This window comes from Microbacterium sp. T2.11-28 (assembly GCF_950097975.1).
GTDB lineage: Bacteria > Actinomycetota > Actinomycetes > Actinomycetales > Microbacteriaceae > Microbacterium.
In genome coordinates, this window is sequence record NZ_CATNHF010000012.1 from 1 (window position 1) to 109,104 (window position 109,104).

119 protein-coding genes (1 of these 119 only partly in view) are annotated in these 109,104 nt (G+C 71.9%); 56 read left to right on the forward strand and 63 right to left on the reverse strand.

Going from position 1 to position 109,104, the window contains the following annotated elements; genetic code table 11:
- Nucleotides 1-2: 2 nt before the first annotated feature.
- On the reverse strand, nt 3-599 hold the full coding sequence (locus QQZ13_RS06995) for a TetR/AcrR family transcriptional regulator (RefSeq protein ID WP_284528312.1): 597 nt from the start codon (nt 597-599) through the stop codon (nt 3-5).
- 174 nt (nt 600-773) lie between these two features.
- Between QQZ13_RS06995 and QQZ13_RS07000 the strand changes: the two genes are divergently transcribed.
- Nucleotides 774-1,595: a carboxylesterase gene (locus QQZ13_RS07000; protein WP_284528313.1), complete on the forward strand. Its 822-nt coding sequence runs from the start codon at nt 774-776 to the stop codon at nt 1,593-1,595.
- A gap of 105 nt (nt 1,596-1,700) precedes the next feature.
- Here the strand turns inward: QQZ13_RS07000 and rpsN are convergent, their stop codons facing one another.
- The 11 genes from rpsN to QQZ13_RS07055 form a co-directional block, all read right to left on the reverse strand.
- Nucleotides 1,701-2,006, reverse strand: a complete 306-nt coding sequence (gene rpsN / locus QQZ13_RS07005) for a 30S ribosomal protein S14 (protein ID WP_144806591.1) — start codon at nt 2,004-2,006, stop codon at nt 1,701-1,703.
- A 4-nt stretch (nt 2,007-2,010) separates the two neighbouring features.
- A complete protein-coding gene (rpmG, locus tag QQZ13_RS07010) occupies nt 2,011-2,181 on the reverse strand; it encodes a 50S ribosomal protein L33 (RefSeq protein ID WP_005051772.1) in 171 nt (56 codons plus the stop codon).
- The gene (rpmB, locus tag QQZ13_RS07015) at nt 2,181-2,417 is read right to left on the reverse strand and encodes a 50S ribosomal protein L28 (RefSeq protein WP_047543954.1); all 237 of its coding nucleotides are present in this window, start codon (nt 2,415-2,417) and stop codon (nt 2,181-2,183) included. The genes rpmG and rpmB overlap by 1 nt, the downstream gene beginning before the upstream one ends.
- A 325-nt stretch (nt 2,418-2,742) precedes the next feature.
- A complete protein-coding gene (locus QQZ13_RS07020; RefSeq protein ID WP_284528314.1) occupies nt 2,743-3,744 on the reverse strand; it encodes an SDR family oxidoreductase in 1,002 nt (333 codons plus the stop codon).
- Between the two features lie 52 nt (nt 3,745-3,796).
- The gene (locus tag QQZ13_RS07025; RefSeq protein ID WP_284528801.1) at nt 3,797-4,471 is read right to left on the reverse strand and encodes a DNA-3-methyladenine glycosylase; all 675 of its coding nucleotides are present in this window, start codon (nt 4,469-4,471) and stop codon (nt 3,797-3,799) included.
- 44 nt (nt 4,472-4,515) lie between these two features.
- Nucleotides 4,516-5,955: a hypothetical protein gene (locus tag QQZ13_RS07030; protein ID WP_284528315.1), complete on the reverse strand. Its 1,440-nt coding sequence runs from the start codon at nt 5,953-5,955 to the stop codon at nt 4,516-4,518.
- The gene (locus tag QQZ13_RS07035) at nt 5,945-6,763 is read right to left on the reverse strand and encodes a TIGR03943 family protein (protein ID WP_284528316.1); all 819 of its coding nucleotides are present in this window, start codon (nt 6,761-6,763) and stop codon (nt 5,945-5,947) included. The genes QQZ13_RS07030 and QQZ13_RS07035 overlap by 11 nt, the downstream gene beginning before the upstream one ends.
- Nucleotides 6,756-7,766 (reverse strand): permease, encoded by a 1,011-nt coding sequence (locus QQZ13_RS07040; RefSeq protein ID WP_284528317.1) that lies wholly within the window; start codon nt 7,764-7,766, stop codon nt 6,756-6,758. Before QQZ13_RS07040 ends, QQZ13_RS07035 begins: the two co-directional genes overlap by 8 nt.
- A complete protein-coding gene (locus tag QQZ13_RS07045) occupies nt 7,756-8,160 on the reverse strand; it encodes a Fur family transcriptional regulator (protein ID WP_284528318.1) in 405 nt (134 codons plus the stop codon). Before QQZ13_RS07045 ends, QQZ13_RS07040 begins: the two co-directional genes overlap by 11 nt.
- A gap of 539 nt (nt 8,161-8,699) precedes the next feature.
- The gene (locus QQZ13_RS07050; protein ID WP_284528319.1) at nt 8,700-9,566 is read right to left on the reverse strand and encodes a metal ABC transporter permease; all 867 of its coding nucleotides are present in this window, start codon (nt 9,564-9,566) and stop codon (nt 8,700-8,702) included.
- Nucleotides 9,563-10,366, reverse strand: a complete 804-nt coding sequence (locus QQZ13_RS07055) for a metal ABC transporter ATP-binding protein (RefSeq protein WP_284528320.1) — start codon at nt 10,364-10,366, stop codon at nt 9,563-9,565. The genes QQZ13_RS07050 and QQZ13_RS07055 overlap by 4 nt, the downstream gene beginning before the upstream one ends.
- Before the next feature lie 196 nt (nt 10,367-10,562).
- Between QQZ13_RS07055 and QQZ13_RS07060 the strand changes: the two genes are divergently transcribed.
- Both QQZ13_RS07060 and QQZ13_RS07065 read left to right on the forward strand, forming a co-directional pair.
- Complete coding sequence (locus tag QQZ13_RS07060; RefSeq protein WP_284528321.1) at nt 10,563-11,387, forward strand: flagellin; 825 nt, start codon at nt 10,563-10,565, stop codon at nt 11,385-11,387.
- A gap of 134 nt (nt 11,388-11,521) precedes the next feature.
- Nucleotides 11,522-12,652 carry a sugar-transfer associated ATP-grasp domain-containing protein gene (locus QQZ13_RS07065; RefSeq protein ID WP_284528322.1) on the forward strand — a complete coding sequence of 377 codons (1,131 nt, stop codon included), beginning with the start codon at nt 11,522-11,524 and terminating at the stop codon, nt 12,650-12,652.
- Nucleotides 12,653-12,812: 160 nt separating this feature from the next.
- Here QQZ13_RS07065 and QQZ13_RS07070 read toward each other — a convergent pair whose 3' ends face one another.
- Genes QQZ13_RS07070 through flgN form a run of 4 tightly spaced genes read right to left on the reverse strand, consistent with a single transcriptional unit; the run spans nt 12,813 to nt 15,974 of the window.
- Nucleotides 12,813-13,181: a flagellar assembly protein FliW gene (locus tag QQZ13_RS07070; RefSeq protein WP_284528323.1), complete on the reverse strand. Its 369-nt coding sequence runs from the start codon at nt 13,179-13,181 to the stop codon at nt 12,813-12,815.
- Nucleotides 13,178-14,059 carry a flagellin gene (locus tag QQZ13_RS07075; RefSeq protein WP_284528324.1) on the reverse strand — a complete coding sequence of 294 codons (882 nt, stop codon included), beginning with the start codon at nt 14,057-14,059 and terminating at the stop codon, nt 13,178-13,180. The genes QQZ13_RS07070 and QQZ13_RS07075 overlap by 4 nt, the downstream gene beginning before the upstream one ends.
- 14 nt (nt 14,060-14,073) lie before the next feature.
- Nucleotides 14,074-15,483, reverse strand: coding sequence for a flagellar hook-associated protein FlgK (gene flgK / locus QQZ13_RS07080; RefSeq protein WP_284528325.1), 1,410 nt, complete (start codon nt 15,481-15,483; stop codon nt 14,074-14,076).
- Between the two features lie 8 nt (nt 15,484-15,491).
- On the reverse strand, nt 15,492-15,974 hold the full coding sequence (gene flgN, locus QQZ13_RS07085; RefSeq protein ID WP_284528326.1) for a flagellar export chaperone FlgN: 483 nt from the start codon (nt 15,972-15,974) through the stop codon (nt 15,492-15,494).
- 249 nt (nt 15,975-16,223) lie between these two features.
- On the opposite strand from flgN, the gene QQZ13_RS07090 reads away from it, so the two are divergent.
- The 15 genes from QQZ13_RS07090 (at nt 16,224) to QQZ13_RS07160 (ending at nt 28,558) form a co-directional block, all read left to right on the forward strand.
- Nucleotides 16,224-17,051 (forward strand): sigma-70 family RNA polymerase sigma factor, encoded by an 828-nt coding sequence (locus QQZ13_RS07090; RefSeq protein ID WP_284528327.1) that lies wholly within the window; start codon nt 16,224-16,226, stop codon nt 17,049-17,051.
- A gap of 192 nt (nt 17,052-17,243) precedes the next feature.
- Complete coding sequence (gene fliD, locus QQZ13_RS07095) at nt 17,244-18,623, forward strand: flagellar filament capping protein FliD (protein WP_284528328.1); 1,380 nt, start codon at nt 17,244-17,246, stop codon at nt 18,621-18,623.
- Nucleotides 18,620-19,000, forward strand: coding sequence for a flagellar export chaperone FliS (gene fliS / locus QQZ13_RS07100; protein ID WP_284528329.1), 381 nt, complete (start codon nt 18,620-18,622; stop codon nt 18,998-19,000). The genes fliD and fliS overlap by 4 nt, the downstream gene beginning before the upstream one ends.
- Nucleotides 18,997-19,263: a hypothetical protein gene (locus QQZ13_RS07105; protein ID WP_284528330.1), complete on the forward strand. Its 267-nt coding sequence runs from the start codon at nt 18,997-18,999 to the stop codon at nt 19,261-19,263. Before fliS ends, QQZ13_RS07105 begins: the two co-directional genes overlap by 4 nt.
- 95 nt (nt 19,264-19,358) lie before the next feature.
- Complete coding sequence (gene flgB, locus QQZ13_RS07110) at nt 19,359-19,700, forward strand: flagellar basal body rod protein FlgB (RefSeq protein ID WP_284528331.1); 342 nt, start codon at nt 19,359-19,361, stop codon at nt 19,698-19,700.
- A complete protein-coding gene (locus QQZ13_RS07115; protein ID WP_284528332.1) occupies nt 19,697-20,089 on the forward strand; it encodes a flagellar basal body rod protein FlgC in 393 nt (130 codons plus the stop codon). Before flgB ends, QQZ13_RS07115 begins: the two co-directional genes overlap by 4 nt.
- Complete coding sequence (gene fliE / locus QQZ13_RS07120) at nt 20,089-20,388, forward strand: flagellar hook-basal body complex protein FliE (RefSeq protein ID WP_284528333.1); 300 nt, start codon at nt 20,089-20,091, stop codon at nt 20,386-20,388. Before QQZ13_RS07115 ends, fliE begins: the two co-directional genes overlap by 1 nt.
- Nucleotides 20,388-22,019, forward strand: a complete 1,632-nt coding sequence (gene fliF, locus QQZ13_RS07125; protein WP_284528334.1) for a flagellar basal-body MS-ring/collar protein FliF — start codon at nt 20,388-20,390, stop codon at nt 22,017-22,019. Before fliE ends, fliF begins: the two co-directional genes overlap by 1 nt.
- Nucleotides 22,016-23,032, forward strand: a complete 1,017-nt coding sequence (fliG, locus tag QQZ13_RS07130) for a flagellar motor switch protein FliG (RefSeq protein ID WP_284528335.1) — start codon at nt 22,016-22,018, stop codon at nt 23,030-23,032. Before fliF ends, fliG begins: the two co-directional genes overlap by 4 nt.
- Nucleotides 23,022-23,627 (forward strand): FliH/SctL family protein, encoded by a 606-nt coding sequence (locus QQZ13_RS07135; RefSeq protein WP_284528336.1) that lies wholly within the window; start codon nt 23,022-23,024, stop codon nt 23,625-23,627. Before fliG ends, QQZ13_RS07135 begins: the two co-directional genes overlap by 11 nt.
- On the forward strand, nt 23,624-24,928 hold the full coding sequence (locus tag QQZ13_RS07140; protein ID WP_284528337.1) for a FliI/YscN family ATPase: 1,305 nt from the start codon (nt 23,624-23,626) through the stop codon (nt 24,926-24,928). Before QQZ13_RS07135 ends, QQZ13_RS07140 begins: the two co-directional genes overlap by 4 nt.
- A complete protein-coding gene (locus QQZ13_RS07145) occupies nt 24,925-25,374 on the forward strand; it encodes a hypothetical protein (protein ID WP_284528338.1) in 450 nt (149 codons plus the stop codon). The genes QQZ13_RS07140 and QQZ13_RS07145 overlap by 4 nt, the downstream gene beginning before the upstream one ends.
- Complete coding sequence (locus tag QQZ13_RS07150; protein ID WP_284528339.1) at nt 25,371-26,948, forward strand: NlpC/P60 family protein; 1,578 nt, start codon at nt 25,371-25,373, stop codon at nt 26,946-26,948. Before QQZ13_RS07145 ends, QQZ13_RS07150 begins: the two co-directional genes overlap by 4 nt.
- Before the next feature lie 15 nt (nt 26,949-26,963).
- Entirely contained in the window at nt 26,964-27,377 is a 414-nt protein-coding gene (locus QQZ13_RS07155) for a flagellar hook assembly protein FlgD (protein ID WP_284528340.1), read from the forward strand.
- Between the two features lie 23 nt (nt 27,378-27,400).
- Nucleotides 27,401-28,558, forward strand: coding sequence for a flagellar hook protein FlgE (locus tag QQZ13_RS07160; RefSeq protein WP_284528341.1), 1,158 nt, complete (start codon nt 27,401-27,403; stop codon nt 28,556-28,558).
- 172 nt (nt 28,559-28,730) lie between these two features.
- Here QQZ13_RS07160 and QQZ13_RS07165 read toward each other — a convergent pair whose 3' ends face one another.
- A complete protein-coding gene (locus tag QQZ13_RS07165) occupies nt 28,731-29,003 on the reverse strand; it encodes a hypothetical protein (protein ID WP_284528342.1) in 273 nt (90 codons plus the stop codon).
- 334 nt (nt 29,004-29,337) lie between these two features.
- Here QQZ13_RS07165 and QQZ13_RS07170 point away from each other — a divergent pair, with 334 nt between their 5' ends.
- The 12 genes from QQZ13_RS07170 (at nt 29,338) to csrA (ending at nt 38,625) form a co-directional block, all read left to right on the forward strand.
- Nucleotides 29,338-29,586, forward strand: coding sequence for a flagellar FlbD family protein (locus QQZ13_RS07170; protein ID WP_284528343.1), 249 nt, complete (start codon nt 29,338-29,340; stop codon nt 29,584-29,586).
- On the forward strand, nt 29,586-30,377 hold the full coding sequence (locus QQZ13_RS07175) for a motility protein A (RefSeq protein ID WP_284528344.1): 792 nt from the start codon (nt 29,586-29,588) through the stop codon (nt 30,375-30,377). Before QQZ13_RS07170 ends, QQZ13_RS07175 begins: the two co-directional genes overlap by 1 nt.
- Complete coding sequence (locus tag QQZ13_RS07180; RefSeq protein ID WP_284528345.1) at nt 30,374-31,186, forward strand: flagellar motor protein MotB; 813 nt, start codon at nt 30,374-30,376, stop codon at nt 31,184-31,186. The genes QQZ13_RS07175 and QQZ13_RS07180 overlap by 4 nt, the downstream gene beginning before the upstream one ends.
- Before the next feature lie 91 nt (nt 31,187-31,277).
- Nucleotides 31,278-32,216 (forward strand): flagellar motor switch protein FliM, encoded by a 939-nt coding sequence (locus tag QQZ13_RS07185; RefSeq protein WP_284528346.1) that lies wholly within the window; start codon nt 31,278-31,280, stop codon nt 32,214-32,216.
- Complete coding sequence (fliN, locus tag QQZ13_RS07190; RefSeq protein WP_284528347.1) at nt 32,213-32,860, forward strand: flagellar motor switch protein FliN; 648 nt, start codon at nt 32,213-32,215, stop codon at nt 32,858-32,860. The genes QQZ13_RS07185 and fliN overlap by 4 nt, the downstream gene beginning before the upstream one ends.
- 70 nt (nt 32,861-32,930) lie before the next feature.
- A complete protein-coding gene (locus QQZ13_RS07195) occupies nt 32,931-33,311 on the forward strand; it encodes a flagellar biosynthetic protein FliO (RefSeq protein ID WP_284528802.1) in 381 nt (126 codons plus the stop codon).
- A 53-nt stretch (nt 33,312-33,364) separates the two neighbouring features.
- A complete protein-coding gene (gene fliP / locus QQZ13_RS07200) occupies nt 33,365-34,132 on the forward strand; it encodes a flagellar type III secretion system pore protein FliP (protein WP_284528348.1) in 768 nt (255 codons plus the stop codon).
- Nucleotides 34,129-34,404, forward strand: coding sequence for a flagellar biosynthesis protein FliQ (fliQ, locus tag QQZ13_RS07205; RefSeq protein ID WP_284528349.1), 276 nt, complete (start codon nt 34,129-34,131; stop codon nt 34,402-34,404). The genes fliP and fliQ overlap by 4 nt, the downstream gene beginning before the upstream one ends.
- A gap of 38 nt (nt 34,405-34,442) precedes the next feature.
- Nucleotides 34,443-35,204: a flagellar biosynthetic protein FliR gene (locus QQZ13_RS07210; RefSeq protein WP_284528350.1), complete on the forward strand. Its 762-nt coding sequence runs from the start codon at nt 34,443-34,445 to the stop codon at nt 35,202-35,204.
- On the forward strand, nt 35,201-36,292 hold the full coding sequence (locus QQZ13_RS07215) for a flagellar biosynthesis protein FlhB (protein WP_284528351.1): 1,092 nt from the start codon (nt 35,201-35,203) through the stop codon (nt 36,290-36,292). The genes QQZ13_RS07210 and QQZ13_RS07215 overlap by 4 nt, the downstream gene beginning before the upstream one ends.
- Complete coding sequence (locus QQZ13_RS07220) at nt 36,289-38,361, forward strand: flagellar biosynthesis protein FlhA (RefSeq protein WP_284528352.1); 2,073 nt, start codon at nt 36,289-36,291, stop codon at nt 38,359-38,361. The genes QQZ13_RS07215 and QQZ13_RS07220 overlap by 4 nt, the downstream gene beginning before the upstream one ends.
- 9 nt (nt 38,362-38,370) lie before the next feature.
- Entirely contained in the window at nt 38,371-38,625 is a 255-nt protein-coding gene (csrA, locus tag QQZ13_RS07225; protein ID WP_284528353.1) for a carbon storage regulator CsrA, read from the forward strand.
- A 35-nt stretch (nt 38,626-38,660) separates the two neighbouring features.
- On the opposite strand, the gene QQZ13_RS07230 is transcribed toward csrA, so the two are convergent.
- The 7 genes from QQZ13_RS07230 to QQZ13_RS07260 all read right to left on the reverse strand — a co-directional run bounded on the left by QQZ13_RS07230 (nt 38,661) and on the right by QQZ13_RS07260 (nt 47,519).
- Nucleotides 38,661-39,647, reverse strand: coding sequence for a metal ABC transporter solute-binding protein, Zn/Mn family (locus QQZ13_RS07230; RefSeq protein WP_284528354.1), 987 nt, complete (start codon nt 39,645-39,647; stop codon nt 38,661-38,663).
- Between the two features lie 214 nt (nt 39,648-39,861).
- A complete protein-coding gene (locus QQZ13_RS07235; protein WP_284528355.1) occupies nt 39,862-40,896 on the reverse strand; it encodes a hypothetical protein in 1,035 nt (344 codons plus the stop codon).
- 112 nt (nt 40,897-41,008) lie between these two features.
- On the reverse strand, nt 41,009-42,346 hold the full coding sequence (locus QQZ13_RS07240) for a dihydrolipoamide acetyltransferase family protein (RefSeq protein ID WP_284528356.1): 1,338 nt from the start codon (nt 42,344-42,346) through the stop codon (nt 41,009-41,011).
- Nucleotides 42,347-42,393: 47 nt separating this feature from the next.
- Nucleotides 42,394-43,410 carry an alpha-ketoacid dehydrogenase subunit beta gene (locus QQZ13_RS07245; protein WP_284528357.1) on the reverse strand — a complete coding sequence of 339 codons (1,017 nt, stop codon included), beginning with the start codon at nt 43,408-43,410 and terminating at the stop codon, nt 42,394-42,396.
- Nucleotides 43,407-44,537 (reverse strand): thiamine pyrophosphate-dependent dehydrogenase E1 component subunit alpha, encoded by a 1,131-nt coding sequence (locus QQZ13_RS07250; protein ID WP_284528358.1) that lies wholly within the window; start codon nt 44,535-44,537, stop codon nt 43,407-43,409. The genes QQZ13_RS07245 and QQZ13_RS07250 overlap by 4 nt, the downstream gene beginning before the upstream one ends.
- Nucleotides 44,538-44,652: 115 nt before the next feature.
- Entirely contained in the window at nt 44,653-45,846 is a 1,194-nt protein-coding gene (locus QQZ13_RS07255; RefSeq protein WP_284528359.1) for a glycoside hydrolase family 1 protein, read from the reverse strand.
- Between the two features lie 38 nt (nt 45,847-45,884).
- Nucleotides 45,885-47,519, reverse strand: coding sequence for an alpha-amylase family glycosyl hydrolase (locus QQZ13_RS07260; protein ID WP_284528360.1), 1,635 nt, complete (start codon nt 47,517-47,519; stop codon nt 45,885-45,887).
- A gap of 134 nt (nt 47,520-47,653) precedes the next feature.
- Between QQZ13_RS07260 and QQZ13_RS07265 the strand changes: the two genes are divergently transcribed.
- From QQZ13_RS07265 to QQZ13_RS07290, 6 genes are read left to right on the forward strand one after another with little or no spacing between them, the layout of a single operon-like run.
- A complete protein-coding gene (locus QQZ13_RS07265; RefSeq protein WP_284528361.1) occupies nt 47,654-48,694 on the forward strand; it encodes a LacI family DNA-binding transcriptional regulator in 1,041 nt (346 codons plus the stop codon).
- Between the two features lie 47 nt (nt 48,695-48,741).
- A complete protein-coding gene (locus QQZ13_RS07270; RefSeq protein WP_284528362.1) occupies nt 48,742-50,439 on the forward strand; it encodes an ABC transporter substrate-binding protein in 1,698 nt (565 codons plus the stop codon).
- Nucleotides 50,440-50,442: 3 nt separating this feature from the next.
- Nucleotides 50,443-51,429, forward strand: a complete 987-nt coding sequence (locus tag QQZ13_RS07275) for an ABC transporter permease (RefSeq protein ID WP_284528363.1) — start codon at nt 50,443-50,445, stop codon at nt 51,427-51,429.
- Nucleotides 51,430-51,445: 16 nt separating this feature from the next.
- Nucleotides 51,446-52,429 carry an ABC transporter permease gene (locus QQZ13_RS07280; RefSeq protein ID WP_284528364.1) on the forward strand — a complete coding sequence of 328 codons (984 nt, stop codon included), beginning with the start codon at nt 51,446-51,448 and terminating at the stop codon, nt 52,427-52,429.
- A 2-nt stretch (nt 52,430-52,431) separates the two neighbouring features.
- Nucleotides 52,432-54,156, forward strand: a complete 1,725-nt coding sequence (locus tag QQZ13_RS07285; protein WP_284528365.1) for an ABC transporter ATP-binding protein — start codon at nt 52,432-52,434, stop codon at nt 54,154-54,156.
- Nucleotides 54,153-55,421, forward strand: coding sequence for a glucoamylase family protein (locus QQZ13_RS07290; RefSeq protein WP_284528366.1), 1,269 nt, complete (start codon nt 54,153-54,155; stop codon nt 55,419-55,421). The genes QQZ13_RS07285 and QQZ13_RS07290 overlap by 4 nt, the downstream gene beginning before the upstream one ends.
- Nucleotides 55,422-55,527: 106 nt before the next feature.
- Here QQZ13_RS07290 and QQZ13_RS07295 read toward each other — a convergent pair whose 3' ends face one another.
- Entirely contained in the window at nt 55,528-56,604 is a 1,077-nt protein-coding gene (locus QQZ13_RS07295; RefSeq protein ID WP_284528367.1) for a histidinol-phosphate transaminase, read from the reverse strand.
- Entirely contained in the window at nt 56,601-56,768 is a 168-nt protein-coding gene (locus QQZ13_RS07300; protein WP_284528368.1) for a hypothetical protein, read from the reverse strand. The genes QQZ13_RS07295 and QQZ13_RS07300 overlap by 4 nt, the downstream gene beginning before the upstream one ends.
- Between QQZ13_RS07300 and QQZ13_RS07305 the strand changes: the two genes are divergently transcribed.
- Nucleotides 56,767-57,162, forward strand: coding sequence for a phage holin family protein (locus tag QQZ13_RS07305; protein WP_284528369.1), 396 nt, complete (start codon nt 56,767-56,769; stop codon nt 57,160-57,162). The genes QQZ13_RS07300 and QQZ13_RS07305 overlap by 2 nt on opposite strands.
- On the opposite strand, the gene QQZ13_RS07310 is transcribed toward QQZ13_RS07305, so the two are convergent.
- Both QQZ13_RS07310 and QQZ13_RS07315 read right to left on the reverse strand, forming a co-directional pair.
- A complete protein-coding gene (locus QQZ13_RS07310) occupies nt 57,131-58,468 on the reverse strand; it encodes a hypothetical protein (protein WP_284528370.1) in 1,338 nt (445 codons plus the stop codon). The genes QQZ13_RS07305 and QQZ13_RS07310 overlap by 32 nt on opposite strands.
- Nucleotides 58,465-58,722, reverse strand: a complete 258-nt coding sequence (locus tag QQZ13_RS07315) for a hypothetical protein (protein WP_284528371.1) — start codon at nt 58,720-58,722, stop codon at nt 58,465-58,467. Before QQZ13_RS07315 ends, QQZ13_RS07310 begins: the two co-directional genes overlap by 4 nt.
- Before the next feature lie 140 nt (nt 58,723-58,862).
- Between QQZ13_RS07315 and QQZ13_RS07320 the strand changes: the two genes are divergently transcribed.
- Both QQZ13_RS07320 and purB read left to right on the forward strand, forming a co-directional pair.
- Nucleotides 58,863-59,342 carry a low molecular weight protein-tyrosine-phosphatase gene (locus QQZ13_RS07320; RefSeq protein WP_284528803.1) on the forward strand — a complete coding sequence of 160 codons (480 nt, stop codon included), beginning with the start codon at nt 58,863-58,865 and terminating at the stop codon, nt 59,340-59,342.
- Between the two features lie 32 nt (nt 59,343-59,374).
- Nucleotides 59,375-60,766, forward strand: a complete 1,392-nt coding sequence (gene purB, locus QQZ13_RS07325; RefSeq protein WP_284528372.1) for an adenylosuccinate lyase — start codon at nt 59,375-59,377, stop codon at nt 60,764-60,766.
- 46 nt (nt 60,767-60,812) lie between these two features.
- Here the strand turns inward: purB and QQZ13_RS07330 are convergent, their stop codons facing one another.
- Complete coding sequence (locus QQZ13_RS07330) at nt 60,813-61,199, reverse strand: hypothetical protein (protein WP_284528373.1); 387 nt, start codon at nt 61,197-61,199, stop codon at nt 60,813-60,815.
- On the reverse strand, nt 61,196-61,855 hold the full coding sequence (locus QQZ13_RS07335; RefSeq protein WP_284528374.1) for an acyl-CoA synthetase: 660 nt from the start codon (nt 61,853-61,855) through the stop codon (nt 61,196-61,198). Before QQZ13_RS07335 ends, QQZ13_RS07330 begins: the two co-directional genes overlap by 4 nt.
- Before the next feature lie 52 nt (nt 61,856-61,907).
- On the opposite strand from QQZ13_RS07335, the gene QQZ13_RS07340 reads away from it, so the two are divergent.
- Nucleotides 61,908-63,071, forward strand: a complete 1,164-nt coding sequence (locus QQZ13_RS07340; protein ID WP_284528375.1) for a sorbosone dehydrogenase family protein — start codon at nt 61,908-61,910, stop codon at nt 63,069-63,071.
- Nucleotides 63,072-63,081: 10 nt separating this feature from the next.
- Here the strand turns inward: QQZ13_RS07340 and QQZ13_RS07345 are convergent, their stop codons facing one another.
- From QQZ13_RS07345 to QQZ13_RS07375, 7 genes are all read right to left on the reverse strand, one after another.
- A complete protein-coding gene (locus tag QQZ13_RS07345) occupies nt 63,082-63,528 on the reverse strand; it encodes an iron chaperone (RefSeq protein WP_284528376.1) in 447 nt (148 codons plus the stop codon).
- Nucleotides 63,521-63,952: a VOC family protein gene (locus QQZ13_RS07350; protein WP_284528377.1), complete on the reverse strand. Its 432-nt coding sequence runs from the start codon at nt 63,950-63,952 to the stop codon at nt 63,521-63,523. Before QQZ13_RS07350 ends, QQZ13_RS07345 begins: the two co-directional genes overlap by 8 nt.
- Before the next feature lie 10 nt (nt 63,953-63,962).
- Nucleotides 63,963-64,337, reverse strand: a complete 375-nt coding sequence (locus QQZ13_RS07355; protein ID WP_284528804.1) for a helix-turn-helix transcriptional regulator — start codon at nt 64,335-64,337, stop codon at nt 63,963-63,965.
- Nucleotides 64,338-64,452: 115 nt separating this feature from the next.
- On the reverse strand, nt 64,453-65,778 hold the full coding sequence (locus tag QQZ13_RS07360; protein WP_284528378.1) for a DUF6716 putative glycosyltransferase: 1,326 nt from the start codon (nt 65,776-65,778) through the stop codon (nt 64,453-64,455).
- Nucleotides 65,775-66,647 (reverse strand): N-acetylneuraminate synthase family protein, encoded by an 873-nt coding sequence (locus QQZ13_RS07365; RefSeq protein ID WP_284528379.1) that lies wholly within the window; start codon nt 66,645-66,647, stop codon nt 65,775-65,777. Before QQZ13_RS07365 ends, QQZ13_RS07360 begins: the two co-directional genes overlap by 4 nt.
- Before the next feature lie 176 nt (nt 66,648-66,823).
- Nucleotides 66,824-67,999: an acylneuraminate cytidylyltransferase gene (locus QQZ13_RS07370; RefSeq protein ID WP_284528805.1), complete on the reverse strand. Its 1,176-nt coding sequence runs from the start codon at nt 67,997-67,999 to the stop codon at nt 66,824-66,826.
- 138 nt (nt 68,000-68,137) lie between these two features.
- Entirely contained in the window at nt 68,138-69,085 is a 948-nt protein-coding gene (locus QQZ13_RS07375) for a Gfo/Idh/MocA family protein (protein ID WP_284528380.1), read from the reverse strand.
- 164 nt (nt 69,086-69,249) lie between these two features.
- On the opposite strand from QQZ13_RS07375, the gene QQZ13_RS07380 reads away from it, so the two are divergent.
- Nucleotides 69,250-70,173 (forward strand): NADP-dependent oxidoreductase, encoded by a 924-nt coding sequence (locus QQZ13_RS07380; protein WP_284528381.1) that lies wholly within the window; start codon nt 69,250-69,252, stop codon nt 70,171-70,173.
- 133 nt (nt 70,174-70,306) lie between these two features.
- Here the strand turns inward: QQZ13_RS07380 and QQZ13_RS07385 are convergent, their stop codons facing one another.
- From QQZ13_RS07385 to QQZ13_RS07400, 4 genes are all read right to left on the reverse strand, one after another.
- Nucleotides 70,307-70,654: a hypothetical protein gene (locus QQZ13_RS07385; RefSeq protein ID WP_284528382.1), complete on the reverse strand. Its 348-nt coding sequence runs from the start codon at nt 70,652-70,654 to the stop codon at nt 70,307-70,309.
- A gap of 841 nt (nt 70,655-71,495) precedes the next feature.
- Nucleotides 71,496-72,293: an alpha/beta fold hydrolase gene (locus tag QQZ13_RS07390; protein WP_284528383.1), complete on the reverse strand. Its 798-nt coding sequence runs from the start codon at nt 72,291-72,293 to the stop codon at nt 71,496-71,498.
- On the reverse strand, nt 72,290-73,813 hold the full coding sequence (locus QQZ13_RS07395) for an MATE family efflux transporter (protein WP_284528384.1): 1,524 nt from the start codon (nt 73,811-73,813) through the stop codon (nt 72,290-72,292). Before QQZ13_RS07395 ends, QQZ13_RS07390 begins: the two co-directional genes overlap by 4 nt.
- A 117-nt stretch (nt 73,814-73,930) precedes the next feature.
- The gene (locus QQZ13_RS07400) at nt 73,931-74,779 is read right to left on the reverse strand and encodes a 3-methyladenine DNA glycosylase (RefSeq protein WP_284528806.1); all 849 of its coding nucleotides are present in this window, start codon (nt 74,777-74,779) and stop codon (nt 73,931-73,933) included.
- Between the two features lie 116 nt (nt 74,780-74,895).
- On the opposite strand from QQZ13_RS07400, the gene QQZ13_RS07405 reads away from it, so the two are divergent.
- Genes QQZ13_RS07405 through QQZ13_RS07415 form a run of 3 tightly spaced genes read left to right on the forward strand, consistent with a single transcriptional unit; the run spans nt 74,896 to nt 77,860 of the window.
- Nucleotides 74,896-75,810, forward strand: a complete 915-nt coding sequence (locus QQZ13_RS07405) for a DUF808 domain-containing protein (protein WP_284528385.1) — start codon at nt 74,896-74,898, stop codon at nt 75,808-75,810.
- A gap of 59 nt (nt 75,811-75,869) precedes the next feature.
- Nucleotides 75,870-77,282: a serine hydrolase gene (locus QQZ13_RS07410; protein WP_284528386.1), complete on the forward strand. Its 1,413-nt coding sequence runs from the start codon at nt 75,870-75,872 to the stop codon at nt 77,280-77,282.
- Between the two features lie 38 nt (nt 77,283-77,320).
- Nucleotides 77,321-77,860, forward strand: a complete 540-nt coding sequence (locus tag QQZ13_RS07415; RefSeq protein WP_284528387.1) for a YaeQ family protein — start codon at nt 77,321-77,323, stop codon at nt 77,858-77,860.
- A 9-nt stretch (nt 77,861-77,869) separates the two neighbouring features.
- Here QQZ13_RS07415 and QQZ13_RS07420 read toward each other — a convergent pair whose 3' ends face one another.
- Nucleotides 77,870-79,168, reverse strand: coding sequence for an MFS transporter (locus tag QQZ13_RS07420; RefSeq protein WP_284528388.1), 1,299 nt, complete (start codon nt 79,166-79,168; stop codon nt 77,870-77,872).
- Nucleotides 79,165-79,626, reverse strand: a complete 462-nt coding sequence (locus tag QQZ13_RS07425; protein ID WP_284528389.1) for a helix-turn-helix domain-containing protein — start codon at nt 79,624-79,626, stop codon at nt 79,165-79,167. Before QQZ13_RS07425 ends, QQZ13_RS07420 begins: the two co-directional genes overlap by 4 nt.
- Nucleotides 79,627-79,956: 330 nt before the next feature.
- Here QQZ13_RS07425 and QQZ13_RS07430 point away from each other — a divergent pair, with 330 nt between their 5' ends.
- The 3 genes from QQZ13_RS07430 to QQZ13_RS07440 all read left to right on the forward strand — a co-directional run bounded on the left by QQZ13_RS07430 (nt 79,957) and on the right by QQZ13_RS07440 (nt 82,430).
- Nucleotides 79,957-80,415, forward strand: a complete 459-nt coding sequence (locus tag QQZ13_RS07430) for an SRPBCC family protein (RefSeq protein WP_284528390.1) — start codon at nt 79,957-79,959, stop codon at nt 80,413-80,415.
- A 122-nt stretch (nt 80,416-80,537) separates the two neighbouring features.
- Nucleotides 80,538-81,476 (forward strand): SDR family oxidoreductase, encoded by a 939-nt coding sequence (locus QQZ13_RS07435; RefSeq protein WP_284528391.1) that lies wholly within the window; start codon nt 80,538-80,540, stop codon nt 81,474-81,476.
- A gap of 99 nt (nt 81,477-81,575) precedes the next feature.
- Nucleotides 81,576-82,430: a helix-turn-helix transcriptional regulator gene (locus tag QQZ13_RS07440; RefSeq protein WP_284528392.1), complete on the forward strand. Its 855-nt coding sequence runs from the start codon at nt 81,576-81,578 to the stop codon at nt 82,428-82,430.
- Here QQZ13_RS07440 and QQZ13_RS07445 read toward each other — a convergent pair.
- Entirely contained in the window at nt 82,427-83,125 is a 699-nt protein-coding gene (locus QQZ13_RS07445; protein ID WP_284528393.1) for a Type 1 glutamine amidotransferase-like domain-containing protein, read from the reverse strand. The genes QQZ13_RS07440 and QQZ13_RS07445 overlap by 4 nt on opposite strands.
- 100 nt (nt 83,126-83,225) lie before the next feature.
- On the opposite strand from QQZ13_RS07445, the gene QQZ13_RS07450 reads away from it, so the two are divergent.
- On the forward strand, nt 83,226-84,158 hold the full coding sequence (locus QQZ13_RS07450; protein ID WP_284528394.1) for an aldo/keto reductase family oxidoreductase: 933 nt from the start codon (nt 83,226-83,228) through the stop codon (nt 84,156-84,158).
- Nucleotides 84,159-84,183: 25 nt separating this feature from the next.
- Here the strand turns inward: QQZ13_RS07450 and QQZ13_RS07455 are convergent, their stop codons facing one another.
- From QQZ13_RS07455 to QQZ13_RS07495, 9 genes are all read right to left on the reverse strand, one after another.
- Nucleotides 84,184-85,284: a GntR family transcriptional regulator gene (locus QQZ13_RS07455; RefSeq protein ID WP_284528395.1), complete on the reverse strand. Its 1,101-nt coding sequence runs from the start codon at nt 85,282-85,284 to the stop codon at nt 84,184-84,186.
- A gap of 70 nt (nt 85,285-85,354) precedes the next feature.
- Complete coding sequence (locus QQZ13_RS07460) at nt 85,355-86,416, reverse strand: glycoside hydrolase family 76 protein (protein WP_284528396.1); 1,062 nt, start codon at nt 86,414-86,416, stop codon at nt 85,355-85,357.
- 90 nt (nt 86,417-86,506) lie between these two features.
- Entirely contained in the window at nt 86,507-87,763 is a 1,257-nt protein-coding gene (locus QQZ13_RS07465; protein ID WP_284528397.1) for an ABC transporter substrate-binding protein, read from the reverse strand.
- Nucleotides 87,764-87,830: 67 nt separating this feature from the next.
- Nucleotides 87,831-88,727, reverse strand: coding sequence for a carbohydrate ABC transporter permease (locus QQZ13_RS07470; protein ID WP_284528398.1), 897 nt, complete (start codon nt 88,725-88,727; stop codon nt 87,831-87,833).
- A complete protein-coding gene (locus QQZ13_RS07475; protein WP_284528399.1) occupies nt 88,724-89,704 on the reverse strand; it encodes a carbohydrate ABC transporter permease in 981 nt (326 codons plus the stop codon). Before QQZ13_RS07475 ends, QQZ13_RS07470 begins: the two co-directional genes overlap by 4 nt.
- Nucleotides 89,701-91,005 (reverse strand): glycoside hydrolase family 125 protein, encoded by a 1,305-nt coding sequence (locus QQZ13_RS07480; protein ID WP_284528400.1) that lies wholly within the window; start codon nt 91,003-91,005, stop codon nt 89,701-89,703. Before QQZ13_RS07480 ends, QQZ13_RS07475 begins: the two co-directional genes overlap by 4 nt.
- A 41-nt stretch (nt 91,006-91,046) precedes the next feature.
- Nucleotides 91,047-92,972: a glycoside hydrolase family 76 protein gene (locus QQZ13_RS07485; protein WP_284528401.1), complete on the reverse strand. Its 1,926-nt coding sequence runs from the start codon at nt 92,970-92,972 to the stop codon at nt 91,047-91,049.
- 124 nt (nt 92,973-93,096) lie between these two features.
- Nucleotides 93,097-93,771, reverse strand: a complete 675-nt coding sequence (locus QQZ13_RS07490) for a cation transporter (RefSeq protein ID WP_284528402.1) — start codon at nt 93,769-93,771, stop codon at nt 93,097-93,099.
- Nucleotides 93,768-94,100 (reverse strand): helix-turn-helix transcriptional regulator, encoded by a 333-nt coding sequence (locus QQZ13_RS07495; RefSeq protein ID WP_284528403.1) that lies wholly within the window; start codon nt 94,098-94,100, stop codon nt 93,768-93,770. The genes QQZ13_RS07490 and QQZ13_RS07495 overlap by 4 nt, the downstream gene beginning before the upstream one ends.
- Before the next feature lie 163 nt (nt 94,101-94,263).
- Here QQZ13_RS07495 and QQZ13_RS07500 point away from each other — a divergent pair, with 163 nt between their 5' ends.
- Complete coding sequence (locus tag QQZ13_RS07500) at nt 94,264-95,613, forward strand: HNH endonuclease signature motif containing protein (protein ID WP_284528404.1); 1,350 nt, start codon at nt 94,264-94,266, stop codon at nt 95,611-95,613.
- Nucleotides 95,614-95,651: 38 nt separating this feature from the next.
- Here QQZ13_RS07500 and QQZ13_RS07505 read toward each other — a convergent pair whose 3' ends face one another.
- Both QQZ13_RS07505 and QQZ13_RS07510 read right to left on the reverse strand, forming a co-directional pair.
- Nucleotides 95,652-95,867: a helix-turn-helix transcriptional regulator gene (locus QQZ13_RS07505; protein WP_284528405.1), complete on the reverse strand. Its 216-nt coding sequence runs from the start codon at nt 95,865-95,867 to the stop codon at nt 95,652-95,654.
- Nucleotides 95,867-96,352, reverse strand: coding sequence for a DUF2975 domain-containing protein (locus tag QQZ13_RS07510; protein ID WP_284528406.1), 486 nt, complete (start codon nt 96,350-96,352; stop codon nt 95,867-95,869). Before QQZ13_RS07510 ends, QQZ13_RS07505 begins: the two co-directional genes overlap by 1 nt.
- A gap of 128 nt (nt 96,353-96,480) precedes the next feature.
- Between QQZ13_RS07510 and QQZ13_RS07515 the strand changes: the two genes are divergently transcribed.
- On the forward strand, nt 96,481-97,140 hold the full coding sequence (locus QQZ13_RS07515) for a DUF4328 domain-containing protein (protein WP_284528407.1): 660 nt from the start codon (nt 96,481-96,483) through the stop codon (nt 97,138-97,140).
- Here the strand turns inward: QQZ13_RS07515 and QQZ13_RS07520 are convergent.
- On the reverse strand, nt 97,103-98,107 hold the full coding sequence (locus tag QQZ13_RS07520; protein WP_284528408.1) for a YafY family protein: 1,005 nt from the start codon (nt 98,105-98,107) through the stop codon (nt 97,103-97,105). The genes QQZ13_RS07515 and QQZ13_RS07520 overlap by 38 nt on opposite strands.
- A 95-nt stretch (nt 98,108-98,202) precedes the next feature.
- On the opposite strand from QQZ13_RS07520, the gene QQZ13_RS07525 reads away from it, so the two are divergent.
- The gene (locus QQZ13_RS07525; RefSeq protein ID WP_284528409.1) at nt 98,203-98,655 is read left to right on the forward strand and encodes a VOC family protein; all 453 of its coding nucleotides are present in this window, start codon (nt 98,203-98,205) and stop codon (nt 98,653-98,655) included.
- Here QQZ13_RS07525 and QQZ13_RS07530 read toward each other — a convergent pair.
- Nucleotides 98,645-99,901 (reverse strand): MFS transporter, encoded by a 1,257-nt coding sequence (locus QQZ13_RS07530; protein WP_284528410.1) that lies wholly within the window; start codon nt 99,899-99,901, stop codon nt 98,645-98,647. The genes QQZ13_RS07525 and QQZ13_RS07530 overlap by 11 nt on opposite strands.
- Nucleotides 99,894-100,478, reverse strand: coding sequence for a TetR/AcrR family transcriptional regulator (locus tag QQZ13_RS07535; RefSeq protein WP_284528411.1), 585 nt, complete (start codon nt 100,476-100,478; stop codon nt 99,894-99,896). Before QQZ13_RS07535 ends, QQZ13_RS07530 begins: the two co-directional genes overlap by 8 nt.
- 47 nt (nt 100,479-100,525) lie before the next feature.
- Here QQZ13_RS07535 and QQZ13_RS07540 point away from each other — a divergent pair, with 47 nt between their 5' ends.
- Nucleotides 100,526-101,122 (forward strand): GNAT family N-acetyltransferase, encoded by a 597-nt coding sequence (locus tag QQZ13_RS07540; RefSeq protein WP_284528412.1) that lies wholly within the window; start codon nt 100,526-100,528, stop codon nt 101,120-101,122.
- On the opposite strand, the gene dnaB is transcribed toward QQZ13_RS07540, so the two are convergent.
- Nucleotides 101,094-102,464, reverse strand: a complete 1,371-nt coding sequence (gene dnaB, locus QQZ13_RS07545) for a replicative DNA helicase (RefSeq protein ID WP_284528413.1) — start codon at nt 102,462-102,464, stop codon at nt 101,094-101,096. The genes QQZ13_RS07540 and dnaB overlap by 29 nt on opposite strands.
- 512 nt (nt 102,465-102,976) lie before the next feature.
- Here dnaB and QQZ13_RS07550 point away from each other — a divergent pair.
- Nucleotides 102,977-103,912, forward strand: coding sequence for a hypothetical protein (locus QQZ13_RS07550; protein WP_284528414.1), 936 nt, complete (start codon nt 102,977-102,979; stop codon nt 103,910-103,912).
- A 97-nt stretch (nt 103,913-104,009) separates the two neighbouring features.
- Complete coding sequence (locus QQZ13_RS07555) at nt 104,010-105,218, forward strand: chaplin family protein (protein ID WP_284528415.1); 1,209 nt, start codon at nt 104,010-104,012, stop codon at nt 105,216-105,218.
- 186 nt (nt 105,219-105,404) lie between these two features.
- On the opposite strand, the gene rplI is transcribed toward QQZ13_RS07555, so the two are convergent.
- From rplI to rpsF, 4 genes are all read right to left on the reverse strand, one after another.
- Nucleotides 105,405-105,857, reverse strand: a complete 453-nt coding sequence (gene rplI, locus QQZ13_RS07560) for a 50S ribosomal protein L9 (RefSeq protein WP_284528416.1) — start codon at nt 105,855-105,857, stop codon at nt 105,405-105,407.
- A gap of 12 nt (nt 105,858-105,869) precedes the next feature.
- A complete protein-coding gene (gene rpsR / locus QQZ13_RS07565) occupies nt 105,870-106,124 on the reverse strand; it encodes a 30S ribosomal protein S18 (protein ID WP_005054609.1) in 255 nt (84 codons plus the stop codon).
- A gap of 77 nt (nt 106,125-106,201) precedes the next feature.
- Nucleotides 106,202-106,702 (reverse strand): single-stranded DNA-binding protein, encoded by a 501-nt coding sequence (locus QQZ13_RS07570; protein WP_284528417.1) that lies wholly within the window; start codon nt 106,700-106,702, stop codon nt 106,202-106,204.
- 5 nt (nt 106,703-106,707) lie between these two features.
- The gene (gene rpsF, locus QQZ13_RS07575; protein WP_284528807.1) at nt 106,708-107,046 is read right to left on the reverse strand and encodes a 30S ribosomal protein S6; all 339 of its coding nucleotides are present in this window, start codon (nt 107,044-107,046) and stop codon (nt 106,708-106,710) included.
- Nucleotides 107,047-107,266: 220 nt separating this feature from the next.
- Between rpsF and QQZ13_RS07580 the strand changes: the two genes are divergently transcribed.
- Together QQZ13_RS07580 and QQZ13_RS07585 are read left to right on the forward strand one after the other, a co-directional pair.
- Nucleotides 107,267-108,265, forward strand: coding sequence for a hypothetical protein (locus QQZ13_RS07580; protein WP_284528418.1), 999 nt, complete (start codon nt 107,267-107,269; stop codon nt 108,263-108,265).
- A protein-coding gene (locus QQZ13_RS07585) for a hypothetical protein (protein ID WP_284528419.1) crosses the window boundary here: on the forward strand, nt 108,262-109,104 show its 5' portion. It continues 363 nt past the right edge of the window; only the first 843 of its 1,206 coding nucleotides appear in the window; the start codon lies at nt 108,262-108,264; its stop codon lies off the right edge, out of view. The genes QQZ13_RS07580 and QQZ13_RS07585 overlap by 4 nt, the downstream gene beginning before the upstream one ends.

Here is a 109,104-nt window from a genome sequence, read left to right on the forward strand (position 1 = left end):
GGTCAGGGGCGGTGGGTGTCGATGACCGTGCGGGCGGACTGCGCGAAGACCGGTGCGACGATGTCGGTGCCGTCGAGGTAGCCGCCGACGAGCGCGGCGTCGCGCAGCAGCACGAGCGCGCCGGCGACGCCCTCGGGATCGCGCAGGCCCGCCGCGGCGGCGAGGTCGCGCAGCGTGCTGCGGAACCAGTCGCGGTGGGTCGCGATCAGCGCGCGCACCGGTCCCTCGTCGGGATACTCGGCTGCCGCGTTGATGAAGGGGCACCCGCGCGTGTGGCGCTGCGCGATGTCGGCCTGGATGCCCGCCACCACGAGGTCGAGCAGCTCGTCGGGCGTGCCTCCGGCGGCGGCGGCCTCCTCGAAGAGCGCGCGCAGCCCGGCGTCCTCCCCCTCGAGGTACGCGAGGACGAGGTTCTCCTTGCCGGCGAACTGCTTGTAGAGGGTGGCGCGGGTGACGCCGGCGACCTCGATCACGCGGTCGACGCCCACCGAGTGGATGCCTTCGCGGTAGAACAGCGCGGTCGCCGCGGCCAGCAGCCTGTCGCGCGCCGGCAGCCCGGACGCCGCGATCTCGTCGACGGCGACGGGTGCAGTGCTCATCGTCACATTCTCTGTCATTTCGGATGCGGGCTTTCGTCTCGTGAGGATTCCGGGAATAGTCTTGCGCAGATAGAACGTTCGGTCTACTATCAGGATACATCAGCCGTGAACGACCGGCTCCCCGCACCACCCGCACCGCCACCATCCACTCGCACACCCCACAAGGAGCACGACATGAACACCTCGACCAAGACCCCCATCGTCCTCATCCACGGACTCTGGATGACCCCGAAGAGCTGGGACACCTGGGCGGATCGCTTCCGCGCCGCGGGCCACCAGGTCATCGTCCCCGGCTGGCCCGGGATCGACGACCGCTCGGTGGAGGACATCCGCCGCAACCCCGAGGCGCTGAAGGGCATCGGCATCCGTGACATCGTCGACCACTACGAGCGAATCATCCGCGCCCTCCCCGAGAAGCCGATCATCATGGGCCACTCCTTCGGCGGCCTCTTCACCCAGATGCTCGCCGACCGCGGCCTCGGCGTCGCCTACGTGGGCGTGACGCCCGGCCAGCCGGCCGGCATCACGACGCTGCCGCTGTCGACCCTGTGGACCGGCACACCGATCCTCTCCAACCCGTTCGGCCGGAACGGTGCGAAGCCGCTGTCGAAGCGCCACTTCCACTTCACCTTCGGCAACGACCTGCCCCGCGCCGCGTCCGACGAGCTGTGGGAGCAGTACGCCGTGAACTCCTACAACCGGGTGTTCTTCGAGGGCGTCGCCGCCGCGTTCAACGAGAAGGGGGGTGCGTCGCACGTCGACTACGGCCGGACCGACCGCGCACCGCTCCTCGTCATCACCGGTGAGATCGACCACGTCGTGCCGCCGGCGATCGGGCGCGCGATCGTCAAGAAGTACCGCAGCACCGGGAGCCCGGCCGTCGTGGACTACCGCGAGTTCCCCGGACGCACCCACCGCATCGTCAGCCAGGACGGCTGGGAGGAAGTCGCCGACTTCGCCCTCGAGTGGGCGACCTCGCACGCCGCCGCGGCCTGACCGACCCCGCTCGCGCAGGAACGCAGAAGGCCGGAACCCCGAGGGGCTCCGGCCTTCGCTGCTGTGCGGGTGCTTACCAGCTCACAGCGCTGTCGGCGTGCTGGTTCACCAGCTCGACTTGGTCACGCCGGGCAGCTCGCCACGGTGCGCCATGTCGCGGAAGCGGACACGCGAGATGCCGAACTTCGACAGGTGGCCGCGCGGGCGGCCGTCGATGGCGTCGCGGTTGCGCAGACGCACCGGCGACGCGTTGCGCGGGAGCTTCTGCAGGCCGACGCGGGCGGCCTCGCGGGCCTCGTCGGTCGCGTTCGGGTCGACGAGCGTCTTCTTCAGCTCGGCGCGCTTCTCGGCGTACCGGGCCACGACCTCTTCGCGCTGGTTGTTGCGCGCGATCTTGCTCTTCTTGGCCATGAGATCAGCGCTCCTCTCGGAATTCGACGTGCTTGCGGATCACCGGGTCGTACTTCTTGAGCACGATGCGGTCGGGGTTGTTGCGGCGGTTCTTGCGCGTCACGTAGGTGTACCCCGTGCCGGCGGTCGAGCGCAGCTTGATGATCGGACGGACGTCCTGAGCCTTCTTCGCCATTAGAGCTTCACACCCTTCGCGAGGAGGTCCTTCACGACCGACTCGATGCCGCGGGCGTCGATGACCTTGATGCCCTTGGCCGAGACGTTCAGCTTGATGTTGCGACCAAGCGAAGGAACGTAGTAGGTCTTCTTCTGCACGTTCGGGTCGAAGCGGCGCTTCGTCCGGCGGTGCGAGTGCGAGATGTTGTGACCGAAGCCGGGAACTGCTCCAGTCACCTGGCACACTGCTGCCATGGTGATGTCTCCCTTATGCCCCTGATGAGGCAGTTACCGTGAGGCCGGACGGCCCCACCCAAGATCCCTTGTCTGCATCCCGTGACACACGCGATCCCCGCCCGGATGTTCCGGTCGTTGAGCGAACGATGTGAGACGAAACGCGAACTGCGTGCTGGAGTGCGCGCAGACAAAGAGTCAGTCTAGCACGGGCGGGCCCGGACGCTGAGCGGGGCGGGGGGTCGCCGTTTCGTCTCGCTGCGCTCGCTCAACGACCGGGGTGGCCAGCGCTCGCTCGGCGAGCGGGGTGCGAGCGGCCGCTCGGCGACCGCGGTGCGAGCGTCGCTCAGCGGGCGCGGGGGCGGTACCGCTCGACGAGCAGGTCGGCCAGCTCCTCGTAGTGGGCGTCGACGGTCTGCGCCTCGGGATGCGCGTCGTACCACTCGACGATCTCCCGCGCGCCGCGGGCGAACGGGACGGTGGTGCCGAAGCCGGGCACGATGCGCGTGATCTTGGAGTTGTCGAACACCGCCGAGTGCGTCTTGTCGCCAAGGAGCGAGGATCCCCACTCCGCGTCGAGCGCCGCGATCGCCTCCGAGGGCACGTGGACGAGGTCGGGCTCGGCCACCCCGGCGGCGTGGGCGAGCTCGGTGTAGATCTGGTTCCAGGTCGGGGCCTCGCCGCCGGTGATGTGGAAGGGCTCGCCGATCGCGTCGGCTCGGCCGAACAGGCCGACGAACCCCCGGGCGAAGTCGCTGCTGTGGGTGATCGTCCACAGGGACGTGCCGTCGCCGTGGACGATCACCGGCTTGCCGGCGCGCATCCGCTCGATCGCGGTCCAGCCGCCGTCGATCGGCAGCAGCGTCGCGTCGTAGGTGTGCGACGGCCGCACGATCGTCATCGGGAAGCCGGTCTCGCGGTAGGCGGCGACGAGCGCGTCCTCGCAGGCGATCTTGTTGCGCGAGTACTCCCAGTGCGGGTTGCGCAGCGGCGTCGACTCGGTGATCGGCAGGTGCGTGGGCGGCGTCTGGTAGGCCGAGGCGGAGCTGATGAAGATGTACTGGCGCGTGCGGCCGGCGAACAGCCGCAGGTCGGTCTCGATGTGGGCGGGCGTGAAGGCGAGGAACTCCGCGACGACGTCGAACTCGAGATCGCCGAGCGCCTCGCGCACCGAGTCCTCGTCGCGGATGTCTCCGAGGTGCACGGTGACGCCCTCGGGCACCGCCCGCCGCTGCTCGCGCCCGCGGTGCAGCAGGTGCACCTCGTGCCCCTGGCGGAGAGCCTCGGCGACGCACGCCGTGCTGATGATCCCCGTGCCTCCGATGAACAGCACACGCAGCGTCGACATGACTTCCTCCTCCGATGGGGGTCCGGCCTCCAGCATCACACGCCCGCGGGCCTCAGCGGGCCGCCTCGGCCGCACCGCGCCCCCAGCGGAACGCCGACACCGTCGGATCGCCCGTGACCCAGAAGCGCCACGGGAACGCATGCGTGCCCGCGATCCCGGCGACGCCCACGCGCGGTCCCGTCGACACGTCGGCGAGCGGCGCCGCCGGGAGCAGCAGCCGCGCGACGGCGCCCGCGCGCTCCTCCCCCGTCACGGCGTCGATCCCGTCGTGCCGCGGATGCCGGAGCCCGACGGCGTCGCCGAGCCGTCCCGGACCCCGGGCGAGGTCGCGCGGAGACCGGGAGGCCGGGCGCCGCGACGCCGCGGCCTCCACGCCCTCGACCACTTCACCGCCGCGCAGGAGGATTCCGCCGGCGACGCCCTCGGGGCCCGAGACGACGTTGACGCACGAGTGGATGCCGTGGCTCAGGTAGACGTACAGGTGGCCGGGCTCGCCCCACATCGTGGCGTTGCGCGCGGTCGGGCCGCTGCGGGCATGCGATCCCGGGTCGGGCACCGGACCGGTGCCCTGTCCGTGATAGGCCTCGACCTCGGTGATCCGCACGGCCACGGTGCCGCCGTCGACGGTCACCCGCAGCAGCCCGCCGAGCAGCCGCGGGGCCACCTCGACCGGCAGCCCGCGGAGCGCCTCGCGTGTCGCGGGGACGAGGCCCGCGCGACGATCGATCGCGTCGGGTGCGGAATCCGGCGCATCGCCGGACGGACGGCCGCTCACGGCCGCGGCGCCGACTGGCACCAGGAGATGTCGAAGCCGCGCAGGGCCACGACCTCGGCGCCGTCCTCGAGCGAGACGACGTGGGTCTGCAGGCGCTCGGGAAGCGGCAGCTGGTAGCCGTCGTAGGGGTTGTCGACCACCTCGGGGGCGACCAGGAGCGCCGCGTACCGGCCGCTGGGCGAGACGCACGCCTGCATGAGGCTGGCATCGGCGGGCACGTCGAACACCGGGCGCGCCTCTCCATCGGCGTCGACGACGGCGACCGAGGTGGACTCGACGGTGATCCCGGCCTCGTCGAGCTTCGACAGCACGCGCACCGTGTCGCCCGACCCGTCGGGCAGGCCGATGACCGACCAGGCCTGGCCGAGCGACGGGTCGGTGGGCGCCAGCTCGGTCTCCTCTGCGGTGGCGAGGTCGATCGCGACGAGCCCGGTCACGCGCTCGACGATCGCGGTGGCGGATCCGCGCGCGATCCCGTCGATGGAGACGGCGTTGCCGAGGGCCACGGGAGCGCCGCCGACCGGCGTGACGAGCGTCAGCGACCCGTCGAAGGTCAGCATGAGGAGGCTGTCGGTCCCCGGCACGAACCGCCAGTCGTCCACCCGCGAGTCGCCGCCGTCGCGCGTGACCGCCGTGGGCGGCTCGTCGCGGCGCGAGGCCGAGAGGGATGCCGTGAAGAGGGCGGCCTCGCGGCCCGAGTCGGCGCCGATGTCGGCGTCGGTGAAGAGGTAGCCGACGAGGTTGCCGCGGTCGGCGCTCTGCAGGTCGGTCACCGTGCCGTCGCCGGGGAGCGGCAGCTCCCGCTCCCCCTCTCCCTCGAGGTCGGTGACGATGAGGTGCGAGAGTCCGTCGTCGTCCACCGTGGACATGACGAGGTGGCCCGCGGTGGCGCGGAAGTCCTCGATGTGCGGGTGCGTGAACACCGGCACGGCCGCGTCGCCGGCGAGGTCGGTGCGGTAGACGGTGTCGCCGCTCTCCTGCCGCTGCAGGATGTAGACCTCCAGCGGCGGCGTGGTCAGCGTCCGCTCGATCGTCACGGGCGGGCCGCCGCCGAGTCCGGTGACCCCCTCGATCCGCACCGTGTACTCGGTGTCGTCCCACAGCGGCAGCGCGAAGCGGAGCCCGACGCTGCGTCCCGACGTGTCCACGGTGAAGTCGGCCGCGGGCGTCACCGTCACCTGCGACGGGTCGACCTCGTCGAGGGACTGGCTGGTCGTGAAGATGACGCGCGATCCGGATGCGGTGACCGCCGCGTCAGGATCGAACTGCACGCTGGTCACCCGCGGTCCCTGCACCGTCGTCAGGGCGGCGCCGCCGAGGCCGAGCACGGCGAGCACGCCCACCACGACCGCGAACGCCCCTGCGAAGGCGCGCCCGCGACGGCGGGCACCGCGCCGCGTCCCGCCGTCTCCGCGGCGGAGCTGCTCAGTACTCATAGGGGTCCCGCGGCTCCTCGATCGGGGCCACGGAGGACGCCTCGATCTGGAGCCGGCCGTCGACGTCGCGGATCGTCCCCGTCACCGTCACCCACTGTCCGGTCTCCTGCACCTCTCCGGGCGCCTGGCCGGCGAGTGCGACCGGGACGCTCGCGGGCTGCGCGTCGATGACGCAGTGGGTGATGACGAGCCGCGTGAGTCCGAAGCCGCCGTCCTCGGGGGTGACGAATCCGGTGAGGGTGACCTCGTCGCCGTCGAAGGCCTCGGGATTGGTGGCCGTGGCGAACACGCTCGCCCACTCGCCGACCCCGAACGATGCGGTGTCACCCGTCGCCGCGAGGGCGACGGTGTCGGCCCCCTGGAACAGCGGCGGGGCCCCGGTGTCGCGCGACATCGCGAGCTCGGCCGACAGCGTCGCCGGCGGCACGAGGACGATCGCGGCGACGATCCCGGTGGCCAGCACCCCGCCGGTGGCGATCGCGGCGCGTCCGATCACCGCGGCCGGCCGCGCCCCCGCCGGCGACGGCCCGTGGTCGTGCGCGTGCCCGTGGTCGGGCGCCTCGCCGTGGTCGTGCGCCTCGCCGTGGTCGTGGCCGTGGTCGGCCTCGGCGCCGAGGGGCAGGGCGAAGCTCGCCGCCGCGCCGATGAGCACGAGCACCGCCATCGAGACCGCGAAGAGGTTCGACGAGGGGTTGATATAGAGGGCCAGCTGGTCGGTGAGGGCCAGGGCGATGGTCACGGCGGCCAGGCCCGAGGCGAGCCCGACGCCGAGCAGACGGGTGCCGGAGCGGCGGAGGAACTCACGCAAGGAGGTTCACCACCCCTCCGACGGCGACCGCGAACAGCACGACGATCACGACGAGCCCGGCGAGCACCTTCGTGCGGAAGGTGGTGCGCAGCAGGGCGAGCATCTTCACGTCGACGAGCGGTCCGACCAGGAGGAACGCGACGATCGAGCCGGGCGTGAAGGTCGACGCGAACGACAGCGCCACGAACGAGTCGACGTTCGAGCAGATGGAGACGATCATCGCGAGCGCGATCATCGCGACGATCGACAGCACGGGGTTCGATCCGATCGCCAGGAGCGCGTCGCGGGGCACGACGACCTGCACGGCGCCGGCCAGCGCCGACCCGATCACGAGGGCCGGCATGACCGCGCGCAGCTCCACGACGAACTGCGCGAGGCTGCGGCGTCCGCGGCCGGCGGTGAGGCTCTCGGCGTCGGCGATCTCGCAGGTGGCGCGGAAGCGGTCCGTGAGGAGGGAGTCCGGATCGGGGTGGCGGCTGTAGAGCCAGCCGATGAGGTTCGCGACCGCGTATCCGCCGAGGAGACGCGCGATGAGGATCCCGTCGTCGAAGCCGAACGCCTGGTGGGTCGTGATGATGACGATCGGGTTCACGATCGGCGCCGCGATGAGGAAGGTGAGGGCCTCGGGCACCCGGAACCCGCGCATCAGCAGGCCGCGGGCGAAGGGGACGTTCCCGCACTCGCACACCGGGACCAGCATGCCCAGGAGCGACAGCACCGCCCGCCGCCCCCACGCGCTCCGCGGCATCCACCGCTCGATCGCCCCCGGCGGCACCCACACCTGCACGACGATCGAGAGGATGACGCCCAGCACAACGAAGGGCAGCGACTCGATGAGGACGCTGAGGGCGAGGGTGAGGCCGTCCTGCGCCCGGGTGGGCAGCGCCGGGCCGGGGGCGAGGACGGCGACGACGACGAGCAGGCCGACGACCGCGACACCCGCGGCGATCAGCCCGGCGGTGCGTCGCGTGCCGGTCGGCGCGGGGCGGAGGTCAGTCGTCACGGCCCGCCGCGGCGGTGCACGTCGCGCACAGACCGAAGATGTCGACGACGTGCTCGGCACGGGTGAACCCGTGGGCGGCGGCGGTGCGCTGTGCCCATTCCTCCACGTCGGTCGCCTGGATCTCGACGGTCGTGCCGCAGTTCCGGCAGATGAGGTGGTGGTGATGACCCTCGCTCGAGCAGGCGCGGTAGATGGCCTCGCCCTCGGGGCTCTGCAGCTGGTCGGCCTCTCCGCTGGCGGCCAGCGTCGCGAGCGCGCGGTACACGGTGGCCAGTCCGATGCCGGTGTTGTCGTCGCGCAGCGCCGCGTGGAGTTCCTGCGCGCTCACGAATCCGGGGGTGTCGGACAGCGCCGCACGCACGCGATCGCGCTGCCAGGTGTTGCGCTGAGCCATGCCCGGGAGTCTACCGCCGCCGCTTCGGAGGCGGCTGGGAGCGGCGGCGCCGCCGGTCCCGCCACGGCTGCGCGGCGGTTGCGCGCGGCGGTGGCGCGCGGCGGCCGCGCGTAACTCCGGCGATTCGGCGCGGACCGGCCGGTGACAGCCCGTTTCGGCCGCGCGGGGCCGGCGTTTCCGGAGTTGTGCACCGTCAGCGGCCCGCACTCGCGCGCTCGCGCCCGCACTCGCACATGGTGGCGGTGGCCCGCGGCGGCTGCGCGCAACTCCGGCGATTCGGCGCGGACCGGCCGGTGACAGCCCGCTTCGGCCGCGCGGGCCCGGCGTTTCCGGAGTTGTGCACCGTCAGCGGCCCGCACTCGCGCGCTCGCGCCCGCACCCGCACATGGTGGCGGTGGCGCACGGCGGCCGCGCGCAACTCCGGCGATTCGGCGCCGACCGGCCGGTGACAGCCCGTTTCGGCCGCGCGGGGGCCGGCGTTTCCGGAGTTGTGCACCGTCGGCGACCCGCACTCGCGCGCTGTCGCCCGAGCGCGGGGTTCAGGCGGCGCGCTGGCGCACGACGCGGCCGTGGCGAGCGCCGACCACGCGGCAGACGAGGTAGATGAGGAACGAGATCGTCGTGATGTAGGGGCTCACGGGCAGGGTGCCCATCACGGCGAGGAGGATGCCGCCGACCGCGGCCGTCACACCGAACAGCGCCGACAGCAGCGGCACGGCGACCGGCCCGGTCGCGACGCGCATCGCCGCGGCGGCGGGGGTCACCAGCAGCGCCATCACCAGCAGCGCGCCGATGATGTGGACCGCGACGGCGACGACCAGCCCCAGCAGCAGCATGAAGGTGAGCGAGACGGCGGTGGTCGGCACCCCCCGAGCGGCGGCGGACTGCGGATCGAGCGAGTCGAACCGCAGCGGGCGCCACATGAGCAGCAGCGCGACGAGCACGAACGCCGAGATCGCCACGAGCCATCCCAGCTGCGCGTTCTGCACCGAGACGATCTGCCCGGTGAGCAGGCTGAAGCGGTTGGCACTGCGGCCGTCGTAGAGCGAGAGGAAGAGGATGCCGAGGCCGAGGCCGAACGGCATGAGCACGCCGATGATCGAGTTGCGGTCCCGTGCGCGCGAGCCGAGCCAGCCGATGAGCCCCGCCGCCACGAGGGAGCCGACCACGGATCCGCTCACGACGTCGGCGCCGATCAGCAGCGCCGCGGCGGCCCCCGCGAACGACAGCTCGCTGATGCCGTGGACGGCGAAGGCCATGTCGCGCTGCATCACGAAGACGCCGATGAGGCCGCCGACGAGGCCGAGCACGGCGCCGGCCCACAGGGAGTTGGAGACCAGCGCGAGGATCGCCCCGTACTCGGGGAGCCCGCCGAACATGGCGTCGCCCACGTCGGACCAGTTCACGCGTGGTCCTCCTCGTGGTGATGGTGGTGCGAGGCTTCGGCGTCGGGGGCGCCGACGACGACCAGCCGGTCGCCCGCGCTCAGCACGAACACGGGGGCGCCGTAGAGGTCGCTGAGCACCTCGGAGGTCAGCACGTCCTGGGGCTTGCCGAGGGTGAAGCGGCCGTTGGCGATGTAGAGGATCCGGTCGACCTGACCGAGGATCGGGTTGATGTCGTGGGTGACGAGCAGCACGGCGGCGCCGGTCCGGCGGTGGTCGTCGATGAGGCGCACGACCGCCTGCTGGTTGGCGAGGTCGAGGCTCGTGAGCGGTTCGTCGCACAGGAGCAGCCGCGGGTCGTCGGCGAGCGCCTGCCCGACGCGCAGGCGCTGCTGCTCCCCGCCCGAGAGCACGCCGACCGGCTGATCGGCGAACGAGGATGCGCCGACCGCGTCGACGAGCGCGTCGATGCGCGCGCGGTCTCCGCGACGGGGGAAGGGCAGCCCGAACCGGTGCCCGTCGACGCCGAGCGCGACGAGGTCCCTGCCGCGCATCGAGGTCTCGTCGGTGAGCGGTCGCGCCTGCGGCAGGTAGCCGATGCGGCGGCTGCCGCGGCGGTGCACGCGCTCGCCGAGCGCGGTGATGGTGCCGGCGCTCAGGGGCTCGAGGCCGAGGATCGCACGCAGGAGCGTCGTCTTGCCCGATCCCGACGGTCCCAGCACGGCGACGAGCTCGCCGGGGGCGACGTCGAGGTCCAGGCCGCTCCACAGCTCGCGGTCGCCCCGGCGCAGGGCGGCACCACGGATCTCGAGCAGGCTCACCGGTTCAGCCTATCGGCGCGGCGACGGCGGCGGCCGGGGCGCGGCGCAACGGATCCGTCCCCTCTCCTCGCACGATCCGCACCGTCGCCTAACGCGGGCCGCGGCCGTGCCGATAGGGGGAATCACGGAGTCCACGGATGGACTCCCGGGTGTCCAGGACGGGCGCCCGCTGATCCCAATCACGGAGGAACACACCATGGGTATGCAGATCAACACCAACGTGTCGGCGCTCAACGCCTACCGCAACCTGTCGAGCACGCAGAACGACCTGTCGAAGTCTCTCGAGAAGCTCTCGAGCGGCCTGCGCATCAACCGTGCCGCGGACGACGCCGCCGGTCTGGCGATCTCGGAGGGACTGAAGTCCCAGATCGGTGGACTGAACGTCGCCGCCCGCAACGCCCAGGACGGCATCTCGGTCATCCAGACCGCGGAAGGCGCCCTGACGGAGGTGCACTCGATCCTGCAGCGCGTGCGCGACCTCGCGGTCCAGGCCGGCAACGACTCGAACAACGCCGACTCGCGCACCGCGATCAAGACCGAGATCGATGCCCTGGGCTCCGAGCTCACCCGTCTGGCCTCGAGCACGAACTTCAACGGCATCAAGCTGCTGTCGGGCGGCTCCACGCTGACCTTCCAGGTCGGCGCCGGCGCCACCGCCGCGGAGGACCAGATCGCGATCACGCTGACCGACTTCGCCACCCTGGGCGCGACCGTGGGCGCGCTCACGGTCGACACGTCGGCCAACGCGCTGGCGACGATCACGGCGATCGACACGCAGATCACGGCGGTCTCCACGGCGCGCGCCAGCTACGGTGCGCTCCAGAACCGCTTCGAGTCGACCATCAACAGCCTCAACGTGTCGGCGGAGAACCTGTCGGCGGCCAACAGCCGCATCCGCGACACCGACATGGCGGCCGAGATGGTCAAGTACACCGCGTCCAACATCCTGTCGCAGGCGGGCACCGCCATGCTCGCGCAGGCCAACCAGTCGAACCAGGGCGTCCTGCAGCTGCTGCGCTGACGCACAGCCGCTGCATCGACGTACTGGACGGTGGGTCCCGTGGCATCCGGCTACGGGATCCACCGTCGACTCGGGGACGCTCCGCCCACTCCCACCTGACTCACCCAGGCCCCCGAGACCCGCCCAGGAGCACGATGTCATCCGCCCCCGTCATCACGCCGCGCCTCCGTTACCTCGCGCGGCGTTTTCGTCGTCTCGACGCGGGAGCGCTCGTCGCCCGCGCCCGTCAGGCCGCGCAGCAACACGGCCGGTGGACGCCCGCCGTCGTGGCCGACATGCTGTGGCAGGCCGCGTTCCGGGCCGTCGGGTTCCAGGACTACATCGACTACGACTTCGCGATCCTCACCCGCGCCGAACGCGCGACCTACATGACGAGCCCGCTCTCGGACCGGCTGGCGATGCAGTTCGACGACCCGGCGTACCGTCATCTGTTCCACGACAAGATCGCCTTCAACGGCACCTTCGACGGCTTCCTGCGGCGCGAGTGGATGGTGGTGACCGAGGGCGGCGCCGACGCCCTGCGCGCGTTCGCGGAGCGCCACGGCACCATCGTCACGAAGGAGCCCCTCGGCCGCGCCGGCCTCGGCGTGCACCGCTACCACGCCGCCGAGGTCACCGACTGGACCGCGTTCCACCGGGGGCTGCTGGCCCGCGGCGAGACGCTGGTCGAGGAGGTCATCCGCCAGCACGAGGAGCTGGCGGCGCTCTGCGCAGGCACCGTCAACACCACCCGCGTCACCGCGTTCTTCGACGGCCGCACGACGCACATCCTCGCCGTGGCGCAGAAGTTCGGCCGCGGCGCCGTGAGCGACCAGAACGCGTTCGGCGGCTTCTACGCGATGCTCGACGAGACCGGCCGGGCCACCGGCGCCGGCTACGACTCCTGCGGCCGGGTGCACCGGTCGCACCCCGAGTCCGCGGTCACCATCGCCGACTTCCGGCTGCCGATGTTCGACGAGGTGCTCGCCCTCGTCGACCGCGCCGCGCGGGTCGTGCCGCAGGTGCGCTACGTCGGCTGGGATGTCGCCGTCACCCCCGAGGGCCCGGTGCTCGTCGAGGGCAACTGGGCGGCGGGGGTCTACGAGAACAAGCCGAGCGCGACCGGGATCCGCACCGGACATCGGGGCCGCTATCTGGCCGCGATCGCCGCCGCGCCCGTCGCCGCGCCCGCCATCCCGGCCGCCGAGCCGGCCTCCTCCGTGCGGGAGTCGGCAGGTCACGTCCCCGCGCCGGTCGTCCCCGCGCGCGAGCCCGTCGCCGCCTGAGCCTGCCGGGCGCGCTCACGGCGCCGCCTCCGCAAGGCATGTCCCACTTCCGGTGGGGCATGTCCCACTATCCGTCGATTCACCCGCCCCGAAACAGCGGAATCTGGGACATGGTGCGACCGGAAGACAGCGCCGGCTCAGCCAGCGCTCAGCCCAGCCTTCAGCCCAGCAGGGCGCGGACGGGCAGATCCTGCCCCTCGAGGATGACCTGTGCGGCCTCTCCCGTGCGGGTGTTGATCACGACGGGGGCCAGCAGGTTCACGCCCATCCCCTCGTCGGTCATGCGGGCGACCACGAGCAGCTGCGCCTCCTCGGCGGCGCGCAGTCCCAGCTCGTCGGCCTGCGCGTCGGTGAGGACGGGCGCGTAGTCGGGCACGACCGCGGCGGGATCGACGGCGAACAGGCGCACGGCGGGATCGCCGACCGCGGTGAGCGCGAACAGTCCGTCGGCCCCGGCGACCGGGTCGAGCGAGAAGGCGACGTGCGGCGCGAGCCCGGGCGGCGGCGCGAGGAAGGCGACCGCGCTCATGCCAGGAAGTCCAGCAGGGTCGGCTGCAGCACCCGCGCGGTCACCGAGAGCGCAGACTGGTAGACGAGCTCCTGCGCCCGCAGGGCGACGAGGACCTCCACCGTGTCGACGTCCTCGACGGCGGCGCGCTGGGCCTCGAGGGAGACCTTGGCATCCAATGCAGCCTCCTTCGCTCGCAGCACCTGGTTCTGCCGGGCGCCCACCGCGCCCTGCACCCCGAGCATAGTGTTCAGCCTGTCGTCGATCTCCGCCAGCCGGGGCCCGACGTTCCGCCCGGAGCGCAGGTCGGCGACCACCGCGTCGAGCACCGCGAACACCGAGGCGGCGCCCACCCCGAACGCCTCCGCGCCGCTGGCGTCGACGCGCACCGTCTCGCCGTCCGAGATGCGGCGGTGCACTTCGCCGCCGGCGATCCCCGAGAAGGAGTAGTCCGCCGCGAAGGCGGGCGCATCCGAGGTGCCGGCGAAGACCGACCGGCCGAGCACGCGGGTGTTCGCCTGGGCGAGCAGCTCGGAGCGGATGCCCTCCAGCTCCACGGCGATCGCCTCCAGCGCGGTCGCGTCGAGCGCCCCCGAGTTCGCTCCCTGCGCGGTGAGGTCGCGCGCGCGGGAGAGCAGATCCGTCGATGCCGTGAGGGAGTTGTCGACCGTGGTCAGCCAGGCCAGGCCGTCGTCGATGTTGCGGGCGTACTGGGTGGCGCGCCGCTGGGCGGCGTGGATGTCGAGCGCCGTCGAGGCGGCGGCCGGGTCGTCGGAGGGGACGGCGAAGGCGCGCTGCGACGTGGCCTGATCCTGCAGGCGCGAGAGCGTCGTGAGCCCGGACTGCAGGTTCCGCAGGGCCGTCTGGGTCATCGCCTGCGTGGTCACTCGGGAGATCATGGGGCTCCTGACGGTCAGCGGCCGACCAGGCCGGTGCGGTTGATGAGCACGTCGAGCGCCTCGTCGACGGCGGTGAGGACGCGCGCGGCGGCCTGGTAGGCGGTCTGGAACGTGAGCAGGCTCACGGTCTCCTCGTCGTTGTCGACGCCGGCCACCGACTGCTGCGCGATGACGGCGGCGTTCACCCCCGTCTCAGCCCGGCTGGCGCGACCGGCGTCGGCCGCCGTGCCCACCGCGAGGCGGGCCACGACATCGCCCCAGAGCGCATCCGGTCCGCCGGCGCGGCCGCCGATGGCCGACAGCGCGTCGGCGTTCGAGCCGTCGAGGGGCCCGGCGCCGGGCGCGGCGAGCGCGAGCTCGGCCCGGCCGGTGGGGACGACGCCCAGCCCGAGCGCCGCCGGGGCGCCCGCCGCGAGAGAGAAGAAGTCGCCGCCGGGTGCGCCCGTGGCGGTGACCCCCGCGGCGTGCTGCGCGTTGACCGCGTCTGCCAGTGCGGTCGCGAGCGCGTTGTAGTCGGCCGCCAGGCCCGCCAGCACGCCGTCCTCGCCGGCGGGCGCGAGCACCGCGAGCAGACCGCCGAGCTCTCCGCCGACGGTGGAGACGGGGAGGTCGCCGTCGGAGACCCAGGCCAGGGCGAGCGGATCGGCCGACTCGAGCGACGGCGGTCCGGAGAGGGCGAGGGCGCGGGCGTTGGCGCCCGAGACGAGGGCGTTGCCGTCGATGCGCAGCGTCAGCGTTCCGTCGGTCTCGACGGTCGCCGTCGCGCCCGAGAGGCGGGCCACGTTCTGCGCGAGGAGGTTGCGGCGGTCGATCAGCTCGTTGGGTGCACCGCCCGCGGCCGTCGCGTCGCGGATCGCCCCGTTGAGCTCGGCGATCTCGGTGGCGGCGGCGTTGATCCGCGAGACCGTCATGTCGGCCGAGGCACGCGCATCGGCCCACTGCCCGGCCACAGCGCGGTAGCCGTCGGCGATCCGGGCGGCCAGCGTCTGCGCGTGGGTGATCACGGTGGCAGCCGCGGCCGTCGAGTCGGGCGCGTTCGCGACGTCCTGCCACGCGGCCCAGAACTCGGACAGCTGATGGGCGATGCCGTCGCTCGTGGGCTCGCCGAGGGTGGCCTCGGCGGCGGCGGATGCGGCGGCCCGGGTCGACCAGTAGCCCGAGGCGGCGAGGGTGTCCCGCACGCGGGCGTCGAGCACAGCGTCGCCGAGGCGCGCGATGCCGTCGACCGAGACGCCGCCGCCGGGCTGGACCCCCGCCGAGAACCGCCCCGACACCGCCACGGCGCCCACGGCCGAGGTCTCCAGCCGCTGCCGGGTGTAGCCGGCGGTCGTCTGGTTGGCGATGTTCTGCCCCACCAGGTCCATCCCCCGGCGCGCCGCCGAGAGGGCGCTGGCCGCCGTCCCCAGCCCGCTGAATGTCGACATCGCGTCCCTCACATCTCCCTGTCCACGATCCGCGGCTGGTCCTCCCGGGCGCGCTCGCCGTGCGTGTCGTACACGCCGGCGCCCGCCTCCAGGCCAGCCAGGGTCTCCTCGACCGCGCGGCCGGCAGCCCGCAGGTGCACCTCGTTGGAGCCCTTCAGCTGCGCGACCTCGGCCATGAGCGAGGTGAGCGCCGCGCGGTGATCGGTGAAGATGTCGCGCCAGGACTCCGTCGGCGCCGCGTCGAGCAGACGGGCGAGCGTCACCGGCTCGGTCACGCCCCACTCCCGGGCGAGGGCGGCGACCTCGACGTCGCGGCCCAGTCCGGACTCGCGCAGGCGCTCGAGCACCTGCTCGATCTCGCGGGTGGCGAAGTGGACCCAGCGCATGCCGCCGGACTCCAGCAGGAGCCGCTGCTCTTCGAGTTTGAAGATCAGCATCTCCAGCAGCTCGCGTTCACGCCACAGCTGCATCGACAACTCGTTGGCTCCCATGTTCTTCCTCCCCAGTGGATTCCCTGTTCGTGCCGCGGAGGACGCAACCCCAATTTGCGCCGGATCCGCGACGGGCTCGTACCTGTCTATCGGCACGCGTCGCCGATACGTAACGTGTCGGAAACCGTTGGTACTTCAGTTTTATGAGAGTTCTCTCATAGTCTGAGTCCGACGCCGCGCGATCCCCCCACGCTGCGGCGACGTCTGAGTATCCCCCCTGCTCGACAGACGAAAGGCAGACATCCCCCGATGCCTGGCAGTGCCGAACGAAACCTCCTCATCGAGGAGAACCTCCCGCTCGTGGGCTACCTCGCCCGCGAGCTCCACTCCCGCGCGACGCATGTCCCGCTCGAAGACCTGGCCGCCGTGGGCGCCCTCGCCCTCGTGACCGCCGCCGACGCCTTCGATCCGGACCTCGGCGTCCCGTTCGGGGCCTACGCCCGCCGGCGCATCCTCGGCGCGTTCGCCGACGAGATGCGCTCGATGGACTGGGCCTCGCGCGGCACGCGCCGGCGGATCAAGGAGACCACCGCCGTGCGCGACACGCTGACCGCGAGGCTCGGGCGCACGGCCACCGTCGACGAGATCGCCGCCACGATGGGCGTCCCGCGGGAGAACGTCGTCGAGGCGCTCGACGACGCGGCCCGCACCGTCACCAGCCTCGACGACGAGAGCGTCTACGACGTCCCGTCCGGGATGGTGCTGCCCGAGGAGTCGGTGCTGATCCGCGAGCGCCGCGAGGCGCTGGCGCACGCCGTCGCCGCGCTCCCGGAGCGGATGCGGCTGATCGTCCACGCCGTCTATGTGCAGGAGCGCACCGTCAAGGAGATCGCCGAGGAGCTCGGCGTCTCGCACTCGGCGGTGTCGCAGCAGCGCGCGGAGGCCGTCCGCCTGCTGCACGACGCTCTGGAGCGGCACACCGAGGGCGCCGCGATGGTGCCCGTCTCGCGGGTGTCGGTCGAGACGCGCGACGCGTTCTTCGCCCGCATCGACGCCCTCGACCCGGTCCGCCGCGCCGCGGCCTCGGCCTCCGCCGCCGTCCCGCCGCACCTCACGCCCCGCGCCGCGACCGCCTGACCGCGTCGCCACCGGCCGGGTCGCGTTCACGACTCCGGAAATCCGTGACGACATCCGCCAGCTCGGGCCGTCCTGCGGCCCCGGCGCGCCGGAATTCCGGAGTTGTGAACCGCTAACGCGCGCGCCGACCCGGCCGATAGGCACAGATGCCGGGGAGGTCCTCCGGCATCTGCGGCTCCTGGGGGTTGTGCGGTGGCGATCTCGCTGGACGGCCTGGCGTCGAAACTCGACACCACGGCGATCATCAACGCCCTCATGGACGTCGAGAAGATCCCGCGCACGCTGCTGAGTGCCAAATCCGACGACCGCAAGGTCGTGATCTCGCACCTCCAGTCCCTGAACACCGCCCTCCAGGACCTGTTCACGCGCGCCAAGACAGCGGCCGGACCGACCGCGCTCGCGCAGGTGTCGGCCACGAGCTCGGACGCCTCGGTGACCGTCACCCCGAGTGCCGGGGTGGCGCCGATGTCGACGCAGATCGTCGTCGACCGGGTGGCCACCGCGCACAGCGTCGTCTCGGCCGCGTACACCGCGCTGCCGGGGAGCCCGCCCGTCCTGACCGTCGAGGATGCCACCGGCGCTCTCGTCGAGGTCCACCCGACCAACGGCTCGCCGGCCGATGTGGCGCGCGCGCTCACGGCCGCCGGGGTCGGCATCTCCGCCTCCGCGGTGGCCGCCGGGGTCGACGGGGGCGGCGCCCCCGTGTTCCGTCTGCAGCTGACGGCGACCGAGACCGGGGCGGCGGGGACGTTCCGCGTCTACCTCGGGGACGCGGCGGCCGTCTCGGCCGGCACCGCGTCCGACCTCGCCGCCGAACCCGGCGCCGCCGTCGTGACGCCCGGCGCCGACGCCCAGATCCGCCTGTGGGCAGGAACGGCGGCCGAGCAGACCGTCACCTCGGCGGGCAACGTGTTCACCGACCTGTTCCCCGGCATCGACGTCACGGTGAGCGCACCGACGGCGGCTCCCGTCACGCTGACCGTCGCCCCCGACGCCGCCGCGCGCACGAAGGCCGCCTCGGAGCTCGTGACGCAGATCGCCGCGATCATGACGACGATCGCGAAGGGCTCCAGCGCCACCCCCGCCACCTCCTCGGGCCAGAACACCACGCTCGGGGTGTTCACGGGCGACAGCACGGTGCGCGCACTCCGTCAGGGCCTCGCCAACGCGGTGCAGTACCCGGTCGACGGACGCTCCCCGTCGACGATCGGCATCTCGTTCGACCGGGACGGCGTGCTCTCCTTCGACGAGGACGCCTTCGCGACGGCGCTCGCCGAGGATCCGGCGGCCGTCGAGGCGATGTTCACCGGCATCGCGGGCCGCGTGCAGGACGTCGCCGCGCAGTACTCCGACAAGTACGACGGGCTCCTCACGGCACGGATCACGGGACAGCAGGACGAGGTCTCCCGGATCGCGGACCAGCTCGAGCGGTGGGACGTGCGCCTCGACCAGCGGCGCGCGACGCTCGAGCGCACGTACGCCGCGATGGAGACGATGCTCTCGCGCCTGCAGTCGCAGTCGTCGTACCTCACCTCGCAGCTGGACGGGCTCTCGTCGGGGAGCGACTCGTGAACCCGGCGCTGCGCGCGCAGCAGCGCTACCGGGAGGAGGCGATCCTCTCGGCGAGCCCCGAGCGCCTGCTCACGATGCTCTACGACCGGCTCGTGCTCGACATCGAGCGCGGCGAGGCGGCGCAGCTGCGTGGCGATCGAGAGACGGCGAACACCGAGCTCCAGCACGCTCAGCAGATCGTGACCGAGCTGGCGGGGTCGCTGTCGGCCGAGTGGGAGGGCAGTGCGGGCCTGCGCGCTCTCTACGGCTACCTGACGCGGGAGCTCATCGGAGCGAACATCTCGCGGGACGCCTCACGCACCCGCGCCTGCCTCGACATCGTGCTGCCGCTGCGCGACGCCTGGCACGCCGCGGCGGAGACGATGACCGTCGCATGAGCGCATCGGACTGGAGCGCAGAGCTCGATCGGTTCGAGCGCGACCTCGAATCCCCGGAGCCGGGGCCGTGGGCCCCGTGTCCGAGCCTCGGGCCGCTGCCGCCGCACCTCGTGGAGCGCGCGCGCAGCATCGCGGCGCGGCAGTTGGCGCGGACCGCGCACCTGCGCGGGGAGCTCGCCGCGGTCCGCGCGCAACTCGACGCCGCGCGCCTGATCCCGGGTACCCGCACCGACGACGCGGCCTACGTCGAACGCGACGGCTAACGCGCGGCACGAACCGGCCGATAGAGGGTGACGAGCACGGATCGCTCGTCCCCCGGCCACGGATCGGCCACTCATCCGAAGACGAAAGCAGTTTCGTGCTCGAATCAGTGACCACCGCCGCGCTCACGAGCGCGCTGGACGGCCTGTCGCAGCGGCAACGCGCGATCGCCGACAACATCGCCAACGTCAACACGGCCGGCTACCACGCCAAGGTCGTCTCGTTCGAGCAGGAGCTCGCCGCCTCCGTCGCCCGCGGTGACGGACACGTCGCGGCACGGGTGTCCGAGTCCGCGGCACCCACCCGCCTGAACGGGAACAACGTCGACCTCGACACCGAGACGCTCTCCAACATCGACACGGTCCTGCGCTTCCAGTTCGCCTCGCAGGCCGTCGGCGGGGCGTTCGCCTCGGTCCAGACCGCCTTGAGGACCTCATGACCTTCGACGCCATCGGCATCGCCGGCTCGGGCATGAGAGCGCACCGGGTGTGGCTCGACGCGCTCAGCGACAACATCGCCAACATGAACACCGCCGTGCCCGCCGACGAGGAGGCGTTCCGCCAGCGCTACGTCGCCGTCCAGGCCGATCAGGAGCGGGGGGGCATCGCGGTGAGCGGCGTCGTGTGGGGCGACGGCGAAGGCCGGCTCGCCTACGAGCCGACCAACCCGCTCGCCGACGACGCCGGCTACGTCCGGTACCCCGACATCGACCTCGGCGAGCAGATGAGCTACCTGATCCTCGCCCAGCGCGGGTACCAGGCCAACGCGGCGGTCGTCGACCGCGCCAAGACCTCCTACGAGGCCGCCCTCCAGATCGGGAGGCGCTGATGCCGATCTCCGGAGTCTCGGGCGTCGACCCCTCCGCCTTCACCCTGCCGTCGCTCGGCACGCGTTCGGCCGACGACGGCGCCTCGTTCGGCGAGAGCGTCACCGGGGCGATCGACCAGCTCCGGGAGCTCCAGTCGACCTCCAACGAGCTGTCGGTGGCCGCGGTGACCGGCGATCTCGATGACATCCACTCCGCGATGATCGCGTCGACCCGCGCCTCGGTGACCCTCGAGCTGGTCGCCGCCGTCCGCAACAAGGGCGTCGAGGCGTTCAACGAGATCATGAGGATGCAGGCCTGATGCCCGCCGCCGTCTCGTCGGTCTTCGGCAGGCTCCGCGCCGCCGTCGGATCATTCACGCTCGCCCAGCGGACGATCGCCATCATCGGCGTGGCCGTGCTCGCGATGGGGATCTTCGCCCTCACCAGCTGGCTGTCCCGTCCCGCCATGTCACCGCTGTTCTCGGGCCTCGGCGCCGAGGACGCGAGCGCCGTCGTCGAGCAGCTGCGCGCCGCCTCGGTGCCCTACGAGCTCGCCGACGGCGGATCGACCGTGCTCGTCGCCGACGCCGACGTGTACGAGCAGCGGCTCGCGGCAGCCGCCGCCGGGCTTCCCCAGGGGCGCACCGACGGCTACTCGCTGTTCGACGCGATGGGCGTCACGAGCTCGGAGTTCCAGCAGACCGTCACCTACAAGCGCGCGATCGAGGGGGAGCTGGCCCGCACGATCGGCGCCCTCGACAACGTGACGACCGCGTCGGTGCAGCTCGCGATCCCCGAGGAGAGCGTGTTCGTGTCGGAGAAGGTCGACCCGACGGCCTCGGTGTTCATCGAGACCGCCAACGGGACGACGCTGGCGACCGAGCAGGTCGAGGCGATCGTCCACCTCACCTCTGCGGCGGTCAGCGGCATGAAGCCCGAGGACGTCGCCGTGATCGACAGCACCGGCCGGACGCTCTCCGCCGTCGGCGGCGACCTCACCCGCAGCGCCGACCAGCAGACGGGCGCCTACGAGGCGCGGACGGCGGCCAACGTCCAGCAGATGCTCGACACCGTGGTGGGCACCGGGCACGCGACCGTGTCGGTGTCGGCGGTCATGGAGCAGTCCGTCAGCGAGCGGATCGACGAGACCTACGAGCCGGTCGACGGCGCGCCGTCGGTGACCGAGGAGACCTCGACCGAGACCTACACGGGCACCGGCGCCGATCCCGGCGTGCTCGGCGCGGAGGTCGCCGCGGGGGCCGGGGAGGGCGGGACCTACGAGTCGACGCAGTCCACGCGGACCAACGTCATCAACAAGTCGGTCGAGAGCACCACCACCCCCGCCGGCGCCGTCACCCGCCAGACGGTCGCGGTCGCCGTCGACGAGGGAGCGGCCGAGGGCGTCGACCTCGCCCAGCTCACCGCGCTGGTCACCTCGGCGGCCGGCATCGACCCCGATCGCGGGGATGCCGTCACCGTCGAGCTCGTCCCCTTCAGCGTCGGGGCCGCCGCCGATGCGCAGGCCGCCCTGGAGGCCGCCCGCGCCGAGGAGGAGGCCGAGCGCACCGCCGTGACGACCCGCATCGCGATGATCGCCGGGGCCGCCGTCTTCGTCCTCGTGATCGCGATCGTCACCGCCGTCGTGATCGGCCGCCGCCGCCGCGCGGCCGCCGCGGAGCCCGCCGTCCTCACCCTCTCGCCCGTCGACGAGACCATCGACCGCTTCGACGCGCTCACCCACGGGCTGCCCACGGGGCTGGCGACCGCGCAGCTGGAGTCCGCAGCGGGCGCCTCGCCGGCCGCCGCCGCGCTCGAGCCCGACCCGGAGCCGGAGCTCAGCCAGGTGACCCTCGACCGCCGCCGCGCCGAGATCGGCGACTTCGCGCGCCGCGACCCGGCCAAGACCGCCGACCTGCTGCGCCAGCTGGTGCGGGATCGGCAGGACGCATGACCGCCGCCCCCGGTGCGCTCACGGGCGCGCAGACCGCCGCCGTCGTCGTCATGAACCTCGACCGGGCGCTGGCGGTCGAGGTCATGAAGCACCTGGGCGACGACGAGGCCGAGGCGATCGCCGCCGAGATCATCCGCCTCCGCGATCTCGACGCCGAGGCGACCAACGCGGCACTCACCGACTTCCACCGCGTCGCGCAGGGCCACCTGCCTCCCGCCCGCGGCGGCCGAGACGTGGCGACGGGCCTCTTGGAGGCCTCGTTCGGCGCCGAGCGCGCCGCGGGCGTGCTCACGAAGGTATCCTCGGCGATGACGGGGTCGTCCTTCGACTTCCTGACCGCGATCGAGCCCGCGCAGATCGCGAGCGTCGTCGAGGGCGAGCTGCCGCAGACGATCGCCCTCGTCCTGGCCCACCTTCCCGTCGACCGCGCCGCGGCCGTGCTGGCCGAGCTCTCCGATCCCGCCCGCACCGACGTCGCGCACGCGATCGCCACCATGGGCACCGCCACGCAGGACGCGGTCTCGATCGTCGCCGGCGCGCTCCGCGCGCGGTCGGGGGTGTTCGCCACCCGCGACGCGCGCGAGACCCTCGGCGGCGTGCAGCCGCTCGTCGACATCATCAACCGCTCGGACGCGACCGTCGAGAAGGCGCTGCTGTCCAACCTCGAGGCCCGCGACAGCGCGCTCGCGGAGGACATCCGCTCGCGGATGTTCACCTTCGCCGACCTCGTCGTGCTCGACGACCGCGACGCTCAGCGCGTCCTGCGCGGGATCGAGATCCGCGTGCTGGCGCTCGCGCTGAAGGGCGCGCCGCAGGAGGTCGCCGGTGTCATCCGCCGGAACATGACCGAGCGCAACCGCGAGACCCTCGACGAGGAGTCGCGCGTGCTCGGCTCGGTCCGCGTCTCGCAGGTCGAGGAGGCGCGCGCCGAGATCGTGCGCACCATCCGCACGCTCGAGGCGGCCGGCGAGATCCGCGTGCGGCGCGGGGACGAGGACGAGTATGTCGCCTGAGTCCTTCGTGCGCCGGGAGATCCCGCGGCTGACCCCCGCCTCGCACCAGCACGAGCGCGAGCGTGCCCGGGCGCAGGGTCACGCGCTCGGATACGCGGAGGGCGTGCGCGACGCCGCCCGCCGCGCCGAGGCCGACGCCGCCCGCGCGGACGAGGAGCGCCGGCGCGCCCGCCGCGAGGACGCCGTGGCCGCAGCGGCGGCCCGGGAGGCGCTCGAACAGGCGGCGGCGTCTCTCCGCGATCGCGTGGCGCTCATCTCCGAGCTCGCCGAGGAGAAGATCTGGAGCCTCGCGATCGATGTCGCCGAGGCGATCCTCGGACGGGAGCTGTCGGATCCGGTGCACGCCGCGCGCACCGCCGTCGCGAGGGCCGAGCGCGCGGTCGGCGACGCCGTCGACGCGGTCGTGATCCTCAGCGAGGCCGACCTCGCGACCCTGGACCGGCTCGGGGAGCGCCCCGGCACGCTCGCCATCGAGTCCTCTCCCGCCCTCTCGCCGGGTGACGCCGTGGTGCACCTGGCCGACGGCGACATCGACCTCCAGGTCACGCAGGCCCTTGCGCGCGCCCGCGCCGCCCTCTCGGAGGCGATCTCGTGAGCGGGTGGGGAGCGGTGCTCGATGCCGCCCGGCCCGAGCGCTCCGGCACGGTCTCGCGGGTGGTCGGACTGGGCGTGGAGGTCCGCGGCCTGATCGGCGCGGTCGGCGACCTCGTCAGCATCGGCGGCGGCGAAGCGGAGGTCGTCGCCGAGGTCGTGGCGGCCGAGAAGGGCGCCCTGCGCTGCATGCCGCTGTCGACGACCGACGGGCTGCGCGTCGGAGAGCGGGCGCGATCGATGTCGGGCCGGCTGCGGGTGCCGATCGGTCCCAGCGTGCTGGGTCGCGTCATCGACGGCCTCGGCCGCCCCATCGACGATCGCGGGCCGATCGCCGCGCTCCGGGTGGGCCTGGATCACGAGCCGCCCTCCGTCATGGAGCGCACGCGCATCGCGGAGCCGCTCGCCACGGGCGTGCGGGCGATCGACACCCTCGTCCCCCTCGGCCGCGGCCAGCGCCTGGGACTGTTCGCCGGCTCGGGCGTCGGCAAGTCGTCGCTGCTGTCGATGATCGCCCGCGGCTCGGCCGCCGACGCGAACGTGATCGCCCTCGTCGGAGAGCGCGGGCGTGAAGTGCGCGAGTTCATCGAGGACGACCTCGGCCCCGAGGGCCTCGCCCGGTCGGTCGTCGTGGTCTCCACCTCCGACCAGCCGGCCCTCGCCCGACTGCGCGCCGCGTCGACGGCGACGCGCATCGCCGAGGCGTTCCGGGACGCCGGCGGGCACGTCATGCTCATGATGGACTCCCTCACCCGCGTGGCCATGGCCCAGCGCGAGATCGGGCTGGCCGCCGGGGAGCCGCCCGCGACCCGCGGCTATCCGCCTTCGACGTTCCCCGTGCTGGCGGGTCTCCTCGAGCGGGCCGGCACCGACCGGCAGGGCTCGATCACGGGCGTCTACACGGTGCTCGTCGAAGGCGACGACCACAACGAGCCGGTCGCCGACACGGTCCGCTCCATCCTCGACGGGCACCTGGTGCTCGACCGCGCCCTCGCGATCACCGGTCACCATCCGGCCATCGACGTGCTCGGGTCGGTCTCGCGGCTGGAGGGGAAGGTCGCGGGGACCGCCCAGCGGGAGCTCGCGTCGCGGCTGCGCACCGTCCTGGCCGCCCGCCAGGACGCGCGCGACCTCATCGGCATCGGCGCCTACCGCGCCGGAGCCGACCCGCGCGTGGACGCGGCGCTCGCGCACGAGCGCGCCATCACCGCCTTCCTCACGCAGCCGCTGGACGAGCGGGCCGTGCCCGACGATTCCCTGCGCCGGCTGAGGGAGCTCGTCGACGCCTTCGGAGATCTCTCATGAGCCGCGCCTTCCCGCTCGCCGGACTCCTGCGCGTGCGCGGCCTCCAGGAACGCGCCGCCGCCGAGCGCCTGTCGCGCGCGGCGCTGGAGCACGCCCACACCGAGGCCCGGGACCGTCAGCTGCGCGCATCGCTGACCTCGTCGGCCGAAGGACCCGAGGACGTCCGCACCCTGGCTGCCCTCGCGGCCAGTCGCGTGGCCGCCCGGAGCCTGCTGTCCGATCTGCGCACGCTCCAGGACGCGCAGGCGGAGGCCCTCGGCGCCGCGCGGGCCGAGCACGCGAGCGCGCGGGTCGAGGAGCACGGACTCAGCCGGCTCGCCGAGGCGCACGCGCGGCGCGAGCACGCCCGGGTGCTGCGCGAGGAGCAGGCAGCCCTCGACGAGGTCGCCGCGCGACCCGCTGCGCACTCCGCGCCCACGACGTCCCCGACGGAGGAGCCCTCATGACCCTGGTCGCCGCCCTCGGGCGCATCGACGACATCCAGCAGCGCATCCGGAGCCTGTCGCCGGAGCCGGTGGTGACCGACGCGGCCGCCGCGACGACGGGCACCACAGGCGGCGCCACGAGCGCCAGCGCGTCCGCCTTCGCCTCGGCCGTGCGCGACGCGGGCGGAGTGGGCGAGGTCCCCACCCTTCCCGCAGGGCCGGTGGACGGCGGCGACATCGTGGCGCAGGCGAAGCAGTACCTCGGCGTGCCGTATGTCTTCGGCGGCGAGGACCGCTCGGGGATGGACTGCTCCGGCCTGGTGCAGCGGGTGCTCGCCGACCTGGGCATCGACGCGCCGCGGGTCGTGCAGGACCAGGCCGACATCGGCGTCGAGGTGCCCTCGCTCGCCGATGCCCGCCCCGGCGACCTCATCGTCACCAAGGGCGAGGGCCACATCGTCATCTACGCCGGCGACGGCATGGTGATCCACGCCCCCAGCCCCGGCAAGCACGTGGAACTGCGCGACAACTGGCTGAAGGATGCCGACATCGCCACCATCCGCCGCGTCGTGCCGCCGCCGGGTGAGGGCGGCGCCGCCGCCGGTATCGCCGCCGTGTCCGGGCTTCCGGCGTCGGCCGTGCCCGCGCTCTCCGTCCCGGCGCTGTCGGCCGCCGTGTCGTCCCCCACGTCGATGGCCGCCGCCGCCCGCACCGCTCTCGCGGCTGTCCCCGTGGCGTCGCGATCCGCGGACGCCGGCGGGGTCGCCGACGCGCTCGCCTCCCTCATCGCCGCCGCGTCCGCCCCTTCCGGGGTCGCCGCCTCCGAAGCCGCCGCCTCCGAAGCCGCCGCCTCCAGAGACGGGGCCGCGGGGGCCGGGGTCGCCGCCCTCGCCGCTGCCGGCGGATCGACGACCGCCGCCGCGTCACCGGCGACCGCGGCCGCGGCACCGACGACGCCCGCCGTGTCGCCGGCGCCCGCCGAAACGGTGGCCTCGCCGTCCGCCGTCGCCGCCGCGGCGGGGCTCACGCCGTCCGCCGTGACGTCGGGTGCGGGCGTCGCGGCGCCGGCTGCCCCGGCTCCGCCGGCCGCCACCCCGCCGGCTCCGCTCGCTCCGCAGCTCACCACCCCGCTCGTGTCGCTGGCCCGCAGCGGCCAAGGCGAGCACACGCTCACGCTGCGCGTCTCGCCCGAGGACCTGGGTCCCGTCACCGTCAAGGCGCGCATCACCGGGTCATCCGTCACGATCGAGCTCGCCTCGGGCACCGTCGCCGGGCGCGACGCGCTGCGCGCGCTGCTGGTGGACCTTCGGCGCGACCTCGCCGTCCTCGTCCCGCACTCCTCGATCGCCGTCACGACCGCCGACGCGCCCCGCGGCGACCAGCTCGCGACCGGCACCGGCGGCTCGTCGGGCGGGGCCTCCGGCGCCTCGACGTCGGGCCAGCCGTTCGGGCAGGGCGGGTCCGACGGATCCGGGCGCGAGCGGGCGACGCCGCCCGCGCCTGCGGCGCCCGTCCTCCCGCCCTCCGCGGACGCCCTGCCGCTCCCCGCGCCGACCGCCGCCAGCGCGGCGACCGGCATCGACCTGTTCGCCTGACCCCCGAGGAGACCCATGCCCGTCGAATCCGTCACCGCCGCGGCGGTCGCCACCGCGGCGACCAGCACCGCCGCACCCCCCAAGAAGGCGCTCGACGCCGAGGTGTTCCTGCAGCTGCTCGTCGCCCAGATGAAGAACCAGGACCCGAGCTCGCCACTGGACACCAACGAGATGATGGCCCAGACCACGCAGCTGGCGATGATGGAGCAGCTGACCGCCCTGGCCGACACCTTCACCGAGAGCTTCGCGCTCAGCATGCGCCAGACCGCCGCCGCGCTCGTCGGCACCCAGGCGTCCTACGTCGACGCCGACGGCGTCACCCGCACGGGCCTCGTCAGCAAGGTCTCGTTCGAGAACAGCATCCCCCTCGTCACCATCGGCGACACCACCGTTCCGCTCGACGCCGTGTCGGGCATCACCGCTTCCTGACCCCCCACAGAAGGGCACCCCCCATGCTCCGTTCGCTCTACGCCGGCATCTCCGGCCTCCGCTCCCACCAGACCATGCTCGACGTGACCGGCAACAACATCGCCAACGTCAACACCATCGGCTTCAAGGCGGGCTCCGTCCAGTTCCAGGACACGCTCTCGCAGATCGTGCAGAACTCCCGCGCCCCGCAGGAGGGTGCCGCAGGCTCCAACGCCGCGCAGGTCGGTCTCGGCACCCAGATCGCCGCGATCCGCACCAACTTCGCGCAGGGATCCGCGCAGACCACCGGCGTCCCGACCGACCTGATGGTCGCCGGCGACGGATTCTTCGTCGTCCGCAAGGGCGCCGAGACGCTCTACACGCGCAACGGCGGCTTCTCGTTCGACTCCGCCGGCCGCCTCGCGACCGCCGACGGCGCGCTCGTGCAGGGATGGACGGCCACCGACGGCGTCATCGCGACCGGCTCCCCGATCGGCACGGTCGCGCTCCCGGTCGGCGCGACCTCGCCCGCCGTCGCGACCGGCGGCGCCACGGTCACCGGCAACCTGCCCGCCGACGCCGCCGCCGGCGAGCAGATCGTCCGCGACATCACCGTGTACGACGCGGACGGCGCCGCGAGCCAGCTCACGCTCACCTTCACCCGCACCGCCGCCGGCTGGGACGTCACCGACGGCACCGCGACGACCTCGCTCGCCTTCACGAACGGCGCGCTCACCGCCCCGGCGTCGCTCACGGCAGGGGCCGTCACCGTCGACCTGTCGGCCCTCACCGGCTTCGCCAACCTCCGCACGGTCGCGATCACCGGGCAGGACGGTCGCGCCTCCGGCGCCCTCGTCTCCTACACGCTGACCGCCGACGGGAGTCTCGTGGGCTCGTTCAGCAACGGCGCCACCGAGGTGCTCGCCCAGATCGCCCTGGCATCCTTCGACAACCCCGAGGGGCTCGAGAAGGCCGGCTCCTCGCAGTACCGCGTGGGCGCGAACTCCGGCGCGGCGCAGGTCGGCGTCGCCGGCAGCGACGGACTCGGCGACCTCGTCAGCGGCGCGCTCGAGATGTCGAACGTCGACCTCTCGCAGGAGTTCACGAACCTCATCGTCGCCCAGCGCGGCTTCCAGGCGAACGCCCGCATCATCACGACGAGCGACGAGGTGCTGCAGGAGCTCACCAGCCTCAAGCGCTGACCCTTTCCGGGATCCCCCCCAGGTCCCGGCTGGATCCCCGGCGATCTCCCCCAGATCACACACCGGGGATCCCCCCGCGAGCCGACACGATCCGCACGAACCCACACGCTCTGTGCGGTTCGCATCGTGTCGGCTCGCGCATTTCGTGTCGGCTCGCGGGTTGGGCGGGGTGCTACGGCGAGGGCTCGAGGCCGGCGTGCTCCCTGTCCGTGGGAGGGTCTCCCTCGGCCTGCCGAATGAGGTCGCGATCGAGCCAGACGGAGCCGAGATAGACGAGCCCTCCAAAGACGAATGGCCCGGCAAGGGTGATGATCCACCACGGGGCGAAGGGCGCCACCCACGTCGAGGCGAGGTAGTAGGCCGCCAGGACTCCAGCGACGATCAGGATGCGAGGGAGGCTTCCGAACAGAGCACGTGCCGCTGCGAGGCTGACGATTCTTCTCATCGCGATGGCCTGCTCATATGTGAGTCGGCTTTCATAGCGGCTCAGACTAGTCGCAGCGGCGCCTCGACCGCCGCGCGCCCTGTGGATAGGCCCTCGGACGGGCCGCTTCCCTCCGGGCCCACCGCTTCGCGGGCGCCGAAATGCGGGTGCGCACAGCTCGCACCCACGAATCGCCGCCGGCGAACCTCACCCGCACCCGCAGGCCGCAGCCGGCACGCCGACCTAACGCATCCGGCGCACTGGCCGACAGTGCTCCTCGAGCCGAAGACACGATGTCGCAGGCCCGCCGTCAGCGCTCCGCGCAGCGGCTGCATCGACCAGGGAAGGGGTGCTCGTGATCGTCCTCACACGGCTGAACCGCACCCCGTTCGCGGTCAACCCCGACCTCATCGAACGCATCCAGGCGACACCCGACACCACGCTCGTGATGGTCGACGGGGCGACGTTCGTCGTCGCCGACACGATGGACGCCGTCATCGACGCGGTCGTTGCCTTCCGCGCGCGCGTGCTCTCCACCGCGCTGCGGGGCCCGTCCGCCGACCCCGCCGCGGGCGCCTCAGACAGCGCGGGGGGTGAGCGCTGATGCTCATCATCGGCGTCCTGCTCGCCTTCGCGGGCCTCTACGCGATGATCACGCTCGAGGGCGCGCACGTCGAGGCGCTCCTGCTACCCGCGCCGATGATCCTCGTCTTCGGCGCGACGATCGCGATCGGCCTCGCCGGCGGCACGGTCCACGACGCGAAGGAGGCCGTCCGCGCGCTGCCGCGTGCGCTCCGCGGGCTCAAGGGATCCGCCGAGGACCTCATCGTCACCGTCGTCGGCTACGCCGAGAAGGCCCGCGCCGAGGGCCTGCTCGCCCTGGAGGACGCGGTCGCCGACGAGAAGGACCCGTTCCTGCGCCAGGCGCTGCAGAACATCGCCGACGGCACGGATGCCGAGGACCTCCGCGTGCTCATGGAGGATCAGGTCGCCACGGTCGCCGCCGAGCGCCGCACGGCCGCCCGGTTCTACAGCACCCTCGGCGGCTACGCGCCCACCGTGGGCATCGTGGGCACGGTGGTCTCGCTCACCCACGTGCTGGAGAAGCTGGACGAGCCCTCCACCCTGGGACCGCTCATCGCCGCGGCCTTCGTCGCCACCCTCTGGGGCCTGCTGTCGGCCAACTTCATCTGGCTGCCGATCGGAGCGCGGCTCCAGCGCCTCGCCGAGCTCGAGGTCGACCGCATGACCCTCCTCACCGAGGGGATGCTCGCCGTGCAGGCCGGAAGCCCCCACCACCTCGTCGAGGAGCGCCTCCGTGCGCTCACCCCGGACACCGGCGGCAAGCGGCGCCGCGAGAAGCCGGCGCCCGCACCGGTCGAGGAGCCCGCATGAGCGTGCCGCGCCGGCGCCGCATCCCCGCCCACAGCGGCCACGACGGCCCCGACGAGCGCTGGATGGCGTCCTATCTCGACATGATCACGGTGCTCATGTGCATGTTCATCGTGATGTTCGCCATGTCGACCGTCGACCAGGAGAAGTTCGAGGCGCTGCGCGCGTCGCTGGCCACCGGCTTCGGCGTGGAGGAGTCCGCGGCCGTCGACGTGTCCGAGGGCGTCGTCGTGCCCGCCGACCTGGTCGACGACGAGGGCGAGGCGTTCTACGAGCTCCCCCCGAACGCCGCCGAGGAAGAGTACGACAGCCTGGCGCTCCTGCGCGAGCGCCTGCAGGATGCACTGGACGAGGAGGGCCTCGGCGACACCGCGACCTTCACGATCGACGAGCGAGGGCTGACGATGGGGCTGAAGAGCGCCGAGACGTTCTTCGCGACCAACAGCACCGTGCTCAGCGCCAAGGCCCGCGCCGTCCTCGACGCCGCCGCCACCGTGCTCGCCGACGACACGCACGACATCTCGGTGGAGGGTCACGCCGACTATCGCCGGCCCGCCCCGCCGTTCCGCGACAACTGGGAGCTGTCCTCCGCACGCGCGACGGGGGTGCTGCGCTACCTCGCGAACGAGGGCGAGGTCGACCACGGGCGCATCAGCTCCGTCGGATACGGCTCCTCGCGCCCGCTCGCGAAGGGCACCAGCGCGGCCGCGCTCGCCAAGAACCGCCGCGTCGACATCGTGGTCCTCTCCTCCGCCGCAGAGGAGGTGCGCGAAGAGCTCCCCCGCCTCGACGCGGTCGCCGCCGGCCGCTGAACCGCCGTACCGCCTCCCCGGCGCCGCCGGACCGCCCGCACCCTGCGACGCGGCCCTTACGCGGTCGCACGGGCGACCGATAGTCCCGCTCGTGCAGATCGAGGACAGCGTGCGGACGGACGACGGTGCGTCGACGACCGATGCCGGCCCCGCTGTGCCCGAGCGCTACGACTTCGGCCGCCCGGCCGCGCTGTCGCGCGAGCACACCCGTGCGCTGGCCGGGGCGTTCGACGCGTTCGCGCGCCTGTGGGCGATGCAGCTCACGTCGAAGGCCCGGCTGCGCTCGCACATCACCGTCGAGCGGGTGACCCTGGAGACCTACGACGAGTACGTGTCCACGGTGCCCGCCACGACGACGCTCGTGCTGTGCAGCGACGAGGATGCCGACGCCCGCGCGATCATCGAGTTCCCGGTCTCGACCGCCCTCCTGTGGATCGTGAAGATGCTCGGCGGCGACAGCGCCCGCCCGCTCGAAGCCCGCTCCCTCACCCCCATCGAGTTCGCCCTGCTGCGCGCGCTCATGGACGAGACGCTCGGCCATCTGCGGGGATCGCTGGGCGGCCTGCTGTCGGAGCGGCTGGCCGTGACCGCCGTGCAGTACAACGCCGCGTTCGCCCAGATCGTGTCGGCGCAGGAGCTCGTCGTGGTGGCCCGCTTCTCCATGCGCCTCGCCGACCACACCGAGTCGGCGAGCATCGCGCTGCCGGCGGCGGTGCTGCTGGAGCGCCTGACCGATACGACCTCCGCGCCGCACGCCGCGCCCGATCCCGACGTCGTCCGCCACCACGTCGAGGAGGCGCCCGTCGAGCTCACGCTGCGCCTCGCGTCCCGCCCCATGCTGCCCGGCGAGGTCCTCGACCTCGCCGTCGGCGACGTCCTCACGCTGCCCCACGGCGAGGACCGCCCGCTCGAGCTCGCGATCGGCGACCACGTCGTCGCCGCCGCGGCCGTCGGCGCCAACGGCGCCCGCCTCGCCTGCGTCATCACCTCATCCGACCTTTCCCGCTCGCTCGTCGAGGAGACCCCATGACCAGCACCACGACGCACGAAGCCGCCGCGGCCGCCGCGTTCGCCGACCGCCTTCCGACTGCCAGCCGCACAACGGCACGGCCGAGCGCCGGGTCCGGCGAGACCGGCGACGCCCTCATGGTGTCGTCGGTGGGAGACACCAGCGCCGCCCTGGCCGTCGTGATCCTCGACGAGTCGGCCCTGCTGGGCGACCCGTCGGCGTCGCTCGCCGACCGCCTGCGGGACGCCCTCGACGCCGCGGCGGCCGCGTTCGGCCCGAGCGTGCTCGGCGAGCCCGTCCTCGGCGACGCGTCGGCGCTCTTCTCGCACCCGTCGGCACAGGTGTTCGACCTCGTCGAGGAGTCCGGTCGCACGCTCGGCCGCCTCGCGGTGCGCATCTCCCAGACGCGGGCGGCCTCGCCGCGGCGCCTGCAGCGGATCGCCGGCGTCGAGATGGACCTCACGGTCGAGGTCGGCCGCACCCGCATGACCGTGCGCGACGTGCTCGACCTCGAGCCCGGCCGCATCATCGAGCTCGACCGCTCGGCGGGCGCCCCGGCCGACGTCAAGCTCAACGGCCGACTCATCGCGCACGGCGAGATCGTCGTCGTGGATCAGGACTACGCCGTGCGCATCACCCGCATCATCGAGAGCGCGGAGGCCTGAGCTGGACGATCTGCTTCTCGGCGTCCGCGTCGTCGTCTCGCTCGCGGCGGTCCTGGCGGTCGTCTGGCTGCTGCAGCGCCGTGTCGCCCGCGGCGCGGCGAAGGAGCGCGCGCGCGACGCGGTGCGGGTGATCGCCCGGCGCGGCCTCGGTGCCAAGGCGCAGGTCGTCGTGGTCGAGATCGACGACGTCCGCTACGTCCTGGGCATCGGCGACGGTGCCGTCTCGGTGATCGACCGCGCTCCGGCGGAGGCCGCGGCCGGCGCCGCCATCGCGCCGCTCACCGCGCTCCCGGCCCGGCCCGCGCCGATCGAGGCCGCCGATCCTGCCGCTCCCCTGCCGGCGCGCCGCAGTCTCCGCGCCGAGCAGCGCACGGCCTCCCGCGCGGCCTCCCGCACGCCGTCGCTGCCGCGGGATGCCGCCCAGGCGCTGCGCCGGGCGCTCGGCGCCTGATGGGTGCCGGGCGCGTGAGGACTCGGGGGCGCCGAACGGCCGCGCGGGCCGGGATGGCCACGGCGCTGTCGCTCGGACTGATCGCGCTGCAGGCGGTGACCGTGCCGGCCGCCCACGCCGACGCGATCGATCCCACCCCGGCGCCCCCGACCGGGGTGACCGTCGACATCAACGGCATCGACGGCACGCCGTCGGCGTCGATCCTCACCCTCATCGGCATCACGCTGCTGTCGGTGGCGCCCGCGCTCCTGCTCATGATGTCGTCGTTCACGAAGATCTTCGTGGTGCTCGCGATGACGCGGAACGCCCTGTCGCTGCCCACGATCCCGCCGAACCAGGTGCTCGCCGGGCTGTCGCTGTTCCTGACGCTGTTCATCATGTGGCCGGTCCTCACCGAGATCAACACGATCGCCGTCCAGCCCTACACCGACGGCGGCCTCACCTTCACCGACGCCGTCACGGCCGCCTCGGATCCGCTGCGCACCTGGATGCTGGCCTACACGCGCGAGGAGGACCTCGCCCTGATGACGAGGTTCTCGGGCGGCGAGAACCCGGACGACCCGGCGAGCACCCCGCTCATCACGCTCATCCCGGCGTTCATGATCTCGGAGCTGCGCGCCGCCTTCATCATCGGGTTCGTCATCTTCGTGCCGTTCCTGGTCATCGACCTCGTCGTGGCCGCCGCGCTCATGTCGATGGGCATGATGATGCTGCCGCCGGTCATGATCTCGCTCCCCTTCAAGATCCTGCTGTTCATCCTGGTCGACGGCTGGGGCCTGATCCTGCGCACGCTGATGCAGAGCTATGCGGGGGGCGGATGAACCCCGAAGCCGTCCTCGACATCGCCCTCGAGGGCGTGATGATCACCGCGAAGCTCGCCGCCCCGCTGCTGGTCACCGCGCTCGTCGTCGGCTTCGCGATCTCGCTCCTGCAGTCGATCACGCAGATCCAGGAGGTCACGCTCTCGTTCGTCCCGAAGGCGATCGCCGTCGGGGTCGCCCTCGTGGTGTGCGGCAACTGGATGATCACCGAGGCCGTCACCTTCACCCACGCCCTGTTCGACCGCATCCCGCAGCTGCTGAGCGGCGGATGACGGGTCGATGACGATGCGACAGATGACGGGCCGATGACGTGGACATCCCCATCGACTTCGCGTGGCTGGAGGCCACGGGCCTCGCCGCCGCACGGATCACCGCGTTCCTCTTCCTCGCACCGCCCTTCTCGTACCGCGGCTTCCCGACGCGCATCAAGGCGGCGCTGGGCGTGGGCCTGGCCGTCGCCATGAGCGGCACCGTCGCGCCGGGCTACACGCCGCTGGACTCGGGCGCGTTCCTCCTCGCCCTGCTCGCGCAGCTCGTGACGGGCGCCCTGCTCGGCTTCCTCGTGACCGTGTGCTTCGCGGCCGTCCAGTCGGCGGGCGGCCTCATCGACCTGTTCGGCGGATTCCAGCTGGCCCAGGCGTTCGATCCGCAGATGAACGTCAGCGGCGCGCAGTTCACGCGGCTGTTCCAGATGGTGGCCCTCGCGCTCCTCATCTCCTCGAACGGCTATGCGCTGATCCTCGCCGGACTCGCGCGGAGCTTCTCGGCCGTCCCGGTCGACGGCATGCTCACCCTGGAGCGGCCCGCCGAGCTGCTGATCGACACCGCCGCGCAGCTGCTGCTGGCCGCCGTCCAGATCGCCGGGCCGCTCCTGCTGGTCCTGTTCCTGGCCGACATCGGCCTGGGCCTCGTCAGCCGGGTCGCCCCGGCCCTGAACGCGTTCGCCATGGGCTTCCCCGTGAAGATCATGCTCACCCTGGTGCTGGCGGGCACCGTGATCCTCGCGCTCCCCGCCGTCGTCAGCGCGCTCACCGAGGATGCCGTCGGGCTGCTGATCGGGGGTGCGCGATGAGCGATGCCGACAGCGGCGAGCGCACCGAGATGGCCTCGCGCCGGCAGCTGCGCGAGGCCTACCGCAAGGGCCGGATCACCCGGAGCCAGGACATGTCCGCGTGGATCGCGATCGGCGCGTTCTGCGTCATGCTGCCCGCTCTGATCGGCGCGGGCGCCGACGCCGGCACCGAGCAGTTCGTGGGGATCGCGTCGATCATCCGCAGTCCCGACGTCGACGACGCGCTCGCGCTGCTGTCCTCGGCCCTCGGGCACATCCCCGCGATCATCGGCACGACGCTCGGGACCGTCTCGATCGTCGTGCTGATCATCTCCGTGGTGCAGGGCGGGGTGCACCTGCGCGGCGTGCCGGCTCGGTTCGAGCAGTTCAATCTGATCACGGGGATCCAGCGGCTGTTCGGGCTGCAGGCCCTGTGGGAGGGCGTCAAGGCGCTGCTGAAGACGGCGGCGATCGGCCTCGCGCTCTACGTCGTCGTCGCGGGCCTCATGCCGCTGCTCGTCACCAGCGGCGCCGCGCCCGTGAGCCGCCTGCTCGAGGTGGCCGCCTCGGGCATCGCGGGCCTGCTGATGACGGCTGTGGCGGTCGGCATCGCCCTCGCCCTCGCCGACGTCCTCGTCGTCGCCCGCCGCAACCGCAAGCACACGCGCATGACCAAGAAGCAGGCGCGCGACGAGCACAAGAGCAGCGAGGGCGACCCCCTCATCCGCAGTCAACGCCGCGCGCGGCAGATGGCCATGAGCCGCAACCGCATGATCGCCGCCGTCGGGGACGCCGACGTCGTGCTCGTGAACCCGACCCACGTCGCGGTCGCCCTGCGCTACGAGCCCGGCAAGGCGGCGCCCCGCGTGGTCGCGAAGGGCAAGGGCGTGGTGGCCGAGCGCATCCGCGATCGCGCGACCGAGGCCGGCGTGCCCCTGGTGCGCGACATCCCGCTCGCCCGCGCGCTCCACAGCGCGTGCGAGCTCGGCCAGGAGATCCCGGCCGACCTGTACACCGCCGTCGCACGCATCCTCGTGTTCGTCGACGGCCTCAAGCGTCGCGGCTCGGCCCGCGGCGTGCACACCGTCCCGGAGAGGAAGGCGCCATGAAGGGCATCCTGAAGAAGTCCGCGATCCCGGTCGCCGTCGTCGGCATCATCATGCTGCTGATCGTGCCGGTGCCCCCGCCGGTGCTCGACGTGCTGATCATCACGAACATCCTGTTCGCGCTGCTGATCCTCCTCACGACGATGTTCGTGCGGAAGCCGCTCGACTTCTCGGTGTTCCCCTCGCTGCTGCTGGTCGCCACGCTGTTCCGGCTCGGGCTCAACGTCGCCTCCACCAAGCTCGTGCTCGGCGAGGCGCACGCCGGCCAGGTGATCGACGCGTTCGGCGCCATCGCCGTCGGCGGATCGCTCGTGATCGGCATCGTCGTCTTCCTCATCCTCATCGTGATCCAGTTCGTCGTGGTCACCAAGGGCGCCGAGCGCGTCGCCGAGGTGGGTGCGCGGTTCACCCTCGACGCCATGCCGGGCAAGCAGATGGCGATCGACGCCGACCTCAACGCCGGACTCATCACCGACGCCGAGGCCCGCGCCCGGCGCGCCGAGATCGCCGCCGAGGCCGACTTCTACGGCGCGATGGACGGCGCATCGAAGTTCGTCAAGGGCGACGCGATCGCCGGCCTGGTGATCATCGTCATCAACCTCGTCGGCGGCATCGCCATCGGCCTCATGTCGCACGGCATGGAGATCGACGAGGCGCTCAGCACCTACGCGATCCTGACGATCGGCGACGGCCTGGTCACCCAGATCCCCGCGCTGCTGATGGCCGTCGCGACCGGCATGATCGTGACGCGCTCCAACGCCGAGGCCGACATGGGCACCTCGGCGGCGGGCCAGCTCGGCCAGTCGCGCACGGCGCTCCTCATCGCCGGCGGCGCCGCGATCGCCATGTCGTTCATCCCCGGCATGCCGATGCTCGCCTTCCTCGTGATCGGGGGTCTGCTGCTGCTCATCGCCCAGCGCGTCGGGGCGGCGGAGCAGCGGGCGCAGGAGGAGGCGCCGGCGGCCGAGACGCGGGCCGCGGACGCGCCGGAGGAGCTGGCCGAGCGCATGCGCGTGCACACCCTCGAGATCCTGCTCGCGCCCGACATCGTCGACCTCGTCACCGGCGGCCCCGACGACCTGCTGGGTCGCGTGAAGTCGCTGCGGCGCAAGACCGCCGTGGAGATGGGGCTCATCGTCCCGCCGGTCCGCACGCGCGACAGCATCGAGCTTCCCGCGTCGACCTACGTCATCCGGGTCGCCGGCGTCGAGGCCGGTCGCGGCGTGGCGCCGCGCGGATCGATGCTCGCGCTCGGCACCGCGCTCGACGCGCTCCCCGGCGCCGCCGCCCCCGACCCGGTCTTCGGCATCGAGGGCAAGTGGGTCCCGCTGCAGATGCGTCACACCGCCGAGCTGTCGGGCGCCACGGTCGTGGACCGCGCGAGCGTGATCATCACGCACCTGTCGAGCATCATCCAGGCCCACGCCTCCCGGCTCCTCAGCCGCGAGGACGTGCGCCAGCTCACCGAGGGCCTGCGCCAGACGAGCCCCGCCGCCGTCGAGGAGCTCACCCCGGCGCTGCTGTCGCTGGCGGAGATCCAGCGCGTGCTGCAGGGGCTGCTCGCCGAGCGCGTCGCCGTCAACGACCTGGTGCGGATCTACGAGGCGCTGGCGCTGCGCGCCAAGACCTCCACCGAGCCGGAGGGGCTGATCGAGGCGGCGCGCGCCGCCCTCGGCCCGGCCGTCGCCGCCCGCTTCGCGGAGAACGGGCGTCTGCGCATCGTGATGATCGATCCGCTGCTCGAGCAGTCGATGCTCGAGTCGCTGCGGCCGGCCGAGGACGGCATGCACATCGCCCTCGACCCGCGCCGGCTCGAAGCGGTCATCGCGTCGACGAAGGCGGCCGTCGAGGGCGCCGGCCCCGGCGCCGAGCCTGTGCTGGTGTGCGCGCCGTCGCTGCGCACCGCCGTACGCCGACTGGTGTCCACCCAGACCGACGGCCTGCCGGTGCTGTCGTACACCGAGGCGACCGCCGGGGGTCTCGCGATCGACACGATCGGGATCGTCCGCGACGCGGTCCCCGAGCCGCACGCGATCGAGGCGGGATCGTCGGCGGGCGCGGTGGGAAAGTAGTCTGATCGAGTGCTGGTTCTGACGAGACGGATCGGTGAGCGCGTGCTCATCGGCGACGACATCGAGCTCACGGTGGTGGAGATCCGCGGCGACAGCGTGCGCCTCGGCATCCAGGCCCCCCGTGAGACGCGCATCCAGCGCGCCGAGATCGTCGCCGCGGTCGAGACCGAGAACCGGTCGGCCGCCGAGGGCTCCGCCGATCAGGAGCAGGCGCTGCTGCAGGCGCTCGCGGCACGGCGAAGCCCCGCCGCAGACGCCGACTGACGCCCACGGCGGGACCGCGCCCGAGGGGTTCCGGCTCAGCCGGCCAGCACGCCCGCGAGCTCGTCGATGTTCTTCGCCATCCAGGTGAGGTAGCTCTCGCCCTCCGGCAGGATCTCGGAGAACTCGATCACCGGGATGCCGTCGGCCTCGGCCGTCTGGATCACCTGGGTCGTCTCGGCTCCGCCGGTCTGCGAGTTCGCGATCAGCACCCGCACATCGCCCGCGCCCAGCAGGGTGGTGGCTTCGAGCAGGGTCGCCGGCGGCACGTCCTGTCCCTCCTCGACGGCTTCGCTGAACGCCTCGGGGGTCACGTTCTCGAGCCCCGCGGCCGCCGTGAGGTACAGCGGCACGGGCTCGGTGACGAAGATCTTCTCGCCCTGGTGGGCCGCCGCGATGTCCGAGAGCGAGGTCTCGAGGCCCGCGACGCCGTCGACGAAGGCGGCCAGGCCGCTCTCGAAGGTCGCGGCCTCGTCCGGGACCAGCTCGGTCAGCTCCTCGGCGATCGCCTCGGCGACGTGCTCGATGGTGTGCGGGTCGTACCAGACGTGCTCGTTGAAGCCCTCGACGTGGTCGTGCCCGGCGTGATCGTGGTCGTGGTCCGCCTCTTCGGTGGCCTCGGCATCCCCGTCCGCGTGATCGTGGCCCTCGTTCTCGGGCCAGTCGTGCGAGTACTCGGCGGCGGTGATGACGTGCGCCTCCGAGCCGGAAGCCTCGATCAGCGAGTCGATGAAGGAGTCGTAGCCGCCGCCGTTCTCGACGATGAGGTCGGCGCGCGAGATCGTCAGCTGGTCGCTCGCCGACGCCTCGTAGGAGTGGGGGTCCTGGCTGGACGAGGTGACGATCGAGGTGACCTCGACGGCGTCGCCCGCGATCGCCGACACGATGTCGCCGTAGACGCTGGTCGAGGCGACCACCTGCACGGCGTCGCCGTCCGCGGCGTCCGTCGGCGTCGACGCGCAGCCGGCGAGGACGAGAGCGGTCGCGCCGAGCAGCGCGCTGATCGTGAGGGTCTTCCGTGCCATGCTCCGAGTGTAGGGGCTAGTGATAATCATTCTCAAATCCGCCGCGCGTGCCTCACCCCGCGAGCCGACATGCTGCCGCCGAGCCGACACGCTGCGGACGCGCATAACGTGTCGGCTCGCGCATAGCGTGTCGGCTCGGCGAAAAGGGGCTCGCGCCGCAGCGCAGCGGGGGTGGGAACTGCCGCGCGCGGCATCCGGCTTGTCGCGCGGTCGGTTACTCGCCCGTGTCCAAGAAGTGGACGACGGTGTTCTCGACGTCCATCACGGACAGGGTGCTGCGGTCGGCCGACACGCGGAGGTGACGCGGGTACCCCGGCAGCACGTGCTCGTCGGTGATCGCGCCGCTGGAGGCGACCATCTTGGCGACGCCGTCGTTCGGCACTCCGGCGACGTAGAGGCTGCGACCGTCGCCGGCGGCCACGACTCCCCGCGGCTGCCCGACGCCGCGGACGTCGATCGTGCGGGCGAGGGTCGCCTCGGGGATGCGGTAGACGAGGATCCGGTCGTTCGTGACGGCGTCGCCCGCCGGGATGTACAGCGCTTTTCCGTTGCGCGAGAAGGTCGCGCCCGCGTCGATGTTGCCCGTGTCACCCTGGGTGAGGTCGATGCGCTTGCCGATCGCACCGGTCTTCGCGTTGATGGCCCACAACCGCGGCTTGCCGTCCATCCAGCTGCAGTCCGTGACGTAGAGACGGCGTCCGTCGCTCGTCGGCAGGACATCGCAGGGGCTGTCCACGGCGAACTTCGGGAAGCTCGTCAGATCGCGGACCGTGCCCGTGCGCGTGTTGAGCAGGCGGACCTTGTCGGTGGCGGCCACGTAGACGCCGACTCCTCCCGGTCCGAAAGCGAGCACCCCGGACTTGGCGACGGAGGCCGTCCGCACGATCTTGTTGGTCGCGGTCGAGATGATGTGCACCCGCGCCTTGCCGGCGGAAGAGAAGCTGGCCACGAGCACACGACCGTCCGGAGACAGCGCGGTGCTGCCGACCTTCGGCATCGCGATGCGTCCCGACATCTCGCCCGTCGTCGTGTCGACGATGTCGATGCCGCCGCGCGAGGTCGCGAGGTAGGCCGTCGTGCCGTCGTTGCTCAGCTCGGCGTCGATCAGGTCGGTCGGCTGAGGCAGCGCGTACGAGGCGCGAGGCTGGATGCCGCCAGCCGCAGGAGCCGCGGCCTGCGCCGGGATCACGCCCGCGCACAGCAGCACCGCGGCGGTCGTGGCGATGATCGATCGGGGGCGGACGTGCATCGGTGAACTCCTTCGTCGGGGGGTTCCCTGCAGGGTAGCCGACAGCCCTGCGCATCCGAGACACCCCGGAGGCCACGCACGGCAGTTCCCCTTCCCCCTGCCTGCTGTCTTCTCAGTCGAGGAGCAGTGCGGGCTCTTCCAGGATCGAGGCGATGTCGGCGATGAAGCGGCTCATGCCGTCGCCGTCGATGACGCGGTGGTCGAACGAGCCCGAGACGGTCGTGACGAAGCGCGGGCGCACCTCGCCGTCGACGACCCACGGCTTCTGCCGGATCGTGCCCATCGCGACGATCCCCGACTCCCCCGGGTTGATGATGGGCGTCCCGGCATCCATCCCGAACACGCCGATGTTCGTGATGGTGATCGTGCCGCCCTGCTGGTCGGCGGGGCTCGTCTTCCCCTCGCGGGCGGTGAGCGTCAGCTTCTCGAGCGCCTTGGCGAGCTCGCGCATGTTCATGTCCTGCGCGTCCTTGATGTTCGGCACGAGGAGCCCGCGCGGCGTCGCGGCGGCGATGCCGAGGTTGACGTAGTTGCGCACGCGGATCTCGGCGGTGCCGTCCTCGCGGTCGATCCACGCGGCGCCGACCAGCGGCGTGCGGCGGACGGCCCAGATGACGGCGCGCGCCATGATCAGCAGCGGCGACACCTTGATGTCGGCGAAGTCGGGCGACGCCTTGAGCCGCTTGACGAGCTCCATGGTGCGCGTGGCGTCCACGTCGGTCCAGACCGACACGTGCGGTGCGGTGTAGGCGGAGCGCACCATCGCCGACGACGTCGCCTTGCGGACGCCCTTGACGGGGATGGCCTCCTCGCGGCCCTCGACGAGCGCCGGGGCGGGAGCGGATGCCGCGGGCACCGGCGGCACGGGGATCGTCTGCTCCCGCTCGACCGGCCGGTCCGGGGTCGCGATGTTGCGGAAGACGGAGGCCTGGTCGGCGTGGCGCACGACGTCGTCTCGCGTCACCTCGCCGGCGGGTCCGGAGGGCACCACCTGGGCGAGCTCGACACCGAGATCGCGCGCGAGCTTGCGCACCGGCGGCTTCGCCACCACTCCGGCCGAGGCGCGGACGGCCTCTTCGCGCGGAGCGGGCTTGCTGCGACGGGACTTCACCGCGCCGCCGGTGCCGTAGCCGACGAGCACCGCGCCCCCGGCGTCCGCCTCGGCGGGCTTCTCGCCGTGCTCGCTCTGCCCGGCCGACACGTCGGCGGCGCCGCCGCTGATCGTGATGATCGGCGCGCCGACGGTCACGGTGTCGCCCTCGGCGACCAGCAGCTCGCCGATCGTCCCCTCGAACGGCGACGGCAGCTCGACGAGGGACTTCGCGGTCTCGATCTCGACGATCACGTCGTTGACGGCGATGGTGTCACCGGGGCCGACGCGCCACTGCACGATCTCGGCCTCGGTGAGGCCTTCGCCGACGTCCGGCAGGTGGAAGGTCTGAGTGCTCATGGCAGCTCCTTCGTCAGGCCTCGGTGGTGGACCGAGAGTACGACATGTCAGTAGGCGAGGGCGCGATCGACGGCCTCGAGGATGCGGTCGGCGTCAGGGAGGAAGAGCCCCTCGAGCTTGGCCGGCGGGAACGGGGTGTCGAAGCCCGAGACGCGCAGCACGGGCGCCTCCAGTGCGAAGAACGCCTTCTCCATGACGGTGGCGGCGACCTCCGAGCCGACCGACGTGAAGCCCGACGCCTCCTGCGCGTAGACCATGCGGCCGGTGCGGCGCACGGAGTCGAGGATCGGGCCGTAGTCGATCGGCGAGATCGAGCGCAGGTCGATCACCTCGCACGAGGTGCCCTCGCCCTCGGCGAGCGCGGCGGCCTGCAGCAGGGTCGTGACCATCGCGCCGTGGCCGACGAGGGTGACGTCGGTGCCGCGGCGGACGACGCGCGAGGCGTGCAGCGGCAGCGCGCGGGCGGAGGTGTCGACCTCGCCCTTCATCCAGTACTTGGCCTTGGGCTCGAGGAAGATGATCGGGTCGTTCGAGGTGATCGCGTCCTGGATCATCCAGTACGCGTCGTTGGGCGTCGACGGCGACACCACCCGCAGACCCGGGGTGTGCGCGAAGTACGCCTCGGGGCTCTCCTGGTGGTGCTCGACGGCGCCGATGTGCCCGCCGTACGGGATGCGGATGACCACCGGGAAGGGCAGGGCGCCTTCGTGCCGGTTGGTCAGCTTCGCCAGCTGCGAGGTGATCTGGTCGAAGGCCGGGAAGACGAAGCCGTCGAACTGGATCTCGCACACCGGGCGGAATCCCGCCATCGCGAGGCCGATCGCGGTGCCGACGATGCCCGACTCGGCCAGCGGGGTGTCGAGCACCCGCTCGGCGCCGAACTCGGCCTGAAGCCCCTCCGTCACCCGGAACACGCCGCCGAGCGGGCCGATGTCCTCGCCCATGAGCAGGACGTGGTCGTCGGCGGCGAGCGCGGCGCGCAGCCCCGCGTTGATCGCCTTGGCGAACGGCATGGTGACGACGGATGCCGGGGCGGCGCTGGTCTCCTGGTCCACGACGCTCATGCCTTGCCTCCCTCGAAGGACGCCTCGTAGTCGGCGAGCCAGCGGCGCTGCTCGTCGATCAGCGGGTGCGGCTCGCTGTAGACGTGCCCGAACATCACCTCGCGGTCGAGGTCGCCGAGCGCGTTGGTGCGGATGCGGACGTCGTCGGCGTACGCCGCGGCGTCCTCCTCGACTCCCGCGAAGAACTCGTCCGAGGCGCCGCGTGCGCGAAGGTACGCGTGCATGCGGGCGATCGGGTCGCGCCGCGCCCACGACTCCTCCTCGTCGGAGGTGCGGTACTTCGTCGGATCGTCGCTCGTGGTGTGGGCGCCCATCCGGTAGGTCAGGGCCTCGATCGCGCGGGGGCCGCCGCCGGCGCGCGCCTCGTCGAGCGCGGTCTTGGTGACGGCGTAGCTCGCCAGGACGTCGTTGCCGTCGACCTGGATGGAGGGCATGCCGTAGCCGGCGGCGCGCTGGAAGAGCGGCGTCCGCGACTGGGTGCTGACCGGCACCGAGATCGCCCAGTGGTTGTTCTGCAGGAAGAAGACCTGCGGCGCACGGTAGCTGGCGGCGAAGACCATCGCCTCGTGCACGTCGCCCTGGCTCGACGACCCGTCGCCGTAGTAGACGATGAGCGCCTCGTCCTTCTCGGGGTCACCCGTGGCGGTGCGCTTGTCGAAGACGAGGCCCATGCCGAAGCCCGCCGCGTGCAGCGTCTGGGAGCCGAGCACGAGCGTGTAGATGCGGGTGTTGCCGTTCTTCGGGTCGGTCGGGTCCCAGCCGCCGTGAGTCAGGCCGCGCATCAGCCGGATGATGTCGATCGGGTCGACGCCGCGGATCGTGCACACGACGTGCTCGCGGTACGACGGGAAGAGGTGGTCCTGGGGGCGAGCCGCTCGGGCGGAGCCGACCTGCGCCGCCTCCTGCCCGAAGGACGGCGGCCACAGGGCCAGCTGCCCCTGGCGCTGCAGGTTCGTGGCCTGCCGGTCGAAGGCGCGCACCACGACCATGTCGCGGTAGAAGGTCTCGAGCTCGCTGTCGGCGAGCGCGTCGATGAGCGGCAGGTAGCGCTCTGCTCCGGGCGTGGGGGCGAACGTCCCGTCCGCCGCCAGGACGCGCACGAGGGCCGGATCGTCAGGCGGGGTCATGTACCCACGCTAACGCTCCCCGCATGCGTGCCACTGCATGAGTTCGACAACGGATGCCGCGATTCGCGGTGCCGCCGAGACAATCGGGCCGGGAGAAATCCGCCTCGGCGATGGCTCACGGCGCGGGGAGGACGTTCTCCTGCGCCAGCGCGCCCAGCCAGGCGAGGCTCGGCTTCGGGGTGCGGACGAACGTGTCGCGGTCGACGCCGATGAGCCCGAAGGTCGGGCGGAACGAGCCCCACTCGTAGTTGTCGAGCAGCGACCAGTGCAGGTACCCGCGCACGTCGCAGCCGTCGGCGCCGGCCGCCGCCAGCCCCTGCAGGGCACCGGTCGTGTAGTCGATCCGCCGGTTGTCGTCGGCGGTCGCGATGCCGTTCTCGGTGACGAGCATCGGGATGCCGCCGGTCACCTCGTGCGTGTGGCGGAGCGCGTGGCCGAGGGCCTCGGGGTAGTACTCCCACCCGGTGAGGGTCCGCTCGACGTCATCGGGGAACGGCACAGGGCCGTCCGGGCCGATGATCGTCCGGAGGTAGGACTGCACGCCGATGAAGTCGTCGCCGCGGGACTGCTCGAGGTAGAAGTCCTCGCGCCAGTAGCCCCACTCGTCGCGCTCCTTCTCGTACCCCGGCACCGCCTGGTACACCTGGTTCGCGACCGTCCAGCCGGACTTCACGTGGCCGAGACCACGCAGCACGTCGACCGAGGCGTGGTGGGCGTCGGCGATGACCCGGGCCACGTGCGGCGAGGGCCCCGGGAAGTTGACGCCGTTCTCGGTGTCGATCTTCGCCTCGTCCTGGTTGACCATCATGTTGGGCTCGTTGATGGTGACGACCCAGTCGACGTCGTCGAGGATGCCGGTGGCGACCTCGGTGTAGCGGCGGAAGCGGTCCACGACGTCGGCCGCGTACCAGCCGCCGTCGCGGAACTGCCAGCGCGGCACCGTGAAGTGGTGGAGCGTCACGATCGGCTGCACCCCGGCATCCCGGCAGGTGTCGATCATGCGGCGGTAGTGGTCGAGCTGCGCGCGCGAGACGACGCCCTTCTCGGGCTCGATCCGGGCCCACTCGATCGAGAAGCGGTACGCCGTCAGGCCGCCCGCCGCGAGGAGGGCGATGTCCTCGGGGAAGCGGTGGTACGAATCGAGCGCGTCGCCGGAGGGCTCCTCGACGGTGGTGCCCTCGGAGTGCTCGTACTCCCAGTGGCTGGTGTTCACGTTCCCGCCCTCGATCTGGTGGGCGGCCGTCGCGGCTCCCCAGATGAAGCCCTCCGGGGCGGGGATCGTCTCGAACGGTCGGTTCGTCGCGGTCATGCGCGGCTCCTCTCGGGAGTGGTCGGTGACGGGGGTGGTCAGCGTTCGGAGGGGGTCCGCACGGGCGCGAGGTCGACGACGGCGCAGCCGAAGGCGTCCAGGCGCAGGATGCCGTCGGCGATCTCGGCGCGGAAGGCGAGGGGGAGGGTCGCATCGGTGTCGCCGATGTCGCCGATGTCGCCGGAGAGGTCGACCTCGCGCGGGGTGTCCGACGGATTCAGTGCGACCAGCAGCGAGCCGCGCGTGAAGACGAACGGGTATCCGGTCGTTCGCACCGCGACGGGAGCGCGCGCCGAGAGCCGCTCGTCGGCGCGGCGCACCGCGATCGCGGCACGCACGAACCGCAGGAGCGACTCGGGGTCCTCGAGCTGGTCGGCGACCGTCGGCCGCAGCGGGTCGGGGTCCTGCGGCAGGTAGCGGGACTCGAAGGCGGGCGCAGCCGTGCCGGGAAGCGCGCCCCACTGCATCGGCGTCCGTGAGCCCGCGCGCTCGTAGGTCGGCCCGAGCGATGAGCCCTCGAGCGAGGCGAGGCCCGGCACGTAACGCATCCCGATCTCGTCGCCGTAGTAGATCGACGGGAGCGCCGGCCACGTTAGCGCGAGCAGCAGCGCGCTCCGCGCCTGCTCCGCGTCCCTCCCGCCGGCGACCAGGCGCGTGAAGTCGTGGTTGGCCGTCGGCAGGCCCGGGATGCCGGTCGAGCCGGCCGCGGCGATGGCGGCGGCGGCACGCTCCCAGGCGGCGACGAAGACGGCGGCGTCGCCGGTGCCCGCGGCATCCGCCCACGCGGCGGGCTCGCCCCAGGCCTCGTGGACGGTCCCGGCGCCGTTGTTCCACAGCGACTTGAGGGGCGCTCCGTCGTCGTCCCCGCCGAACTGGAGGAAGAAGTCGACGTCGAAGCCGGCGGGCACCGCGCGGGCGGGGTCGCCCCACTCCGAGATGAGGATGTTGCCCGGATGCCGGGCATCGAGCCGCGCGCGGACCTCGGCCCAGAGCCGGCCGGTCTCGACGTGGCCGGGGTCGTCCTTCACGAGCGAGGCGGCCATGTCGACGCGGAAGCCCTGCACGCCCCGGTCGTACCAGCGGGAGATGATCTCGACGAGGGCGTCGCGATTGCGGCGCGGACCGGCGGCGTCGACCGGCTGCCGCCAGGGCTCGGACGGGTCGGTGCGCGCGAATCCGAAGTTGAGCGCGGGCTGGAACTCGAAGAAGTTCGGCTTGTAGAACTGTCCCCGCGCGCCCGGACCCGCCACGAAGCCCGGCGCCGGCGTGGGGCTCCAGACGTAACGGTCGTCGGCGGGATCGTCGGCGGAGGCGAGGAACCACGGATGCCGGTCGGAGGTGTGCCCCGCGACGAGGTCGAGAACGATCGCGATCCCGCGCTCGTCGGCTGCCGCGATGAGGCGATCGAGGGCCGCGTCGCCGCCGTAGCGCGGGTCGACGTGATCGAAGTCGGCGACGTCGTAGCCGGCGTCGCGCATCGGGGACACGAAGCACGGGTTGAGCCACACGGCGTCCACCCCGAGCCAGGCCAGGTAGTCGAGCCGCGCGGCGACGCCGTCGAGGTCTCCCATGCCGTCGCCGTCGGCGTCGGCGAAGCTCTGCGGATAGGCCTGATAGAGCACGACGCGGTCGAGTCGATCCCGCAGCGTGAGCATCGTCGGTGATGCGGTCATCGGAGACTCCTCTTGATGTAACCGGTTACACTGCGTTACAGTACCCGATGTATCCGGTTACATCCACCAGGATCACCGCGATTCACCGACACCGACCCGCCGCAGACGACGGGCGACGAGGAAGGGAGGGCGACATGGCGAAGCGGCCGACGAACCCCGGCAAGCCGACCATCCGCGACATCGCGCGCGAGGCCGGCGTGTCCGTGGCGACGGTCTCGCGCGTGACCCACGACGACCCCCGCGTCACCGTCGACACCAAGCTCCGCGTGCAGGAGGCGATCGACCGCCTCGACTACCGTCCCTCCGCGCTCGGCCGCGCGCTGTCGTACCAGCGCACCAACACGCTCGGCATCGTCCTCCCCGGCCTCGGCGGCCCCTACTTCGCGCAGCTCATCGAGGGCGCCGAGTCGGTCGCCGTCGCCCGTGGCGTCGTCATCAACGTGCTCGGCACGCACCTGCGCCCCGATGCCGTCGCCGCCGTCCGCCAGCTCGCCGAGCGCACCGACGGCCTGATCATCGCCGGCGGGACGATCCCGGACGACGAGCTCGCCCGCCTCGCCCGGACCGTGCGCGTCGTCCTCGTCGCCGGCGAGGCGCCCGGCGTGCCGTGGGTCCGCACCGACGGCCGCACCGCCGCCGCAGAGATCACCGCGCACCTGATCGAGACCCACGGCCACCGCCGCCTGCGCTTCGTCGGCGAGCCGACCGGCTCCCCCGACACCACCGAGCGCTACGCCGGCTTCCGCGCCGCGCTCGCCGCGCACGGCCTCGAGGAGGCGGGCGAGCCCCTCCGCTACGGGCTCGACGTGCCGAGCGGTGCGGTCGCCGCCCGCGATCTCGACCGCTCCGGCGCCCTGCCCGACGCCCTCGTGTGCGCCAACGACGAGCTCGCGATCGGCCTGCTGGCCACCCTTCCCGGGCTCGGGCACCGCATCCCCGCCGACGTCGCCATCACCGGCTTCGACGACACGGCGCTGGCCGAGCTGGCCTCCCCGCGTCTCACGACGGTCCACCAGCCCATCGTCGAGCTCGGCGCCCGCGCCGCCGCCGGCGCGCTCGACGACGCCGCATGGGGAGAGCCCCTGGCCGATGGCGCCGCCCCTGTCAACCTTCTGGCCACGACCCTGGTGATCCGCGAATCTTGCGGATGCGCCGCTGAGGGAGTGGCCGGCTGAAGCCCCCCGCCGGGTGCTTCCCGGCCCAACGGAACGAGGAGGTTCCGATGAAGAAGCGAACGAGGACGATCGTGTGCGCCGCCGCGCTCACGTCGCTGGTCGCCACGTCGGGCTGTGCCAACATCGGGCTCGAGCCGCCGCCCCCGGCGGAAGAGGGGTACATCGCCGAGATCCGGATGCCGTCCGAGGCGACCTCGTCGGTGCAGGGGCTCATCAACTACAACTACCTCGCCCCGAACGCGACGGTGCAGACGTGGCTGTTCGAGCCGCTGATGATCCGCGACCGGTTTACGTGCGAGGCGGTGCCGTGGCTCGCGACCTCGTACGAGTGGCCGAGCACCGACCGGATGATCGTGCACCTGCGCGAGGGGGTGGAGTGGAACGACGGCGAGCCGTTCACGGCCGACGACGTCGTCTACACCTTCAACGCCGGCAAGGAGTTCCCCGCGGCGGACCGCAACGGGGTCTGGGGCGAGTTCTACGGCGCCGCCGCGACGTCGGTCACGGCGCTCGACGAGCTCACGGTGGAGTTCCGCTTCGGCGGCCCCGCCGTGCCGAAGACCGACGACATCCTGCAGAACACGAAGATCCTCCCCGAGCACGTCTACGCCGATCAGGGCGACCCGACGGCGTTCGTCGACACCGAAGGCGTCGGCACCGGGCCGTTCGTGCCCAGCGAGTACAACGGCCGGCGCCTCGTCATGGAGCGCAACGACAACTACTGGGATGCCGAGAACCTGAAGATCCAGCGGATCTCGATGGAGGGGCAGTACGACGCCAACTCCGGTGCGCTGAAGATCCGCTCGGGCGCGCTCGACATGTACCGCGGCGACATCCCGAACCCGCCGCGCTCGATCGTCGCGGCGGACCCCGACAACGCGCACTACTTCTTCCCGCCGGACTCCTCGACGGTCATCGCGATCAACAACGAGCGACCGGTCCTGAGCGACCCCGCATTCCGCGAGGGCATCGCGTACGCCCTCGACCGCGAGGCGCTGAGCGAGCGCGCCAGCTACGGGATCATGGAGCCCGCCAGCCAGACGATGCTCCTCCTCCCCTTCCAGGAGGCGGAGGTGCCCGAGAAGTGGAAGGGCAAGGAGTACATCCCCTACGACCCAGACGAGGCGAACCGCCTGCTCGACGAGGCCGGGTACGAGAGGAACGCCGACGGCTGGAGGGTCGACGAGAACGGCGAGCCGCTCTCGTTCGTCTTCAGCGTGCAGGCCGGGTGGATGGACTTCATCGCCATGGCCGACGTGATCGTGCGGAACCTCCGCGACGTCGGCGTGCAGATCAAGATGGTCGCCACCGACCCCAACGCGGTCGACGGCATGCAGCGCTCGGGCGACTTCGACATGGTGCTCGACTTCGTCGGCGGCGGATGCCAGCGCGCCCGCGATCTCGGCTCGCGCCTCGTGTCGACGCAAATCTCGCACGACCAGGAGCTGCTCCTGAACCGCGCGCGCTTCGAGGACCCCGCCATCGACGCCCTGGTCGCCGAGTGGTCGAACACGACCGACGAGGCCGAGGCGAAGGCGTACCAGGACCGGATCATCGACGTCTTCATGACCGAGTTCCCCTACATCGCGCTGCAGTACGCGCCGAGCCGCCTGATCTACCGCACCGACAACGCGGTCGGGTGGCCCACCGAGGAGGAGCCGTACCCCGTCGACCAGCCCCTGCGGCTCGCGACGAAGCTCCGACCGCCCGCCGACGGCGCGGATGCCGCGCAGAACGGGGAGTGAGCCATGGTGTACTACGCGAGGAAGATCGGCTACTTCGTCCTCACGCTGTGGGCCGCGGTCACGCTGAACTTCATCATCCCCCGCCTGCAGCCCGGCGACCCGGCCGAGATCATGGTCCGTCAGCTCACCGGGAAGGGCGAGGTCGACCCCGCCCAGGTCGCGGCGATCCGCACGATGCTCGGCTACGGCGACGAGAACGTGCTCGTCGCATACGTCAAGTACCTCGGGCAGATGATCCGGGGCGACTTCGGCATCTCCTTCACGTACTTCCCCTTCCCGGTGACCGACGTGATCTGGAAGGCCCTGCCGTGGACGCTCGTGCTCGTCGGACTGACGCAGCTGCTGTCGTTCGTCCTGGGGACGCTCCTCGGCGCGATCGCGGCGTGGCGCCGCAACAGCCGGTTCGACGCGACCATCTCGGTCGGCTCCACCTTCGTCGGCAACCTGCAGTCGGTCTGGATCGGCCTGATGATCCTGTACGTCTTCGCCTACCAGCTGGGGTGGTTCCCCGCCTCCGGAGGGTACGGGTACACCGACGAGGAGTTCAGCCTCATCCACGCCGCCGACGTGATCTCGCACGGGTTCCTCCCCGCGCTCACCCTCATGATCACGGCGCCGATCGGCTTCATCCTGTCGATGCGGAACACGATGGTGCAGGTGCTCGGCGAGGACTACATCCGCCTCGGCGCGGCTGCCGGCCTCAAGCAGCGCACGCTCGCCCTCGGCTACGCGGCCCGCAACGCCCTGCTGCCGGTCGTCACGAGCTTCGCGCTCTCGCTCGGCGTCCTCATGGGCGGCTCGATCCTCATCGAGACCGTCTTCGACTACCCCGGCATGGGCCGGCTCATGGGCGAGGCGACCGCCGCCCGCGACTTCCCGCTCATGCAGACGATCCTGCTCGCGACGATCGTCATCGTCCTGACGGCGAACTTCATCGTCGATCTCCTCTATCCGCTCATCGACCCGCGTGCGCGCCGGGCGAAGGCCTGAAAGGCAGGTGACAGCGATGTCCCCCGACGACATGGAGCAGGTGCCCGAAGCGCGCGCCTCGATGCCCACCGCCACGCGGCCCACGCGCACCTACCGGCGCAGCGTCACCGGCGACGACGCCTCGACGAGCGAGGTGGTCGCCGTCGTCCAGCCGCCGCGCTGGTACGCCGTCATCTGGTCGAGCCCGAAGGCGCGGATCGGCATCGTCATGCTGACCTTCTTCGTGCTGGTGGCCGTCTTCGCCGACGTCATCTCGCCGCACAGTCCCACCGACGCGAGCTTCGCGCCGGTCCAGGACCCGAGCGCCGATCACTGGCTCGGCACCAACACGCTCGGCTACGACCTGTGGGCCCAGCTCGTCCACGGCACGCGGCTCTCGCTCGCGATCGGTGTCCTCGGCGGCCTCGCGACGATCCTCATCGCCCTCGTGGTGGGACTCATCGCCGGTTACACCGAGGGGTCGGTCGTCGACGACGGCCTGTCGTTCCTCACGAACCTCGCCCTCGTGGTGCCGGTCCTCCCCCTCATGATGGTGATCGTCGCCTACAGCGAGACCCGTGGCCTCATGCTCCTCGTCTTCGTGGTGGCGATCACGAGCTGGGCCGGCGCCTCGCGCGAGATGCGCTCGCTGATCATCTCGATGCGCAACCGCGACTACGTCACCGCGGCGCGCTTCGGCGGCGACCGGATGTTCCGGATCGTCTTCCGCGAGATCATGCCGAACATGTCCTCGCTCATCGTGTCGGGGTTCATCGGCGCGGCGACCGGGGCGATCGCCGCCGAGGCGGGGCTCTCGTTCATGGGCTTCGGCGACCCCAACACCGTCAGCTGGGGCCAGATGCTCGCCCAGGCCGACGCCAACGGCGCGCTCGTCCAGGGTCTCTGGATCTGGCTCGTCGCTCCCGGCCTCATGCTCGCCCTGCTCATGACGTCGCTGACGTTCGTGAACTTCGGCGTCGACATGCTGAGCAACCCGCACCTGCGCGAAGAGGAGAAGTGACCATGGATACGGATGCCACGACGCACACCCCCGTGCTCTCGGTCGAGAACCTGTCGGTGCGCTACGAGCCGAAGATCGGCCACGCGGTCGACGCGGTGCGGAACGCCTCGCTCCGGGTCGCGCCGGGCGAGTTCGTCGGGCTCGCCGGCGAGTCCGGGTCGGGCAAGACGACGTTCGCGCAGGCCGTGCTCAAGCTCCTGCGGAGCCCCGGTCACGTGACCGGCGGCCGCATCCGCTGGGGCGAGCTCGACGTCACGGATCTCGACGAGGACGGCGTGCGCCCCTACCGCTGGTCGTACGTGTCGACGGTGTTCCAGTCGAGCATGAACTCGCTGAACCCGGTCGTCCGTGTGCGCAAGGTCTTCGAGGACGTCATCGGCGAGCACCGCGAGGGCGGCCGCGACGACCGGGCCGCGCGGGAGCGCGCCGAGGAGCTCTTCGACCTCGTCAGCGTCGACGAGAAGTTCCTCGACATGTACCCGCACGAGCTGTCGGGCGGCATGCGCCAGCGCGTCAACCTCGCCCTGGCGCTCGCCCTCAAGCCGCAGCTGGTGCTCTTCGACGAGCCCACCACCGGCCTCGACGTGGTCGTGCAGAAGTCGATCCTCGACAAGATCCGCGAGCTGCAGGAGCGCGAGCGGTTCGGTGCGGTCCTCATCACCCACGACATGGGGACGCTGCTGGACTTCTCCGATCGCGTCGCCGTCATGTACGAGGGCGAGATCGTCGAGGACATCGGCGCGCAGCAGGCCGTCACCGAGGGCCCCCGGCATCCGTATTCCATCCACCTCGTCGGCTCATACGCCGAGCTCCTCGGCGAGGACGTCGCCGGCTACGAGGGCGCCGCGCTCGACGACCCCGACGAGGTGGCGCAGGAGGCACCCGTCGAGCACCACCCCGTGCTCGAGATCGCGGGGCTCGGCCGGCGCTTCGAGAAGCGGCGCGGCTTCCGCGTCGAGCACGTCGACGCGGTGAAGGACGTGTCGTTCACCCTCGAGGAGGGCGTCGTCACGGCGCTCGTCGGCCAGTCCGGCTCGGGGAAGTCGACGATCGCGCGGATCCTCACCCGCATCGACTCGCCCACGGCCGGCTCGGTGCTCTACCACCCGCTGCGCCGGGGCGAGGGCTCCGAACCCGAGCCGGTCGACGTGACAAAGCTGCGCGGCACGCTCTCGCGCGAGTACCTGCGGAGCGTCCAGTACGTCTTCCAGGACCCCTACGCGGCGCTGAACCCGACGCTCACCGTCGGCTACTCGCTGGCGCGCCCGCTCATGAACTTCCTGCACGTGGGCAAGCGCGAGGCCATCGAGCGGGCCGCGAGCCTCCTCGAGACCGTGGGACTCACCCCGGCCGGCCGGTACATCGGCCGCCTGCCGCACGAACTGTCGGGCGGACAGCGCCAGCGCGTCGTGATCGCCCGCGCGCTGGCCGCCGAGCCCCGGCTCGTCATCGCCGACGAGCCGATCGCGAGTCTCGACGTCTCGATCCGCGCCGAGATCCTCGAGGTGCTCCAGAGCCTCGTGAAGGACCACGGCGTCGGGATGCTGTACATCACCCACGATCTCCTCAGCGCGAAGAGCCTCGCCAACCACGCCCTCGTGCTGCGCGACGGCGAGCTGATCGAGTCCGGGCCCGCCGACGAGGTCATCGACAACCCCCGCGAGGACTACACCCGGCAGCTGCTGGATGCCATCCCCAACCCCTTCGAGAAGAGGAGCGCTGCATGACCGCCCCCCTCCGGGTCGCCGACCTGGCCACCGACATCCGCGAGCTCACCGAGGCCGAGGTCGACGCCTCGATCCGGTGGCTCTGGGCCCACGCGACCCCGGACGGCGACGGCTGCGGCCTCGTGCTCGATCGCGACGACCTGCCGGGGGTCGCGACGGTCGCCGCCACGGGCTTCGCGCTGGCCGCGTGGTGCGTGGGCGTCGAGCGCGGGATCCTCGATCACGACGAGGTGCTCACGCGGGTGCGCGGGACGCTCCGCACCCTCGAGGAGTCGGTGCCGCACCGCAACGGCTTCCTCGCGCACTTCGTCGACGCCGCCACCGGTGAGCGTCAGGGCCGGTCGGAGTATTCGACGATCGACACGACGCTCGCGCTCTGCGGGGCGGTCGTCGCGGCATCCTTCTTCGGAGATGCCGACCTCGACGCGCGTCTGGAGCGCCTGCTCTCGCGCATCGACTGGCGGTGGCTGTCGGCAGAGCGCGACGGCCGCACCGTGCTGCGGATGGCGTGGGTGTCGGACCGCGAGGACGACTACGCCGACGGCGCCGACGAGGCCGGGTTCGTGAGCGCGTGGTCGATGACGGCCGAGCAGCTGACGATGTACCTCCTCGCCGCGGGTCACGCGGACGTCTCCGAGGGGCTCGCCCGCGATCTCTGGCGCGGCTTCGACAAGCCGATCGGATCGTACGGCGGGCACGAGTGCGTCTACGAGCCCGGAGGGACGCTCTTCACCTACCACTTCCCGCTCGCGTTCTACCCCTTCCAGCGGGTGCGCGACCTCGACGGCCGCGACTGGTGGGCGAACGCCCGCGAGGCGTCGCTCGCCTCGCAGGCGTGGTGCGCCGACCAGGCGGATCGCTGGAAGACCTTCGCCGCGGGGCTGTGGGGTCCGGCGGCGGGGCTCGGACCCGGCGGCTACGTCGTGAACGGCGCGCGCCCCTCGGCACGCGAACCGCACGCCGACGGCACGATCCCGCCGGTCTCGCTCTTCGGGGCCCTGCCGCTCGCGCCCGACGCCGTGGCGCCGGCCCTCCGGCTGCTCCGCGACGAGCACCCGGGCGCGTGGAACGAGTGGGGCGCGACCGACGGCGTCAACCTCGAGGGCGACGCGCCCTGGTACGCACCGCCGCGCTACGGCCTGAACAAGGGCGCGACCGCGCTCCTCGGGTCGGCGGCGCTCGGGTCGACGCTCGTCTGGGACGCGTTCTCGCGGCATCCCTGGATCGCCCGCGGCGCCGACAAGCTGGGCTTCACCCCCGCGTGATCCTCACGTCGGCGAGCCGACACGCTGCGTACGAACCGACACGCTCTGTGCGGTCCGGATCGTGTCGGCTCGCGCGGATCGTGTCGGCTCGGCGAAGGGGGGTAGCTCAGGTGGTGGTGGTGGTGGCGGTGGCGGTGGCGGTGGCGACGACGCGGTCGAGGGACTCTTCCTCGCCCACGGAGACGCGGATGCCGTCGCCGGGGAAGGCGCGCACGATCAGCCCCGCGGCCTCGAACGCGGCCGCGACCTCGACGGTCCGCTCCCCCGCGGGGAGCCAGACGAAGTTGCCCTGCGCCTGCGGCACGTCCCACCCGGCGTCGCGCAGCCGCGCTGCCAGGCGATCACGGCGCTCCGCGATCACGCGCACCCGGTCGAGCAGCTCGTCCTCGGCGTCGAGACTCGCGAGCGCCGCCTCCTCCGCCGCCGCGGTGACCGAGAGCGGGATGCCGGTGGCGCGCGCGGCATCCAGGATGCGCGGATGGCCGATCGCGTACCCGACGCGCAGTCCGGCGAGGCCGTACGCCTTCGAGAACGTCCGCAGCACGACGACGTTCTCTCGTCCGGACGCCAGCACGCGGCGGCCGTCGACGGCGTCCGGGTCGGTCACGAACTCCGCGTACGCCTCGTCGAGCACGACGAGCAGGTCGCTCGGGACGGCGTCGAGGAACGCGTCGAACTCCGCCTGGGTGACGACGGGACCGGTCGGGTTGTTGGGGCTGCAGACGATGACGATGCGCGTGCGGTCTGTGACCGCGGCGGCCATGGCGACGAGGTCATGCCGTCCGTCCGGCATGCACGGCACCATGACGGCGGACGCGCCCGCGACGACTGCCAGCCCGGGGTACGCCTCGAACGAGCGCCACGCGAAGACGACCTCGTCGCCCGGCCCGCTCGTCGCCTGCGTGAGCTGGTACAGGATCGAGACCGATCCCGCAGCGACGTGCACGCTGTCGGATGCCACGCCGAACCGCTCCGCGAGCCGCGCACGCAGCCGCGGCGACGACGCGTCCGGGTAGCGGTTGACGCCGGTCGCCGACTGGATCGCCGTGACGACCGACGGCAGCGGATCGAAGGGGTTCTCGTTGCTCGACAGCTTGAACGCGTCGGCGCCGGCCTGCTTGCCCTGCCGGTAGGCGGGGAGGGCGGCGATCTCGGGGCGGAGGCGGACGGGCAGCTCGGTCACGCGTCGAGTCTACGGACGGCGACGCGCTCCCGTCGTCGGCGGTCGCGCGCCCGCCCGTCGACGCCGCGTTCGAGCTGGTGCTCGCAGTGGCTCCGGGCCAGGTCGCGCCGGACGACATCGCTGATGCCCTCGGCGGGCACTCCGTGCCACAATGACGTCACCATGAGATTCCTGATCCGGGTCATCGTCAACGCGTTCGCCATCTGGGTCGTCACCCTGATCCAGCCGCTGAACGTCGACGTCATCGCGTTCGCACCCGGCGAGACGCTGCAGCTCGTTCTGACGCTGCTCGCCGTGGCCGCCGTGTTCGCGATCGTGAACACCTTCATCGGCACGGTGATCAAGATCGTCGCCTTCCCGCTCTACATCCTCACTCTCGGCCTCATCTCGCTCGTCATCAACGGCCTGCTGCTGTGGATCACGGCATGGGTGACGCACTGGTGGTCGTGGGGTCTGCGCGTCGAGGACTTCTGGCTCGGCGTCGTGGCGGCCCTCGTGATCTCGCTGATCAACTGGATCTTCGGGATCATCCTCCGCCCCCAGCTGAAGCGCCGCTGACCCCGCGCCGGGCGGCCGTCGCCGGCGTCCCGTGGTCGCGGCGCGCGCCGTAGACGATCGCGGTCGCCGCCCCGGCCGACGCCAGCCCGGCCAGGTGCGCCCGGACGGCGTCGACGCGCGGGTCGTCCGACGCGTCGACCATCGCGGCGGTCCGGCGATAGGCGTCCATGTGGTGCACGCCGAGCGCGAGGTCGCCCACGCGGGGCTGCGGATCGGCGACCCGCTCGACCACGAAGCTCCCCGGCGCGCCACCCGCCACCGGCACCCCGCCCGCCGACAGTGCCACGACCGGATCGTCGGTGTGCCGCACGGTCACCGTCAGCACATCATCGAGCTCCGCCTCGATGGGGCTCGCGAACGTGATGAGCGTCCCGACGTCGTATCCGCTCTCGCGGGCGAAGCGGGTGGCGATCATGGCGCCTTGCGAATGGCCCACCAGATGGATGCGGTCGCCGGCCAGCGCGCCGGCCGCCGCCAGGGCCCGGCCGGTCGCGTCGTAGGAGGACGAGGCTTGGCCGAGGTAGAGCTCGCCGTTGGACGCCATGTCCCACGGCTCGGCGTAGGGCGTTCCCAGGTCCTTGGTGCCGGCGATGTAGACGACGTGCTCGCGCCGGCCCGGCGCCGTCTCGTACGTCTCCACTAGGACCCGGTCGTCGCCCCCTCCCGGGATCCGCGCGGCGACCTCCGCCAGCGTCCGCGGCGCGGACACCTCCGAGCGGGCGAGCTCGGTGACCACCGTGGTGCGCGCCGCCGGCACGAGCGGCGGATCGTCACGCCGGATCGTCCCCCGGTCGATGATCCGGATCAGACCGCCGACGCCGCCGAGCAGAGCCGCCGCCATCCAGAGGGGCGCCACGGCACCGGAGAGCTGGCGCCCGACTTCGGCATGGCGTCCGTCACGCCAGGCGTCCCACAGCGCCGCCGCCTCGACGGCGACGGTGTCGGCGCCCGCGTGCAGCTCGTCGAGGGCTCGCGCGGCGTGCCGCTCGATCCGCTCGTAGACCTCCGCCCGGTGACGCAGCGCCCGTGCGAGTGCCGCGGCGCGTTCCTCGGCCTCCTCGGCCGTCCCCGCCGGGTCGGGGAGCAAGAGTCCGCCCTCCCGCGACACGAGGCCCGCCCGCCGCAGCAGGGCGGACACGGCGGCGCACTCCGCCGCGAGCAGGTCGAGGACCCCCGCGACGTGTCGCAGCGTGCCGGTGTCGACCGCGATCAGCCCCCCGGCCCGGATCTCGAGGTCCCCACCGCTGCTCCCGCCGCCGCTGCTCCCGTCGCCGCCGCTCCCGCCACCGCCCCCGTCGCCCCTCACCCGGACGCGCCCGTCGACCCTGCCGCTCGCGCCTGCGCCGCCGCCAGCGCGGCCTCCCACCGGTCGAGCTCGTCGTCGATCCGCCGGAGGCTCCGCGTCCACTCCCCCAGCGCGTCGGCGAACTCGTCGGCGGCCCGGGAGCGCCATCTCGTCGCGGCCTCGAGCCCCGGCACGCGGGAGCGGATCTCTCCGAGCTCGTCGCGAGCGCGCAGCAGGATGGCGCGCGCTTCGGTGAGCATCTCGGAGTCGGTCATCCCCCCAGCGTCGGCCGCGCGGCGCCGCGGGATCCGCGATCCGCACCTCATCGTGGACACCCGTCCGGCGCCGCGCCCTGTGCAGGAGTCGCCGGCTCCCCCACAATAGGGAGGTGGCTACGCGTGACGACCCCTTCCGGGTGGTGTTCGTCTGCACCGGGAACATCTGCCGCTCGCCGATGGCCGAGGTCGTGTTCCGCTGGTTCGCCGACCAGGCGGGTCTGGGCGATCGCGTCGTGTCCACGAGCGCGGGCACGGGCGACTGGCACGTCGGCGAGCGCGCCGACAGCCGCACGCTCGCGGCGCTGACCGGCCGCGGGTACGACGGCTCACGACACCGGGCCCGGCAGTTCACCCTCGGCGACTTCGACCGCCACGACCTCATCGTCGCCCTCGACCGATCCCACGAGCGCATCCTCGCGGGGTGGGCGCGCACGCCCGCCGACACCGACAAGCTCGCGCTCCTGCTCTCGTTCGACCCGTCTGCCGACGGCAACCTCGACGTGCCCGACCCCTACTACGCGGGCCCTGCCATGTTCGACGAGGTGCTCGGTATGATCGAGAGTGCGAGCCGGGCGCTCTTCCGGCAGCTCGAGCCCGCTATCCGCCCGACGTCCTGAGCGCCCGTTCTTCCCCGATCGGAGCTGTTCCTGTGACTTCTGCGTCCTCTCTGCCGCCTCAGCCCCTGAGCCCCCTCGACGGGCGCTACCGCGCCGCCGTGTCGGGTCTCGGCGACTTCCTCTCGGAGGCCGGCCTGAACCGTGCGCGGGTCGAGGTGGAGGTCGAGTGGATCATCGCGCTGACCGACCGCTCGCTGTTCGGCTCGTCGCCGCTGACCGACCCCGACAAGGAGGCCCTGCGCGGCCTCTACCGCGACTTCGGGCAGGCCGAGATCGACTGGCTCGCCGAGAAGGAGGCCGTCACGCGTCACGACGTGAAGGCCGTCGAATACCTCGTGCGGGACCGGTTGGCATCGCTCGGCCTCGACGGCGTCGCCGAGCTCGCGCATTTCGCCTGCACGAGCGAGGACATCAACTCCGCCTCCTACGCCCTGACCGTCAAGCGCGCGGTCGAGCAGGTCTGGCTGCCGAAGCTCCGCGCCGTGATCGCCGCGCTCGGCGAGCTGGCCCGTGAGCACCGCGACGCCGCCATGCTGTCCCGCACGCACGGGCAGCCCGCGACGCCGTCGACGATGGGCAAGGAGCTCGCCGTGTTCGCGTGGCGCCTCGAGCGCGTCGCGGCCCAGATCGAGGGCGGCGAGTACCTGGCGAAGTTCTCCGGCGCGACCGGCACCTGGTCGGCGCACCTCTCCGCGGCGCCCGACGTGGACTGGCCCGCGCTGTCGCGCTCGTTCATCGAGGGCCTCGGCATCGACTTCAACGTGCTGACCACCCAGATCGAGTCGCACGACTGGCAGGTCGAGCTCTACGACCGCGTCCGGCACGTGGGCGGCATCCTCCACAACCTCGCCACCGACATCTGGACCTACATCGCGATGGGCTTCTTCGCGCAGATCCCCGTGGCGGGCGCGACCGGGTCGTCAACCATGCCGCACAAGATCAACCCCATCCGGTTCGAGAACGCCGAGGCGAACCTCGAGATCGCGGGCGGGCTGTTCACGACGCTGGCCTCGACCCTCGTCACCTCGCGCATGCAGCGCGACCTCACCGACTCGACGACCCAGCGCAACATCGGCGTCGCCTTCGGGCACTCCCTGCTCGCCCTCGACAACCTCCAGCGCGGGCTCACCGAGATCTCGCTCTCGCGGGATGTGCTGCTGGCCGACCTCGACGCCAACTGGGAGGTGCTCGCCGAGGCGATCCAGACCGTCGTCCGCGCCGAGATCGTCGCCGGTCGCTCGCAGATCACCGACCCGTACGCGCTGCTCAAGGAGCTCACCCGCGGACGTCGCGTCGGCGGCGCCGAGCTCGCCGAGTTCGTGCGCGGCCTCGACGTCGGCGACGAGGCGAAGGAGCGGCTCCTCGCGCTGACGCCCGCGACCTACACGGGCCTCGCCGACCGACTCGTCGACGAGCTCGGCTGACACGGCGGCGACCGGCGACCCGCCGACGCCACGCTGATCGCGTCGGCTAGCGCTGCGGCGGGTCGGCTCCGGGATCGACCCCGCGGGCGGCGCCGTCGCCGGCGGCGGAAGCACCCGGTCCGGACGCCGGCTCCTCGTCGGGGAGCAGGACCGGCCGGTCGATCTGCTTGGTCAGCTGCGCCGGGTCGACCGCCAGCAGCAGCAGCGCGATCGTCACGAGCGTGACGATGAAGACGATCCCCGCGACCACGCCCGCCACGACCCAGGCCTTCAGATGAGGGTGCATCTCGCCCGGGGGCACGGGGCGCGGCTCCTGCAGGACGCCCATCGACATGAGGGTGATCACCCCGCCGAACAGCGCCGCGGCGAAGGCGAGGCCGATCAGCTGCGCGGGCTTCATGAGCTCGCGCCGGCTCGGTCGCGGATCTGTCATGCGTGCTCTCCTGCCGCGTCGGTGCCCGTGGGCGCGGCCGCGACCTCGGCGGGTCCGCTCTCGCGCCGCGGCGAGAAGCCCGCGATGCCGAGGAAGACCGCGATGACCGCGGCGTACCCGCCGAACAGGCCGACGCCGATCGTGATGCCCGTGAGGACGAAGCTCTGCCGCGCCTCGGTGATGAAGTACTCGAGGCTGTAGGCGGGGTTCACCAGCAGCAGCCCCACGCCGAGCGCGAGGGTCAGCGCGCCGATGAGGATGGCGTCCCGCGCGTACTCGTCCGTGGCGCGTCGGCGGGTGCCGATCAGCAGTTCGAGGAAGCCGGTGAGGAGGGCCCACGCGATCACGAGCACGAAGAAGAGGGTCGTGGAGCGGAGGCCGGGGAGACCGGCGACCATGCCGGCGACGAGCGTGGGCACGCCGATCGCGATCGCGGCCGCGCGCTCTCCGGCGGGATGGACCAGCCAGACCGAGAGCAGGAGCACCAGGGCCGTCGCGATCGCCCATCCGCTGAACACCGCGAGCCCGACCTCGGCCGAATGATCGGGCGAGAAGGTGACCATGAGGGCCGCCATCGCCGCGAACAAGGCGCGCGCGAGCTGCACGTGACGCACTTCGAAGGTGCGGGTGGGGCTTGCGGACACGGTGGAGCTCATCAGGTCGGCGGACGCGGGACCGTTCCAGTCTAGTTGCGGTTACCGTGGGGTCATGAGGCGAGCGGATGCCGGGCGGACCACCACGACGACGGCGCTGCTGGCGGGCGCCCTCCTGCTGAGCGGGTGCGGGGCGGAGCCGCAGGCGGCGCCGAGCTCGCCCGCGCCGACCAGCCCGGCCTCGGCCAGCCCCGCGCCGGCCAGCCCGTCGCCGACGCCCACGCCCACCGCGTCGCCGGTTGCGCTCCCGGAGGAGGCCGAGACGTTCGCGAGCGGCCTGGACGCGCCGTGGTCGATCGCGTGGACCGCCGACGGCACCCCGCTCGTGAGCGAACGCGACACCGGACGCATCCTGGAGCTCGACGCCGACGGCGACGCGCGCGAGGTCGGCGTCGTCGCCGGGGTGAACCACGGCACCGAGGGCGGCCTGCTCGGTCTCGCCGTGCACGAGGGCGACCTTTTCGTGTACTTCACGGCCGACGACGGCAACCGCGTCGTGCGCTACGACCTGCGCGGGACGGCCGGCTCGCTCGCTCTCGGGGAGCGCACGACCATCCTCGAAGAGCTCCCGTACTCCCCGGTCCACAACGCCGGGCGGATCGCCTTCGGTCCCGACGGCAAGCTCTACGTCCCGGTCGGCGACGCGCGCAACCCCTCGGCGGCACAGGACCCGGGCGTGCGGCGGGGGAAGATCCTGCGGGTCGAGGCCGACGGGTCGGTGCCCGCCGACAACCCCACCCCGGGCTCGCCGGTGTACAGCCTGGGTCACCGCAACGTGCAGGGTCTCGTGTGGGACGCCGACGGCACCCTGTACGCCAGCGAGTTCGGCCAGAACGCGTGGGACGAGCTCAACGTGATCGAGCCGGGCGGAAACTACGGCTGGCCGCTGGTGGAGGGCACCGGCGGCGAGGGACGCGGCTTCATCGATCCGATCGCCACCTGGCCCACCGAGGACGCGAGCCCGAGCGGCATCGCCCTCGCCGGAGACACGCTGCTCATCGCGAACCTGCGCGGCGAGGTGCTGCGCGCGGTCTCGACGGCCGACCCGGGGGTGCAGAGGGAGTACTACGCCGGAGAGCTCGGCCGGCTGCGCGATGTCGCGATCGGACCCGACGGCGCCGTCTGGTTCCTGACGAACAACACCGACGGCCGCGGCGACCCGCGCGAGGGCGACGACCGCATCCTGCGGGTCGATCCCGCCTCGGTCACCGCCGACTAGCGGCGCGAGCTCAGCCGACGGCCTTCCGCACGAGCTCGCGGATCCGCTTCTCCGCCGCGTCGGTCATCTCCAGCAGCGCGTAGGACACGGCCCACATCTCACCGTCGTCCAGGTGGGCGGCCTCGTCGAACGAGACCGTGCCGTACCGCGTCTGGAACTTGGACGCCGGCTGGTAGAACACGACGATCTTGCCGTCGCGCGCGTAGGCCGGGAAGCCGTAGAAGGTCTTCGGCGCGAGGTCGGGCGCCTCCTCTGCGACGATCGCGTGCAGCCGCACGCCGATCTCCCGATCAGTGCCCTCGAGGGCGTCGATCGCGGCCACGCACGCCTCGAGCTCCTTCGCCAGCTTCGCGGCGCCCTTCAGGCCCTTCGTCGACCGCAGCTCGTCGGCGCGCTGCTGCATCGCGGCGCGCTCCTCGTCGCTGAAGCCGCTCTTCGTGTCGCGCTTCTCACTCATGTCCGTGCTCCTTCCGGGGTGTCTGCTGGAGGCGCAGGAGGTTTCCCGCCGGGTCGCGGACCGCCGCGTCCCTCACGCCGTAGTCCTGCTCGATCGGCTCCTGCACGATGTCCGCGCCCGCCGCCTCGATGCGCGCGAAGGCGGCGTCGAGATCGTCGGTGGCGAGGTTCACGCCGAAGTAGCTGCCCTTCGCGATGAGCTCGAGCAGCAGGGCGCGCTCCTCGTCGGTCACGTCGTGCCCCACCGCCGGCGGGTGCAGGACGATCGCCGTGGACGGCTGGCCGGCCGGACCGACGGTGATCCACCGCATGTCCTCGTAGCCGACGTCGAGGCGCACCTCGAAGCCGAGCACGTCGCGGTAGAAGGCGAGGGACGCCTCGGGATCGGTGTGCGGCAGGAAGCTCGAGTGGATCGTGATCTCCATGGCCAACACGTTACGACCGGGGCGCCGCCGGCGCTTCTCGATTCCTGATCGGTCTGGTGACCTGCTTGGCGATGCACGGGAGCATGCCCGGACGGAACGGGGCGCCGCGCTCGCGGTACACGCTCGGGGGCACCCCGACCAGCTCGGTGAAGCGCGTGCTGAAGGTGCCGAGCGACTGGCACCCCACCGCGAAGCAGACCTCGGTGACGGACAGATCGCCGCGGCGCAGCAGTGTCATGGCCCGCTCGATGCGACGCGTCATGAGGTACGCGTAGGGCGACTCCCCGTAGGCGAGCCGGAACTGGCGGCTCAGATGGCCGGCCGACATGTGCACGCCCCGGGCGAGGGACTCGACGTCGAGCGGTCTCGCGTACTCGCGGTCCATCCGGTCGCGCACCCGGCGCAGCGCGACGAGTGTGTCGAGGTCCTGACCGGTGGCCACGGCTCGATCATCGCACGCGTCGCCGCGACCGGGTGTGCGCGCCGGCGCGTGAAGACGCTCAGCCGTCGACGCCGACGGGACGGCGGCGCAGCAGGGGCTCCTGCCGCACGGCCGGGGTGACCGTGATGTCGGTGGTCGGGTCGGCCCAGGAGTACGCGCCGCGGTTCCCCGCGAGGCGGCGCCGGGCGAGGAGGACGGCGCGCAGGGGCACCCCGACGGCCAGCGCCACGATCCCGGCGAGCGAGCGGTCCTCGTGGCCGAGGACGGTCTTCCGCTCCCATGCCACCCGCAGCGCACCGCCGCGCCGTGCGGGCTGGCGACGCTCGGGTAGCAGCCCCCGGCGCCGCAGCGCCACGAGCTCGGCGACGTCGTGCCACCAGGTGGCATCGACCGGGTCGTGGAAGTAGTTCTGGGTGAGCCAGCCGGGTGCGGGATGCCGGAAGCGCCGCGCGATGACCGCCTCGCGGTCGCCGAAGAGCCCCGAGCCGCGGAACACCGTGTTGAGGTTCTCCTTGCTGACGCCGAAGGTGTCGAGCGCGATCACCGGAACGCCGACCGCGATCGCCTCGACGGCGGCCGTGGAGCTGACGGTGACGAGCCCCTCGGCCGAGGCCAGCGCGGCCCGCATCGGCTGGTACGAGAAGACGAGGTTCTGCGGCCGGTCGCGCAGCAGCCCCTCGTACGACGCGCGGTCGTAGTGCGTCTCGTTCTCGCCGGCGCGGGAGCGCAGCTTCACGACGACGCGGCGGTCGGGACGGGCGAGGGCCGCCTCGCGGAGCATGTCGGCCACGACCGTGCGATCGGCGGTCGTGAGCGGGACGAGCGCCTGCGCGGCGAAGACGAGGTCCGTCCCCCCCACCACCGGCGGGCGGGGCGCGGCGAACGGGAGGCTGGCCAGGCCGAATCGCAGGTCCGCGTTCAGGCGCGTCGCCAGGTCGCGGAACGCCCGCTCCTCACGGTGGGAGTGCACGAGGAAGAGATCCGTCTCGCGGCGGTAGGTGACTGCCCCGCGCTGGGCGGGGATGGAGATCCCGGGAAGACCCGTGACCACCACGGGGCGCGGATGCACGCGGTCGACCTCGCGCATCACGAGCCGGGCGAGCGGCCCCTTGCCGGCGATCACGACGACGTCGGCTCGCTCGCGGCTCAGCCATCCCGCGAGCGCGGCCAGCGGCAGCCGCGTCACGTCGTCGGAGGTGAAACGCGTGCCGTCGAGCGCGGACTGCTCCTGCGCCGCGCTCACGGTGAGCGGGGTGCGCACGAGCGCGATGCTGCTGTCGGCCTCCGCGATGGAGTCCAGGAGCGCGGCGGCCCACTTGACGAAGGAGTCCGCATCGGCGACTGCGACCACGCGCAGGCGCGGCGGCGTCGCGCCCGGGATCATGCCGGGACGCGCCGCAGCTTCGCCATGGGGGCGAGCTCGCCCGGGAAGACGCGCTTGACGCCGTCGCCGAGAGCCTCCTCGATCACGCGGATGTCGCGCACGAGGTGCTCGAGGCCGGCCGGCTCCAGCGAGGCCGAGTGGTCCGAGCCCCACATGGTGCGGTCGAGCGTGATGTGCCGCTCCACGGCCACGGCACCGAGGGCGACGGCGGCGAGCGAGATCTGCAGGCCGCGCTCGTGCCCCGAGTAGCCGACCGGCACGCCCGCGTAGCGCTCCCGGAGGGCGGGGATCACGCGCAGGTTCGCCTCGCCCGGCTCCATCGGGTACGTCGAGGTCGCGTGCATGAGCACGAGGTTCTCGCGGCCGAGGATCTCGACGGCGCGGTCGATCTGCTCCAGCGTCGACATGCCCGTCGAGAGGATGATCGGCTTGCCCGTTGCGCGCAGCGCCTCGAGGAGGTCGGTGTCGGTCAGCGACGCGGACGCCACCTTGTGCGCGACGACGTTGTGCTCCTCGAGGAAGTCGACCGACGGCACGTCCCACGGCGAGGCGAACCAGTCGAGGCCCGACAGGGTGGCGTAGTCGCCGATCTGCACGTACTCGTCGTGACCGAACTCGACGCGGTAGCGGTACTCGAGGTACGACATCGTGCCCCAGGGCGTCTCGCGCGGCACGTCGCGCATGTGCGTCGGCGTGGCGATCTCCGGTGTGCGCTTCTGGAACTTGACGGCGTCGGCGCCGGCGCGCTTGGCGACGTCGATGAGCTGCTTCGCGATCTCGACGTCACCGTTGTGATTCAGCCCGATCTCGGCGATGACGTAGGCGGGGTGCCCGGTGCCGAGCGTCCGCGATCCGATGGTGACGGTCATGGTGGTGGTCCTCTCGTGACGGCGCCCTGCCGACGCCCTCGTGCGGCCAGTGTCCGCTCGCAAGGTGAACGGACGGCCACGCACGGGTGACGCGGGAGTCGCACCGCGGTGTCGAATCGGCGCGGCATCGGCACCCCCGGTCGTCGTGCGAGCGCGGCGGGGCGGGGCGACGGCGCTCAGCCGCCGAGCACCAGTTCCGCGAGCTCGCGCACCGCGCCCTCGCCGCCGCGACGGCTCAGCACCCGCCGCGCGATCGCCCTCGCCTCGGGTCGCGCGTCGGCGACCGCGATCGGCCAGCCGACGAGCTCCATCGCCGGGACGTCGTTGACGTCGTTGCCGAGGTACGCGATGCGCGACAGCGGGATGCCGCGCGCGCCCGCCCAGCGCCGGATCGCGGCCGCCTTGTCGTCGATCGACTGCAGCACCTCGACCTGCAGCTTCGCCGCCCGCGCTCCGACGACCGGGTGCGTCTCGGTCGAGAGGATGAGCACGGGGATGCCGGCCCGCCGCAGCCGGGCGACGCCCATGCCGTCGGAGCGGCTCACGCGCACCCGCTCGTCGCCGTGCGCGTCGATGAGGGCCGTGTCGTCGGTGTGCACGCCGTCGAAGTCGGTGACGACGGCATCGACGTCGATGGGCTCCGATCCGTCGTCCACGAGCGGCGCGATCGCCCGGGCGAGGGCGAGCTGGGCGTGATCGTCGATCTCCACCGCCGAGAGCTCGGGCACCTCGACGATCCCCACGCGGCCGAAGAACCGGTGCTGAGCGCGGCGGAACCCCGCGGCGTCGAACGCGTAGAACGCACCGGTCTCGAGGTAGTGCGGCTCGCGGTCCTGCCGGCGCGGCCGGTGCGCGGCGTCGTGGTTGATCGCCGCGGCATCTGCGTCCGCGTCACGACGCCACAGGAAGCCGTAGGTCTCGAAGGCGGAGAACGCGGCGTCGTAGCCTCCCTCGGCGACCATCGCGACCGCCTCGTCGATGCCGGTCGCGGGGATGAAGGGCGACGTGGCCTGCAGGAAGACCACCGTGCCGATGCGGTGCCCGCGGCGCCCGAGCTCGTCGAGGGCATGGAGCAGGGCGCTCTCGGAGCTCGCCGTGGCGCCGGCGAGCTCGGTCGGGCGATCGATGACGAGCGCACCGGCGTCCTCGGCCACGCGGGCGATCTCGGCGTCGTCGGTCGAGACGACCACGAGGTCGACGCGCTGCGCCGCCCGCGCGGACGACACGGCGCGCGCGACGAGGGGCACCCCGCCGACGGGAAGGACGTTCTTGCGGGGGACGCCCTTCGAGCCGCCCCGCGCGGGGATGATCGCGACGGTGACCCGCGCGGACGCGTCTTCGGTCACGGCGATCTCCTCCCGGCGCGCGCAGTCGCGCGTCACGCTGCCCAGCGTGCGCGGTGCCGGTGACCGGCGGGGGAACCGCGGGTGAACGGCGGGAGTCCGCTCACCCCCGGGGTCTGCCGCTTCCCTGGATCAGCCGGCTCCGGATCAGCCGGTGCCGCGGATCTCCTCCACGGCGCGCAGCACCGCCAGCGTGCGCTGCTGGTCGGCGGTGGGGTCGTCCTCGCCGCGCACGAGCTCGGCGAAGCGCGCGACCTCGTACGTCATGTTGTTGTCGTCGCCGTCGATCCGGTGCTCCTCGGGCTCGCCGCCGAGCGGCGTGAACACGATGGTGCGGGGGTCGGTGATCCGGTCGATCGTGAGCGTGCCGAGCTCGCCCTGGATCTCGCTCGGCCGCGACGACGCGGTGATCTTCGAGAAGCCGATGTCGGCGACGAAGCCCGGGTACAGGAGCAGTGCGGTGCCCGCGCCGTCGGCGCCCGTGGCGATCGTGACGGTCGCTCCGGTCACGGCGTCGGGAGCCCCGAAGAGCGCGATCGCGGCGCTCAGCGGGTAGACCCCGAGATCGAAGAGCGCGCCGCCCGCGAGCGCCGGATCGAAGATGTTGGGGGTCTCCCCCTGCAGCACGAGGTCGTAGCGGGCCGAGCGCTGACAGAGCGCGAACGACGCCCGGCGGACGACGCCCACCCGCGGCAGCAGGTCGCGCACCGCGACGAGGCCCGGGTCGTAGGCGTTGCGCATCCCCTCGAACACGACGACGCCCCGCGCAGCGGCCGCGTCGACCAGGTCGGCGAACTCGGCGGACGTGGGCGTCGCGGGCTTCTCCAGGAAGACGTGCAGCCCGGCCTCGATCGCCGCGCGCGCCTGATCCGCGTGGGCGCCGTTCGGCGAGCCGACGTAGACCGCGTCGACGCGTGCGGCGAGCGCGGTCAGCTCGTCGACGGCGTCCGGCACCCCCTGGCGCTGCGCGAAGGCCCGACCACGGGCGAGATCGCGGGAGTAGACGACGTCGACGCGCACGCCCTCGACGCGCGACACCGCCTCGATGAAGCGCTCGGTGATGGTGCTGGTGCCGATGGTGGCGAGTCTGATCACCTCTCCACGGTACGACCCGCTCGTGGATTCGGAGAATGGGACCGGATTCGGATGCCCGGGGCCGCACGCTCCGAATCCGGCGGCATCCTCCGAATCCGACGGCGCATCGCACCCGACCGCGCCGCGAGGGAATGCGCCCGGCCGCGCGCCGGTTGCGCCTCGGCATGAAGGCACTCGTCTATCGCGACTTCGGCGGCTCCGACCGCCTCGAGCTCACCGACCTCCCCGAACCCCACATCGGCCCCGACACCCTCGTGGTGCGCGTCGTCGCTGCGGGCATCAACCCGGTCGACTACAAGGTGCGGGAGGGATACCTCCGCGGCCTCATCGACACGTCGCTCCCGGCGGTCCCGGGCTGGGACGTCGCGGGCGTCGTGGAGAAGACCGGACTGGACACCCCGGAGTTCGCCGTCGGCGACGAGGTGCTCGCCTATGCCCGCGCCGACGTCGTGCAGCACGGCTCGCTCGCCGAGCTCATGCCGGTGCCCGTGCGCACCGCCACACGCAAGCCCGACGGCATCTCGTTCGAGCAGGCCGCCGCCCTCCCCCTCACGGGACTGACCGCCCTCCAGTCGATCGAGCGGTCCGGGCTCGGCGACGGCTCGACCGTCCTGATCCACGGCGCGGCCGGCGGTGTCGGCTCGTTCGCCGTGCAGCTCGCCTCCCTCCGCGGCGCCCGCGTGGTCGGCACCGCCTCGGAGCGCAACCACGACTACCTGCGCGACCTCGGCGCCGAGCCGATCGCCTACGGCGAGGGACTCGTGGACGCCGCGACGGCGCTCGCTCCGGAGGGCTTCGACGTCATCCTGGACTTCGCGGGCGGATCGTCGCTCGACAGCACCGGAGCGCTCCTGAAGGCGGGCGGCCGCGTCGTGTCGATCGCCGACCCGCGTGCGCGCACCGAGTTCGGCGGCGAGTACGTGTGGGTGCGGCCCGATCCGGCGCAGCTCGGCGAGCTCGCCCAGCTCGTGGCCGACGGCGCCCTCCGCGTGGAGCTCGCCGCGACCTATCCGCTCGACGAGGCCGTCGCCGCGTTCGCGCAGCTGGAAGAGGGCCACACGCGCGGCAAGATCGTCGTCACCGTCTGATCCGCGCCCGGCTGTCGGCGCTCAGTTTCGCGCTGCGCGGATTCGGAGTGTGCGCGTGGATTCGGATGCCGGCGGGCCCTGGCTCCGAATCCGATGCCATCCTCCGAATCCGCCACCCGGCTGGACCACTCGATCAGCTCATCGCCTGGTCGAACAGCCACAGCGACAGGATCAACCCTCCGACCGTGAACGCGACGCCGATGAGCGGCACCCAGGCCAGATCCTTCTCCCGGCGCCACGCGATCAGCAGGGCCACAGCGGTGATCGCGAAACTCGCGACGACGAAGGTCGCGTACACCATGCCTGCACGGTCCGCGCCGACCCAGTCGCAGGCGGGCGAGCAGGCGTTGCCCGCGAACATCGTGCGGAAGATCCAGACGACCGTGGTCACCACCGCCGTCACGATCTGCAGGACCGCGACAGCCACCACCGCCGCGACGGCTCTGCGTCGGGACCTGTCGGGTGCAGTGCGCTCTGCCATGGTCAGCTGAAGTTATCAGTGAGGTAAATGAACCAGTTGAAGACATCCTGCGTCTTCCCCGTATACGCGTTGTGCGCGGCGTTGCTCCACGCACCCGTGACGGGGCTCCGGCAGGCCCAGTCGCCGGTATTGCAGTAGGCGCGGACTCGGGGGAAGTATCCCGGTGTGGTGCTGGACCCATCCGCGCGCGGTGATGAGGACGGCGTATGCGGAGCATTTGCTGGTGGCCACCTGCGCCGTGGCTGGAGATCCAGCGCCGAACGCCGCAATCAGACCGATGAATGTCGCCAGCATTGTGAACGAAACGACTCGGCGCCGTCGTGAAGGTACGCCTACGGCGTTTTGTGGGTGAACTCGCAGCATGTCTGCACGCCAATCTTGAACTCCTGCGTTGTGCTCCCAGGAGTTGGTTCGAATGGCGTTCCCGTCTCGCCTGCCCCGAACGTAGCGGCGCGCACAGTGCACGACAACGTCTCTGCGGCGAGAAGACCCCCATCCCACAGACTCGGATGCCATCGAGCCCTGGGGCCAAGCCAGAGCCATCCCCCGAATCTGGCGCGAGGTTGGGCCACTGGATCAGATCGTGCCCGGACCGTTGGGATGACGGCGCTCGGCGGCTGCCTCGGAGATTGCCTATCGATCTGCCCTCGTCGCTACTTCGCACTCGCCGTTGAGGTGCCCCGAAGACGGCGTCCAACTCGCGTGATGCGTCGACAACCAACCGGTAGGCGAGGCCGAACGTGTCGGCGCGACCCGGAGCGTCGCCCGTGGCGGACACCACCACCGCGAGGCTGCCGGTCGGTCCCGAATCGTCCCGACGCCCGCGCACCCGGTCGTGCACTCAGCCGGCGAGGAACTCCACGGCGGCCTCGCGGAAGACCCGAGATCCGGGGGCGTTGAAGTGGTGCCGGTCGGGGATCTCGAGGAACCGGCCGGCGGGACAGGCGGCCGCGAGCGCCTTCGAGCCCTCGATGATGCCGTCGAGCGACCCCGTGGCGAACAGGACGGGCTGCTGCGGGGCGTGCGCGGGGTCGGGATCGACCTGCTTCGACGCGCGCAGCCCCGTGGCGATCGCCAGGAGAGCCTGCAGGTCGTTGCCGGGCACCCGCTCGGTGAGCTTCACGTAGTTCTGGGTGACGGGGTCGGTGACCGGGGTGCCGTGCTCGGCGAGCGCGCGCACCTGGTCGAGGTCGAGCCGGGCGAGCGGGATGCCGTCGGGCACACCGCCGAGCACGGCTCGCGGGATGCGCGGCGCGATGTCCTGCAGCACCTCCCAGCCCACGCGCGCGCCCAGGGAGTAGCCGACGTAGCTGGCCTCGTCGACGAGGTAGGTGTCGAGCACCGCCTCCACGTCGGAGGCGAGCTGGCGCAGGTGGTAGTCGCGCGACTCGTGGGGCTTGTCGCTGGCGCCGTGTCCGCGCTGGTCGAGCGCGAGCACGCGGTACCCGGCGCGCTGCAGGTCGCGCACCCAGCCGGTGCTCACCCAGTTGTCACGGGTGCTCGAGGCGAAGCCGTGCACGAGCACCACGGTCGGGAGGGTGTCCTCCCCCCACGAGTAGGTCGCGATGCGATGCCCTTCGCCGACCATGATGTACTGCGGATCGGGCATCTCGGTCAGCTGGGGCAGGGAGGTGGTCACCCCTTGATTCTGCTCCTCTTCCGCGGGCGCCGACGTGCGAGGATCCGCACGAGGTTCCCGCGCTGGGTCGCCGACGGCTGCTGCGGCAGGGCGATCGGCTGCGTGACGATCGCGTCGACGACCATCGAGCCGTCGCTCGGGCCGACGACGGGGATGGCCGACGTCGGCGTCGGGACGGCGGGCGTGACCGGCATCCGCCCGAGCTCCCGGTGGGCGCGCAGATAGGCCGGGATGAGGATGACGACCGCCCCGAACCAGGCGAGCGGGTTGCTCCAGGCGACGCCGGCGAAGCCGAAGAACGCGCCCAGGACCACGGCCGCCCCCGTCCGCGCGAACAGCTCGACGACGCCGGTGACGGTGGGGATCATGGTGTGCCCGAGCCCCTGGAGCGCGCCGCGCAGGATGAACAGCACCGCCAGCGCACTGTACGTCGCACCGTTGATGACGAGCATGAGTGCGGCGAGGTCGACGACCTCGTCGGATCCCTCGCCGACGAACAGCCGCACGATGCCGGCGCCGAACACGATGAGCAGCGCGCCCAGGACGACCGCTGCGCCGAGCGCGAGCCAGGTCGCCTGCACGACCCCGCGCCGGATGCGGTCGGGGCGACCTCCGCCGTGGTTCTGCGCCACGTACATCGAGGTCGCGAGTCCGAGCGACATGAGGAGCGCCACGGCGAGTCCGTCGACGCGGGAGGCCGTCGTGTACGCGGCGACGTCGGCCGCGCCGAGGCGGTTGAGCGCCACCTGCACCGCGAGCGTGCCGATCGCGATGATCGAGGCCTGGAAGCCCATCGGCAGGCCGAGCCGCAGGTGCTCGGCGAGGTCGCGCCGCGTGACGCGCCAGTCGTGCCGGCGCACGTGGAGCACCGGCACGCGCCGGCGCACGTACTCGAGGCACAGCAGCACCGAGACCGCCTGCGACAGGACGGTGGCGAGCGCGGCGCCGGCGACGCCCCATCCCCAGGGCCCGACCATCAGCACGACGAGGCCGACGTTCAGCACGCACGCGAGCGTGAGGAACAGCAGCGGCGTGCGCGAGTCGCCGATGGCGCGGATGATCGCCGAGAGGAAGTTGAAGAACATCATCGTGCTCGCGCCGAGGAAGCTGATCTGAGCGAAGACGACGGCGTCCTCCATGAGCTCGGGCGGCGTCTGGAGCAGCTCGAGTCCCGGACGGGCGAGCATCGGGGCGAAGAGGGTGAGGATGACGCTCGTGATGCCGGTCAGCACGGCGCCGGCGGCCACGGAGCGCCGCACCGCCGCGTGGTCCTGCGCGCCGAACGCCTGCGCCGTCGGGATCGCGAATCCGGAGGTGAGACCCCACGCGAACCCGAGCAGCAGGAAGAGCAGGCTGCCGGTCGCGCCGACCGCCGCGAGGGCGTCGACGCCCAGCCAGCGGCCGACGACGATCGCGTCGGCCACCTGGTAGAGCTGCTGGACGACGTTGCCGATCAGCAGCGGCACCGAGAACGCGAGGATGACGCGCCACGGGCTGCCGGTGGTGAGTGTTCTGGCCATGCGAGTGCTCTCGGGAAGATCAGGGGGTGGGAGCGCGCCGCGACCGCGGCGACCTCGAGTCTATCGAATCGATTCGGAGTCGCGGAAGGGTCGACGGTGCTTTTCACCCGTCCGGGCTCAGCCGGCGAGCGCGCCCTCGACGATTCCGCGCAGCGCCGAGCGGATCCCGGCCGCACGCTCGGCGAAGCCGCGCTGGTGCGCGACGTACTCGGCCTTGCCCTCGGCCGACTCGATCGCCACGGGCGCGTACCCCCAGCCGACGAGGTCGTACGGCGAGGCCCGCATGTCGAGCGTGCGGATGTCACGGGCGAGCTCGAAGGCGTCGAGGAGCAGGCGCCCCGGCACCAGCGGTCCGAGCTTGACCGCCCACTTGTAGAGGTCCATGTTGGCGTGAAGGCATCCCGGCTGCTCGGTGTCCACCTGGCGAGCGCGGGTGAGGGCCTCGCGGTTCCGCGGCACGGCGTCGGGGGTGAAGAAGCGGAACGCGTCGAAATGGGAGCAGCCGAGCGGGTGCGCGTCCACGACCGCATCCGTCCCCTCGCGTCCCAGGCGCAGCGGCACGGGATGACGATGCTCGGCCTGACGGTAGACCATCGCCCACTCGTGCAGGCCGAAGCAGCCGAACTGCGCCTTGCGCCCCTCGGTCGCCCGGAGGATCCCGGCGATGCCACGGAGCATCAGCGCCTTCTCGCGGACGAACCCTGCGGTGTCGACCAGTACGTCGCCGCCGTCGGTCCGGTACCCGCGCCAGGAGGCCCGCGGGGTGGTCGCGGCATCCTGCAGGCGCACCCCCGCCCCCGGGTGCCAGCGGCGCAGCAGCCCCGGCTTGTAGCTGTAGTAGGTGTAGAGGAAGTCGTCGACGGGGTGGGTCTCGCCCCGTGCCACCCGATGGCGCCGCCCCGCGGTGAGCGCGTCGGCGCGCGCCGCATGCGCGTGCTCGAGCTCCGCCCACTCCGGCGCCGTCAGCACGCGCGCCGACACCGCGCGGGGCTGCTCGGCGACGTCGTCCACGCCACGAGGATACGCGGGGAGCCCCGACGTGCCGTAAGTTGGCTCCGCTGGAACACCATTCGGGGGTCGCTGTGTCCGTAGGTCTGCTCGCCGTCGTCGACGACATCCTCAGCGCCGCGCTCAAAGCGTCGGCGAAGTCGGCGGGGGTCGTCATCGACGACGCCGCGGTCACCCCGCAGTACGTGCAGGGCATCACCCCGGCGCGCGAGCTGCCGGTCGTCGGAAAGATCGCGCTCGGCTCGCTGGCGAACAAGTTCCTGCTGATCATCCCGGCGGCCATGCTGCTGACGGCGTTCGCGGACTGGGTGCTCCCGTGGCTCCTCATCATCGGCGGTGCGTACCTGTGCTTCGAGGGCGCCGAGAAGGTGCTGGAGTGGTTCGGCTTCCACCACGGCCACGAAGAGGAGGGCGGCCGCGACGAGAAGCGGCTGGTGGCGGGAGCGATCCGCACCGATCTCATCCTCTCGACCGAGATCATGCTCATCTCGCTCTCGAACATCGATCCCGAGCTGGGTGTGTGGATGCGCCTGGCGGTGCTGGCGCTCATCGCCCTGCTCATGACGGGCATCGTCTACGGCGCTGTCGCGCTGCTCGTGAAGATCGACGACATCGGCCTGCGGATGGCGAAGAACCCGTCGGCGCGCGTGCGCCACACGGGCATGCGCATCGTCCGCTCGATGCCCGCGGTGTTCCGGGTCATCAGCATCGTCGGCACGGTCGCGATGCTCTGGGTCGGCGGGCACCTGCTGCTCGTGAACCTGGGCGCGGTCGGCTGGCATTTCCCCGTCGACGTGCTGCACGCCGTCGAGCACGCGCTGGAGCCGCTCGGCGGTCTCGTCGTGTGGCTGGGCGACACCGCCCTGTCGGCCGTCGCCGGGTTCGCGGCGGGCCTCGTGATCGTGGGGGTCGTGCTCGGGATCGGGAAGCTGCTCGGACGCCGCCCGTCGTTCACCGAGGGCGGCGAGACCCCGCACGCCGCGCACTGACCGCTGCCCCCGGACCTCGCTTGGCCCGACCGCTCAGGCCGGGAGGGCAGACTGGAGGCATGAGCTCCGCGACCCCCGGCCTCCCCGCCGCCGCCGTCCGCGTCCTGATCGACAGCCTCTCGGCCGAGGGTCTCGACCCGCACGCCCTCGCGATCGCACGCGGGGGCACGATCCTCGCCGAGCATGCCTGGGCGCCCTGGTCGGCCGACCGGCCGGCGCTGTCGTACTCCGCATCGAAGACCTTCACCTCGCTGGCGATCGGACTGCTCCGGAGCGAGGGACTGCTCTCGCTCGACGACTCCGCGGGCGCGCTGCTCGGACTGCCGGACCCGCACGGCATCACCGTCCGCCACCTCCTCACCATGAACACGGGCCACAGCCAGGCGCAGGCCGACACGTTCGACTTCGACGTGCGCACGCTGCTGTCCACGCCCCCGGCCGCCGCCCCGGGCACCTCCTTCGCCTACAACTCGGACGCCACCTATGCACTGTCGTGCATCGTCACCGCGGTCACCGGCCAGCGGCTGACGGACTACCTCCGGCCACGGCTGCTCGACCCGCTCGGCATCGGACGGCGATGGATGAAGCCCGCGTTCGGGATCGAGCAGGGCGCATCGGGGTTCCACCCGACGGTGCACGATCTGGCACGCATCGGCATGCTGCTCGCCGACGGCGGACGGTTCGGCGGCGCGCAGGTGGTGCCGGCCGACTACGTCGACGAGCTGGCGCGGCCGTGGTCCGACACCCGTGACCCGTCGCAGCCCGCCGATCCCGAGAACGACTGGACCTACGGCTACGGCTATCAGGTGTGGCGGGGGCGCCACGGCTTCCGGGTCGACGGCGCCTACGGCCAGTTCGCGGTCGTGCTCCCCGAGCACGGGCTCGTCATCGCCTACCAGGGCGCGACGCTGGAGACGCAGCGCACGATGCGGGCGTTCTGGCGGTTCGTGGAGGCCGTCGAGGTCGCCGATGCCGCGGAAGACGACGCCCCGGACGCCGCGCCCGCCGCCGGCGCGCCGTCCTCGCTCGACGCCTGGGACGCCCGCGCCGCCCTCGCGCCCGCGCCGGACGGGCAGCCGGACGCCACCGGCACGGAGATCGTGGCGGCACCTCACGGCTGGACGGTGACCCTGCCGCCGGCGATCACGGGGGGCGCCGCGCAGACGGTCCCGGTCGGCGACTCCGGCTGGACGCGCACGGTGCTCGATCTTCCGGTTCCGGCCGAGTCGCGCGAGCCCGTCGTCGTCGGACCCCCCGTGGGCGACGGCACGCACGTCGCCGTGACGGCGCGCGGCGCGGCCGACGCCGAGGGCATCCTCATCCACGTGGTGGTGACGACCTCGCCGCACCGCCTCATCGTGCGGCAGTCCGCCGACGGAACGGTGACGGCCGCCTGGCACACCGTCCCGCTGCGGGGCGGCGCCTTCGCGACGCTCGCGGTCCCCGCCTGGGTCGCGCACGACGCCGGCTGACGCGCGGCACCACCCCCGCCCGCGTAGGCTCGTTCGTCATGGCCATCGGCGCGACTATGCACACCTTCACCGTCCAGCTGGCCGACGTCGACCGCGGCGTTTACGAGGAGCTGTCGCTGCGGACGGCCCGGCAGTCGGCCGAGACCGACGCCTTCATGATGACGCGCGTCCTCGCCTACTGCCTGGAGTACGAGGAGGGGATCGCCTTCAGCGAGGGCATCGCGTCGGCCGACGAGCCGGCGGTCTCGGTGCGCGACCTCACGGGGCGGCTCCTCGCGTGGATCGAGGTCGGCGCGCCCGACGCGGCGCGCCTGCACCGCGGCAGCACCTCGGCCGAGCGCACGGCCGTCTACACGCACCGCGACCCGGCGAAGGTCGCCGCCCAATGGACCGGCAAGCGGATCCATCGCGGCGACGAGGTGGTGCTGCACAGCTTCGAGCCCGGCTTCGTCGAGCAGGCCGCCGCCCTGGTCGAGCGCCGCAACGACATGACCCTGTCGGTGACGGAGCGACGGATCTACCTCGAGCTGAACGGCACAGCCCTCTCGTCGGCGATCATCGACCAGCCCGCGCAGTGACGGGCCCGATCACTCCGCCGCCGTCCGGTGCGGCCTCCGCACCGCGATCGACAGCACGGCCGCGATCGCGCACAGCGCCGCTCCGCCCCACCAGGCGTAGGTGTACTCGCCGAACGCGTCGCGGATGACACCGGCGCCGAGGGCGGCGAGAGCGGCGCCGATCTGGTGGGCGGCGAACACCCATCCGAAGACGATCGTCCCCCTGTCGCCGAAGATCTCCCGGCACAGCGCCGCCGTCGGCGGCACCGTGGCGACCCAGTCCAGCCCGTAGACGACGATGAACAGCACCATGCTCGGGTGCACCGTCTCGGCGAGCAGCCACGGCAGCAGCAGGAGCCCGACGCCGCGGAAGCCGTAGTAGAGCACGAGCAGCTTGCGGGGGTCGTACTTGTCGGTCAGCCAGCCCGACGCCACCGTGCCCGCGATGTCGAAGACGCCGACCACCGCGAGCAGCCCGGCCGCGGTGGTCGTGGGCATGCCGTGGTCGTGCGCCGAGGGGATGAAGTGGATGCCGATCAGCCCGTTGGTCGTCGCTCCGCAGATGGCGAAGGCGATGGCGAGCGCCCAGAACGAGCGGTGCCGCGACGCGAAGACGAGCCCGTCGAGGGCGCGACGGGCCGCGTTCCCGGTCGCGCGCGCGGGCGCGGCGTACGTCGCGGGGTCCGCGCCGAACGGCAGCACCCCGCGGTCCTCGGGGTGATCGCGCAGGACGATCCAGACAACGGGCACCGCGGCCAGCGCCGCCACGGCGACCAGCAGCGACGCCTCCCGCCAGCCGACCGACTCGGCGACCACGGCGACGGGGGGCAGGAAGATGAGCTGACCGGTCGCCGAGCCCGCGGTCAGGACGCCCATGACCAGTCCCCGGCGCCGCACGAACCAGCGCTGCGCGATGGTCGCGGCGAACACGAGCGCCATCGAGCCCGTGCCGAGTCCGATGAGGAGACCCCAGAAGACCAGGAGCTGCCACGATGCGGTCATGAGCACGCTGCCGCCGGCGCCGAGCGCGACGAGCGTGAGCGCCGCCGCGACGACCTGGCGGATGCCGAAGCGATCCATGAGCGCGGCCGCGAACGGCGCGGTGAGGCCGTACAGGAGCAGGTTCACGCTGACGGCGAGGGACATGACGCTCGTCGACCAGCCGAACTCCTCGTTGAGCGGCACCATGAGCGCCCCGGGCGCGGCCCGGAATCCCGCGGCCGCGAGCAGCGCGACGAACGCCACCGCCGCCACGAGCCATGCGGGGTGGAACCGCCGCGGCGGCGACGGCGGGCCGGCCGGATCGAGGGCCTCGGCCTCGGCGGTCATGCCGACGCCGCGAGGGTGAAGGGGGCGCCGCCCATGCTCCGCCGCGACCACATCGCGGCGTCGGCGTCGAGCACCGCGTCGCAGTGGGTGCACCAGTCGGCGGACTCCGCCACCGTGCCGCATCGAGCGCAGGACACGGTGAGTCCCCACGGGCCCTCGGGGTCGACCTCGCGGGTGAACCTCGCGTAGGCGTGGAGGATCGGCAGCGTCGCGCGGCCCGCTGCGGTCAGCGCGTACCCGCCGGTGTCCACGCGGGTGAGCACCCCCGCAGCCTCCATCGCCTTGAGCCGACGCGCCAGCACGCTGTCGGCGGCCCCGGTCGCGGACCGGAGCTCGTCGAACCGGGTCCGGCCCGAGAAGAACTCGCGCAGCAGCACGAGCACCCACGGGTCGGCGAGGACGTCGGCGGCGTGGGCGATCGGGCACGTGGTCGACGACCAGTCGGAGCGGAGCGGCATGCATCCACTTTCTTGAAGAAAGTAGGCCGCGTCAAGAGGGACGCCACGACGAGGAGGCGACCCCGGGCGGCGGGGGAATGCGGGGCGGTCTGGAACCCTGGGAAGTCCGACCGCCCCGCCCGATCCGCCCCCCACACCGAGGGGCCGATCTCGCGCCACCACTCCCCCCGGAGTGGACCACCGCCTCCCACGGGAAGAGGCGGAGGGCCATAGAGGTGGCGCTCAGGGGGAAGGACTCCCCCGGGCTCCGGTCATGACGCGATGAGGGGAAGTTTGCCGGAGAAAAGTCTGTCTCTATGGCGAGGTCGGCGCCGGCAGTACGGTGGCGGCATGAGCACGTACACCGTCACCCGTTCGGTCGAGACCACCGCCGCGCCCGCCGAGGTCCATGCGTTCGTCGACGACTTCCACAAGTGGTCCGCCTGGTCGCCGTGGGAGGACATCGACCCGACCATGCAGCGCTCCTACAGCGGGCCGGATGCCGGCGTCGGGGCCCACTACGAGTGGAAGGGCGACGGCAAGGTCGGGCAGGGGGAGATGACGATCGAGACCTCGACCCCGCAGTCGATCGGCATCCGCCTCGCCTTCCTCAAGCCGTTCGCGGCGGTCTGCCCGACCCGCTTCGACTTCGAGCCGGTCGGATCGGGCACGCGCGTGACCTGGACGATGCAGGGCGAGAACCGCGGGATCATGGTGCTGCTGGCGCCGCTGCTGCGCATCCAGCAGTCCGTCGGGAAAGACTTCGACCGCGGGCTCGCCCGGCTGAAGGCCGCCGCCGAGTCCGCCTGAGGCACGCGAGACGCAGCGGGGGATCCGCGATCCGGGGATGAGCGCGCCCTGAACGTCGGCGGATCCGCCGACGAGCATGGACATCGCGGCGCGCACGCGCCCCGAAACCGCGAGGAGCAGCCATGCCGAAGACCATCGACATCACCGTCCCCGACCTCACCGGCCGACGCGCCGTCGTGACCGGCGCCAGCGACGGCGTCGGCGTCGAGATCGCCCTGCGCCTGGCGCGGGCGGGAGCCGAGCTCGTGCTGCCGGTCCGCACCGCGCGCAAGGGCGAAGACGCGGCGTCCCGCATCCGGCAGCAGGTGCCGGGAGCGCGCGTGGACGTGCGCTCCCTCGACCTGGCGTCGCTGGAATCGGTGGCCCGGTTCGCCGGCGAGCTGATCGAGGAGGACCGGCCGCTCGACCTCCTCGTCAACAACGCGGGCGTCATGACCCCGCCGACCCGTCAGCAGTCCGCCGACGGCTTCGAGCTGCAGCTCGCCACCAACCACCTCGGGCACGTCGCCCTGACGACCGCCCTCCTGCCGCTGCTGCGTGCGGCACGCGGCCGGGTCGTGAGCCAGGTGAGCATCGCGGCCGACGAGCGATCCGTCCACTGGGACGATCTGAACTGGGAGAGCGGGTACGACGCGATGGAGGCGTACAGCTCGTCGAAGATCCTCTTCGGACTGTTCGCCGTCGAGCTGGACCGCCGGAGCGTCGCCGGCGACTGGGGAGTGCGGAGCATGCTGTCCCACCCCGGCATCACGCCGACGAACCTCCTCTCGGCCCAGCCCGGACTCGGGCGGAGCGAGGACACGCGCGCCGTGCGCGTGATCCGCGCGCTGTCGCGGTGGGGCATCATCGTCGGAACCCCCGCGTCGGCGGCCCTGCCGGCCGTGATGGCGGGCACCGATCCCGCAGCGCGGGGCGGGATGCTCTACGGGCCGAGCGGATGGCGCCACCTGGGCGGCCCGCCGGCCGAGCAGCCGCTGTACTCCCGGCTGGCGGGCGACGACGACGCGCGCCGGGCGTGGGACGCGACCGAGCGCCTGCTCGGGGCTCAGCTGCCCGTCTGAGGCGACTGCCCGCTGAGGGCGACGGCTCGCGCGCGACCCACCGCTGAGGGGGATCGGCGATCCCTTGCAGTCGCAGCGCCCCGACCGGAGACTCGGAGTATGGACAGACCGCAGCTCGCCGACTTCCTGCGCAAGCGGCGGGAGGCGCTGCAGCCCGAGGACGTGGGGCTGACCCGTGGCCCGCGCCGCCGCACCTCGGGCCTGCGGCGCGAGGAGGTCGCCGCGCTGTCGGACATGTCGGTCGATTACTACAGCCGGCTGGAGCAGCAGCGCGGACCGCAGCCCTCGGAGCAGATGCTGGCCGCGATCGCCCGGGGCATGCGGCTGACCCTCGCCGAGCGCGACCACCTCTTCCGCCTCGCAGGGCACCGCGCCCCGGAGCGTGCGGTGCGCACCGACCACGTCTCCCCCGGTCTCATGCGCGTGCTGGACCGGCTGGCCGACACCCCGGCGCAGGTCATGACCGCGCTCGGCGAGACCCTCGCGCAGACGCCGCCGGCGCGGGTGCTGTTCGGCGACGAGACGCGCTTCGAGGGGGCCATGCGCAGCATCGGCTACCGCTGGTTCCTGCATCCGCCCACCCGCGACGTGTATCCCGCCGAGGACCATGCCCGCCACTCGCGCGCCTTCACCGCCGACATCCGCGCCGTGTTCGCGCAACACGGACCGCGCTCGCGCGCGGGCGCGCTGGTGGCCGAGCTGCTCGAGCGCAGCACGGAGTTCGCCGAGCTCTGGGAGCAGCACGAGCTCCGCGATCACCACGTGCTCGACAAGCGGCTCCAGCATCCCGAGACGGGGGTCATCGAAGCGCAGTGCCAGATCCTCGTCGACCCCGACCAGGGGCAGACCCTGCTGGTGATCACCGCGCAGCCGGGGACCGAGAGCTACGACAAGCTGCGGCTGCTCTCGGTGATCGGAACGCAGCGCATGGAGACGGACGCTCGGACCGGTTAGCCGGCGCCGCCGTCGAAGCGCTCCCAGTGGCCCGCCGAGATCACGTCGACCTCGCCGTCGACCACCGAGATGGCCGTCTGGTCGTCGATGGCGTACGACGGCACACCGATGGCCGCGGCCCATTCGCGGGCCCGCGCGAGGGTGTTCGACTCCCACCCCGGGTAGTCCAGATGCGGGAAGATCGAGAAGTCCACCACGCCCAGGGTCTCGTCGCCGCCGTGGGTCTCGTCGCCGCCGTGAGGCTGCCACTCGACGAAGAGGGGGCCGATGCGCGGCGTCATCACCATGCTGCCCGCGCTCACGCCGACCCACACGGTCTCGGCGAGCGACGGGAAGAGCGCCGCCAGCCCGGACTCGCGCAGCCAGTGCGCGAGGAACACGGCCTCGCCCCCGTCGACGAGGAGGACGTCGGCCTGCCGCACCCACGGCATCCAGCGGTCCGCGCCGATGCTGGGGAGGGCGGTGAGCTCGAGGACCCCCGCCGACTTCCAGCCGAGCCCTCCCAGGCCCGGGCCGTGCTCCCCGGCTCCGGTGATCGTGCCCCACACCGACTCCGGCCCGCACATCGGATGCCCCCACTGCGCCGTGGGGATGAACAGCGCCCGCGACTCCTCGATCGGCTTGCCGAGCAGCTGGACGAGTCGTTCCCGGATGGCCTCGTTGGTGACCCCGCCCGAGGTGAGCAGCAGCTTCATCGTGTCCGCCTCTTCGTCTGTCGGCTCGTGCCGGCCCCCACACTAGGCCACCCCTCCGACCCGGGCTAGCGTGGAGGGAGACGACCGAAGGAGCTCCCCCATGAAGACCGTCCCCGTCGGGCCCGACCTGCTGGCCCCCAATGTGGTCCTCGGACTCATGCGCATCACCGACAAGTCCGACGACGAGATCCGCGAGCTCGTGCGCGTGGCCCGCGACGCCGGCATCGACTTCTTCGACCACGCCGACATCTACGGCTCTCACATGCACCAGTGCGAGGAGCGCTTCGCCGAGGCGATGCAGCTCACGCCGTCCGAGCGTGCCGAGGTCACCATCCAGACCAAGGCCGGGATCGTGAAGGAGGGGCCGTACTTCGACTTCTCATACGAGCGCATCGTCGGCCAGGTCGAGGGGTCGCTGCGCGCCCTGCGCACCGACTACATCGACATCCTGCTGCTCCACCGCCCCGATGCCCTCGTCGAGCCCGAGGAGGTCGCGCGCGCGTTCGACGAGCTCGAGGCCGCCGGCAAGGTGCGCGCCTTCGGCGTCTCCAACCACACGCCCGGGCAGATCGACCTGCTGAAGTCCGTCGTGCGGCAGCCGCTCGTGGCGAACCAGCTGCAGCTGTCGATCACCCACGCGCCGATCATCGCGCAGGGCGTCGCGGCCAACATGCAGGGCACCGACCAGGCCGTGACCCTCGACGGCGGCGGGATCGTGGACTACTGCCGGCTGCACGGCATCACCATCCAGGCGTGGTCGCCGTTCCAGGCGGGATTCTTCAACGGCGTGTTCCTGGACTCCCCCGACTACCCCGAGCTGAACGAGGTCATCGACCGGCTCGCGGCGCAGTACGACGTGCCGCCGCTCGCGATCGCGACCGCGTGGATCACCCGCCATCCCGCGAAGATGCAGGTCGTCCTCGGCACCACCACGCCCGAGCGGGTGAGCGCGGCTGCCCAGGGGTCGGACATCCCGCTGACCCGGGCGGAGTGGTACGAGCTGTTCCGCGCCGCGGGCTACCGCGTGCCCTGAGCGCCGATACCGGCGCCCGCTCCGCTCAGCGCTTGCTGTCCGTCGACTCGCCGACCACGAGGGCGGTGGGGAGGGCGACCTTCCGCACCGCGCGGGGCTGGCGGATGAGGTCGAGGGCGAGGTCGACGGCGGCCTCGCCCATCCCTTCCTGATCCTGGCGGATGTGGGTGAAGCGGTAGTGCAGCGGGTCGTAGAACGCGTCGGGGTGGTCGAAGCAGATGACCGACAGGTCGCCCGGGATGTCCCGTCCGACCCGGAGGGCTGCCGCGCGCAGCATGGCGGCGATGTTGTACTCCGTCGCCACGACCGCGGTCATCCCCGGGCGCGCCCGCAGGTAGGCCTCGAGCAGGTCGATGTCCTCGTCGGGTGACGCGGTGCTGCCGGGCGTCGTGGAGTGGACCAGGTCGAACACGAGCGCGTCGTCGTGCGGGATGTGGTGCATCGCGTGCGCCTTGACGTAGCCGTCTCTGCGGTCGCGCAGGGTGGACACGGTGCTGTCGGAGCTGACCAGGCCGACCGCCTCGTGGCCGAGCGAGAACAGGTGCTCGGTGGCCTGCTGGCCGGCGACCACGTTGTCGGAGCAGACCGTCGCGACCGGCACCCCGTCGAAGACGCGGTCGAGGATCACGACGGGGAAGTCCTTGGTCACCAGTTCGAGCACGGCCGGCGGGATGTAGACCGACGAGCTCGGCTGCAGGATGAGGGCGCGCACCCCGCCGTCGACGAGCGAGCGGATGAGCCGGTCCTCGGCCGAGGCGTCGCCGAGGCTGCGCTTGACCAGCAGGTTGGCGCTCGCGTTCGCCCGGTCGAGCAGGCCGCCGATGATCCGGGTGCCGAAGGTGTCGTCGAAGTTGGTGACGATCAGCCCGACGAGCGGATGGGTGAGCGAGTGCGAGGCCGGTGCGACGGTGGCGACGTCGCTGATGACGATCGTGCCCACCCGGGGGCGCCGGCTGATGAACCCGTCGCCGCGGAGCAGGTCGAGCGCCTTCTTGACGGTGATGGCGCTGACCCCGTGACGCTCCGAGAGCTCCGCGTCGGAGGGGAGCCGCTCCCCCACCGGGTGGTCGCCGCGCTCGATCGCGGACCGCAGGTCGTCGTACACCGCCCGGTACAGCGCCGTCATCCGGTTGCCCCCCACTCGCGAATCAACATATTTAATGTATCACCGAGCGGGGGGCGCCGTCGGGACGGACTCAGCGAGCGGCGCGACGCGCGCGCAGTTCGAGCGCCATGATCGCGCTCAGCTGCGTGGAGAAGTCCACCTTGTCGCCCGCCGGGGCCGACCAGTCGTCGCCGGCGAGGAGCCGCCCGTCACGCACCGCGCTGCGCCACAGGGCGTCGGTGCTGGTCCGCACGAACCCGTCCAGCTCCCGGGCGGCGTCGGAGTCGGGGTCGAGGGCATCGAGGAGCGTGCCGATGTACCGGTAGTAGACGCCCTTGAACAGGCCCTCGTCGCCGCCGGAGCCCTCCTGCCGGAAGATCCCGTTCTCCGACAGCTCGGCGAGCGCCGTGAGCGCGGTCCGCGACGCGTCGTCCAGGTAGCGCTCGTCCCCGGTCGCGCCGGCGAGCGCGACGCCCGCCCCGACGTAGAGACCCTGGTTGTAGGTGAAGCGCCAGTGGAGGTCGAGCTCGCCGTCCTCCTCGCGGTTGATGCCGTCCTCGACGAACCCGTCGGGCCGGACGACCGTGTCGGTGAGCCACCGGTAGGCGGCGAGTCCGTAGTCGAGGTAGCGCGCATCGTCGTCGCGCGCGCTCAGGCGGGCGGAGAGGATGACGAACGGACCGTTCGCGGGGGTGTTCTTGTAGTAGAGCTGCTGCTTGCGCCACGCGACACTCGGGCCCATGGTGTCGTTCCAGCCGTGGTCGACGACATGGTTCCAGATGGCGATCGCGTCGCGCAGGTAGGCATCGTCGCCGGTGGCGTCGTGAAGACGCAGGATCGCCAGCGCGTACCAGAGCATGTCGTCGAAGTAGTCGTTGAACAGCGACCCGCCGTTGCGTTCGAGGATGTTGCGGTAAGCCGCCTCGGCCTTGTCCAGCCACTGCCGGTCGCCGGTTCGCTCGAACGCGTCGACGCGCACGTCGATCAGGTGCGCGAGCCACCAGTAGTTGAAGGTGGCGTTGTCGCCCGCGGGGTGGCTGTTGTTGAGCAGCTGCGGTCCGTCGACGCCGAAGAAGTGGTCGAGGCTGTCCTGCGCGAGCGACGCGCGGTCGTCCCATTCGGTCTGCGGGGCGGTGCGCGATGCGGTGGTCATGAAGGCTCCAGAGCGGATCGGGGTGAGGGGATCGGGGTGAGGGGATCGGTGCGGCGGACGGGGGTGCGCCCCCCGTCCGCCGCGTGTCGGTCAGCGGTTGTCGGCGAGGATCTGGTCGCCGAGGCTCTGAGCCTCCGCCAGGGCGTCTTCGGCGCTGATCTCGCCGGCCAGGAAGCGCTCCAGCTGCGGGATCAGGGCCTTGCCCTCCACGTCGGAGGCGCCGGGGATGCGGGAGCGGACCTTCGCGAACTCGAGCGTCTCGATGAAGGCGGAGTACTTCGGGTTGTCGGTGAAGTACGGGTCGTTGGCCGCTTCGATGTTCGCGGGGATCCAGCCGGAGATCTCGCCGAACGACACGCCGTTCTCGGGCTGCGTCGTCCACCAGGTGATGAAGTCCCAGGCGCCTTCGGCGTTCTTCGCGCCCTGCGGGATGACCAGGCCGAACCCGCCCATGCCTGCACCCTGCCCGCCGTCGGGGCCCGACGGCGGCGGAACGATGCCGTACTCCACGCCGGCCGCGTCGAGGCCGCCCAGGGCCCACGGACCGTCGAGCTTGAGGGCGACGTTGCCCTCGGCGAACGCGTCGACGCCCTCGCCGAAGCCGAGCTCGTACACGCCCGCGTCGAGCAGGCTCTGCCAGAACTGCAGCACCTCCAGCCCCTCCGGGCTGTTGAAGGCGGTGGTCTGCTCGTCGTCGCTGTACATCTGGCCGCCGGCCTGCGTCAGCCACATGTTGAACAGGCCCGGATCGTTGAGCTGGAAGCCGGCGCGCGCGAGCGAGCCGCCCTCCGAGACGGTGGTCGCCTCGGCGACCGCGGCCAGCTCGTCCCAGGTCGTGGGCGGCTCGACACCGGCCTCCTCGAGGGCCTCGACGTTGTAGAACAGCGACCGGTTGTCGACCAGCAGCGGGATGCCGTAGGTGACGTCGTCGATGACGAGCTCGCTCAGCGCCTGGTCGTAGAACTGGCTCATGTCCACGCCGTCCGCCTCGATGTACTCGTCGATGGGCGCCAGGGCGTTCTTGTCGACGTAGATCGGGGTGTTGTAGCGGTCCCAGAGCACCACGTCGGGCACGTCGCCCGAGGCCAGACCGGTGAGCAGCTTCTCCTCGACGAGTTCCTGCGGCACGTAGGTCACCTCGTAGGCGTCCTGGGCGGCGTTGTAGGCGTCGGCCTGGGCTTCGAGCTGAGCGACCTGGTCGCCGGACCAGGAACCCCAGAACGTCACCTTCTCGGGGCCGTCGCCGGAGTCGCCGGAGTCGGTGGTCGTCCCGCTGCAGGCGGCGAGCGCGATCGCGGCGACGGTGACGACACCGAGGGCGAGGAACCGCCGGGGTGATGTCTTCATTGCATTTCTCCCTTGAATGTTGGTGCGGGCCGTGCGGACCGGGTGCGTCCGGACGTGGTGGAGGCCGTCATTTGACGGCCGAGCCGGTGAAGTTCTGCACGATGTACTTCTGTGCGAGGACGAAGACCAGCAGCACCGGCAGGCTGGCGACGATCGTGCCGGCCATCAGCGGGCCGTAGTCGGTCTCGTACTCGTTGATGAAGGCCGACAGTCCGATCTGGACGGTGTACATCTCGGGGTTGTTCAGGGCGATCAGCGGCCAGAGGAAGCTGTTCCATCCGGCCTGGAAGGTGAGGACGGCGAGCACGGCGGCGCCCGCCGTCGACAGCGGGAAGTAGACGCTGAGGAAGATGCGGAACTCCCCCGCGCCGTCGATGCGCGCCGCGTCGCCGATCTCGTCGGGGAGCGACTCGAAGAACTGCTTCATGAAGAAGACGGCGAACGCCCCCGCGGCGAAGGGCACGAGCACGGCCGCGTAGCTGTTGATCATGCCGACCCCGCCCTGGCCGAGCAGGTCGTTGCCGCCGGCGAGCGGGAAGTAGCGCAGCACCAGGAACGTCGGGATCATCGTCACGATCGCGGGGACCATCATCGAGGCCAGGAACGTGGCGAACACGCTGCTGCGACCCGGGAAGCGGAGCTTGGCGAGCGCGTAGCCGGCGAGGCTGCCGAAGAACACGTTGGTCAGGGTGCCGCCGACGGCGAGGACGAACGAGTTCACGAGGTAGCGCCCGAAGGTGCCGTCCGCGAAGAGGGCGACGTAGTTGTCGAAGGTGGGGCTGCGGGGGATGATCTCGAGCGCCCCGGAGAGCACCTCGCTCTCCGGCTTCAGCGACGTCGACAGCGTCCACACCAGCGGCAGGACCGTCGAGATGCTGACGAGGACGACCGCGACGTACCAGAGCGCCGAGCGGAAGAACCGTCGCCGCGTGGCACGCTGCTTCGGCGTGAAGGTGGCGCTCATGAGAGGTCCTTCCGGTTGGTGATGCGGGCGTTGGCCAGCGAGAACACGAGGATGATGAGGAAGAGGATGAACGACAGCGCCGAGGCGTAGCCCATCTCGAGGCGTCCGAAGCCGCGGTCGTAGATGTAGTAGACGAGCGTCAGCGTCGAGTTGCCCGGACCGCCCTTGGTGAGCACGTAGGCCTGGTCGAACACCTGGAACGCGGCGATCAGCAGCAGCGTGACGACGAGGAACATCGTCCGCGAGATGGCGGGCAGGGTGACGTGCCAGAAGACCCGCCAGCTGCTGGCGCCGTCCAGGCGTGCCGCTTCGATGAGCTCCGACGGGACGCCCTGGAGGGCGGCGAGGAAGATCAGCATGTTGGCGCCGAAGCCCGCCCACACGCTCATCATGACGATCGCCGGCATCGCCCACTGCGAGTCGTAGAGCCATGCGGGACCGTCGATCCCGAACCAGCCGAGCACGACGTTGAACAGGCCGTACTGCGGGTTCAGCAGCCAGAACCAGATCGATGCCGTCGCCACGGTCGACGAGATGACGGGGATGTAGAAGAGGGTGCGGAAGATGCGGACCGCGCGGCTGCGGCGGTTCAGCAGCAGGGCGGTGCCGAGTGCGACGATCACTCCGAGCGGCACGAACAGCGCCGTGTAGTAGGCGGTGTTGCGCAGCGCGATCCAGAAGATCGGGTCCTGGAAGACACGGGCGTAGTTGTCCACGCCGATCCACTCGAAGTCGCCGACCACCGCGTAGTCCGTGAAGCTGACGACGATCGCCACGACCAGCGGGATCAGCAGGAAGGCGACGAACAGCAGGACCGGCACGGCGAGGAACACCCAGCCGCTGATCGCCTGCTGCCGGCGGGTGGCGCGCACGGCGCCGTTCTCGCCGCGGCGGCCTCGCCACCAGCGCGGCGGCTGCTGCGCCTGCGCGGTCTCGGGGTCGCGCACCGTCTCGTTCAGACGCGTGAGAGTGGTCATCCCGCCACCGCCTCGACCGGCGTGCGGCGATGCGTCCGCAGCCCGGCGATGTCGAGCACCAGCTCGCAGAACATCGCGTTCGCCCACGAGAACCAGGGGCGCGTGAAGATCGTCGGGTCGTCCTTGTGGAACGACTCGTGCATCACGCCGGTGCCGGCGTGGGTGCGCAGCAGCGTGTCGAGCACGGCCCGGCGCTCGGCGTCGTCCCGCGCCGTGAGACCCTGCACCGCCAGGGCGATCGGCCACACCGTGTCGGGCGGGGTGTGGGGGCTGCCGACACCCGAGGCGGCCGATCCGATGCAGTAGTACGGGTTGTCGGCGCTCAGGATGAACGCCCGGGTGCGGAGGTACAGCGGATCGTCGATCGCGCACCAGCCGTGGAGCGGCAGCGAGAGGAGGCTCGGGGTGTTCCCGTCGTCGGCGAGCAGCGCGCCGCCCCGTCCGTCGACCTCGTAGGCCCACACCTCGTCGCCGCTCGGGGCGGCGGCGGTGGCGTGCTCGGCGAGCGCCGCCCCGAGGTCGTCGCGCAGGGCGAGGGCCGACGCGGCGAGCTCGTCGTCGTCGAACACCTCCCGGGCGATCTCGGCGATGTGCCCCAGCTCGACGTGGGCGAACATGTTCGCCGGGATGTTGTAGGGGAACGAGCAGACGTCGTCGCTCGGCCGGAAGGCCGACCAGGTGAGCCCGGTCACCGCGACCGGCGCTCCCCGGCCGTCCCGGGACAGCGTGTCGGTGGGCGCGCCGTCGAACCGCTGGAATCGATAGGGCGACTGCTCCTCGTGGTGCTGCTCGGTGCGCCACAGCTGCACGATCAGGCGGGCCGCCTCGGGGAAGTCCGCCAGGTGGTCGGTCCGACCGGTGAGGGTCCACAGGTCGTGGGCGAGCTGGATCGGGTACGCGAGCGAGTCGACCTCGTACTTCCGCTCCCACACCCACGGCGACATCTCGGTCAGGTCGCCGTGGTGCCCGGCGCCGCTGGCCGAGGCGTTGAACGCGTTGGCGTACGGGTCGAGGCGGACAAAGGCCAGCTGGCGCCGGGACACGGCGACCGCGGTATCGGCCAGCGCGGGATCGTCGGCGAGGAAGTGCAGGTAGGGCGTCAGCTGGGTCGCCGAGTCGCGCAGCCACATCGCGGGGATGTCGCCGGTGACCACGAACGCCGAGCCGTCCGGCAGGAGCTCGATCGTCTTCTCGAGCGTGTCGAGGTAGCAGCGGCGGAAGATCGCCGCCACCTCGTCGCCCAGCTGCTCCGCGATGCGGGCGGTGAGCCGGTCGGCGTGGGAGGGGGAGAAGAGGTCCACGGGTCTCCTGAGGGTCGGGTGCGGTCGAGGGGAGGGAGCGATCAGTGCTGCACGTACCGCAGGGTGAGGTGATCGAGGTTCAGCCAGTTGCTGCTGCCGTTCGACGTCTCGAAGATCAGCGAGATCGTGTTGGCGCCGGCTGTCAGCGCGACGTCCTCGACGGTCACCGTCCGCCACTGCCCCCACGATCCCGTCGACGGGAAGGCGAGGTTCGACACCACGGAGGCGCCGTTCACGAAGAGGTAGCGGGAGGCGTTCCCGGCGCCGGCGGCGTAGCGGAAGGTGAGGTCGTAGCGCCCTGCCTTCACGACGGTCGCCGACAGGTCGACCCACTGGCCGCTGCCGTTCCATCCGGCGAGGTAGCCGGACCCGGTGTACCCGGCGGTCGAGGACTCCAGGCCGATGCCGCCGTGGCGGGTGCCGTCCTCCGCCTCGCGCTGCTGCGACACGACCAGTCGGTCGAGGTTCAGGAACTGGCTGCTGCCCGACCCGCTCGCGTACTCGATCCGGATGGTGTTGTGCCCGGCATCGAGGTCCACGTTGTCGAGGTCGGTCTCGGCCCAGGTCGACCACGAGCCGGTGCCGGGGAACAGATGGTTCGCCCCGACCGCCACCCCGTTCACCAGGATGCGGCGGGTCGCGTCACCGGCCGCGGCCGCGTAGCGCAGGCGCAGCTCGTGGGCGCCGGCGGCGGCGGTGTTGACGTGGAAGGTGACGGCCTGGCCGTCGCTGCTCCAGCCGGCGAGGTAGCCGCGTCCCAGGAACCCGGTGCTGGTGCTCTCGGCGTTCAGGTTCGTCGTCACGGCGTTCTCGGCGTCGTGGATGCCGGTCCCCGGCTGCGGTCCCGAGTATCCGCTCGCGGGGACGACCTGCAGGGCGCTGACGACGGCGGCGGCCGTGAGGCTCTGCAGCCGGCCGGCCGGAGTGGGCATCGACCAGTTCGATCCGACGAGGTCGTCGGAGGTGCGCCGGTGGTCCCACGCCTGCGTCACGTTGGCCTGCAGGAGGGGCAGGTACTGCGTCTGCCCGTGGACGGTGGCCAGCCTGGCGAGGTGGCGGATCAGGATGGTCTTGAACCCGGCGCCGTCGTCGATGCCCTCGTCGTTGAAGGTGCCGCCGTTGGTGAGGAAGGTCGTGGTCCAGTCGGCCGCCGCGATCGCCTTGTCGAGGTAGGTCGCGTCGTCCGTCGCCTCGTAGAGCGCCACGGCCGCTCCGATGTAGTTGCCCGAGTTGTACGTGAAGTCCCACTTCACGAGCGTTCCCGAACCGGGTCCCTCGAGGTGGTCGTACACGTGGCCGTCGACCTGGAGCCGGTCGTCGACCCAGTCGAACAGCTGCTGCGCCTTCGTGAGATAAGCGGGGTCGGAGGTCGCCTGGTACAGCTGCGTCGCCGTGATGGCCGCGGGAGCGTTCGTCGCGACGTTCTTCTGGTCGTGGGGATCCTTCCGCCACCAGATGCCGCCGCCGTAGGTCGTGTCCCACTCCGCCCAGATGCCGTCGAAGAGATCCTCGGACCGGTCGAGGTAACGCGGGTCGCCCGTGAGCTCGTACGCGCGGATGGAGGCCTTCGCCCACCATCCGATGTCGTCGTTGTAGTTGTTGGCGAACGTCGGGTAGAACGCGACGAACCCGTCGTACACGTCGTCGATGAGGTCGCGCTGCCCGGGGTCGCCGGTGCGCTCGTACGCATCCATCACCGTCTCCCACAGCTGCGCCTCCCACCAGAAGTCGGTGTACAGTCCGTCCTCGGGTCCGTAGGCGTGCGCGGGGTCGATGACGTGGTCGCTGTTGGTGAAGAAGTACTTCTCGCTCGGGTCCCAGAACGCGTCGATGAACGCGTCGAAGGCGACGTCCGCATCGGCCGCGGTCGACGCGGACGCCGGTGCGGCGAGTCCCGTCAGCGCGAGCCCGGCGGCCAGGACGATCCCCGCAGCCGCACGGCGGCTGGGACGGCGGACAGTGCTCATGAATATCTCCGTTGATAGTCGTGATCCGGGGTGCGACCGCACCGTCGGATATCGACACTCTACTGAGTATATTCAATGCTGTCTACAGAATATTAGACATACTTATTTATCCCAGACACGGAGATCAGTTGCCCTCACCTTCGCCGTCGCCGTCGCCGTCGCCGTCGAGCAGCATGCCGACCGACGTGGCGCAGGCGTCGCCGCGCCACGCCTCGAGGCCTTCCCGCACGGCCATCCCCGCGATGAACAGGCCGGCGAGGGCATCCACCCACCACCATCCGAACAGGCTGTTGAGCACCAGTCCGACGAGCACCGCCGCCGACAGATAGGTGCAGATCAGCGTCTGCATCGAGTCCGCGACCGCCGTGGCCGAGCCGAGCTCACGTCCCGCCCGGCGCTCCGCGAACGACAGGAACGGCATGACGGCCACGCTCAGCGCGGTGAGCGCGATCCCGACGGGGGAATGCCCGACCTCGACGCGGACGACGAGGGCGATCAGGGAACTCGCGGTCACGTAGCCGGCGAGCGCGAAGAAGGCCACCGCAATCACCCGCAGCGTCGGCTTCTCCCAGCGCTCCGGGTCGCGCCGCGTGAACTGCCAGGCCACGGCCGCCGCCGACAGCACCTCGATGGTGGAGTCCAGGCCGAAACCGATGAGCGCCGCCGACGACGCGATGGTGCCCGCCGTGAGCGCCACGACCGCCTCGACGACGTTGTAGGCGATCGTGGCGGCGACGATCCATCGGATGCGTCGCTGCAACACGTGCCCACGACTGCCAGTGGCGGGTGCGGTGCTCATGCGCAGCGGCACCCGGAGTCGGCGCAGCAGTCCGGCTCGACGACGAGGGCGACGCGGAGGAGCTCCGCCAGCGCGGGCGCGAGGTTCTCATCGGCGAGGCGGTACGCGGTGCGGCGGCCCTCCGGCGTGGCGTCGACCAGACCGCAGCCGCGCAGGCACGCCAGCTGGTTCGACATCACCTGGCGTGAGACGCCGAGGGCCTCGGCCAGGTCGGAGGGATACGCGGGCCCGTCGCGCAGGGCGAGCAGGGTGCGGGCGCGCGTGGCGTCGGACAGCGCGTGACCGAGCCGGGTGAGTGCGGCGGTGTGGGTGAGGGTCGCCGCGGTCATACGCCGAGAGTACACGGACCGCTGTACTGTCCGCCGAGGAGATGGCCGCAAGGGCGATGTCGGAGGGGGTGACTAACCTGAAAGACATCGCCCGCGCCATTCATGCGGGCGATGTGGGTAGAGCAGGACGAAGCCTCCTGACGCATTCGACGTCAGGAGAGCCATGGATCCGATCACCCAGCCGCACCGACCGCACGGGGTTGATCCGCACGGGGTCGATCCGCACGGGGTCGATCCGCACTGGGTCGAGCTCGACGCGGTCGTGACGCGTGCGGAGCACATCCGCCGCGAGATCGCGCGGCTGCACGCCGAGCGCGCGGACCTGTGCGCCGAAGCGCTCGACCTCGTGGCCGTCCGCGTCGAGCAGCGCGCCGCCGCGGGTGTGGAGCACCGCGGCGCGCTCGGCGATGACATCCCCCTGCGTGAGGTGGTCGCCGAGCTCGGCGCCGCACTGCGGGTGGGCGACCGGACCGTCCACGGCTGGCTGGACAGCGGGTCCGCCCTCGTCCACCGCTACCCCGCGACACTGCGCGCGCTCCGGGCGGGAGCGATCGACGAGCGTCACGCCGCGGCGATCCTCGACGCCGGCGCGGCCGTGGAAGACGACGGACTGCGGGCCGAGTACGAGCGCCGTGTGCTCGAGGTCGCGGTGGCGGAATCGGCCGCACGGGTGCGGGCGGCTGCGCGGACCATCGCCGCACGACTGCAGCGCGACCTCGTCGACGACCGCCAGCGTCGAGCGCACGAACGCCGGCGCGTGCGGCTGTACGACATCGAAGACGGCCTCACCCGGCTGGTCGCCGATCTGCCCGCCGCCCTCGCGCGGGCCGCGTTCGAGCGCGTCAGCGACCTCGCAGCGGCGGTCGACGACGACGACGATGTCGACGGCGACGGGGAGCGCGACGACCGGTGCCTCGACGAGCGCCGCGCCGATGTGCTGTGCGACCTGCTGATCGGCGGCGCACCGGCCGCGCATCCCGACCTCCGCGCGGGAGGCGCTGCCGTCAGGGTCACGGTGCCCCTCCTCACCCTCGCGGGCGTCGACGACGATCCGGCGATCCTCGACGGGCACGGTCCGATCGACGCCGGAACCGCCCGGCGACTCGCGGCCGCCGCTCCGGGGTGGGAGCGTGTCGTCCAGCATCCCCTCACCGGTGAGGTGCTCGCCTGCGACCGCTATCGGCCGTCCGCCGCGCTCCGCCGGCTGATCGACGCGCGTGACGAGCACTGCCGGTGGCCGGGATGCCGTCGTGCCGCCCGCCGCTGCGACGCCGACCACACCGTCGCCTATGCCGAGGGCGGCGACACCGCGGCATCCAACCTCGCGCTCTTCTGCCGCCGGCATCACCGGCTGAAGCACGCCTCCCCGTGGCGCGTCCGGCAACTGGGCGGCGGTCGCCTCGAGTTCCGCTCGCCCACCGGACGCACCTATCTCAACGACGCTCCGACCGTCGTCGCGTTCGTGCCGCACGACCGGGTCGCGCCGGAATCCGACGACGCACCGCCGTTCTGATGCTTCATCCGAGGCGATCCCTCCGTCGGAACGTCAGCTCACTCGTCGTCGCCGGGTTCCCATCGCAGGAGGTCGCCGGGCTGACAGTCGAGTGCCTCGCACAGCGCGTCGAGCGTCGTGAAGCGGACCGCCTTCGCGCGCCCGTTCTTCAGCACCGCCAGGTTCGCGGGAGTGATCCCGACCCGCTCCGCCAGGGTCCCCACCGCCATCTTGCGTCGCGCGAGCATGACGTCGATGTCGATGACGATGGGCATCAGACCACCTCGTCCAGCTCCGCACGCAGCGTGCGCGCCTCGCTCTCCCGGTCGATCGCCTGGCGCAGCAGCGCCCTCATCACGACGACGACCAGCGCGACCCCGCCGAACACGAGCGCCGCGCCGCAGACGAGGCCGACCACCCCCGGGGCCGCCTCCCCCGCCGCCATCAGCGCCGCCAGCCCGAACACGACGACCGCTGCGGCCGCGAGGGACACGATGACGGCATCCACGTAGCCGAACGAGGACCGCGAGAACACCGACCCCTGCCGCACCTTCGTGAGCAGCTGCCAGACGCAGACTGCGATGACCTGCATCGCCCCGACGAACAGGGCGAGCAGGGTCACCAGGACCACCCGACGCCACAGCTCGGTGCCCTCGGTGTCTCGCCAGACGGCCGGAAGGATCATCGCCTCGACGATCACCGAACCGGCGAGCGCCAGCGCGATGATCCCGCGGAGGACCGCGATCGTGGGCTGAGTCATGACGACACCTCTCATCGATGGACGAGAGAAATCTATCGTTTATCGATCGATCTGGCAAGCGCGCGAGCGGCGATGCGCGCGCCTGTTAGTGTTCGGGCAAGCTCTCTCCCCCGACGACAGAGGACCCCGTGAGCGACTCCGTGACTCCCCCCGAGCCCGCGTTCCACACCGCCCAGGCGCCGCCCCCGGCGCGACCGATCCGCGGGCTCGCGGCCGCGGTCCGCTGGCTGATCGTCGCCGCCGCCGCGACCGCGGTTCTCACGATCGCCGTCGAGCTCTACGGCATCGTCGCGATCGACGCATTCCTCTCGGGCTCCGCCGAGCTCGGGGCGCTCGAGGCGTACGACGGCATGTTCCTGGGCGTCGCGATCCTGTCGCTGCTCGTGGTCGTTCCGGCCGGCATCTGCTGGGCCGTGTGGCAGTATCGCGCGGCCGCGTCGCTTCCCGCCGGGTCGGTGCGCCGCTCCCCCGGCTGGCACGCAGGGTCGTGGTTCATCCCGATCGTCGCGTGGTGGTTCCCGCTCCAGAACGTCTCTGATCTCGCCGGAGCGTCGCGTGCCGCACTGCGCCCGCCGATCCTCGGCGTGTGGTGGACGCTGTGGCTCGCATCCAGTGTCATCGGCACCGTCGGCGCGATGGTCATGCCGTCCTCGACTCTCCAGGAGATCGCCGCCGCCTCCGTCGTCTCCATCGTGAGCGAGGCGGCGCTCCTGGCCGCCGCTCCCCTCGCGTGGCTCATCGTCACGCGCATCACCGACGCGATCGAGCCCCAGCCGCCGGCACGGTGACCGCAGCCGCGTACCGTCCGGCGAGGGTCGCGAAGGCGGCGCGGAGCTCGGGCGGTCCGACCACGTCCATCGCCGCCTCGAACCGTCCGAACCACGCGGCGAGGGATCCCCACGACCACGACCCCGCCTCCAGCGTGCAGGTGTGCTCGTCGATCGCGGTGACCCGTCCTTCGCCGGCGAACGGCCGCACCTCGGGGGCCGGAAGGTGGAGGACGACGCTGCCGCGGCAGGGCCATTCGTTCACGTCCGAGCCCCGGAAGCGCGCAGCGACGAACTCGCCGACGTCGCCGCCCGGGACGGTCCGCGGCGCGAAGCGCGCTCCGTGGGGGATGCGCGGGCGGATGCGATCGGCACGGTAGAGCCGCCAGTCCTCACGGTCGAGGTCCCACGCGACGAGGTACCAGCGGCCCTCTGACGTGAGGAGGTGGTGGGGTTCGGCCCGCCGAGGAGTGAGCGTCTCCGTCTCCGCGTCGGCGCCGCCTCGCCCGGGATAGTCGAAGCGCAGCGTCTGGCGATCGCGGATCGTCTGAGCGAGCGCGACGAGGACCTCCAGCGAAACGGTGGCCGGCGTCGCCTCGCCGGGCTGCCGCACCGTCGTCACCAGGAGGCCGTCGAGGCGGTGGCGAAGCCGAGAAGGCATCACCTGACGCATCGTGCCCAGGGCGCGGATCGCCGCCTCGCCGATGCCCGCACCCAGGGCCGGGGCCGTCCGCAGCGCGATCGCCACGGCGAGCGCTTGGTCGTCGTCGAACAGGAGCGGTGGCAGCTCCTCGCCGGACTCCAGCCGGTATCCGCCGTCGGGACCCCGCGTCGCATGGATGCGGTACCCCATCTCACGCAGGCGCTCGATGTCCCTTCGGACCGTGCGATGACTGATCCCGAGCCGCGCGGCCAACACCGACCCCGGCCAGTCCCGCCGGGTCTGCAGCAGCGAGAGCACGGTGAGCAGCCTCTCCGTCGTCGCCATGCTGTTCACCCTAGATCCGATATAGGCCATGAACAGACCTATATGAGCGGAAGAGTCCGGACATCACCCTTCCGACCGCATCCTCCGGAGCACAGATGACCATCCAGACCACCACCCACCTCAACTTCCGCGGCGACGCGCGCCCGGCGCTCGAGTTCTACCAGTCCGTCTTCGGCGGCCATCTCGTCGTCACCAGCTACGGCGACGCGGGCATGCCCGCCGACCTGCCCGGAGCGGACGCAGTCCTCTTCGGTCTCGTCGCCGCCGACAGCGGCTTCCGCATCATGGGCTACGACATCCCCGGCGAGACCGAGGGAGGCATCGCCGGCGGCGGCGCGACCCGTCGCGAGCACGGCACGACGGTCACCGACCAGGCGATGTTCGTCTCCCTCGGCGCCGACAGCCTCGACGAACTGAAGGGCTACTGGGATGCACTGGCGTCCGGGGCCACGGTCGTCGAGCCGCTCGCCGCATCGGCGTGGAGCCCCGGGTTCGGCATGCTCACCGACCGCTTCGGTGTGACGTGGAGCGCCAGCGTCACCCGCTGACGGGTTCCGGGCCCTCGCCGTCGTGCGGGTCGGTCCGGTGGCGCAGGGGCGAGGCCCACGCGACGAGCGCCGCGATCGCGAAGAGCAGCGCGACGGGCACGAGCGCGGGCCTCTCCCCCACCACGCCGACGAAGATCCCCGCGAGCAGCGCGCCCGCGGCGGCCAGCGTCCTGTTGCCGGCTCGTCGGGTGGCGTTCGACCGACCGAGGATCCCGTCCGGGGTCAGTGTCTGCCACAGGTACTGCTCGGCGGCGTTCTCGGAGCCCATCGCCAGGCCCTGCAGGGCGAGCGCGACGAACAGCATCGCGGAACCCGCCGCGGTGCCGGGCGCCGCGACGACGAGCAGCCAGGCGATCGGGTACGCGCCGCGCGCGAGGATGATCGTGCGGCCCGCGCCGAGGCGGGTGCTGATCTGCGGGGCGAAGAAGGCGCCCACGAGGCTGGCGAATCCGAACACCGTGAGGAGCAGCCCGTAGGTGTACGCGGTGAACCCGAGTGCCCGGAGGGCGAGCAGGGACAGGACCGTCATCGCGGCACCGTTGGCGAGGAACCACACGTGCGTGGAGACGGTCAGCGGTCCGAGGATGCGCTGCCGATAGGTCCAGCGGAGTCCCTCCACGATGTCGGCCCGGAGATCGAGGCGCGTGCGGACGGCCGGTCGCTCCTGCACGCGGATGCCGGCGACGAGCACGGCGTCGACGAGATAGCTGACGGCGTTGACGACGATGGCGACGGGGGCGGAGAGGAGGCCGACGAGCGCACCCCCCACCGTGGGCCCGAGCGTCTGCGCCGCGGCATCGCTCTGGTCGAGGCGTGCGTTGGCCATGAGCAGACGGGAGCGCGGGACGAGCCGCGGCAGGAGGGACTGGGTGGCGGCGAAGCCGAAGACGGAGAACGCGCCGAACAGCAGCAGCGCGACGATGAGCATCCACGTCTGCAGGATGCCGGTGAACCAGAGCACGGGGATCGAGCCGAGAGACAGTGCCCGTCCCACGCTCGCCCACACCAGGATCGGCTTGCGTCGCCAGCGGTCGGTGTACACCCCGGCGATCAGTCCGAGCAGCGCGTACGGCACGAACTGCGCCGCGTTCACCAGCCCCACCTCGAGCGGCGTCGCCGCGAGCAGCTGCACGACGAGCACCGGCATCGCCACGGCGGTGACCGTCGCCCCGAACGAGCTGATGGTCGCCGCCGCCCAGTAGCGCGCGAACGCGCCGGGCGGGTGCGTCTCCGGACGATCAGGCATGCACGTGGACGGCGAGCAGAGCGTCGAGCAGGGCGGTCTGGCGCTCCGGCGGGTAGGCGTCGGGGTCGAGCACGGCCTGGACCGTCATGCCGAGGACGAACGCGTGCAGGGTCTGCGTGATCCGATCGACGCTCTCGTCGTCGCGCTCCCCGCCCGCGAGGGAGTCCGTCACGAGGGCGGCGATCTTCTTGCGGCTGGCGCGGTATCGTTCGGCGTGCTCGGCGGCATGCCGCTCGTCGGCGAGGGCGGCATCCCACGACGAGACCCAGATGCGGTTCGCCGTGCGCGAGGCCTCGTCGAGGGGGAGCATGCCGCGCAGGGCGGCCCGCAGCGCGGCGAGCCCGGGCGGGGCCGCGGGGCGTTCGCGGGCCCCCGATCTGTCCGCCAGCAGCTCCAGGGCGAAGCTCGTCAGCTCCCGCTTCGTCGGGAAGTAGTGCGTGACGATGCCGGTGGTGCCGTCGAGTTCCCGCGCGACGGCGCGCATCGACAGTCCCGCGAAGCCGGCCTGGTCGAGGACGCGCCACACCGCCGCCGCGACATCCTCTCGCCGGCGCTGGTGCGCATCGGGCCCGGTCACCGGCTCAGTATGGACGACATAACGAGTGTTATGCAAGGCTGTGGGCCATGTTCCGACTCGACCTCGGCCCGAGCGCCCACCTGCGACCCCTCGAGGTCTGGCACGCCGAGGAGTTCGCCGAGCACCTCGACCGCGCGCGGGAGCACATCCGCCCCTGGGTCGGCCCCTCGTTCGTCACCACCTCCGTCGACGGTGCCGCCGCGACGCTGGCGCGCTACGCGAACACCGCCGCCGGCGACGGAGGGCGCCTCTACGGAATCTGGGTCGACGACGTGCTGCGAGGCGGGGTGATGTTCGTGAGCTTCAGCGCGGCCGCCGGGGTGTGCGAGATCGGCTGCTGGCTCGAGCCCGCCGCCGAGGGACGAGGGCTCGTCACCCGCGCGGTCACCGCCCTCCTCGACTGGGCCCTGATCGAGCGCGGCCTCAACCGGGCCGAGTGGCGCTGTCGAGCCGACAACGTCCGCAGTGCGGCGGTCGCCGAGCGGGTCGGGATGCGCCTCGAGGGCACCCTGCGCGGGGCGTGGCTCAACGGCGGAGCCTTCCACGACAAGCAGGTGTGGGCGATCCTCCGCTCCGAGCACGCCGCCCTCCGTTCCCGGACGCCGGCGTCTGCGCCTACTGGAAGTCGCCCGCCATATCGGTGAAGCGGGAGAAGTGGCCCTGGAAGGCGACGGTGATCGTGTCGGTGGGGCCGTTGCGGTGCTTGGCGACGATGAGGTCGGCCTCGCCCGCGCGTGGGCTGTCCTTCTCGTACGCGGCCTCGCGGTGGAGCAGGATGACGATGTCGGCGTCCTGCTCGATCGAGCCCGACTCACGCAGGTCGCTGATCGCGGGCTTCTTGTCGGCGCGCTGCTCGGCACCACGGTTCAGCTGCGACAGCGCGATCACCGGCACCTGCAGCTCCTTGGCGAGGAGCTTGAGCGCGCGCGAGAACTCCGAGACCTCCTGCTGGCGGGACTCGACGCGCTTTCCGCTGGTCATGAGCTGCAGGTAGTCGATGACGACCATCTTCAGTCCGACGCGCTGCTTGAGCTTGCGGCACTTGGCGCGGATCTCGACGAGCGTCATGTTGGGGCTGTCGTCGATGTAGAGCGGGGCGTCGTTGATACGACCCCGCGTCGAGGCGATCGTCGTCCAGTCGCGGCTGTCGAGGTTTCCCTTGCGCATGCTCTGCAGCGGCACAGCGCCCTCGGCGCTCATGAGGCGCATGGCGATCTCGCTCTTGCCCATCTCGAGGGAGAAGAAGATCGTCGGCTGGTTGTTCTTGATGGCCGATGCCCGCGCGAAGTCGAGCGCGAGCGTCGACTTTCCCATGGCGGGTCGGGCGGCGACGACGATCATCTGGCCGCCGTGGAGGCCGTTGGTGAGCTGGTCGAGCCCCGCGAACCCGGTGGGGATGCCGGTCATCTGTCCGTCGCGGCCCCGCGCGGCCTCGATCTCCTCGACGGCGGCGTCGACGGCGATCTGGAGCGGCACGTAGTCCTCGGCCTGCTCGGCGCCGGTGACCGAGTAGATCTCGGCCTGTGCGTTGTTGACGAGGTCGAGCGCATCGCCCTGCCCGTTGTAGCCCATCTGCACGATGCGCGTGCCGGCCTCGACGAGGCGGCGCAGCAGCGCGCGCTCCCGGACGATCGAGGCGTAGTAGGCGGCGTTGGCCGCCGTGGGCACGATGGAGGTGAGCGAGTGGAGGTAGTCGGCGCCGCCGGAGCGCTGCAGATCGCCGGTCTTGATCAGCTCATCGGTGACGGCGATGACGTCGGTCGGCTCGCCGTGCGAGTACAGCGAGAGGATCGCTTCGAAGATGAGCTCGTGCTTGGGCACGTAGAAGTCGGTGCTGCGCAGCGCCTCGATGACATCCGCCACCGCGTCGCCCGACAGGAGCATGCCGCCCAGGGTGCTCTGCTCGGCGAGAAGGTCGTGCGGCGGAGTGCGATCGGGTTCGCGCCGTCCACCGAGGCGCTCTTCCGAGATGTCGGCGATCGACATGCACACTCCTTCCACGGCCCTCACTCACCGAGCCTCACGACACGCTAGGCAGGGGGTCTGACAGTCGCAAACCGGCCTGTGGATAACTGTGTGGACAAGATGCGCGAAACGCCGGAGAGGCTGTGTACAGATCCTGTGGAAAACGCCCGGGAAATCGCTTCCATCGTTTCCCTTTTTCCCTTTGGGTCTGGGCTTTTACTTCCCACAGCCTGTGGACGACGAAGCTGTGTGAAGTGCCGCTTGAAGGTTGCGCCTTCTGGGGATGGCTGGGGACAACCGAGGGTATGTCGTCGTCGTTTGTCAAGTACGAAATCGCCCCGTCCTGCACCATCTTCGTCACTTCCAGCGCTCGCGCCGGGGCTCATCCCGGCACGGTGAATCACTTTCGGCGAATTTTCGCAACCCCCCTAGACAACCTCCGCCCCGCGGTCCTATTTTCGAGCGCACCAGGCACCCCTAACGCAGCCTCACCCCCCGGGGCTGTGACGACGTCGATTGCGACGGAGGTGAACGTGGACACGGTGCGACCGCTCGGTCCGGCCCTTCGGGTCAGGCTGCTGCTGAGCGCCATCGGCGTGGCCGTGGGCTGGCTCGCGCTGTCGTTCGCGCTCGGAACGGGTGCCACGGCCAGCCACGCGGCTGACGACGACGGGTCGGGCGGCCTGCTGGGCACGCTCGTCGACACGGTCGAGGACGCCGCCGGCGTCCTCCCGGACGACGTGGCCGAGCCCGACGTCGAGGTCGTCAACACCGTCGAGAAGGTCGCCGCGAAGACGGTCACGAAGGTCGCGGAGCCGGTTCGCTCCGTCGAGAAGGCGAAGCCCGTCGAGAAGGTCACGGACGCAGTCTCGAGCACGGTCGAGAAGACTGTCGGCAGGGTCCCGGTGGTCGCCGACGTGGTCGACGACCTGGGCGTGACCGAGCTGGTCGACGCCGTCGGCGATGCGACGAGCGATGTCGTCGAGGAAGTCGGCGGTGCTCTCGACGAGGCCGTCGACGTCATCGTCACCTCCCCGGTCGTCGAGCCCGTCTCCCCCGGCGAGACGACCGATCCCCCCGGCCCCGCTGCGTCGGCGGGTGGCCCCGGCACCTCCGCGTCCGCGCCCGCGGGTCCCCCCACCCCGGGTGCCATCGCTACCGCGGAAGTCCCTTCGGTGCCGGCGACGTGGCGCGCGGTCGAGGCGGCACCTGCCGCGTCGACCGCCGCCACGTCCGCAGGGCGCGCCGACCAGCCGGGACGTCATCCTGCCGCGCCCTCGTCAGCGCCGGCGACGGCCCCCCTCGCTTCTCTGATCTCCTCGGGCTCTTCCGGAGCTTTCGCCGCGGCCGGATTCGTTCCGTCCTCCGCCCCGCCGCACGCGCACAACGCCTGGTTGCGCGGCAGCGGGAACGACGACGAGAACGGACCTCCCGGACCGCCCGCCGCCCCTGACGTCGCTCCCGACTGAGCCGGTCCCCTCGCGCCCCCGCATCCGCGGCCCCGGCGCGAAGACGCATCGGCGTGCGCTCGCGCGCCGGTAACCGACTCAGCACAAGGAGAGAATCATGCGGAAATTCATCACGCGCGCCCTGTGGGGCACGCTGCTGGCGGGCGGCCTCACGCTCGCCGGCGCCTCGGTCGCGATGGCGGCCGAAACCGACGGCGACGACGGGTTGCTGTCGGGCACGCAAGCACTCATCGACGTCGCCGTCCCCGTCACGGTCGAGGGCAACAGCATCTCGATCCTCGGCGACTCCTCATCGGAGTCGACCGCCGACACCGACAGCGACAGCGATTCCTCGGCGGGGGAGTCGGCGACCACGAGCGGCTCCGACGGCACCGCGTCGGGCACGCAGGCGCTGGTCTCCGTGAGCGTCCCCGTCACCGTCGAGGACACGGCGGTCTCCGTCGTCGGCGACAGCTCGTCGTCGCGCAGCGGAGACGAGGGCGACGCGGCGAGCGAGCCGGCACAGCCGAGCGAGCAGGCGTCGACCTCCGGCGAGGACGGCACCGCGTCGGGCACGCAGGCCGTCGTGCCGGTGTCCGTGCCGGTGACGGTGGGCGGAAACGCCATCTCCGTCCTCGGCGACAGTGAGAGCACCTCGACCGGCACCAGCGGCACCGGTGGCTCGAGCGGTGGAGACGCCACCGACGCCACCACCGGCGGCGAGGACGGCACCCTCTCGGGCAGCCAGGTCATCGCACCGGTCGACGTGCCGATCACCGTCAGCGGCAACGCCATCTCCGTCCTCGGCGACAGCGAGAGCACCGCGACCGGCACCAGCGGCACCGGTGGCACGAGCGACGGTGGTGACACCACCGGCGCCACCACGGACGGGACCGACGGCGCCGCGTCGGGCACGCAGGTCATCGCACCGGTCGGCCTGCCGATCACCGTGGGCGGGAACGCCATCTCGGTCATCGGCGACACCACGACCACGACCCCCGGTGCGACCGACCCGACCGATCCGACCGATCCGACGGACCCGACCGACCCGACGGACCCGACCGATCCGACGGACCCGACCGACCCGACGGACCCGACCGATCCGACGGACCCGACCGATCCGACGGAACCGACTGACCAGGGCGCCTCTCCCGGCTCGAGCACGCCGAACGGCGGCGGGACGACCGTCGTCGGCTCCCCGTCGGCGTCGGGCGACGCGGTCGTCCTCGCCGAGACGGGTGGCGGTTCGGTCCTGCCGATCGCACTGCTCGCCGCCCTCCTCCTGATCGCGGGCGGGGTGATGCGCATGACGCGTCGCACGGCCTGACCGACCTCGGGGATGCCGGCACTGCCTGGTCCGGCATCCCCGACCCCTCGTCGGGAACACGGGACGGCCGCGGATTCGGTCCCGCGGCGACGGTCCTCGCGCTCCCGGCCGGCCGGGAATCGGGGCGCCCGGAAAAGCGGAAGGGCCGCGGGATCTCTCCCGCGGCCCTTCTGTCTCACCGGCGAATCACTTCGCGGCGACCACCTGGAGGGTGATCACGGCGGTGAGGTCGTCACGCAGGCGAACGGTCGCCTCGTGCTCGCCCACCGACTTGATCGTCGAGGTGATGTGGATCTTGCGCTTGTCGAGGTCGCCCAGACCGGCGGCCTTGACGGCGTCGGCCACGTCGGCGGTCTTCACCGAGCCGAACAGGCGGCCCTCGGCACCGGCCTTGACGGCCAGCTTCACCTTGGTGGACTCGAGCGCGTCCTTGAGCGCCACGGCCTCTTCGTGGTCGTGGATCGCGCGGGACTCGCGGGCGGCGCGGATGGACGCCACCTGCTTCTCGCCACCGCGGGTCCAGGCCACTGCGAAGCCCTGGGGGATGAGGTAGTTGCGGGCGTACCCGTTCTTGACCTCGATGACGTCACCGGCGCTTCCGAGCCCGGCAACCTCGTTCGTGAGAATCAGCTTTGCCATGATGGGTGCTCCTTAGCGGCCGGCGCCGGCGTAGGGCAGGAGCGCCATCTCGCGCGCGTTCTTGATCGCCTTGGCGATCAGACGCTGCTCCTGCACCGAGACACCGGTGATACGACGGGCGCGGATCTTCCCGCGCTCCGAGATGAACTTGCGGAGGGTTGCGACGTCCTTGTAGTCGATGACGCCGACGCGGATCGCCTTCGCGGGAGCGGCGTTCTTCGCGCCCTTCCGCGGCTTGCGGCGATCGCCGGTAGCCTTTCCAGCCATGTGTCTTCCTTAAGTGATGAGTTCGGGCGTTTCGTCTCGCGCCTGCGGCGCTCGCTCAACGACCGGGAGAGTGTTGATCAGAACGGGGTGTCGTCGCCGTAGCCGGCGCCGGGAGCGCTCCACGCGTCCGGGGCAGCGGAGCCGGGGGTCGCCCACGGCTCCTCCTGCTGCACCTGAGGACGCGACTGGCCACCACCACCACCGCCACCGCCGGAGGCGGCGCGGGTGACCTGGGCGGTCGCGTAGCGCAGCGAGGGGCCGATCTCGTCGACCTCCAGCTCGATCGCCGTGCGGTTGTTGCCCTCGCGGTCCTGGTAGGAGCGCTGCTTCAGACGGCCGGTCGCGATGACCCGCATGCCCTTGGTGAGCGAACCGGCCACGTGCTCGGCGAACTCGCGCCAGACCGACGCGCGCAGGAACAGCGCTTCGCCGTCCTTCCACTCGTTCGCCTGACGGTCGAAGTTGCGCGGAGTCGACGCGATCGTGAAGTTCGCGACGGGCAGGCCGTTCTGCGTGTAGCGCAGCTCGGGGTCTGCCGTGAGGTTGCCCACGACGGTGATGACGGTCTCGCCGGCCATCGTCGTTACGCCTTCGCAGCCTTGCGGGCGGCCTTGGCCTCGGCACGCTCCTTCTCGGCGGCGACCTGAGCGATCGCCTCCTCGGCGCGGAGGACCTTGGTGCGCATGATCTGCTCGTTCAGCTTCAGCTGACGGTCGAGCTCCTGCGTGGCGGCGCTGGTGGCGGTGAAGTTGACGACGGCGTAGATGCCCTCGTTCTTCTTCTGGATCTCGTACGCGAGACGGCGCTTGCCCCACACGTCGACGTTGTCGATCGAGCCACCATCTGCGGTGATGACCTTCAGGAAACCGTCGAGCTTGGGAGCGACCTGGCGCTCGTCGACCTCGGGGTCAAGGATGACCATGAGTTCGTACTGGTGCGTGTGCGTCACTAACCCACCTCCTTCGGACTAGAACGGATGCCGGGCGGTTCCCGGCATCAGGAGGGTTGATGCACGTGTCGCGGACTTCCGCACACAGGGGTGCAGCCGGACAACCACAACAGTCTAGCCGACGCCCGGTCAGAGGCCCAATCGGCGATGTCGGCGCCCCGGCGCGCGGGTGCGGGCCCGGTAGCGTGGCGACATGGAGTGGACTGCGGACGTCTCGGCCGGTGACTGGCTGCGCGAGCGGCTCGACGACGTCGAGGCGTGGAGCGGCAGCATGCACGGCGTCGTGCCGCGGGGGTTCGCCGCCTACGCGCGCGTGTTCCATCCCGCCTCGCGCGACCGGCCCGTCGGCGCGGAATGGCCGGCGCAGCCGTACTCCGACCACCGGGCGTGGGACGCGTTCCACGCGGCGCACCCCGACGTCGAGGTGCGCGAGGAGCGCGTGGACTGGGCGACCACCGCCGCCGCGATGGGCGCGACGATGCACCCGCTGGCGCAGTGGGGGAGCCTCGTCGGGATCGACCGGTACGCGAACCGCGAGAACGACCCGCGGGATGCGGAGGGCTGGCGCTACCACGACCCCGAGGAGGGCGGGATGCCGGCGGACGTGTCCGCCGCGCTGCGGGAGGTGCTGCGGGGTCACACCGCGACGCCCGCGGACGGCTACGCCGCGCTCTGGGAGGGCTACGGCGGCCTCGTCGGGCACCTGGGGACCTCGCCGTCGCGCACCTTCCTGCAGATCGGCGACGGCGACCCCGAGCTCGACCGGCACAACGCGATGCTCGGCCGCTCCTTCACCGACCGCTTCAACAACGTCTTCCGGCGCCAGACCTGGCAGGAGGGCATCCTCGACCGCACCGTGTCGGAGGGCCCGCGCCTGGAACTCCCCGGACGCCGTCACGTGCTCTTCGTCGGCGACCTCGCTGAGCTGGCATCACCGGACTGGGAGCTCCACGTCCCGTGGCGCGATCGGATCTCGGAGGAGCACGGGTTCCCGCCCAGCGCGCAGAGTCCGAGCATCGTGTGGCCCGCCGATCGCGCGTGGGTGTCGGTCAGCGAGGTGGACTACGACACCACGATCGTCGGCGGCTCCCCGGAGCTGGTGGCCGCACTGGCCGCCGACCCGAGACTGGAAGCGCACGAGATCCCCGCCGACGCCTCGCTCTCCTTCGACGCCGACGAGGTGAACCGATGACCGCGCCCCTGCCGTTCGACGCCCGTCCGCTGGTGGAGCCGGTCGACCGGGCCACCGCCCGCGCCTATGTGAAGGAGCTCCGCCGCACCGGCCGGGCCCCCGCCGGCATCGGGACGGCGGGGATCGTCGTCGGCATCGTGGTCGGCGCCGTCTTCCTCTTCATGTTCGGAAGCGTCTTCGTCGGGATCATCGGCAGCATGTTCGCGATGCTCTCCAGCCCGGGCTTCGGCGGCACGGGTGCGGGCGTCTTCGCCGTCGTGCCGCTGGTGTTCGTGGTCCTCGTGCTCGTCGGGATCGGCTTCGGCGCCTGGCGCCTGCTGAACGGCAGCGGCGCCGAGCGGTGGTACCGCCTCGACCGCTTCGCCCGGGCCAACGGGATGACGTGGCATCCGGTGTCGGACAATCCGCCGCTGCCGGGCATGGTCTTCGGGCAGGGGAGTGCCCGGAAGGCCACCGACGTCGTGCGCGGCGCGCGGCCGCGGTTCGTCGAGTTCGGCAACTACCAGTACACGACCGGATCGGGGAAGAACCGCACCACCCATCACTGGGGGTACGTCGCGGTGAAGCTGTCGACGCCGCTGCCGCACATCGTGCTGGACGCCACGAGCAACAACGCGCTGTTCGGCTCGAACCTGCCCGCGTCGTTCGACCGCGACCAGCGGCTGAGCCTCGAGGGCGACTTCGACAGGCACTTCGCGCTCTACTGCCCCACGGGGTACGAGGCGGATGCGCTCTACCTCTTCACGCCCGACATCATGGCCCGCTTCATCGACCACGCCGCCGCCCTCGACGTCGAGATCGTCGACGACTGGATGTTCCTGTACGCCAAGCGGCAGTTC

What these genes read in the sequence shown, in the direction of transcription:
- QQZ13_RS06995 (WP_284528312.1), bottom strand. Translation starts at nt 599, where the DNA reads ATGAGCACTGCACCCGTCGCCGTCGACGAGATCGCGGCGTCCGGGCTG.
- QQZ13_RS07000 (WP_284528313.1), top strand. Translation starts at nt 774, where the DNA reads ATGAACACCTCGACCAAGACCCCCATCGTCCTCATCCACGGACTCTGG.
- rpsN (WP_144806591.1), bottom strand. Translation starts at nt 2,006, where the DNA reads ATGGCCAAGAAGAGCAAGATCGCGCGCAACAACCAGCGCGAAGAGGTC.
- rpmG (WP_005051772.1), bottom strand. Translation starts at nt 2,181, where the DNA reads ATGGCGAAGAAGGCTCAGGACGTCCGTCCGATCATCAAGCTGCGCTCG.
- rpmB (WP_047543954.1), bottom strand. Translation starts at nt 2,417, where the DNA reads ATGGCAGCAGTGTGCCAGGTGACTGGAGCAGTTCCCGGCTTCGGTCAC.
- QQZ13_RS07020 (WP_284528314.1), bottom strand. Translation starts at nt 3,744, where the DNA reads ATGTCGACGCTGCGTGTGCTGTTCATCGGAGGCACGGGGATCATCAGC.
- QQZ13_RS07030 (WP_284528315.1), bottom strand. Translation starts at nt 5,955, where the DNA reads ATGAGTACTGAGCAGCTCCGCCGCGGAGACGGCGGGACGCGGCGCGGT.
- QQZ13_RS07045 (WP_284528318.1), bottom strand. Translation starts at nt 8,160, where the DNA reads ATGGCTCAGCGCAACACCTGGCAGCGCGATCGCGTGCGTGCGGCGCTG.
- QQZ13_RS07060 (WP_284528321.1), top strand. Translation starts at nt 10,563, where the DNA reads ATGGGTATGCAGATCAACACCAACGTGTCGGCGCTCAACGCCTACCGC.
- QQZ13_RS07065 (WP_284528322.1), top strand. Translation starts at nt 11,522, where the DNA reads ATGTCATCCGCCCCCGTCATCACGCCGCGCCTCCGTTACCTCGCGCGG.
- QQZ13_RS07070 (WP_284528323.1), bottom strand. Translation starts at nt 13,181, where the DNA reads ATGAGCGCGGTCGCCTTCCTCGCGCCGCCGCCCGGGCTCGCGCCGCAC.
- QQZ13_RS07075 (WP_284528324.1), bottom strand. Translation starts at nt 14,059, where the DNA reads ATGATCTCCCGAGTGACCACGCAGGCGATGACCCAGACGGCCCTGCGG.
- flgK (WP_284528325.1), bottom strand. Translation starts at nt 15,483, where the DNA reads ATGTCGACATTCAGCGGGCTGGGGACGGCGGCCAGCGCCCTCTCGGCG.
- flgN (WP_284528326.1), bottom strand. Translation starts at nt 15,974, where the DNA reads ATGGGAGCCAACGAGTTGTCGATGCAGCTGTGGCGTGAACGCGAGCTG.
- QQZ13_RS07090 (WP_284528327.1), top strand. Translation starts at nt 16,224, where the DNA reads ATGCCTGGCAGTGCCGAACGAAACCTCCTCATCGAGGAGAACCTCCCG.
- QQZ13_RS07105 (WP_284528330.1), top strand. Translation starts at nt 18,997, where the DNA reads ATGAGCGCATCGGACTGGAGCGCAGAGCTCGATCGGTTCGAGCGCGAC.
- QQZ13_RS07115 (WP_284528332.1), top strand. Translation starts at nt 19,697, where the DNA reads ATGACCTTCGACGCCATCGGCATCGCCGGCTCGGGCATGAGAGCGCAC.
- fliE (WP_284528333.1), top strand. Translation starts at nt 20,089, where the DNA reads ATGCCGATCTCCGGAGTCTCGGGCGTCGACCCCTCCGCCTTCACCCTG.
- fliF (WP_284528334.1), top strand. Translation starts at nt 20,388, where the DNA reads ATGCCCGCCGCCGTCTCGTCGGTCTTCGGCAGGCTCCGCGCCGCCGTC.
- fliG (WP_284528335.1), top strand. Translation starts at nt 22,016, where the DNA reads ATGACCGCCGCCCCCGGTGCGCTCACGGGCGCGCAGACCGCCGCCGTC.
- QQZ13_RS07135 (WP_284528336.1), top strand. Translation starts at nt 23,022, where the DNA reads ATGTCGCCTGAGTCCTTCGTGCGCCGGGAGATCCCGCGGCTGACCCCC.
- QQZ13_RS07145 (WP_284528338.1), top strand. Translation starts at nt 24,925, where the DNA reads ATGAGCCGCGCCTTCCCGCTCGCCGGACTCCTGCGCGTGCGCGGCCTC.
- QQZ13_RS07150 (WP_284528339.1), top strand. Translation starts at nt 25,371, where the DNA reads ATGACCCTGGTCGCCGCCCTCGGGCGCATCGACGACATCCAGCAGCGC.
- QQZ13_RS07155 (WP_284528340.1), top strand. Translation starts at nt 26,964, where the DNA reads ATGCCCGTCGAATCCGTCACCGCCGCGGCGGTCGCCACCGCGGCGACC.
- QQZ13_RS07160 (WP_284528341.1), top strand. Translation starts at nt 27,401, where the DNA reads ATGCTCCGTTCGCTCTACGCCGGCATCTCCGGCCTCCGCTCCCACCAG.
- QQZ13_RS07165 (WP_284528342.1), bottom strand. Translation starts at nt 29,003, where the DNA reads ATGAGAAGAATCGTCAGCCTCGCAGCGGCACGTGCTCTGTTCGGAAGC.
- QQZ13_RS07175 (WP_284528344.1), top strand. Translation starts at nt 29,586, where the DNA reads ATGCTCATCATCGGCGTCCTGCTCGCCTTCGCGGGCCTCTACGCGATG.
- QQZ13_RS07180 (WP_284528345.1), top strand. Translation starts at nt 30,374, where the DNA reads ATGAGCGTGCCGCGCCGGCGCCGCATCCCCGCCCACAGCGGCCACGAC.
- fliN (WP_284528347.1), top strand. Translation starts at nt 32,213, where the DNA reads ATGACCAGCACCACGACGCACGAAGCCGCCGCGGCCGCCGCGTTCGCC.
- fliP (WP_284528348.1), top strand. Translation starts at nt 33,365, where the DNA reads ATGGCCACGGCGCTGTCGCTCGGACTGATCGCGCTGCAGGCGGTGACC.
- fliQ (WP_284528349.1), top strand. Translation starts at nt 34,129, where the DNA reads ATGAACCCCGAAGCCGTCCTCGACATCGCCCTCGAGGGCGTGATGATC.
- QQZ13_RS07215 (WP_284528351.1), top strand. Translation starts at nt 35,201, where the DNA reads ATGAGCGATGCCGACAGCGGCGAGCGCACCGAGATGGCCTCGCGCCGG.
- QQZ13_RS07220 (WP_284528352.1), top strand. Translation starts at nt 36,289, where the DNA reads ATGAAGGGCATCCTGAAGAAGTCCGCGATCCCGGTCGCCGTCGTCGGC.
- QQZ13_RS07230 (WP_284528354.1), bottom strand. Translation starts at nt 39,647, where the DNA reads ATGGCACGGAAGACCCTCACGATCAGCGCGCTGCTCGGCGCGACCGCT.
- QQZ13_RS07235 (WP_284528355.1), bottom strand. Translation starts at nt 40,896, where the DNA reads ATGCACGTCCGCCCCCGATCGATCATCGCCACGACCGCCGCGGTGCTG.
- QQZ13_RS07240 (WP_284528356.1), bottom strand. Translation starts at nt 42,346, where the DNA reads ATGAGCACTCAGACCTTCCACCTGCCGGACGTCGGCGAAGGCCTCACC.
- QQZ13_RS07245 (WP_284528357.1), bottom strand. Translation starts at nt 43,410, where the DNA reads ATGAGCGTCGTGGACCAGGAGACCAGCGCCGCCCCGGCATCCGTCGTC.
- QQZ13_RS07250 (WP_284528358.1), bottom strand. Translation starts at nt 44,537, where the DNA reads ATGACCCCGCCTGACGATCCGGCCCTCGTGCGCGTCCTGGCGGCGGAC.
- QQZ13_RS07255 (WP_284528359.1), bottom strand. Translation starts at nt 45,846, where the DNA reads ATGACCGCGACGAACCGACCGTTCGAGACGATCCCCGCCCCGGAGGGC.
- QQZ13_RS07260 (WP_284528360.1), bottom strand. Translation starts at nt 47,519, where the DNA reads ATGACCGCATCACCGACGATGCTCACGCTGCGGGATCGACTCGACCGC.
- QQZ13_RS07265 (WP_284528361.1), top strand. Translation starts at nt 47,654, where the DNA reads ATGGCGAAGCGGCCGACGAACCCCGGCAAGCCGACCATCCGCGACATC.
- QQZ13_RS07270 (WP_284528362.1), top strand. Translation starts at nt 48,742, where the DNA reads ATGAAGAAGCGAACGAGGACGATCGTGTGCGCCGCCGCGCTCACGTCG.
- QQZ13_RS07275 (WP_284528363.1), top strand. Translation starts at nt 50,443, where the DNA reads ATGGTGTACTACGCGAGGAAGATCGGCTACTTCGTCCTCACGCTGTGG.
- QQZ13_RS07280 (WP_284528364.1), top strand. Translation starts at nt 51,446, where the DNA reads ATGTCCCCCGACGACATGGAGCAGGTGCCCGAAGCGCGCGCCTCGATG.
- QQZ13_RS07285 (WP_284528365.1), top strand. Translation starts at nt 52,432, where the DNA reads ATGGATACGGATGCCACGACGCACACCCCCGTGCTCTCGGTCGAGAAC.
- QQZ13_RS07290 (WP_284528366.1), top strand. Translation starts at nt 54,153, where the DNA reads ATGACCGCCCCCCTCCGGGTCGCCGACCTGGCCACCGACATCCGCGAG.
- QQZ13_RS07305 (WP_284528369.1), top strand. Translation starts at nt 56,767, where the DNA reads ATGAGATTCCTGATCCGGGTCATCGTCAACGCGTTCGCCATCTGGGTC.
- QQZ13_RS07300 (WP_284528368.1), bottom strand. Translation starts at nt 56,768, where the DNA reads ATGGTGACGTCATTGTGGCACGGAGTGCCCGCCGAGGGCATCAGCGAT.
- QQZ13_RS07315 (WP_284528371.1), bottom strand. Translation starts at nt 58,722, where the DNA reads ATGACCGACTCCGAGATGCTCACCGAAGCGCGCGCCATCCTGCTGCGC.
- QQZ13_RS07330 (WP_284528373.1), bottom strand. Translation starts at nt 61,199, where the DNA reads ATGACAGATCCGCGACCGAGCCGGCGCGAGCTCATGAAGCCCGCGCAG.
- QQZ13_RS07335 (WP_284528374.1), bottom strand. Translation starts at nt 61,855, where the DNA reads ATGAGCTCCACCGTGTCCGCAAGCCCCACCCGCACCTTCGAAGTGCGT.
- QQZ13_RS07340 (WP_284528375.1), top strand. Translation starts at nt 61,908, where the DNA reads ATGAGGCGAGCGGATGCCGGGCGGACCACCACGACGACGGCGCTGCTG.
- QQZ13_RS07345 (WP_284528376.1), bottom strand. Translation starts at nt 63,528, where the DNA reads ATGAGTGAGAAGCGCGACACGAAGAGCGGCTTCAGCGACGAGGAGCGC.
- QQZ13_RS07350 (WP_284528377.1), bottom strand. Translation starts at nt 63,952, where the DNA reads ATGGAGATCACGATCCACTCGAGCTTCCTGCCGCACACCGATCCCGAG.
- QQZ13_RS07355 (WP_284528804.1), bottom strand. Translation starts at nt 64,337, where the DNA reads ATGGACCGCGAGTACGCGAGACCGCTCGACGTCGAGTCCCTCGCCCGG.
- QQZ13_RS07360 (WP_284528378.1), bottom strand. Translation starts at nt 65,778, where the DNA reads ATGATCCCGGGCGCGACGCCGCCGCGCCTGCGCGTGGTCGCAGTCGCC.
- QQZ13_RS07365 (WP_284528379.1), bottom strand. Translation starts at nt 66,647, where the DNA reads ATGACCGTCACCATCGGATCGCGGACGCTCGGCACCGGGCACCCCGCC.
- QQZ13_RS07380 (WP_284528381.1), top strand. Translation starts at nt 69,250, where the DNA reads ATGAAGGCACTCGTCTATCGCGACTTCGGCGGCTCCGACCGCCTCGAG.
- QQZ13_RS07385 (WP_284528382.1), bottom strand. Translation starts at nt 70,654, where the DNA reads ATGGCAGAGCGCACTGCACCCGACAGGTCCCGACGCAGAGCCGTCGCG.
- QQZ13_RS07395 (WP_284528384.1), bottom strand. Translation starts at nt 73,813, where the DNA reads ATGGCCAGAACACTCACCACCGGCAGCCCGTGGCGCGTCATCCTCGCG.
- QQZ13_RS07410 (WP_284528386.1), top strand. Translation starts at nt 75,870, where the DNA reads ATGAGCTCCGCGACCCCCGGCCTCCCCGCCGCCGCCGTCCGCGTCCTG.
- QQZ13_RS07415 (WP_284528387.1), top strand. Translation starts at nt 77,321, where the DNA reads ATGGCCATCGGCGCGACTATGCACACCTTCACCGTCCAGCTGGCCGAC.
- QQZ13_RS07420 (WP_284528388.1), bottom strand. Translation starts at nt 79,168, where the DNA reads ATGACCGCCGAGGCCGAGGCCCTCGATCCGGCCGGCCCGCCGTCGCCG.
- QQZ13_RS07425 (WP_284528389.1), bottom strand. Translation starts at nt 79,626, where the DNA reads ATGCCGCTCCGCTCCGACTGGTCGTCGACCACGTGCCCGATCGCCCAC.
- QQZ13_RS07430 (WP_284528390.1), top strand. Translation starts at nt 79,957, where the DNA reads ATGAGCACGTACACCGTCACCCGTTCGGTCGAGACCACCGCCGCGCCC.
- QQZ13_RS07435 (WP_284528391.1), top strand. Translation starts at nt 80,538, where the DNA reads ATGCCGAAGACCATCGACATCACCGTCCCCGACCTCACCGGCCGACGC.
- QQZ13_RS07440 (WP_284528392.1), top strand. Translation starts at nt 81,576, where the DNA reads ATGGACAGACCGCAGCTCGCCGACTTCCTGCGCAAGCGGCGGGAGGCG.
- QQZ13_RS07445 (WP_284528393.1), bottom strand. Translation starts at nt 83,125, where the DNA reads ATGAAGCTGCTGCTCACCTCGGGCGGGGTCACCAACGAGGCCATCCGG.
- QQZ13_RS07450 (WP_284528394.1), top strand. Translation starts at nt 83,226, where the DNA reads ATGAAGACCGTCCCCGTCGGGCCCGACCTGCTGGCCCCCAATGTGGTC.
- QQZ13_RS07455 (WP_284528395.1), bottom strand. Translation starts at nt 85,284, where the DNA reads ATGACGGCGCTGTACCGGGCGGTGTACGACGACCTGCGGTCCGCGATC.
- QQZ13_RS07460 (WP_284528396.1), bottom strand. Translation starts at nt 86,416, where the DNA reads ATGACCACCGCATCGCGCACCGCCCCGCAGACCGAATGGGACGACCGC.
- QQZ13_RS07465 (WP_284528397.1), bottom strand. Translation starts at nt 87,763, where the DNA reads ATGAAGACATCACCCCGGCGGTTCCTCGCCCTCGGTGTCGTCACCGTC.
- QQZ13_RS07470 (WP_284528398.1), bottom strand. Translation starts at nt 88,727, where the DNA reads ATGAGCGCCACCTTCACGCCGAAGCAGCGTGCCACGCGGCGACGGTTC.
- QQZ13_RS07475 (WP_284528399.1), bottom strand. Translation starts at nt 89,704, where the DNA reads ATGACCACTCTCACGCGTCTGAACGAGACGGTGCGCGACCCCGAGACC.
- QQZ13_RS07485 (WP_284528401.1), bottom strand. Translation starts at nt 92,972, where the DNA reads ATGAGCACTGTCCGCCGTCCCAGCCGCCGTGCGGCTGCGGGGATCGTC.
- QQZ13_RS07490 (WP_284528402.1), bottom strand. Translation starts at nt 93,771, where the DNA reads ATGAGCACCGCACCCGCCACTGGCAGTCGTGGGCACGTGTTGCAGCGA.
- QQZ13_RS07495 (WP_284528403.1), bottom strand. Translation starts at nt 94,100, where the DNA reads ATGACCGCGGCGACCCTCACCCACACCGCCGCACTCACCCGGCTCGGT.
- QQZ13_RS07500 (WP_284528404.1), top strand. Translation starts at nt 94,264, where the DNA reads ATGGATCCGATCACCCAGCCGCACCGACCGCACGGGGTTGATCCGCAC.
- QQZ13_RS07505 (WP_284528405.1), bottom strand. Translation starts at nt 95,867, where the DNA reads ATGCCCATCGTCATCGACATCGACGTCATGCTCGCGCGACGCAAGATG.
- QQZ13_RS07510 (WP_284528406.1), bottom strand. Translation starts at nt 96,352, where the DNA reads ATGACTCAGCCCACGATCGCGGTCCTCCGCGGGATCATCGCGCTGGCG.
- QQZ13_RS07520 (WP_284528408.1), bottom strand. Translation starts at nt 98,107, where the DNA reads ATGGCGACGACGGAGAGGCTGCTCACCGTGCTCTCGCTGCTGCAGACC.
- QQZ13_RS07525 (WP_284528409.1), top strand. Translation starts at nt 98,203, where the DNA reads ATGACCATCCAGACCACCACCCACCTCAACTTCCGCGGCGACGCGCGC.
- QQZ13_RS07530 (WP_284528410.1), bottom strand. Translation starts at nt 99,901, where the DNA reads ATGCCTGATCGTCCGGAGACGCACCCGCCCGGCGCGTTCGCGCGCTAC.
- QQZ13_RS07540 (WP_284528412.1), top strand. Translation starts at nt 100,526, where the DNA reads ATGTTCCGACTCGACCTCGGCCCGAGCGCCCACCTGCGACCCCTCGAG.
- dnaB (WP_284528413.1), bottom strand. Translation starts at nt 102,464, where the DNA reads ATGTCGATCGCCGACATCTCGGAAGAGCGCCTCGGTGGACGGCGCGAA.
- QQZ13_RS07555 (WP_284528415.1), top strand. Translation starts at nt 104,010, where the DNA reads ATGCGGAAATTCATCACGCGCGCCCTGTGGGGCACGCTGCTGGCGGGC.
- rplI (WP_284528416.1), bottom strand. Translation starts at nt 105,857, where the DNA reads ATGGCAAAGCTGATTCTCACGAACGAGGTTGCCGGGCTCGGAAGCGCC.
- rpsR (WP_005054609.1), bottom strand. Translation starts at nt 106,124, where the DNA reads ATGGCTGGAAAGGCTACCGGCGATCGCCGCAAGCCGCGGAAGGGCGCG.
- QQZ13_RS07570 (WP_284528417.1), bottom strand. Translation starts at nt 106,702, where the DNA reads ATGGCCGGCGAGACCGTCATCACCGTCGTGGGCAACCTCACGGCAGAC.
- rpsF (WP_284528807.1), bottom strand. Translation starts at nt 107,046, where the DNA reads ATGGTCATCCTTGACCCCGAGGTCGACGAGCGCCAGGTCGCTCCCAAG.
- QQZ13_RS07580 (WP_284528418.1), top strand. Translation starts at nt 107,267, where the DNA reads ATGGAGTGGACTGCGGACGTCTCGGCCGGTGACTGGCTGCGCGAGCGG.